102 protein-coding genes, 6 tRNA genes, 3 rRNA genes and 1 pseudogene (2 of these 112 only partly in view) are annotated in these 115343 nt (G+C 64.0%); 39 read left to right on the plus strand and 73 right to left on the minus strand.

Features of this window, described 5'->3' with window-relative positions:
- From rplE to tyrS, 27 genes are all read right to left on the minus strand, one after another.
- Positions 1 to 205: the 5' end (the start) of a 50S ribosomal protein L5 gene (gene rplE, locus A9179_RS19555; RefSeq protein ID WP_187807874.1), read on the minus strand. 335 nt of this gene lie to the left of the window's left edge; 205 of the gene's 540 nt are visible here — the first part of the coding sequence; its start codon is at positions 203 to 205; the stop codon falls past the left edge of the window.
- Between the two features lie 19 nt (positions 206 to 224).
- On the minus strand, positions 225 to 539 hold the full coding sequence (gene rplX / locus A9179_RS19560) for a 50S ribosomal protein L24 (RefSeq protein WP_187807875.1): 315 nt from the start codon (positions 537 to 539) through the stop codon (positions 225 to 227).
- Between the two features lie 12 nt (positions 540 to 551).
- Entirely contained in the window at positions 552 to 920 is a 369-nt protein-coding gene (gene rplN / locus A9179_RS19565; RefSeq protein ID WP_003243907.1) for a 50S ribosomal protein L14, read from the minus strand.
- Positions 921 to 942: 22 nt separating this feature from the next.
- Positions 943 to 1209 (minus strand): 30S ribosomal protein S17, encoded by a 267-nt coding sequence (rpsQ, locus tag A9179_RS19570; protein ID WP_187807876.1) that lies wholly within the window; start codon positions 1207 to 1209, stop codon positions 943 to 945.
- A 2-nt stretch (positions 1210 to 1211) separates the two neighbouring features.
- On the minus strand, positions 1212 to 1403 hold the full coding sequence (rpmC, locus tag A9179_RS19575) for a 50S ribosomal protein L29 (protein ID WP_160082934.1): 192 nt from the start codon (positions 1401 to 1403) through the stop codon (positions 1212 to 1214).
- Positions 1403 to 1816 carry a 50S ribosomal protein L16 gene (gene rplP / locus A9179_RS19580; protein ID WP_187807877.1) on the minus strand — a complete coding sequence of 138 codons (414 nt, stop codon included), beginning with the start codon at positions 1814 to 1816 and terminating at the stop codon, positions 1403 to 1405. The genes rpmC and rplP overlap by 1 nt, the downstream gene beginning before the upstream one ends.
- Before the next feature lie 12 nt (positions 1817 to 1828).
- Positions 1829 to 2515, minus strand: coding sequence for a 30S ribosomal protein S3 (gene rpsC / locus A9179_RS19585; RefSeq protein ID WP_110683336.1), 687 nt, complete (start codon positions 2513 to 2515; stop codon positions 1829 to 1831).
- A gap of 13 nt (positions 2516 to 2528) precedes the next feature.
- On the minus strand, positions 2529 to 2861 hold the full coding sequence (rplV, locus tag A9179_RS19590; protein WP_003103908.1) for a 50S ribosomal protein L22: 333 nt from the start codon (positions 2859 to 2861) through the stop codon (positions 2529 to 2531).
- A 12-nt stretch (positions 2862 to 2873) separates the two neighbouring features.
- Positions 2874 to 3149, minus strand: coding sequence for a 30S ribosomal protein S19 (rpsS, locus tag A9179_RS19595; RefSeq protein WP_187807878.1), 276 nt, complete (start codon positions 3147 to 3149; stop codon positions 2874 to 2876).
- 16 nt (positions 3150 to 3165) lie between these two features.
- Entirely contained in the window at positions 3166 to 3987 is an 822-nt protein-coding gene (gene rplB / locus A9179_RS19600; RefSeq protein WP_187807879.1) for a 50S ribosomal protein L2, read from the minus strand.
- 14 nt (positions 3988 to 4001) lie between these two features.
- Entirely contained in the window at positions 4002 to 4301 is a 300-nt protein-coding gene (gene rplW / locus A9179_RS19605; RefSeq protein WP_187807880.1) for a 50S ribosomal protein L23, read from the minus strand.
- On the minus strand, positions 4298 to 4900 hold the full coding sequence (rplD, locus tag A9179_RS19610) for a 50S ribosomal protein L4 (RefSeq protein WP_187807881.1): 603 nt from the start codon (positions 4898 to 4900) through the stop codon (positions 4298 to 4300). The genes rplW and rplD overlap by 4 nt, the downstream gene beginning before the upstream one ends.
- A 14-nt stretch (positions 4901 to 4914) precedes the next feature.
- The gene (rplC, locus tag A9179_RS19615; RefSeq protein WP_187807882.1) at positions 4915 to 5550 is read right to left on the minus strand and encodes a 50S ribosomal protein L3; all 636 of its coding nucleotides are present in this window, start codon (positions 5548 to 5550) and stop codon (positions 4915 to 4917) included.
- An 83-nt stretch (positions 5551 to 5633) separates the two neighbouring features.
- On the minus strand, positions 5634 to 5945 hold the full coding sequence (rpsJ, locus tag A9179_RS19620) for a 30S ribosomal protein S10 (protein WP_003186070.1): 312 nt from the start codon (positions 5943 to 5945) through the stop codon (positions 5634 to 5636).
- Positions 5946 to 6098: 153 nt separating this feature from the next.
- Complete coding sequence (gene tuf, locus A9179_RS19625) at positions 6099 to 7292, minus strand: elongation factor Tu (RefSeq protein ID WP_187807883.1); 1194 nt, start codon at positions 7290 to 7292, stop codon at positions 6099 to 6101.
- A gap of 84 nt (positions 7293 to 7376) precedes the next feature.
- A tRNA-Thr gene (locus tag A9179_RS19630) sits at positions 7377 to 7452 on the minus strand.
- Positions 7453 to 7478: 26 nt separating this feature from the next.
- Positions 7479 to 7552, minus strand: a tRNA-Gly gene (locus A9179_RS19635).
- A gap of 24 nt (positions 7553 to 7576) precedes the next feature.
- Positions 7577 to 7661: transfer RNA gene (locus A9179_RS19640), tRNA-Tyr, on the minus strand.
- Positions 7662 to 7790: 129 nt separating this feature from the next.
- Complete coding sequence (locus A9179_RS19645) at positions 7791 to 8471, minus strand: SPOR domain-containing protein (RefSeq protein ID WP_187807884.1); 681 nt, start codon at positions 8469 to 8471, stop codon at positions 7791 to 7793.
- Positions 8472 to 8479: 8 nt separating this feature from the next.
- Positions 8480 to 9226 (minus strand): pantothenate kinase, encoded by a 747-nt coding sequence (locus A9179_RS19650; RefSeq protein ID WP_187807885.1) that lies wholly within the window; start codon positions 9224 to 9226, stop codon positions 8480 to 8482.
- Positions 9216 to 10178, minus strand: a complete 963-nt coding sequence (gene birA / locus A9179_RS19655; RefSeq protein ID WP_187807886.1) for a bifunctional biotin--[acetyl-CoA-carboxylase] ligase/biotin operon repressor BirA — start codon at positions 10176 to 10178, stop codon at positions 9216 to 9218. Before birA ends, A9179_RS19650 begins: the two co-directional genes overlap by 11 nt.
- Before the next feature lie 157 nt (positions 10179 to 10335).
- Positions 10336 to 10451, minus strand: a 5S ribosomal RNA gene (gene rrf, locus A9179_RS19660).
- 134 nt (positions 10452 to 10585) lie between these two features.
- Positions 10586 to 13477 (minus strand): 23S ribosomal RNA (locus tag A9179_RS19665).
- A gap of 244 nt (positions 13478 to 13721) precedes the next feature.
- Positions 13722 to 13797: transfer RNA gene (locus tag A9179_RS19670), tRNA-Ala, on the minus strand.
- 31 nt (positions 13798 to 13828) lie between these two features.
- A tRNA-Ile gene (locus A9179_RS19675) sits at positions 13829 to 13905 on the minus strand.
- Between the two features lie 93 nt (positions 13906 to 13998).
- Positions 13999 to 15535: ribosomal RNA gene (locus A9179_RS19680) — 16S ribosomal RNA — on the minus strand.
- Together the 16S, 23S and 5S rRNA genes with 2 tRNA genes alongside form the textbook arrangement of a ribosomal RNA operon.
- Positions 15536 to 16073: 538 nt before the next feature.
- On the minus strand, positions 16074 to 17273 hold the full coding sequence (gene tyrS / locus A9179_RS19685) for a tyrosine--tRNA ligase (protein ID WP_187807887.1): 1200 nt from the start codon (positions 17271 to 17273) through the stop codon (positions 16074 to 16076).
- 182 nt (positions 17274 to 17455) lie between these two features.
- Between tyrS and A9179_RS19690 the strand changes: the two genes are divergently transcribed.
- Both A9179_RS19690 and A9179_RS19695 read left to right on the plus strand, forming a co-directional pair.
- Positions 17456 to 18868, plus strand: coding sequence for a peptidoglycan DD-metalloendopeptidase family protein (locus A9179_RS19690; RefSeq protein ID WP_187807888.1), 1413 nt, complete (start codon positions 17456 to 17458; stop codon positions 18866 to 18868).
- Between the two features lie 4 nt (positions 18869 to 18872).
- Complete coding sequence (locus tag A9179_RS19695) at positions 18873 to 19964, plus strand: anhydro-N-acetylmuramic acid kinase (protein WP_187807889.1); 1092 nt, start codon at positions 18873 to 18875, stop codon at positions 19962 to 19964.
- Between the two features lie 88 nt (positions 19965 to 20052).
- Here the strand turns inward: A9179_RS19695 and erpA are convergent, their stop codons facing one another.
- The gene (erpA, locus tag A9179_RS19700) at positions 20053 to 20403 is read right to left on the minus strand and encodes an iron-sulfur cluster insertion protein ErpA (protein ID WP_187807890.1); all 351 of its coding nucleotides are present in this window, start codon (positions 20401 to 20403) and stop codon (positions 20053 to 20055) included.
- A gap of 157 nt (positions 20404 to 20560) precedes the next feature.
- Complete coding sequence (argC, locus tag A9179_RS19705) at positions 20561 to 21595, minus strand: N-acetyl-gamma-glutamyl-phosphate reductase (RefSeq protein ID WP_187807891.1); 1035 nt, start codon at positions 21593 to 21595, stop codon at positions 20561 to 20563.
- Between the two features lie 135 nt (positions 21596 to 21730).
- Here argC and hemJ point away from each other — a divergent pair, with 135 nt between their 5' ends.
- From hemJ to A9179_RS19725, 4 genes are all read left to right on the plus strand, one after another.
- A complete protein-coding gene (gene hemJ / locus A9179_RS19710) occupies positions 21731 to 22156 on the plus strand; it encodes a protoporphyrinogen oxidase HemJ (protein WP_187807892.1) in 426 nt (141 codons plus the stop codon).
- 35 nt (positions 22157 to 22191) lie between these two features.
- Positions 22192 to 23154, plus strand: a complete 963-nt coding sequence (locus tag A9179_RS19715) for an NAD(P)H-dependent flavin oxidoreductase (RefSeq protein ID WP_187807893.1) — start codon at positions 22192 to 22194, stop codon at positions 23152 to 23154.
- A gap of 70 nt (positions 23155 to 23224) precedes the next feature.
- A complete protein-coding gene (locus tag A9179_RS19720) occupies positions 23225 to 24235 on the plus strand; it encodes a DUF805 domain-containing protein (RefSeq protein ID WP_187807894.1) in 1011 nt (336 codons plus the stop codon).
- A gap of 27 nt (positions 24236 to 24262) precedes the next feature.
- A complete protein-coding gene (locus A9179_RS19725) occupies positions 24263 to 25051 on the plus strand; it encodes an SDR family NAD(P)-dependent oxidoreductase (protein ID WP_187807895.1) in 789 nt (262 codons plus the stop codon).
- A 6-nt stretch (positions 25052 to 25057) separates the two neighbouring features.
- Here A9179_RS19725 and A9179_RS19730 read toward each other — a convergent pair whose 3' ends face one another.
- Entirely contained in the window at positions 25058 to 26539 is a 1482-nt protein-coding gene (locus A9179_RS19730) for an AAA family ATPase (protein WP_187807896.1), read from the minus strand.
- A 73-nt stretch (positions 26540 to 26612) separates the two neighbouring features.
- Here A9179_RS19730 and A9179_RS19735 point away from each other — a divergent pair, with 73 nt between their 5' ends.
- Together A9179_RS19735 and coq7 are read left to right on the plus strand one after the other, a co-directional pair.
- A complete protein-coding gene (locus tag A9179_RS19735) occupies positions 26613 to 26951 on the plus strand; it encodes a histidine triad nucleotide-binding protein (RefSeq protein WP_187807897.1) in 339 nt (112 codons plus the stop codon).
- An 82-nt stretch (positions 26952 to 27033) separates the two neighbouring features.
- Positions 27034 to 27681 (plus strand): 2-polyprenyl-3-methyl-6-methoxy-1,4-benzoquinone monooxygenase, encoded by a 648-nt coding sequence (gene coq7 / locus A9179_RS19740; RefSeq protein WP_187807898.1) that lies wholly within the window; start codon positions 27034 to 27036, stop codon positions 27679 to 27681.
- Between the two features lie 54 nt (positions 27682 to 27735).
- Here the strand turns inward: coq7 and speD are convergent, their stop codons facing one another.
- Positions 27736 to 28530, minus strand: a complete 795-nt coding sequence (speD, locus tag A9179_RS19745; RefSeq protein ID WP_187807899.1) for an adenosylmethionine decarboxylase — start codon at positions 28528 to 28530, stop codon at positions 27736 to 27738.
- 219 nt (positions 28531 to 28749) lie between these two features.
- Positions 28750 to 29175 carry an OsmC family protein gene (locus tag A9179_RS19750; protein ID WP_187807900.1) on the minus strand — a complete coding sequence of 142 codons (426 nt, stop codon included), beginning with the start codon at positions 29173 to 29175 and terminating at the stop codon, positions 28750 to 28752.
- A gap of 237 nt (positions 29176 to 29412) precedes the next feature.
- On the opposite strand from A9179_RS19750, the gene crp reads away from it, so the two are divergent.
- Positions 29413 to 30057: a cAMP-activated global transcriptional regulator CRP gene (gene crp / locus A9179_RS19755; protein ID WP_187807901.1), complete on the plus strand. Its 645-nt coding sequence runs from the start codon at positions 29413 to 29415 to the stop codon at positions 30055 to 30057.
- Positions 30058 to 30230: 173 nt separating this feature from the next.
- Here the strand turns inward: crp and trpC are convergent, their stop codons facing one another.
- From trpC to A9179_RS19820, 13 genes and pseudogenes are all read right to left on the minus strand, one after another.
- On the minus strand, positions 30231 to 31067 hold the full coding sequence (gene trpC / locus A9179_RS19760; RefSeq protein WP_187807902.1) for an indole-3-glycerol phosphate synthase TrpC: 837 nt from the start codon (positions 31065 to 31067) through the stop codon (positions 30231 to 30233).
- Positions 31064 to 32110 (minus strand): anthranilate phosphoribosyltransferase, encoded by a 1047-nt coding sequence (gene trpD, locus A9179_RS19765; RefSeq protein WP_187807903.1) that lies wholly within the window; start codon positions 32108 to 32110, stop codon positions 31064 to 31066. Before trpD ends, trpC begins: the two co-directional genes overlap by 4 nt.
- Position 32111: 1 nt before the next feature.
- The gene (locus A9179_RS19770; RefSeq protein ID WP_187807904.1) at positions 32112 to 32705 is read right to left on the minus strand and encodes an aminodeoxychorismate/anthranilate synthase component II; all 594 of its coding nucleotides are present in this window, start codon (positions 32703 to 32705) and stop codon (positions 32112 to 32114) included.
- Between the two features lie 13 nt (positions 32706 to 32718).
- Positions 32719 to 34212: an anthranilate synthase component I gene (gene trpE, locus A9179_RS19775; protein ID WP_187807905.1), complete on the minus strand. Its 1494-nt coding sequence runs from the start codon at positions 34210 to 34212 to the stop codon at positions 32719 to 32721.
- A 72-nt stretch (positions 34213 to 34284) separates the two neighbouring features.
- Positions 34285 to 35061, minus strand: a complete 777-nt coding sequence (locus A9179_RS19780) for a phosphoglycolate phosphatase (RefSeq protein ID WP_187808639.1) — start codon at positions 35059 to 35061, stop codon at positions 34285 to 34287.
- 38 nt (positions 35062 to 35099) lie between these two features.
- Positions 35100 to 35774, minus strand: coding sequence for a ribulose-phosphate 3-epimerase (rpe, locus tag A9179_RS19785; RefSeq protein WP_187807906.1), 675 nt, complete (start codon positions 35772 to 35774; stop codon positions 35100 to 35102).
- A 130-nt stretch (positions 35775 to 35904) separates the two neighbouring features.
- Positions 35905 to 36732: an ABC transporter permease gene (locus A9179_RS19790; protein WP_187807907.1), complete on the minus strand. Its 828-nt coding sequence runs from the start codon at positions 36730 to 36732 to the stop codon at positions 35905 to 35907.
- A 13-nt stretch (positions 36733 to 36745) separates the two neighbouring features.
- Positions 36746 to 37993, minus strand: a complete 1248-nt coding sequence (locus A9179_RS19795) for an ABC transporter permease (protein WP_187807908.1) — start codon at positions 37991 to 37993, stop codon at positions 36746 to 36748.
- 125 nt (positions 37994 to 38118) lie between these two features.
- Positions 38119 to 39157: pseudogene (locus A9179_RS19800) on the minus strand (ABC transporter substrate-binding protein).
- 44 nt (positions 39158 to 39201) lie between these two features.
- Positions 39202 to 40311 carry an ABC transporter ATP-binding protein gene (locus A9179_RS19805; protein ID WP_187807909.1) on the minus strand — a complete coding sequence of 370 codons (1110 nt, stop codon included), beginning with the start codon at positions 40309 to 40311 and terminating at the stop codon, positions 39202 to 39204.
- A 139-nt stretch (positions 40312 to 40450) separates the two neighbouring features.
- Positions 40451 to 41485: an ABC transporter substrate-binding protein gene (locus A9179_RS19810; protein ID WP_187807910.1), complete on the minus strand. Its 1035-nt coding sequence runs from the start codon at positions 41483 to 41485 to the stop codon at positions 40451 to 40453.
- Between the two features lie 194 nt (positions 41486 to 41679).
- Entirely contained in the window at positions 41680 to 42309 is a 630-nt protein-coding gene (locus tag A9179_RS19815; protein ID WP_187807911.1) for a response regulator, read from the minus strand.
- The gene (locus A9179_RS19820) at positions 42306 to 44699 is read right to left on the minus strand and encodes a PAS domain-containing sensor histidine kinase (RefSeq protein WP_187807912.1); all 2394 of its coding nucleotides are present in this window, start codon (positions 44697 to 44699) and stop codon (positions 42306 to 42308) included. Before A9179_RS19820 ends, A9179_RS19815 begins: the two co-directional genes overlap by 4 nt.
- A 120-nt stretch (positions 44700 to 44819) precedes the next feature.
- On the opposite strand from A9179_RS19820, the gene A9179_RS19825 reads away from it, so the two are divergent.
- A complete protein-coding gene (locus tag A9179_RS19825; RefSeq protein ID WP_187807913.1) occupies positions 44820 to 45875 on the plus strand; it encodes an alpha/beta hydrolase family protein in 1056 nt (351 codons plus the stop codon).
- A gap of 12 nt (positions 45876 to 45887) precedes the next feature.
- Here the strand turns inward: A9179_RS19825 and djlA are convergent, their stop codons facing one another.
- The 3 genes from djlA to A9179_RS19840 are packed head-to-tail and all read right to left on the minus strand — an operon-like array spanning position 45888 to position 48350.
- Complete coding sequence (gene djlA, locus A9179_RS19830; RefSeq protein ID WP_187807914.1) at positions 45888 to 46655, minus strand: co-chaperone DjlA; 768 nt, start codon at positions 46653 to 46655, stop codon at positions 45888 to 45890.
- 1 nt (position 46656) lies between these two features.
- Complete coding sequence (gene murU / locus A9179_RS19835) at positions 46657 to 47328, minus strand: N-acetylmuramate alpha-1-phosphate uridylyltransferase MurU (protein WP_187807915.1); 672 nt, start codon at positions 47326 to 47328, stop codon at positions 46657 to 46659.
- Entirely contained in the window at positions 47325 to 48350 is a 1026-nt protein-coding gene (locus A9179_RS19840; RefSeq protein ID WP_187807916.1) for an aminoglycoside phosphotransferase family protein, read from the minus strand. The genes murU and A9179_RS19840 overlap by 4 nt, the downstream gene beginning before the upstream one ends.
- Positions 48351 to 48477: 127 nt before the next feature.
- Between A9179_RS19840 and A9179_RS19845 the strand changes: the two genes are divergently transcribed.
- From A9179_RS19845 to A9179_RS19895, 11 genes are all read left to right on the plus strand, one after another.
- Positions 48478 to 51276 (plus strand): LPS-assembly protein LptD, encoded by a 2799-nt coding sequence (locus A9179_RS19845; protein ID WP_187807917.1) that lies wholly within the window; start codon positions 48478 to 48480, stop codon positions 51274 to 51276.
- A complete protein-coding gene (locus tag A9179_RS19850) occupies positions 51257 to 52549 on the plus strand; it encodes a peptidylprolyl isomerase (RefSeq protein ID WP_187807918.1) in 1293 nt (430 codons plus the stop codon). Before A9179_RS19845 ends, A9179_RS19850 begins: the two co-directional genes overlap by 20 nt.
- Before the next feature lie 116 nt (positions 52550 to 52665).
- Positions 52666 to 53661, plus strand: a complete 996-nt coding sequence (gene pdxA / locus A9179_RS19855) for a 4-hydroxythreonine-4-phosphate dehydrogenase PdxA (RefSeq protein WP_187807919.1) — start codon at positions 52666 to 52668, stop codon at positions 53659 to 53661.
- Between the two features lie 139 nt (positions 53662 to 53800).
- Positions 53801 to 54613 (plus strand): 16S rRNA (adenine(1518)-N(6)/adenine(1519)-N(6))-dimethyltransferase RsmA, encoded by an 813-nt coding sequence (gene rsmA, locus A9179_RS19860; RefSeq protein ID WP_187807920.1) that lies wholly within the window; start codon positions 53801 to 53803, stop codon positions 54611 to 54613.
- Positions 54614 to 54643: 30 nt separating this feature from the next.
- Positions 54644 to 55024 carry a Co2+/Mg2+ efflux protein ApaG gene (gene apaG / locus A9179_RS19865; protein ID WP_187807921.1) on the plus strand — a complete coding sequence of 127 codons (381 nt, stop codon included), beginning with the start codon at positions 54644 to 54646 and terminating at the stop codon, positions 55022 to 55024.
- Positions 55024 to 55848: a symmetrical bis(5'-nucleosyl)-tetraphosphatase gene (locus tag A9179_RS19870; RefSeq protein WP_187807922.1), complete on the plus strand. Its 825-nt coding sequence runs from the start codon at positions 55024 to 55026 to the stop codon at positions 55846 to 55848. The genes apaG and A9179_RS19870 overlap by 1 nt, the downstream gene beginning before the upstream one ends.
- Positions 55845 to 56174 carry a thiosulfate sulfurtransferase GlpE gene (gene glpE, locus A9179_RS19875; protein WP_187807923.1) on the plus strand — a complete coding sequence of 110 codons (330 nt, stop codon included), beginning with the start codon at positions 55845 to 55847 and terminating at the stop codon, positions 56172 to 56174. Before A9179_RS19870 ends, glpE begins: the two co-directional genes overlap by 4 nt.
- Positions 56175 to 56452: 278 nt before the next feature.
- Positions 56453 to 58375 (plus strand): PrkA family serine protein kinase, encoded by a 1923-nt coding sequence (locus A9179_RS19880; protein WP_187807924.1) that lies wholly within the window; start codon positions 56453 to 56455, stop codon positions 58373 to 58375.
- Between the two features lie 74 nt (positions 58376 to 58449).
- Positions 58450 to 59721, plus strand: coding sequence for a YeaH/YhbH family protein (locus tag A9179_RS19885; protein ID WP_187807925.1), 1272 nt, complete (start codon positions 58450 to 58452; stop codon positions 59719 to 59721).
- Positions 59722 to 59732: 11 nt separating this feature from the next.
- A complete protein-coding gene (locus A9179_RS19890; protein WP_187807926.1) occupies positions 59733 to 61298 on the plus strand; it encodes a SpoVR family protein in 1566 nt (521 codons plus the stop codon).
- 75 nt (positions 61299 to 61373) lie between these two features.
- Entirely contained in the window at positions 61374 to 62603 is a 1230-nt protein-coding gene (locus tag A9179_RS19895; protein ID WP_187807927.1) for a multifunctional CCA addition/repair protein, read from the plus strand.
- Positions 62604 to 62618: 15 nt separating this feature from the next.
- On the opposite strand, the gene folK is transcribed toward A9179_RS19895, so the two are convergent.
- On the minus strand, positions 62619 to 63152 hold the full coding sequence (gene folK, locus A9179_RS19900; protein ID WP_187807928.1) for a 2-amino-4-hydroxy-6-hydroxymethyldihydropteridine diphosphokinase: 534 nt from the start codon (positions 63150 to 63152) through the stop codon (positions 62619 to 62621).
- Positions 63149 to 63502: a dihydroneopterin aldolase gene (gene folB, locus A9179_RS19905; RefSeq protein WP_187807929.1), complete on the minus strand. Its 354-nt coding sequence runs from the start codon at positions 63500 to 63502 to the stop codon at positions 63149 to 63151. Before folB ends, folK begins: the two co-directional genes overlap by 4 nt.
- Before the next feature lie 74 nt (positions 63503 to 63576).
- Between folB and plsY the strand changes: the two genes are divergently transcribed.
- Positions 63577 to 64146: a glycerol-3-phosphate 1-O-acyltransferase PlsY gene (plsY, locus tag A9179_RS19910; RefSeq protein WP_187807930.1), complete on the plus strand. Its 570-nt coding sequence runs from the start codon at positions 63577 to 63579 to the stop codon at positions 64144 to 64146.
- Between the two features lie 20 nt (positions 64147 to 64166).
- On the opposite strand, the gene tsaD is transcribed toward plsY, so the two are convergent.
- Complete coding sequence (gene tsaD / locus A9179_RS19915; RefSeq protein WP_187807931.1) at positions 64167 to 65192, minus strand: tRNA (adenosine(37)-N6)-threonylcarbamoyltransferase complex transferase subunit TsaD; 1026 nt, start codon at positions 65190 to 65192, stop codon at positions 64167 to 64169.
- Between the two features lie 201 nt (positions 65193 to 65393).
- Between tsaD and rpsU the strand changes: the two genes are divergently transcribed.
- The 7 genes from rpsU (at position 65394) to A9179_RS19950 (ending at position 77458) form a co-directional block, all read left to right on the plus strand.
- Entirely contained in the window at positions 65394 to 65609 is a 216-nt protein-coding gene (rpsU, locus tag A9179_RS19920; protein ID WP_021702507.1) for a 30S ribosomal protein S21, read from the plus strand.
- Between the two features lie 153 nt (positions 65610 to 65762).
- Positions 65763 to 67748, plus strand: a complete 1986-nt coding sequence (gene dnaG, locus A9179_RS19925) for a DNA primase (RefSeq protein WP_187807932.1) — start codon at positions 65763 to 65765, stop codon at positions 67746 to 67748.
- Between the two features lie 67 nt (positions 67749 to 67815).
- Entirely contained in the window at positions 67816 to 69663 is a 1848-nt protein-coding gene (rpoD, locus tag A9179_RS19930; protein ID WP_187807933.1) for an RNA polymerase sigma factor RpoD, read from the plus strand.
- Between the two features lie 92 nt (positions 69664 to 69755).
- Entirely contained in the window at positions 69756 to 73487 is a 3732-nt protein-coding gene (locus A9179_RS19935) for a bifunctional diguanylate cyclase/phosphodiesterase (RefSeq protein ID WP_187807934.1), read from the plus strand.
- 16 nt (positions 73488 to 73503) lie between these two features.
- A tRNA-Ile gene (locus A9179_RS19940) sits at positions 73504 to 73580 on the plus strand.
- A gap of 217 nt (positions 73581 to 73797) precedes the next feature.
- On the plus strand, positions 73798 to 76314 hold the full coding sequence (locus A9179_RS23115) for a M10 family metallopeptidase C-terminal domain-containing protein (RefSeq protein WP_187807935.1): 2517 nt from the start codon (positions 73798 to 73800) through the stop codon (positions 76312 to 76314).
- Between the two features lie 136 nt (positions 76315 to 76450).
- On the plus strand, positions 76451 to 77458 hold the full coding sequence (locus A9179_RS19950; RefSeq protein WP_187807936.1) for a hypothetical protein: 1008 nt from the start codon (positions 76451 to 76453) through the stop codon (positions 77456 to 77458).
- A 55-nt stretch (positions 77459 to 77513) separates the two neighbouring features.
- Here the strand turns inward: A9179_RS19950 and A9179_RS19955 are convergent, their stop codons facing one another.
- The 4 genes from A9179_RS19955 to A9179_RS19970 are packed head-to-tail and all read right to left on the minus strand — an operon-like array spanning position 77514 to position 82681.
- On the minus strand, positions 77514 to 77750 hold the full coding sequence (locus tag A9179_RS19955; protein WP_187807937.1) for a DUF1145 domain-containing protein: 237 nt from the start codon (positions 77748 to 77750) through the stop codon (positions 77514 to 77516).
- Between the two features lie 12 nt (positions 77751 to 77762).
- Positions 77763 to 79475 carry a sulfatase-like hydrolase/transferase gene (locus tag A9179_RS19960; protein ID WP_187807938.1) on the minus strand — a complete coding sequence of 571 codons (1713 nt, stop codon included), beginning with the start codon at positions 79473 to 79475 and terminating at the stop codon, positions 77763 to 77765.
- A gap of 3 nt (positions 79476 to 79478) precedes the next feature.
- Positions 79479 to 80882, minus strand: coding sequence for a DUF1254 domain-containing protein (locus tag A9179_RS19965; protein ID WP_187807939.1), 1404 nt, complete (start codon positions 80880 to 80882; stop codon positions 79479 to 79481).
- 11 nt (positions 80883 to 80893) lie between these two features.
- Positions 80894 to 82681, minus strand: coding sequence for an alkyl/aryl-sulfatase (locus A9179_RS19970; protein ID WP_187807940.1), 1788 nt, complete (start codon positions 82679 to 82681; stop codon positions 80894 to 80896).
- Positions 82682 to 82777: 96 nt separating this feature from the next.
- Here A9179_RS19970 and A9179_RS19975 point away from each other — a divergent pair, with 96 nt between their 5' ends.
- Positions 82778 to 83695 (plus strand): LysR family transcriptional regulator, encoded by a 918-nt coding sequence (locus A9179_RS19975; RefSeq protein ID WP_187807941.1) that lies wholly within the window; start codon positions 82778 to 82780, stop codon positions 83693 to 83695.
- Positions 83696 to 83944: 249 nt separating this feature from the next.
- Here the strand turns inward: A9179_RS19975 and speB are convergent, their stop codons facing one another.
- Together speB and A9179_RS19985 are read right to left on the minus strand one after the other, a co-directional pair.
- Positions 83945 to 84898, minus strand: coding sequence for an agmatinase (gene speB / locus A9179_RS19980; RefSeq protein WP_187807942.1), 954 nt, complete (start codon positions 84896 to 84898; stop codon positions 83945 to 83947).
- Positions 84899 to 85013: 115 nt separating this feature from the next.
- Positions 85014 to 86087, minus strand: a complete 1074-nt coding sequence (locus A9179_RS19985) for a polyamine ABC transporter substrate-binding protein (protein WP_187807943.1) — start codon at positions 86085 to 86087, stop codon at positions 85014 to 85016.
- Between the two features lie 141 nt (positions 86088 to 86228).
- Here A9179_RS19985 and A9179_RS19990 point away from each other — a divergent pair, with 141 nt between their 5' ends.
- A complete protein-coding gene (locus A9179_RS19990) occupies positions 86229 to 87128 on the plus strand; it encodes a LysR family transcriptional regulator (protein ID WP_187807944.1) in 900 nt (299 codons plus the stop codon).
- On the opposite strand, the gene A9179_RS19995 is transcribed toward A9179_RS19990, so the two are convergent.
- Positions 87122 to 87301 carry a hypothetical protein gene (locus A9179_RS19995; RefSeq protein ID WP_187807945.1) on the minus strand — a complete coding sequence of 60 codons (180 nt, stop codon included), beginning with the start codon at positions 87299 to 87301 and terminating at the stop codon, positions 87122 to 87124. The genes A9179_RS19990 and A9179_RS19995 overlap by 7 nt on opposite strands.
- Positions 87302 to 87588: 287 nt before the next feature.
- Between A9179_RS19995 and A9179_RS20000 the strand changes: the two genes are divergently transcribed.
- The gene (locus A9179_RS20000) at positions 87589 to 88149 is read left to right on the plus strand and encodes an NADPH-dependent FMN reductase (protein WP_187807946.1); all 561 of its coding nucleotides are present in this window, start codon (positions 87589 to 87591) and stop codon (positions 88147 to 88149) included.
- Positions 88150 to 88188: 39 nt separating this feature from the next.
- Here the strand turns inward: A9179_RS20000 and A9179_RS20005 are convergent, their stop codons facing one another.
- The 9 genes from A9179_RS20005 to A9179_RS20045 all read right to left on the minus strand — a co-directional run bounded on the left by A9179_RS20005 (position 88189) and on the right by A9179_RS20045 (position 99410).
- Positions 88189 to 89676, minus strand: a complete 1488-nt coding sequence (locus A9179_RS20005; protein ID WP_187807947.1) for a flagellin N-terminal helical domain-containing protein — start codon at positions 89674 to 89676, stop codon at positions 88189 to 88191.
- A 131-nt stretch (positions 89677 to 89807) separates the two neighbouring features.
- Positions 89808 to 90233, minus strand: coding sequence for a type IV pilin protein (locus A9179_RS20010; protein ID WP_187807948.1), 426 nt, complete (start codon positions 90231 to 90233; stop codon positions 89808 to 89810).
- Between the two features lie 8 nt (positions 90234 to 90241).
- Positions 90242 to 94171: a pilus assembly protein gene (locus A9179_RS20015; protein ID WP_187807949.1), complete on the minus strand. Its 3930-nt coding sequence runs from the start codon at positions 94169 to 94171 to the stop codon at positions 90242 to 90244.
- Positions 94172 to 94183: 12 nt separating this feature from the next.
- Positions 94184 to 94765, minus strand: a complete 582-nt coding sequence (locus A9179_RS20020) for a pilus assembly PilX family protein (protein ID WP_187807950.1) — start codon at positions 94763 to 94765, stop codon at positions 94184 to 94186.
- Between the two features lie 8 nt (positions 94766 to 94773).
- The gene (locus A9179_RS20025; RefSeq protein ID WP_187807951.1) at positions 94774 to 95487 is read right to left on the minus strand and encodes a PilW family protein; all 714 of its coding nucleotides are present in this window, start codon (positions 95485 to 95487) and stop codon (positions 94774 to 94776) included.
- Between the two features lie 9 nt (positions 95488 to 95496).
- Positions 95497 to 96045 (minus strand): type IV pilus modification protein PilV, encoded by a 549-nt coding sequence (gene pilV / locus A9179_RS20030; RefSeq protein ID WP_316851844.1) that lies wholly within the window; start codon positions 96043 to 96045, stop codon positions 95497 to 95499.
- The gene (locus A9179_RS20035; RefSeq protein ID WP_187807952.1) at positions 96036 to 96527 is read right to left on the minus strand and encodes a GspH/FimT family pseudopilin; all 492 of its coding nucleotides are present in this window, start codon (positions 96525 to 96527) and stop codon (positions 96036 to 96038) included. The genes pilV and A9179_RS20035 overlap by 10 nt, the downstream gene beginning before the upstream one ends.
- A gap of 330 nt (positions 96528 to 96857) precedes the next feature.
- Positions 96858 to 98789, minus strand: a complete 1932-nt coding sequence (locus A9179_RS20040; RefSeq protein WP_187807953.1) for a M48 family metallopeptidase — start codon at positions 98787 to 98789, stop codon at positions 96858 to 96860.
- Between the two features lie 24 nt (positions 98790 to 98813).
- Positions 98814 to 99410, minus strand: a complete 597-nt coding sequence (locus A9179_RS20045) for a LemA family protein (protein ID WP_187807954.1) — start codon at positions 99408 to 99410, stop codon at positions 98814 to 98816.
- 103 nt (positions 99411 to 99513) lie between these two features.
- Here A9179_RS20045 and A9179_RS20050 point away from each other — a divergent pair, with 103 nt between their 5' ends.
- Positions 99514 to 100437 carry an ion channel gene (locus A9179_RS20050; protein ID WP_187807955.1) on the plus strand — a complete coding sequence of 308 codons (924 nt, stop codon included), beginning with the start codon at positions 99514 to 99516 and terminating at the stop codon, positions 100435 to 100437.
- On the opposite strand, the gene A9179_RS20055 is transcribed toward A9179_RS20050, so the two are convergent.
- Positions 100434 to 101267 carry an AraC family transcriptional regulator gene (locus A9179_RS20055; RefSeq protein WP_187807956.1) on the minus strand — a complete coding sequence of 278 codons (834 nt, stop codon included), beginning with the start codon at positions 101265 to 101267 and terminating at the stop codon, positions 100434 to 100436. The two genes, A9179_RS20050 and A9179_RS20055, sit on opposite strands and share 4 nt — an antisense overlap.
- 164 nt (positions 101268 to 101431) lie before the next feature.
- Here A9179_RS20055 and A9179_RS20060 point away from each other — a divergent pair, with 164 nt between their 5' ends.
- Positions 101432 to 103360, plus strand: coding sequence for a methyl-accepting chemotaxis protein (locus A9179_RS20060; protein WP_187807957.1), 1929 nt, complete (start codon positions 101432 to 101434; stop codon positions 103358 to 103360).
- On the opposite strand, the gene A9179_RS20065 is transcribed toward A9179_RS20060, so the two are convergent.
- Positions 103361 to 103774 carry a group II truncated hemoglobin gene (locus A9179_RS20065; protein ID WP_187807958.1) on the minus strand — a complete coding sequence of 138 codons (414 nt, stop codon included), beginning with the start codon at positions 103772 to 103774 and terminating at the stop codon, positions 103361 to 103363.
- Between the two features lie 425 nt (positions 103775 to 104199).
- Here A9179_RS20065 and A9179_RS20070 point away from each other — a divergent pair, with 425 nt between their 5' ends.
- The gene (locus tag A9179_RS20070) at positions 104200 to 104598 is read left to right on the plus strand and encodes a YkgJ family cysteine cluster protein (protein ID WP_187807959.1); all 399 of its coding nucleotides are present in this window, start codon (positions 104200 to 104202) and stop codon (positions 104596 to 104598) included.
- 63 nt (positions 104599 to 104661) lie between these two features.
- On the opposite strand, the gene A9179_RS20075 is transcribed toward A9179_RS20070, so the two are convergent.
- The 4 genes from A9179_RS20075 to thiI all read right to left on the minus strand — a co-directional run bounded on the left by A9179_RS20075 (position 104662) and on the right by thiI (position 112070).
- Positions 104662 to 106599 carry an autotransporter domain-containing protein gene (locus A9179_RS20075; protein ID WP_187807960.1) on the minus strand — a complete coding sequence of 646 codons (1938 nt, stop codon included), beginning with the start codon at positions 106597 to 106599 and terminating at the stop codon, positions 104662 to 104664.
- Between the two features lie 147 nt (positions 106600 to 106746).
- A complete protein-coding gene (cptA, locus tag A9179_RS20080) occupies positions 106747 to 108510 on the minus strand; it encodes a phosphoethanolamine transferase CptA (RefSeq protein ID WP_187807961.1) in 1764 nt (587 codons plus the stop codon).
- A gap of 160 nt (positions 108511 to 108670) precedes the next feature.
- A complete protein-coding gene (gene typA / locus A9179_RS20085; protein WP_187807962.1) occupies positions 108671 to 110488 on the minus strand; it encodes a translational GTPase TypA in 1818 nt (605 codons plus the stop codon).
- Between the two features lie 127 nt (positions 110489 to 110615).
- A complete protein-coding gene (gene thiI, locus A9179_RS20090) occupies positions 110616 to 112070 on the minus strand; it encodes a tRNA uracil 4-sulfurtransferase ThiI (RefSeq protein ID WP_187807963.1) in 1455 nt (484 codons plus the stop codon).
- 329 nt (positions 112071 to 112399) lie between these two features.
- On the opposite strand from thiI, the gene glnA reads away from it, so the two are divergent.
- From glnA to glnL, 4 genes are all read left to right on the plus strand, one after another.
- Complete coding sequence (gene glnA, locus A9179_RS20095; protein ID WP_187807964.1) at positions 112400 to 113806, plus strand: glutamate--ammonia ligase; 1407 nt, start codon at positions 112400 to 112402, stop codon at positions 113804 to 113806.
- Between the two features lie 132 nt (positions 113807 to 113938).
- A complete protein-coding gene (locus tag A9179_RS20100) occupies positions 113939 to 114490 on the plus strand; it encodes a DUF4124 domain-containing protein (protein WP_187807965.1) in 552 nt (183 codons plus the stop codon).
- 14 nt (positions 114491 to 114504) lie between these two features.
- Complete coding sequence (locus A9179_RS20105; protein WP_187807966.1) at positions 114505 to 115128, plus strand: DUF4124 domain-containing protein; 624 nt, start codon at positions 114505 to 114507, stop codon at positions 115126 to 115128.
- Positions 115129 to 115326: 198 nt separating this feature from the next.
- Positions 115327 to 115343, plus strand: the 5' portion of a protein-coding gene (glnL, locus tag A9179_RS20110) for a nitrogen regulation protein NR(II) (protein ID WP_187807967.1). It continues 1060 nt past the right edge of the window; only the first 17 of its 1077 coding nucleotides appear in the window; its start codon is at positions 115327 to 115329; the stop codon falls past the right edge of the window.

Genomic DNA, 115343 nt, shown 5'->3' on the forward strand with positions numbered 1-115343 from the left:
AGGTCACGACGGCTTTCTGACCGGTGATCTTTTCCAGGTCGGCAACAGCGTGCTCGATGACTTTCTTGTCACCGATCGCTTCGCCCAGCCCCATGTTCAGGGTGATTTTGGTAACGCGCGGAACTTCCATCACGTTGGCCAGCTTCAGCTCTTCCTTCAGCTTGGGCGCGATTTCTTTCCGGTAAATCTCTTTCAGTCGTGCCATGGTGTTTTACCTATGATTCTCAAGCGCCAACCGGCTTTTGGGTGGACTTGAAGACACGAATTTTTTTGCCGTCTTCGACTTTGAAGCCAACGCGGTCAGCCTTGTTGGTTTCGCTGTTGAAAATGGCGACGTTAGAGACGTGCAGAGGCGCCTCTTTCTCGACGATACCGCCTTGAACGCCCAGCATCGGGTTCGGCTTGGTGTGGCGCTTCACCAGGTTGATCCCACCAACGACCAGACGGTCGTCAGCGAGAACCTTGAGCACCTTGCCACGCTTGCCCTTGTCTTTGCCGGCGATGACGATGATCTCGTCGTCACGACGAATCTTTTGCATGACGGCTTCTCCTTACAGCACTTCGGGGGCGAGCGAGACGATCTTCATGAACTTCTCAGAGCGCAGTTCACGAGTTACCGGCCCGAAGATACGGGTGCCGATCGGCTCTTGCTTGTTGTTCAGCAGAACAGCAGCGTTGCCATCGAAGCGGATGATCGAGCCATCAGCACGACGTACGCCGTGACGGGTGCGAACCACAACAGCGGTCATCACCTGGCCTTTCTTCACCTTGCCGCGCGGAATCGCTTCCTTCACGGTTACCTTGATGATGTCGCCGATACCGGCGTAACGACGGTGCGAACCACCAAGGACCTTGATGCACATAACGCGACGAGCACCGCTGTTGTCAGCGACGTCGAGCATGGATTGAGTCTGAATCATATCTTTCTCCGACCCTTAGTCCTTAGACTTCCACGGCACGTTCGACGACTTCCACCAGGGCCCAGGACTTGGTCTTGGCCAGCGGACGGGTCTCACGAATGGTGACCTTGTCGCCGATCTTGCACTGGTTGGTTTCGTCGTGGGCGTGCAGCTTGGTCGAACGCTTCACGTATTTACCGTAGATCGGGTGCTTTACGCGGCGCTCGATCAGAACGGTGATGGTCTTGTCCATTTTGTCGCTGACGACGCGGCCAGTCAGCGTGCGGACGGTTTTCTCAGCTTCAGCCATGATTACTTACCTGCCTGCTGGGTGAGCACAGTCTTCACGCGAGCAATGTCGCGCTTCACTTGCGAGAGCAGGTGAGACTGCCCCAACTGACCAGTGGCCTTCTGCATACGCAGATTGAACTGGTCACGCAGCAGACCGAGCAGTTGCTCGTTCAGCTGCTGAACCGATTTTTCACGGAGTTCATTCGCTTTCATCACATCACCGTCCGCTTAACAAAGGAGGTGGCGAGGGGCAGCTTTGCAGCAGCCAGGGCGAATGCCTCACGCGCCAGCTCTTCCGGAACACCTTCGATCTCGTACAGCACCTTGCCCGGTTGGATCTGGGCCACCCAGTACTCGACGCCGCCCTTACCTTTACCCATACGAACTTCGAGGGGCTTTTTGGTAACTGGCTTGTCCGGGAACACACGGATCCAGATTTTACCGCCACGCTTAACGTGACGAGTCAGGGCACGACGGGCTGCCTCGATCTGACGGGCAGTCAGGCGACCACGTGCAACAGCTTTCAGAGCGAATTCGCCGAAGCTGACTTTGCTACCGCGCTGAGCCAGACCACGGTTGTGGCCGGTCATCTGCTTGCGGAATTTTGTACGCTTGGGTTGCAGCATTGTGCGTACTCCTTACTTGGCAGCTTTTTTACGAGGAGCGGGCGCTTGCGGCTTCAGCTCTTCAGTGCGGCCACCAATGACCTCACCCTTGAAGATCCAAACCTTCACACCGATCACACCGTAAGTGGTGTGCGCTTCGTAGGTTGCGTAATCGATATCGGCACGCAGGGTGTGCAGAGGCACACGACCTTCGCGATACCACTCGGTACGGGCGATTTCTGCACCGCCAAGACGGCCGCTCACCTGGATCTTGATGCCCTTGGCACCAATACGCATGGCGTTCTGTACGGCACGTTTCATGGCGCGGCGGAACATCACACGACGCTCCAGCTGCTGAGCAACGCTTTGTGCTACCAGCATACCGTCGAGCTCCGGCTTGCGGATCTCTTCGATATTGATGTGCACCGGCACACCCATTTGCTTGGTCAGGTCCTGACGCAGCTTCTCAACATCTTCACCTTTCTTGCCGATCACGATGCCGGGACGAGCGGTGTGGATGGTGATACGTGCAGTCTGAGCCGGACGAGCAATGTCGATACGGCTTACGGACGCGCTTTTTAGTTTGTCTTGGAGGTACTCACGAACCTGCAGGTCGGCCAGCAGATAATCAGCGTATTGACGCTTGTCTGCGTACCAGACGGAGGTGTGCTCCTTGACGATTCCCAGGCGGATGCCAACGGGATGTACTTTCTGACCCATCTGATCGACTCCGTTACTTGTCCGCAACCTTGACAGTGATATGGCAAGACCGCTTGACGATGCGATCAGCACGGCCTTTGGCACGCGGCATGATGCGCTTCAGCGAACGCCCCTCGTTGACGAAAACGGTGCTGACCTTCAGGTCATCAACGTCTGCGCCTTCGTTGTGCTCAGCGTTGGCCACGGCCGACTCCAGCACTTTCTTCATGATCTCGGCGGCTTTCTTCGAGCTGAAAGCCAGGAGGTTGAGCGCTTCGCCCACCTTCTTCCCGCGGATCTGGTCGGCGACCAAGCGGGCTTTCTGGGCGGAGATACGAGCGCCCGACAGCTTAGCGGCTACTTCCATCTTCCTTACCCCTTAACGCTTGGCTTTCTTGTCCGCCACGTGCCCACGATAAGTGCGGGTACCAGCGAACTCGCCGAGTTTATGGCCGACCATGTCTTCGTTCACGAGAACCGGGACATGTTGACGACCGTTATGTACAGCGATGGTCAGACCGACCATTTGCGGCAGAACCATCGAACGGCGCGACCAGGTTTTAACCGGCTTGCGATCGTTCTTTTCCACCGCCACTTCGACCTTCTTCAGTAGGTGAAGATCGATAAAAGGACCTTTTTTCAGAGAACGCGGCACTGTCGTATCCCTCTAGTTACTTGCGACGACGGACGATCATGTTATCGGTGCGCTTGTTCGCACGGGTCTTCGCGCCCTTGGTCGGGAAGCCCCATGGAGACACCGGATGACGGCCACCAGAGGTACGACCTTCACCACCACCATGCGGGTGGTCTACCGGGTTCATCGCCACGCCGCGAACGGTCGGGCGAACACCACGCCAGCGCTTGGCACCAGCTTTACCCAGCGAACGCAGGCTGTGCTCGGAGTTCGAGACTTCGCCCAGGGTCGCACGGCACTCAGCCAGTACTTTGCGCATCTCGCCGGAGCGCAGACGCAGGGTCACGTAAGCACCTTCACGAGCGACCAGCTGGACGGAAGCGCCAGCGGAACGCGCGATCTGAGCACCTTTGCCAGGCTTCAGCTCGACACCGTGAATGGTCGAACCGACCGGAATGTTGCGCAGCGGCAGGCTGTTGCCCGGCTTGATCGGGGCAGCAGCGCCCGAGATCAGCTGGTCGCCAGCGCTCACGCCTTTCGGCGCGATGATGTAGCGACGTTCACCGTCGGCATACTTCAGCAGGGCGATGTGAGCAGTACGGTTCGGATCGTATTCCACACGCTCAACGACGGCTGGGATGCCATCCTTGTTACGACGGAAGTCGACCAGACGGTAGTGCTGCTTGTGACCACCGCCGATGTGGCGGGTCGTGATACGACCGTTGTTGTTACGGCCGCCAGTCTTCGACTTCTTCTCGAGCAGCGGAGCATAAGGAGCGCCTTTGTGCAGCTCCTGATTGACCACTTTGACCACGAAACGGCGGCCAGCGGAAGTCGGTTTGCATTTAACGATTGCCATGATGCGCCCCTACCTTACTCAGCACTGCTGGTGAAATCGAGATCTTGGCCCGGCTGAAGAGCGATGTACGCCTTCTTCCAGTCGTTACGCTTGCCCAGACCGCGAGCGGTGCGCTTGGTCTTGCCCTGAACGTTCAGGGTGTTGACGGCGGCAACTTTCACGTTGAACAGGCTTTCGACGGCCTTCTTGATTTCCAGCTTGGTTGCATCAGTGGCAACCTTGAAAACGAATTGGCTCTTGCCGTCCGCCAGCACAGTGGCTTTCTCGGAGACATGCGGGCCAACCAGCACTTTGAATACGCGTTCCTGGTTCATCCCAGCAGCTCCTCGAATTTCTTCACGGCGGACACGGTGACCAGCACCTTGTCGTAGGCGATCAGGCTGACAGGATCGGAACCTTGGACGTCACGTACGTCGACGTGCGGCAGGTTGCGCGCAGCCAGGTACAGGTTCTGGTCTACAGCATCGGACACGATCAGAACGTCGTTCAGACCCATGCCATTCAGCTTGTCCAGGAGAACCTTGGTTTTCGGCGCATCAACAGCGAAGTCTTCAACGACAACCAGACGATCCAGACGAACCAGCTCGGAGAGGATCGAGCGGATAGCTGCGCGATACATCTTCTTGTTGAGTTTCTGGTCATGGTTCTGCGGGCGAGCAGCGAAAGTTACGCCACCACCACGCCAGATCGGACCACGAGTGGTACCGGCACGAGCGCGACCGGTGCCCTTTTGGCGCCACGGACGCTTGCCACCACCGGACACGTCGGAACGGCTCTTCTGCTGCTTGCTGCCCTGACGGCCGCCAGCCATGTAAGCGACAACGGCCTGGTGAACCAGGGTCTCGTTGTATTCGCTACCGAAGGTCAGTTCGGAGACTTCGATCGCCTGAGCGTTAGTTACATTCAATTGCATCTCAGCATCTCCCCTTAACCGCGAGCCTTGACAGCCGGACGCACAACCAGGTTGCCGCCAGTAGCGCCAGGAACGGCACCCTTGACCAGCAGCAGGTTACGCTCGGCGTCTACGCGCACCACCTCAAGGGACTGCACGGTCACGCGCTCAGCGCCCAGATGACCGGACATTTTCTTGCCCTTGAATACACGACCAGGAGTCTGGCACTGGCCAATGGAACCCGGGACGCGGTGAGAGAGGGAGTTACCGTGGGTATTGTCCTGACCACGGAAGTTCCAGCGCTTGATGGTACCGGCGAAGCCTTTACCTTTGGACTCACCGGTGACATCCACCAGCTGACCAGCCTGGAACAGCTCTGCAGTGATCTGATCGCCAGCCTGGTACTCGCCTTCTTCAAGACGGAATTCCCAGACGCCACGACCAGCAGCGACATTAGCCTTGGCGAAGTGACCAGCCTGAGCCTTGGTTACGCGGGAAGCACGACGCTCACCAACGGTAACCTGCACAGCGCGATAGCCATCGCTTTCTTCAGTTTTGAATTGAGTGACGCGATTCGGCTCGATCTCAATGACCGTAACCGGAATGGAGACACCTTCTTCGGTGAAAATACGGGTCATACCCGCTTTCCGACCGACTACACCAATAGTCATGTTGTAAACCTCATGAGTGTACGGGGCTTTCACCCGCTATGGCCGCCCATTTCAGAGCGTTACACGACTAAAACCGCAAGGTTTTAGCCGAGGCTGATCTGCACTTCCACGCCAGCCGCAAGGTCGAGCTTCATCAGCGCGTCAACGGTTTTATCCGTCGGCTGGACGATGTCCAGAACACGCTTATGAGTGCGAATCTCGTACTGGTCGCGCGCGTCTTTGTTGACGTGCGGAGAAACCAGAACGGTGAAACGCTCCTTACGAGTAGGCAGAGGAATAGGACCACGCACCTGAGCACCAGTACGTTTCGCGGTTTCCACGATTTCCTGGGTGGATTGATCGATCAGGCGATGGTCAAAAGCCTTCAACCGAATACGGATTTGTTGGTTTTGCATTTTGACCTCAGACTCTATCTCTGCTATCCCCAACGGACGGACTACGCCCGTTAAAAGGAGGCGTGATTGTACGGATGCCCCCTAAGGGTGTCAACTTTTGATCAGAAAACAGAAAAGGCCCCGAAGGGCCTTTTCTTTTAACGCAGTCGTCGATTACTCGATGACTTTGGCAACCACGCCGGCACCAACGGTACGGCCGCCTTCGCGAATCGCGAAACGCAGGCCGTCTTCCATGGCGATCGGCTTGATCAGGGTGACAACCATTTTCACGTTGTCGCCCGGCATTACCATCTCAACGCCTTCCGGCAGTTCGCAGTTGCCGGTTACGTCGGTGGTACGGAAGTAGAACTGCGGACGGTAGCCTTTGAAGAACGGGGTGTGACGACCACCTTCTTCTTTGGACAGAACGTACACTTCAGCTTCGAACTTGGTGTGCGGCTTGATGGTGCCCGGCTTGGCCAGAACCTGACCACGCTCTACGTCGTCACGCTTGGTGCCGCGCAGCAGGATACCGCAGTTCTCGCCAGCACGACCTTCGTCGAGCAACTTGCGGAACATTTCCACGCCGGTGCAGGTGGTCTTGGTGGTGTCACGCAGACCAACGATTTCGATTTCTTCCTGGATCTTGACGATACCGCGCTCTACACGACCGGTAACTACAGTACCGCGACCGGAGATCGAGAATACGTCTTCGATCGGCATCAGGAACGGCTTGTCGATGGCACGAACCGGCTCCGGAATGTAGCTGTCCAGAGTTTCAACCAGCTTCTTGACAGCGCTGGTGCCCATTTCGTTGTCGTCTTGGCCGTTCAGAGCCATCAGAGCGGAACCGATGATGATCGGAGTGTCGTCGCCCGGGAAGTCGTAGGTGGACAGCAGGTCACGAACTTCCATCTCGACCAGTTCCAGCAGCTCGGCGTCGTCAACCATGTCGGCCTTGTTCAGGAACACGACGATGTAAGGAACGCCTACCTGGCGGGACAGCAGGATGTGCTCGCGGGTTTGCGGCATCGGGCCATCAGCGGCCGAGCAAACCAGGATCGCGCCGTCCATCTGGGCAGCACCGGTGATCATGTTCTTCACATAGTCAGCGTGACCCGGGCAGTCAACGTGTGCGTAGTGACGTACGGACGAGTCGTACTCAACGTGCGCGGTGTTGATGGTGATACCACGAGCCTTCTCTTCCGGAGCGGAGTCGATCTTGTCGAAGTCGACGCGAGCCGAACCGAATACTTCGGAGCAGACGCGAGTCAGAGCAGCGGTCAAAGTAGTCTTACCATGGTCAACGTGGCCGATGGTACCGACGTTGACGTGCGGTTTGTTACGTTCGAACTTTTCCTTTGCCATTTTGACCGCCTCCAACTGATGAATTGAGCGAGACACGCCGCCATTAAAACAAAGGCAGATATATGCATATCTGCCTTTTTGAAGTGGAGCTCTTGAGCGGATTTGAACCGCTGACCTCACCCTTACCAAGGGTGTGCTCTACCAACTGAGCTACAAGAGCGAAACACTTTGCACAAACCGAAAACTTGGAGCGGGCAGCGGGAATCGAACCCGCATCATCAGCTTGGAAGGCTGAGGTTCTACCACTGAACTATGCCCGCGGAGCTTGCGGCTCACGCTAAATCTGGTGGAGGGGGAAGGATTCGAACCTTCGAAGTCGATGACGTCAGATTTACAGTCTGATCCCTTTGGCCGCTCGGGAACCCCTCCAAAGTGGGCGGCATTTTAACTTCTGCCACCTGACTGTCAAGCATTTTCTCAATAAAAACTTGAGGTTAGCAATTTCTGACAGTCACCTCACAGGGGCCACCCTGCAAAGCGGGCGCCATTCTATGCAAACTATCGAGCAGTTGCAACGCCTTCGCACGGCATTAATTGATGTTGCAGATCCTTGAAGTCAGATGCGAGCTGCTGCAGCAGCATATCGTCCGCCAGCCGGCGGCTTTGCGGGGCGATGCGCACCCAGAAACTGCGCTGGGCGCGCGGCAATTCGCGCAGCAAGGGCTCGTAACCGGCATCGCGCAGGCGCTGCATGACGCTCTCGGCCGAGTCGCTGCGCGGGAAGATGCCCAGGGAAATGCCGTTGGCCAGATCGCCCTGGGTAATGATGTAGCTGTCGATCTTGCGCGCCTGCAGCTCTTTCAACTGACGCAGCGACGCCTGCCGTGAAGCCAGCGGCGCCAGATAGACCCAATAATCCAGGCCCGCGGTCGCATCGACACCACGTACATCCGCCTGGATATCCAGCGAAACCAGGCGCTGCTCGATCTGCCCCGCCGCCTCTTCCGACTGGAAGCTGCCGAGAAACAGACAGGTCTCTGCCACCGCCGGCTCAGCTTGCGTCGTAACCGGCCGACGCGCCTGCTCCTTGTCCGCCTCGTTCAACAGACGAATATCCTGTTGCGCGCCATGGTAGAGCGCCAACGGCTCGACCTCTTTTACCCGCAGAGGAGCCTGCTGCTGATGCCAGACGTAATAGAACAGATTGAGAACCAGCAAAAGAAGAAACAGCCAGCGCATAACGCACCTCAAGGCAGCGGGCAAGCCACCGCCAAGCCAACGAAAACCAGATCCGACACATGCCGTGCCTGCGGCAGCAGTTCGCGCACAAGCAAGGCATCCCCCCCGGTGAGATAGACCGTGAAACTGTCACCCCAGCGCTCGCGCGCCACCTCCAGCTGCGTCGTCACGAAACCACGCAACATCAGGGCACAACCGCGCTCGACCGCCTCCGCAGTCGAACGCCCGGGCTGCAAACCCTGCAATGCCTGCTGAGCTGCCGCGTCGTCGTAGCGGATCCGCCGGGTATGCGTGCGCAACTGATTGCGCATCAGCGGCACACCAGGACAGATGTAGCCACCCAGGTGCTCGCCATCCGCCGTCACGAAGTCGGAGGTGACTGCCGTCCCCAGGTCGAGCACCACACAAGCCCCACCACACAGCCGATAGGCACCGACGAGAGCCAGCCAGCGATCCAGGCCCAGTCGGGCAAAATCGTCATAACCATTGCGCACCCCCGCCAGCTCCTGCATGGGCACCGCACAGCGCACAGTGGGAGCAATTTGCTCCAGCCGCGCAACCAAGGCAGCGGTTTCCACATCGCTGCGCACACTAACCAGGCGGCAGTATTGGAAACGCCCCACTCCTTCGGCCTGCAATACCTGCAGCAACTCGTCATCGGAATCGACCACACCACCCAGCAGGCGCTCATGACTAACCGGCGAAATCGCCCGCCACTTGATAAAGCTATTGCCACAGTCCAGCTCAAGAATCATCGCGCAACCTCAGGCTCAGTTCGCCACCACTGAATGCGCGCTCTTCACCCGCCACATTCAGCCGCAACGCCCCCTGCCGATCCACCCCCAACACAATCCCCTGGATTTGCTGCGGCCCAGCAGAAAGCTGCACCTCCCGCCCCTGCCAGAGATGCGCCGCCTCCCATTCATCACGCAACGCCGCAAAGCCACGCGCACGATGCACATTCAGATAATGCTGCAGACTACGACCAAGACTCAGGGCCAACGCCGTCCGATCAACCAGTTCGCCCCGCTCCTGGCGCAGCGAAGTCCAGGGCTGATCGATCTCGACTCGCCCCGGCAACATATTGGCATTCACGCCGATACCGATCACCACCTGACACGCACCGCCCGGATCCCCCGCCAGCTCGATCAACACACCAGCAATCTTGCGCCCCGCCACCAGCAGGTCATTCGGCCACTTGAGCCCTGCTGACGCACACCCCTGCTCGCGCAGCGCCGCCAGAACAGCCAAGCCCACCGTCAGACTCAACCCCTCGAGCGGGCAATCCGCCGCCTCGATCCGCAACCCCAGGCTGTAATACAAATTCTCGGCGAAAGGACTTACCCAGGTTCGACCGCGCCGGCCACGCCCGCCAGATTGGCGCTCCGCCAGCAATAGCAGCGGCGCAGACTCATCGGCAGCCAAACGGCGCAAGACTTCGGCATTGGTCGAATCAGTCGAATCGAGCAGCACCAATCGCCAGCCGAGCACTGCCAAGTCAGACTCCAGGCGCCCGCCATCCAGCAGGGACAGCGGGGACGCAAGGCGATAACCACGCCCGCGCAAGCGATGCACAACCAGCCCGAACTCGCCCTCGAAATGCTCCAGGCGCTTCCACACTGCCGCCCGACTCACCCCAAGGACAGCACCGAGAGCCTCACCGGAATGGAATTCCCCGTCGGCAAGTAATTTCAATACATCACGCATTGGCATCTCGCCCTGCAAGGAGGCAGGCATCATAGCGATGCCACGCCGGCTTGCCTAGAAAACTGCCTTGGCTTTTCCAGCAGATTTCGCCCGCTTTTCTGCGCCCAAAAGCCAAACCCCCAACCCGATTGCTCGGATTGGGGGTTTGGGGATAGGAGCTTGACGATGACCTACTCTCACATGGGGAAGCCCCACACTACCATCGGCGATGCGTCGTTTCACTACTGAGTTCGGGATGGGATCAGGTGGTTCCAACGCTCTATGGTCGTCAAGCAATTCGGTTGGGGACTCGGTGTTTAGTCGCTTCCCCTAATTGGGTATGTGATGTCGTGGTATTGCGTGTTCTGGCAAATTTTCGGTCTGTTTGTCGACTTCACCGTCTAACAGCCAAATTGTTTGGGTGTTATATGGTCAAGCCTCACGGGCAATTAGTATTGGTTAGCTCAACGCCTCACAGCGCTTACACACCCAACCTATCAACGTCGTAGTCTTCGACGGCCCTTCAGGGAGCTCAAGGCTCCAGTGAGATCTCATCTTGAGGCAAGTTTCCCGCTTAGATGCTTTCAGCGGTTATCTTTTCCGAACATAGCTACCCGGCAATGCCACTGGCGTGACAACCGGAACACCAGAGGTTCGTCCAACCCGGTCCTCTCGTACTAAGGTCAGCCCCTCTCAAATCTCAAACGTCCACGGCAGATAGGGACCGAACTGTCTCACGACGTTCTAAACCCAGCTCGCGTACCACTTTAAATGGCGAACAGCCATACCCTTGGGACCGGCTTCAGCCCCAGGATGTGATGAGCCGACATCGAGGTGCCAAACACCGCCGTCGATATGAACTCTTGGGCGGTATCAGCCTGTTATCCCCGGAGTACCTTTTATCCGTTGAGCGATGGCCCTTCCATACAGAACCACCGGATCACTAAGACCTACTTTCGTACCTGCTCGACGTGTCTGTCTCGCAGTCAAGCGCGCTTTTGCCTTTATACTCTACGACCGATTTCCGACCGGTCTGAGCGCACCTTCGTACTCCTCCGTTACTCTTTGGGAGGAGACCGCCCCAGTCAAACTGCCCACCATACACTGTCCTCGACCCGGATAACGGGCCAGAGTTAGAACCTCAAGCATGCCAGGGTGGTATTTCAAGGATGGCTCCACGCGAACTGGCGTCCACGCTTCAAAGCCTCCCACCTATCCTACACAAGCAGGCTCAAAGTCCAGTGCAAAGCTACAGTAAAGGTTCACGGGGTCTTTCCGTCTAGCCGCGGATACACTGCATCTTCACAGCGATTTCAATTTCACTGAGTCTCGGGTGGAGACAGCGCCGCCATCGTTACGCCATTCGTGCAGGTCGGAACTTACCCGACAAGGAATTTCGCTACCTTAGGACCGTTATAGTTACGGCCGCCGTTTACCGGGGCTTCGATCAAGAGCTTCGCTTGCGCTAACCCCATCAATTAACCTTCCGGCACCGGGCAGGCGTCACACCCTATACGTCCACTTTCGTGTTTGCAGAGTGCTGTGTTTTTAATAAACAGTCGCAGCGGCCTGGTATCTTCGACCGGCATGAGCTTACGGAGCAAGTCCTTCACCCTCACCGGCGCACCTTCTCCCGAAGTTACGGTGCCATTTTGCCTAGTTCCTTCACCCGAGTTCTCTCAAGCGCCTTGGTATTCTCTACCCAACCACCTGTGTCGGTTTGGGGTACGGTTCCTAGTTACCTGAAGCTTAGAGGCTTTTCCTGGAAGCATGGCATCAACCACTTCATGTTCTAAAAGAACACTCGTCATCAGCTCTCGGCATTAAGACCCCGGATTTACCTAAGATCTCTGCCTACCACCTTAAACACGGACAACCAACGCCGTGCTGGCCTAGCCTTCTCCGTCCCCCCATCGCAGTAACTAGAAGTACAGGAATATTAACCTGTTTCCCATCGACTACGCATTTCTGCCTCGCCTTAGGGACCGACTAACCCTGCGTCGATTAACGTTGCGCAGGAACCCTTGGTCTTTCGGCGTGCGAGTTTTTCACTCGCATTGTCGTTACTCATGTCAGCATTCGCACTTCTGATACCTCCAGCAAGCTTCTCAACTCACCTTCACAGGCTTACAGAACGCTCCTCTACCGCATCACTTACGTGATACCCGTAGCTTCGGTGTATGGTTTGAGCCCCGTTACATCTTCCGCGCAGGCCGACTCGACTAGTGAGCTATTACGCTTTCTTTAAAGGGTGGCTGCTTCTAAGCCAACCTCCTAGCTGTCTAAGCCTTCCCACATCGTTTCCCACTTAACCATAACTTTGGGACCTTAGCTGACGGTCTGGGTTGTTTCCCTTTTCACGACGGACGTTAGCACCCGCCGTGTGTCTCCCATGCTCGGCACTTGTAGGTATTCGGAGTTTGCATCGGTTTGGTAAGTCGGGATGACCCCCTAGCCGAAACAGTGCTCTACCCCCTACAGTGATACATGAGGCGCTACCTAAATAGCTTTCGAGGAGAACCAGCTATCTCCGAGCTTGATTAGCCTTTCACTCCGATCCACAGGTCATCCGCTAACTTTTCAACGGTAGTCGGTTCGGTCCTCCAGTCAGTGTTACCTAACCTTCAACCTGCCCATGGATAGATCGCCCGGTTTCGGGTCTATACCCAGCGACTAAACGCCCTATTAAGACTCGCTTTCGCTACGCCTCCCCTATTCGGTTAAGCTCGCCACTGAATATAAGTCGCTGACCCATTATACAAAAGGTACGCAGTCACCCAACAAAGTGGGCTCCCACTGCTTGTACGCATACGGTTTCAGGTTCTATTTCACTCCCCTCTCCGGGGTTCTTTTCGCCTTTCCCTCACGGTACTAGTTCACTATCGGTCAGTCAGTAGTATTTAGCCTTGGAGGATGGTCCCCCCATATTCAGACAAAGTTTCTCGTGCTCCGTCCTACTCGATTTCACTTCTAAGATCCTTTCGCGTACAGGGCTATCACCCACTATGGCCGCACTTTCCAGAGCGTTCCGCTAAAATCAAAGAAGCTTAAGGGCTAATCCCCGTTCGCTCGCCACTACTAAGGGAATCTCGGTTGATTTCTTTTCCTCAGGGTACTTAGATGTTTCAGTTCCCCTGGTTCGCCTCTTGCACCTATGGATTCAGTACAAGATAACCATCTTATGATGGCTGGGTTCCCCCATTCAGAGATCTCCGGATCACAGTCTATTTGCCGACTCCCCGAAGCTTATCGCAGGCTATCACGTCTTTCATCGCCTCTGACTGCCAAGGCATCCACCGTATGCGCTTCTTCACTTGACCATATAACCCCAAGCAATCTGGTTACTGTCTCAATCGTGAAGACGACATTCGCCGAAAATTTGCATAGAGAACACGCAAATTTTACCTTGACTCGACTCATTACCAGTGAAAGTAATAAATCGGTCTACTTCTATCACATACCCAAATTTTTAAAGAACAGTTCTGGCGCAAAGACCAGAACTCAACATCTCAGCCACTTCAGTAGCAGATGCTCAGTTCTGAGCTTTCAGCGATCTCGAGTTAATGGTGGAGCCAAGGAGGATCGAACTCCTGACCTCCTGCGTGCAAAGCAGGCGCTCTCCCAGCTGAGCTATGGCCCCATCTACGGACTTGGCCACATCCCTTGACAATTGGTGGGTCTGGGCAGATTCGAACTGCCGACCTCACCCTTATCAGGGGTGCGCTCTAACCAACTGAGCTACAGACCCAATCGTCTAACTCTCGGGTCTAAACCCAATCGCTTTTCGCAAGTGAATCAAGCAATTCGTGTGGGAACTTATGACGAAGCTGATGTCGTCGATTAAGGAGGTGATCCAGCCGCAGGTTCCCCTACGGCTACCTTGTTACGACTTCACCCCAGTCATGAATCACTCCGTGGTAACCGTCCCCCTTGCGGTTAGACTAGCTACTTCTGGAGCAACCCACTCCCATGGTGTGACGGGCGGTGTGTACAAGGCCCGGGAACGTATTCACCGTGACATTCTGATTCACGATTACTAGCGATTCCGACTTCACGCAGTCGAGTTGCAGACTGCGATCCGGACTACGATCGGTTTTATGGGATTAGCTCCACCTCGCGGCTTGGCAACCCTTTGTACCGACCATTGTAGCACGTGTGTAGCCCTGGCCGTAAGGGCCATGATGACTTGACGTCATCCCCACCTTCCTCCGGTTTGTCACCGGCAGTCTCCTTAGAGTGCCCACCATAACGTGCTGGTAACTAAGGACAAGGGTTGCGCTCGTTACGGGACTTAACCCAACATCTCACGACACGAGCTGACGACAGCCATGCAGCACCTGTGTCTGAGTTCCCGAAGGCACCAATCCATCTCTGGAAAGTTCTCAGCATGTCAAGGCCAGGTAAGGTTCTTCGCGTTGCTTCGAATTAAACCACATGCTCCACCGCTTGTGCGGGCCCCCGTCAATTCATTTGAGTTTTAACCTTGCGGCCGTACTCCCCAGGCGGTCGACTTAATGCGTTAGCTGCGCCACTAAAATCTCAAGGATTCCAACGGCTAGTCGACATCGTTTACGGCGTGGACTACCAGGGTATCTAATCCTGTTTGCTCCCCACGCTTTCGCACCTCAGTGTCAGTATCAGTCCAGGTAGTCGCCTTCGCCACTGGTGTTCCTTCCTATATCTACGCATTTCACCGCTACACAGGAAATTCCACTACCCTCTACCGTACTCTAGCTCAGTAGTTTTGGAGGCAGTTCCCAGGTTGAGCCCGGGGATTTCACCTCCAACTTGCTGAACCACCTACGCGCGCTTTACGCCCAGTAATTCCGATTAACGCTTGCACCCTTCGTATTACCGCGGCTGCTGGCACGAAGTTAGCCGGTGCTTATTCTGTCGGTAACGTCAAAACAGCAAGGTATTAACTTACTGCCCTTCCTCCCAACTTAAAGTGCTTTACAATCCGAAGACCTTCTTCACACACGCGGCATGGCTGGATCAGGCTTTCGCCCATTGTCCAATATTCCCCACTGCTGCCTCCCGTAGGAGTCTGGACCGTGTCTCAGTTCCAGTGTGACTGATCATCCTCTCAGACCAGTTACGGATCGTCGCCTTGGTGAGCCTTTACCTCACCAACTAGCTAATCCGACCTAGGCTCATCTGATAGCGCAAGGCCCGAAGGTCCCCTGCTTTCTCCCGTAGGACGTATGCGGTATTAGCGTTCCTTTCGAAACGTTGTCCCCCACTACCAGGCAGATTCCTAGGCATTACTCACCCGTCCGCCGCTGAATCAGAGAGCAAGCTCTCTTCATCCGCTCGACTTGCATGTGTTAGGCCTGCCGCCAGCGTTCAATCTGAGCCATGATCAAACTCTTCAGTTCAATACTGCTTGGGTTTTGAGAAAACCCTAAACTTGGCTCAGCAATCGCAAATAAACTCTCGAATTCACGAGTGTTACTTGTGTTGCTGATAATCTGGTGACTATCAGTCTTACATCACAAGCACCCACACGAATTGCTTGATTCAGTTGTTAAAGAGCGTTTCGGCGAAGTCTTTCGTCTCAACCGAGGCCGCGCATTCTACAGCAGCCCTTCTTTCCGTCAAGCTGTTTTTGAAGAATTTTTCGTTTCCTCTCAACCGCTTGCGCCTCCGAGAAACTCTAGCTCCTCGTCAGCGGGAGGCGAATTCTACAGCGTTCAAATCCGCTGTCAACCACCTCTTTACCGCCCCTCGACTCTTTCGAACCGAAGCGCCAACAGGATCAAACCACCACCCCATCAGCCCGGCGCATTCTACTCGAATCCGCCGCCAGTGCAACCCTTTTTTTCGCCTAACTCATTGTTTAGCAAGGAGTTTTCAGATCAGGCTGCGCCGGAAGTGGTGCGCATTATAGGGGCGGCAATTCTGCCGTCAACAGTTTTATTCGGCTTTCAGCGAAACGCGGGCAAAAGCCTTCTTGCCGGCCTGACAGACGTGGGTTGCCCCCAGCTTAAAGATGAAGGTGCGATCAACCACCTCGCCATCCACCTTCACACCACCGGAACCCAGCAGGTCGCGAGCACCCGCAGCGTTCTTCACCAGACCTGCCTTATTAAGGACGGAGGAGATCGGCATGTCTTCCGCCGACAGCAGCTCCACCTCTGGCAGATCTTCCGGCAGCTCGCCATCCTTCATGCGATTGCCCGCGGAGCGGTGCGCCGTGGCAGCAGCCTCTTCACCGTGAAAGCGCGCGACGATTTCTTCGGCCAGCTTGATCTTGATGTCGCGCGGGTTGGCACCAGCCTCGACGTCGACCTTGAACTGCTCGATCTCTTCCATGCTGCGGAAGCTCAGCAGCTCGAAGTAGCGCCACATCAAGGCATCCGGCATGGACACCAGCTTGTTGTACATGACGCCAGGGGCTTCCTGGATGCCTATATAGTTGCCCAGCGACTTGGACATCTTCTTCACGCCGTCCAGCCCCTCGAGCAGCGGCATGGTGACGATGCACTGCGACTCCTGACCGTAGCCGCGCTGCAGCTCGCGCCCCATCAGCAGGTTGAACTTCTGATCGGTGCCGCCCAGCTCGACATCCGCACGCAGCGCCACCGAGTCATAGCCCTGCACCAGCGGATAGAGGAACTCGTGGATGGCGATCGGCTGATTGCTGGTGTAGCGCTTGTCGAAGTCGTCACGCTCTAGCATGCGCGCCACGGTGTACTGCGAGGTCAGGCGAATGAAGTCGGCCGGCCCCATCTTGTCCATCCAGGTGGAGTTGAAGGCCACTTCAGTCTTCGCTGGATCGAGAATCTTGAATACCTGGGTCTTGTAGGTCTCGGCATTCTCCAGCACCTGCTCACGGGTTAGCGGCGGACGGGTCGCACTCTTGCCGCTGGGGTCACCGATCATCCCGGTGAAGTCGCCGATCAGGAATATCACCTGGTGCCCCAGCTCCTGGAACTGGCGCAGCTTATTAATAAGCACGGTGTGCCCAAGGTGCAGATCCGGCGCCGTCGGGTCGAAGCCAGCCTTGATCCGCAGCGGCTGACCACGCTTGAGTTTCTCGACCAGTTCCGCTTCGACCAGAACCTCTTCCGCACCACGCTTGATCAGCGCCAGCTGCTCTTCCACCGACTTCATGACAGGACTCGTCGCCACTCGAAAACAAAAAGGGAACCAACCATACAAGATCACTGACCAATTACAAGCTCTGCGCCCAGCCGCATGCCGCTGGGCCGATGCCCGGCCGCTAGGGTTGCCTATAGAGAAATTTGATTATATTTTAGTCAGTTAATGCATTCTTCCAAGAAACACCCTTAGCCATGACGCATTCTGTACCCAAAGCCCCGCCCTACCCGAGGAGCCACATCCTGGCTGCCAGCGGCGTAGCGGCGCTGCTGAGCCTGGCCTTGCTGGTGTTCCCGTCGCGCGAAGTCGAGGCGAAGAAGACCTACCTGAGCCTGGAGCTGGGCAATGGCGCCGAGCAGCTCCTGCAAGAAAAAGACGATCTCCGACCAGGCCAAGCCACCGGGGATATTGGCAGCTCGCCATTCAACGGCAGCGCCAGCCTGAACGACAACAGCGCCGGACAAGACGCGAACAAGAACGACAGCACCACCACTCCCACTGATCCACTGCAGAAAACCGCCACCGTCGGCAACGGCGATACGCTGTCCACGGTATTTGCCCGGGTCGGCCTCAGCCCGACCGATCTGCACGAAGCGCTGAACAGCAGCAAGGAAGCCAAGCAGTTCAGCCGCCTGAAAATCGGCCAGGTACTGGACTTCAAACTGACCTCTGACGGCAAGCTGGAGAACCTGAACAGCAAACTCAGCGACCTGGAAAGCATTGCCCTGACCCGCACCGACAAGGGCTACAGTTTCAAGCGCGACCTGGTCAAACCGGATGTGCGCACCACATACGCCCATGGCGTGATCGACAGTTCACTGTTCCTCTCGGCCAAGCGCGCCGGCCTGTCCCATGACTTGACCATGGATCTGGCCAACGTCTTCGGCTACGACATCGACTTCGCCCTCGACATCCGCGAAGGCGACGAATTCGAAGTGATCTACGAAGAGCACGTGGTTAATGGCAAGCAGGTGGGCAACGGCGACATCCTCGCCGCACGCTTCACCAACCGCGGCAAGACCTACACCGCCGTGCGCTACACCAGCAAACAGGGCGTGACCAGTTACTACAACGCCGACGGCAACAGCATGCGTAAGGCGTTCATCCGCACCCCGGTGGACTTCGCCCGCATCAGCTCGAAGTTCTCCATGGGCCGTCGTCACCCGATCCTGAACAAGATCCGCGCCCACAAGGGCGTCGACTATGCCGCCCCGCGCGGTACGCCGATCAAGGCCGCCGGCGATGGCAAGATCCTCCTCGCCGGCCGCCGCGGTGGTTATGGCAACGCGGTGATCATTCAGCACGGCAACAGCTACCGCACTCTGTACGGCCACATGCAGGGTTTTGCCAAAGGCATCCGCACCGGCGGCATGGTCAAGCAGGGACAGATCATCGGCTACATCGGTACCACCGGCCTGTCCACCGGGCCGCACCTGCACTACGAGTTCCAGGTCAACGGCAAGCACGTCGACCCGCTCAGCCAGAAACTGCCGATGGCCGACCCGATCGCCCGCAGCGAAAAGCAGCGCTTCCTGCAGCTGAGCCAGCCGCTGATGGCGCGCATGGATCAGGAAAAGGCCACGCAACTGGCCCTGAACAAGCCTTAAGCCCATGCCGCGCTATGTGGGGGTGATGTCCGGCACCAGCCTCGACGGCCTGGACATCGCCCTGATCGACCAGGGCAACCGTCCCACTCTGCTCGCCCATCACTACCTGCCGATGCCAGCCGCCCTGCGCGCCGAGCTGCTCAGCCTGTGCGCCTCCGGCCCCGATGAACTGGCCCGCGCAGCCATTGCCGAACAGCACTGGGTGACCCTGGCCGCGGCCGGCATCGCCACCCTGCTGGCCCGCGAAGGCCTGCTGGCCAGTGATATCCGTGCCATTGGCAGCCACGGCCAGACCGTGCGCCACGAGCCGGCACGCGGTTTCACCGTGCAGATCGGCAACCCGGCGCTGCTCGCCGAGCTGACCGGCATCAGCGTGGTCGCTGACTTCCGCCGCCGCGATGTGGCCGCCGGCGGCCAGGGCGCGCCCCTGGTTCCGGCCTTCCATGAAAGCCTGTTCGATGACCATGAGCAGCCGTGCGCCGTGCTCAATGTCGGCGGCTTCAGCAATCTCAGCCTGTTGACGCCGGGGCAAGCGGTACGTGGCTTCGACTGCGGCCCGGGCAATGTGCTGCTGGATGCCTGGATCCAGCAGCAGCGCGGCGAGTCCTTCGACCGTGACGGCGCCTGGGCCGCCAGCGGCATCCTGCACAAGGAGTTGCTGCAACGCCTGCTGAGCGATCCCTACTTCCGCACCCAGGGCCCCAAAAGCACCGGGCGCGAGCTGTTCAACCTGCCCTGGCTGCAGCAGCACCTGCACAGCCTGCCGCCGCTGGCCGCCGCCGATGTCCAGCGCAGCCTGCTGGAGCTGACGGCCCGCAGCATCGTCGAATCACTCCAGCAAGCCCAGAGCGACACGGCCGAGCTGCTGGTCTGTGGTGGCGGCGCCCATAACGCTGCCCTGATGCAGCGCCTGGGCGAGCTGCTGCCGAACTGCCAGGTGGCCAGCACGGCGAGCCGCGGCGTGCCGCCGGACTGGGTCGAAGCCATGGCCTTCGCCTGGCTGGCCCACTGCTGCCTGGAGCACATCCCCGCCAACCGCCCGAGCGTCAGCGGCGCCAAGGGGCCACGGGTGCTGGGCGCGATCTACCCGGCCTGACAACGGCCGACGCCATATTGCTTGGCGCCATTCCCCACAAACGAAAAAGCCGCGCAGATGCGCGGCTTTTTGCTGCCTGACGGGCGACTCAGATCGAGAAGGACGAACCGCAGCCGCAGGTGGTGCTGGCGTTCGGGTTGTTGATCACGAAGCGCGAACCTTCCAGACCTTCCTGGTAGTCCACCTCGGCTCCGGCCAGGTACTGAAAGCTCATCGGATCGACCACCAGGCTGACGCCCTCGCGCTCGACGATGGTGTCGTCGTCGGCCACTTCCTCATCGAAAGTGAAACCGTACTGGAAGCCGGAACAGCCGCCGCCGGTGACGAACACCCGCAGTTTCAGGCGCTCGTTGCCTTCCTCGTCGACCAGGCTCTTCACCTTGTTCGCCGCACCCTGGGTGAAGATCAGGGGGGTTGGAATGAAGGTTTCGACGCTCATCTTGCTGCTCTCCCGGCGCCAGGCGCCATGTCACGTACTGCTGAGGCTAGGCATTATCCGCTTACCCGAGCAAATTGGTCAATTATTGGCCGCCACGCGATCGACCTATTCCGCCAGATGGGGGCACCCGGCGGAACATCAAGACCGCGCCCGCGCCTTACGGCATCAGACCGGCATGGGCCAGGCCCAGGCGCTCGTCCAGACCGAAGAGGATGTTCATGTTCTGCACGGCCTGACCGGAGGCACCCTTGACCAGGTTGTCGATCACCGACAGCACCACCACCAGTTCGCCACCCTGCGGCCGGTGCACGGCGATGCGGCAGACGTTGGCGCCACGCACGCTGCGGGTTTCCGGGTGACTACCAGCCGGCATCACGTCGACGAAGGGCTCATTGGCATAACGCTGCTCGAACAGTGCCTGCAGGTCGACGCCACGGTCGGCCACGGTCGCATAGAGGGTGGCGTGGATACCGCGGATCATCGGCGCCAGGTGCGGCACGAAGGTCAGGCCGACCGGGCTGCCAGCCGCGCGGCGCAGGCCCTGGCTGATTTCCGGCAGGTGGCGGTGGCCCTTGACCGAGTAGGCCATCAGGCTTTCGCTGGACTCGCACAGCAGCGAGCCGACCTTGGCACCACGGCCGGCGCCACTGACACCCGAGGCGCAGTTGGCAATCAGCCGGCTGTTGTCGGCCAGGCCGGCTTCCAGCAGCGGGATCAGGCCGAGCTGGGTGGCGGTCGGGTAGCAGCCGGGCACGGCGATCAGGCGGGCGCCCTTGATCGCTTCGCGGTTGACCTCAGGCAGGCCGTAGACCGCTTCCGGCAGCAGATCCGGTGCGCCGTGAGGCTGGCCGTACCACTTGGCCCACTCCTCGGCGTCCTGCAGGCGGAAGTCGGCGGACAGGTCGATGACCTTGGTACCGGCCGCCAGCAGTTCGCCGGCCAGGGCATGGGCCACGCCGTGCGGGGTGGCGAAGAACACCACGTCGCAGGCGCCCAGAGTGGCGCTGTCCGGCACACTGAAAGCCAGTTTGTCGTAGTGGCCGCGCAGGTTCGGGTACATGTCGGCGACTTTCACTCCGGCCTCGGAACGCGAGGTGATCACCACCACTTCCGCCTGCGGGTGCTGCGCCAGCAGACGCAGCAATTCCACACCGGTGTAACCCGTGCCGCCAACGATACCGACCTTGACCATCACCCTGCCCTCGTAACCAACCCAGAAAAGCTGACGATGATAAGGCGCACCGGGGCCGCGGCCAACCTCAAAGGTGACGCACGGGGCCGGCTTTCTCTACTATCGGCGACAGAATCCGCCTCAAGGACTGCTTCGATGCTTTATCTGTGGGTCAAGGCCCTGCACATCATTGCCCTGGTCTGCTGGTTTGCCGGCCTGTTCTACCTGCCGCGCCTGTTCGTCTACCACGCCGCCGCCAGCGACGAGACCAGCCAGCAGCGCTTCTGCGTGATGGAGCGCAAGCTCTATCGCGGCATCATGAACCCGTCGATGCTCGCCACCCTGGTCTTCGGCGCCTGGCTGCTCTATCTCAACCCGGCCTGGCTGCAGATGGGCTGGCTGCATGCCAAGCTGCTGCTGGTAGTGCTGCTGATCGGCTACCACCATGTCTGCGGCGCCCAGCTCAAGCGCTTCGCCCGTGGCGAGAACAGCCGCAGCCACGTGTTCTATCGCTGGTTCAACGAAATCCCGGTAGTGTTCCTGTTGGCCATCGTCATCCTGGTGGTGGTCAAGCCCTTCTGACCGGGCGCGAACACAGAACAAACAGAGGAAACGCCATGTCCCTGCCCGCTCTGCTCGACCAACGCCTGCGTCTGCCGGTAGTCGCCGCGCCGATGTTCCTGGTGTCCACCCCGCCACTGGTGCTGGCCTGCTGCCAGAGCGGCGTGCTCGGCAGCTTCCCGGCCCTCAACCAGCGGGAAAGCGCCGGCTTCAAGGCCTGGCTGGAAGAGATCGAGGCGGGGCTGACGGCGGACTCGGCGCCCTATGCGGTCAACCTCATCGTGCACGGCAGCAACCCGCGCCTGCAGGCCGACCTGGCGATCTGCGTGGAACACAAGGTGCCGGTGGTGATCACCAGCCTGGGCGCGGTCAAGGAAGTGGTCGATGCCGTGCACAGCTACGGTGGCCTGGTGTTCCACGACGTCACCACCCGCCGTCACGCGGAGAAGGCTGCCGAGGCCGGAGTCGACGGGCTGATCGCGGTGGCTGCCGGCGCCGGCGGGCATGCCGGCACCTGGAGCCCGTTCGCCCTGGTCGCCGAAATCCGTCAGTTCTTCGACAAGACCCTGCTGCTCTCCGGCTGCCTCAACCATGGCCACGAGATCCTCGCTGCCCAGCTGCTGGGCGCCGACCTGGCCTACATGGGTACTCGCTTCATCGCCACCCGCGAAAGCAATGCCGACGCCGACTACAAGCAGATGATTCTTGGCGCCCGCGCTGCCGACATCGTGCACACCCCGGCGGTGTCCGGCGTGCCGGCCAGCTTCATGCGCCAGAGCCTGGAACGCGCCGGCTACGACCTCAAGCGCCTGCAGGACAAGGGCGACGTCAACTATGGCGAGAAGCTCAAGCCGATCAGCGATGAAGCCAAGGCCTGGAAGACCGTATGGTCGGCCGGCCAGGGCGTCGGCGGCATCGCCGACCTGCCCGGCGTGACCGAACTGGTGGCGCGCCTGGATGCCGAATACCGCGCCGCCCTTGGCCAAGGCAGCCAGCTGAGCCAGCGCTGGCCACGCTGAGTCCTGCGCCTGGCAGGGCTACCCGCCGAGTCCACGCCACAACAGATCAAGAATCGACAGGGATGCACAGATGACCGAAGCCCGTTTCAAGATCGTTTTCAGCGGCGAGCTGATGCCAGACATGGCCGCCGACACCGTCAAGGACAACCTCGCCCAGCTGTTCAAGAGCAACCGCGACAAGATCGAGGCGCTGTTCAGCGGCGCCCGCGTGCCGCTCAAGCGCGACCTGGCCGAAGCCGAGGCCGACAAGTACCTGACGGCCCTGCAGCGCGCCGGCGCACGGGTCTACAAAGAGCCCGACCTGGCGGCCAACCTGAGCCTGGTGGAGACCGACGATCACCGCAGCGCAGCCGCCGAGGAGCCGGCCAGCGACGAGCACATGAGCTGCCCGAAATGCGGCCATGAGCAGGCCAAGGCCAACGAGTGCAGCGCCTGCGGCATCATCATCGACAAGTACCTGGCGCGTCAGGCCCAGTTGGCCGCCAGCGCCGCCGAACCCGCGGCGGCAACTGCCACGGCGGCTGGCAGCACACCATCGCCTTATGCCACGCCCAAGGCCCAGGTGGCCGAGGCCCAACCGGAATACGCCGAGCTCAAGGTGTTCAGCATCCAGGGGCGAATCGGCCGGGTGCGCTACCTGGCCTGGTCGGCGGTCATGTCCCTGATCTTCATGGCGGCCTACCTGATCGCCGCCCTCAGCCTGGCCATCTCCCCGGTTGTCGGCGGCCTGCTGATCACGGCCGTGGTCATCGCGGCCATCGTGGTCGGCGTGCAGATCGGCGTGCAGCGCCTGCATGACCTCGACTGGTCCGGCTGGCTGTGGTTGCTGCTGCTGGTGCCGATTGCCAACTTCGTGATGGCGATCCTGATGCTGGTGGTGCCCGGCACCCCACAGGCCAACCGCTTCGGCCCGCCGCCGCCGCCCAACAGCACGGCGGTCAAGGTGCTGGCCTTCGTCTGGCTGGGACTGCCTGTGGTGGCCGGCATCCTCGCCGCCCTTGCCGTCCCCGCTTACCAGGACTACGTCGAGCGTGCCCAGCAGGCGCAACACGCGGACGTCGCCGCGCCGGTCGAGGAGTAAGCAGGTGAAGCAGGCGAGGGACTACGCATGAGTAGCTATGCACTGATCACCGGCGCCTCCGGCGGCCTCGGCCTGGCCCTGGCCGAAGCCCTGGCCCGCCGCGGCCACAACCTGATCCTGGTGGCCCGCCAGCGCGAAGCCCTGGAAAGCGTGGCCTGCGAACTGACCCAGCGCTTCGGCGTCGAAGCGCTGTTCCGCGTCTGCGACCTGGCCGAGCCGCTGCAGGTCAACGGCCTGATCCAGGAGCTGGAGCAGGGCGAGCGGCGCATCGAGCTGCTGGTGAACAACGCCGGCATCGGCAGCGCCGGCCTGTTCACCGAGCTGGACTGGAGCCACGAGCAGGAGCTGATCGAGCTCAACGTGCTGGCCGTGGCGCGTCTGTGCCATGGCGTCGGCCAGATGATGGTGGCCCAGGGCGGCGGACAGATTCTCAACGTGGCCTCGCTGGCGGCGTTCCAGCCCGGCCCGCTGATGAGCAACTACTTCGCCAGCAAGGCCTATGTGCTGAGCCTGTCCGAGGGGCTGCGCAACGAGCTGGCGCCCCACCAGGTCAAGGTCTCGGTGCTCTGCCCCGGCCCGGTGGCCACCAGCTTCTTCCGCCGTGCGGCGATCTACAGCGGCGGCATGGAGCGCCAGCAGCTGCTGGCCAGCCCCGAGGAGATCGCCCTGATCGCCGTGCGCGGGCTGGCGAAAAACCGCGCCATCATCATCCCCGGCTGGCGCAACCGCCTGGTGCCGCCGCTGCTGCGCCTGGCGCCGCGAGCGCTGGTGCGGCGCATCGCCATGCGCATGATCAAGCCGCTGCTGCCACGCTAATCAGCTCTAGTCGGCGCTCACCGTGCGGCCGTCAGCCCAGGCGCGCAGGGCCGCCAACTCTTCAGCCATGACCACCGACAACGGTGCGGTGGCCTGGATGTTGTGCAGCAGCAGCGCCTGATCCACCGGCTGCTGGCGGGCCTGGGCGGCGTACAGGGCGCTGACCACCACCTGCTCGATTTCCGCCCCGGAGAAGCCCGCGCAGGCCGCTGCCAGCGCCGCCAGATCGAACTGCTCGGGCTCCAGCTCGCGGCGGCGCAGGTGGATGGCGAAGATGTCCGCACGCACTTCGGCAGTCGGCAGGTCGACGAAGAACAGCTCGTCGAAACGCCCCTTGCGCACCAGCTCCGGCGGCAGGCGGTGGATGGCGTTGGCGGTGGCGACCATGAACACCGGCGCCTTGCGCTCGGCCATCCAGGTCAGCAAGGTGCCGAGCACCCGCTGGCTGACGCCGTCGTCGTTGTCGCCGCTGGCCAGGCCCTTCTCCAGCTCGTCCATCCACAGCACGCAGGGCGCCATCTGTTCGGCCAGGCGCAGCGCCTCGCGCAGGTTGCGCTCGGTCTCGCCGAAGAACTTGTTGTACAGGCTGGCGAAGTCCAGGCGCAGCAGCGGCAGGCCCCACAGCCCGGCCACCGCCTTGGCCGCCAGGCTCTTGCCGCCGCCCTGCACGCCCACCAGCAGCATGCCCTTGGGCATGTCGGCGCTCTTGCCGCTGTGGAATACCGCCTCGCGCTCGTCCAGCCAGCGCTTGAGGTTGGTCAGCCCGCCCACTTCGGCGAAGCGCGCGGTGTCGTACTCGAAGCTGAGCACGCCCTCCAGGTCGAGCAGCTGGAACTTGGCCTTGTTCAGATCCGGCAGGTCTTCCTGGGTGATGGCGCCGTCGTCGCAGATCACGTTGCGCGCCAGCGCCCGCGCCTCGGCATGGCTCATGCCGCGCAGGTTCTTTACCACCTGCTGCAGGGTACGGTTGTCGGTGCGTACCCGCGAGCCGCGGTTGCGCTCGCTCCAGCGCGTGGCCTCCTCGCGCACGATGCTCAGCAGCTCCTCCTCGCTGGGCAGCGCCAGGCTGAAGCGCGCGGCATAGCGCTGCACTTCCGGCGGCAACTTGAGGCCATGGGAAACCAGCACCAGGGTCGGCTTGTGCGGCGCATCGCTCATCGCGATTTCCTTGAGCAGGCGCACCAGCTTGGGGTTGTCGGTGAGGAACGGATGCAGGTCGCACATCACGTAGAGATTGGCCGTGGGGTCGGCCTTGATCAGGCGCAGCGCCTGTTCCGGCTCGCGGCTGTCCAGCTCGCCCACCGGCTCGCCGCCGAAGGCCAGGCGCTGCAGGCCCTCGGTGACCGCCCAGGTGTAGATGCCGAGACCGCGCTTGACCGCCAGGGAGGTCAGGGTCTCCAGCACCCGCGGTTCGTCCCAGGACTCGATCACCACCAGTTTGACCCGGGAATCCAGCACCAGCCCCAGATCATGGATATCGTTCTTCACACTCGCTCCTTGTGCTACCGGTCGGCACCATTAAACTCGCAAAAGCATACCGAAAGACTCAGGAGGAAATCCCGTGGACTGTCTGTTCTGCAAGATTGCCGCCGGCGAAATTCCCGCCCGCAAGATTTACGAAGACGACCAGGTCATGGCCTTCCACGACATCGGCCCGCAGGCGCCGGTGCACTTTCTGGTGATCCCCAAGCGCCATATCGCCACCCTCGGCGACCTCGACGAGGCCGATCGACCGCTGGCCGGGCACCTGCTCTACACCGCCCAGCGCCTGGCCAGGGAGCTCGGCTGCGACGAGGGCTTTCGCCTGGTGATGAACTGCAACGAGCTGGGCGGGCAGACCGTCTACCACATCCACATGCACGTGCTCGGTCAGCGCCAGCTGCACTGGCCGCCGGGCTGAGCAGCCGCGACCTGTTGTCACCGGTCAAAAAACTGTCTGCGCCTTCAGGTAAACTGCCGACATGCTTCCCGTGGAGTTGGCCATGAGCAACGAACGCCAGTTTTCCCCCGTCGACCGCCTGCTGATGCAGGCCGATGCCGCCATGCGCACCCTGCTGCCGTTCAGCGGCGCGCCGGCGCGGCCGTCGCCGGCCATCGTGCAGAACGAGGCGCCGCTGAGCGACGAGGACGCCCGCCACGTGGCCGGGCTGATGCGCATCAACCACACCGGCGAGGTGTGCGCCCAGGCGCTGTACCAGGGCCAGGCGCTGACCGCCAAGCTGCCGGAAGTGCGCAAGGCCATGGAGCACGCGGCCGACGAGGAAGTCGACCACCTGGCCTGGTGCGAGCAGCGCATCCGTGAGCTGGGCAGCAGCCCGAGCCTGCTCAACCCGCTGTTCTACGGTCTGTCGTTCGGTGTCGGCGCGGTCGCCGGGCTGATCAGCGACAAGGTCAGCCTGGGCTTCGTCGCCGCCACCGAGGATCAGGTGGTCAAGCACCTGGACGAGCACCTGGAGCAGATCCCGGCGGACGACGCCAAGACCCGCGCCATCCTCGAGCAGATGCGCGAGGACGAGCAGCACCACGCCACCAGCGCCATCGAGGCCGGCGGCCTGCGCTTCCCGGCGCCGGTGAAGTTCGGCATGAGCCTGCTGTCCAAGGTGATGACCAAAAGCACCTACCGCATCTGAAACTGCGGACATGAAAAAGGGCGCCGATGGCGCCCTTTTTCGTTGCAGAAGAACTCAGCGCGGCATATTGCGCGCGTAGAAGATCTCCAGCATCTCGTGGCGCACTCGCTCTTCCACCTGCTTGCGCTGTTCGGCAGTCAGGTTGGAGGTGGCATCGCCGAACAGGTAGTTGTCCAGCTCGAAGTCCTTGAGCAGCATCTTGGTGTGGAACAGGTTCTCCTGGTACACGTTGACGTCCGTCATTTGATAGGCGTCCTGGGTGTCGTCGGAGAGGTAGTTCTGGATCGAGTTGATCTCGTGGTCGATGAAGTGCTTCTTGCCTTCCACGTCGCGGGTGAAGCCACGCACGCGATAGTCGACGGTGACGATGTCCGAGTCGAACTGGTGGATCAGGTAGTTGAGCGCCTTCAGCGGCGAGATCACGCCGCAGGTCGACACGTCGATATCCACGCGGAAAGTCGCGATGCCCGACACCGGATGGATTTCCGGGTAGGTGTGCACGGTGATGTGGCTCTTGTCCAGGTGCGCCAGGATGGTCTCTGGCAGCGGCCCGGGGGATTCCTCGATCTGGCTGGCGGTGGGCTCCACCGGCTGCTCGGAGATCAGGATGGTCACGCTGGCGCCTTGCGGGTCGTAGTCCTGACGGGCGATGTTCAGGATATTGGCGCCGATGATGTCGACAACATCGGTGAGGATCTGCGTCAGGCGCTCGGCATCGTACTCTTCGTCGATGTACTGCACATAGGCCTGCTGGTCTTCCGGCGTTTCCGCGTAGCAGATGTCATAGATGTTGAAGCTCAAGGTCTTCGTCAGGTTGTTGAACCCGTGGAGCTTGAGTTTGCTTTTCACCGTTGGAAACTCTCTTGTGGATGCGGCTCTGCCGCGTGATCGAGCATGCCCGTCAGCTGCGAACGACTCAGCTGCGTAGGACGGTTAACACCTCTTCGCGATGGCGATTGGTTTTGGTTTGGGGCGCTGGCCCCGAAAAGGGCCGCGCATTATGCAGATCGCCGGCCCTGGCGGCCAGAGTCTGCGCCCGCTTTGTGATAGCCGGGTGACCAGGCGCCGTCAGGCGCCCAGTTCGACGATCTCGTAGTCGTGGGTGATTTCCACGCCGGCCCGGCCGAGCATGATCGAGGCCGAGCAGTACTTCTCCGCCGAGAGCTCCACCGCGCGCTTGACCTGGGCCTCCTTGAGGCCGCGGCCCTTGACCACGAAGTGCAGGTGGATCTTGGTGAACACCTTGGGGTCTTCGTCGGCGCGTTCGGCCTCGAGGAAGGCCTCGCAGCTCTCGACCGGCTGGCGCGACTTCTTGAGGATGCTGACCACGTCGAAGTTGCTGCAGCCGCCCAGGCCGATCAGCACCATCTCCATCGGGCGCACGCCCAGGTTGCGCCCACCAGCGTCGGGCGGGCCGTCCATCACCACCACATGGCCGCTACCGGATTCACCGAGGAACATGGCCTCACCGGCCCATTGAATGCGCGCTTTCATCGCCTGGACTCCACTGCCCGAAAAAAGACGCGTAGCTTAACACAGGCCTCTGTGACGCCCTTCTCCGCGGCCCTGAGCAGACATTAACCGGCGCAGTGTTAGCTGCGTCGCAAATCGGCTTGCCGCACCCCGCCGGTCTGTTAAGCTGGCCGCGGATAACTGGCACACTTGTTCGGATAACTAAATAAAAAAACGCCTGCTGGACAAAGGCTTACTAATTCTTTTCGGGACTCGGGCATGGTCGCTATTACCCTTACACCAAAAATCAAGAATCTCGATAAACTCCTCGCGCACTGTCATCGCCGCCGCTACACCGCCAAAAGCACCATCATCTATGCGGGCGATCGCTGCGAAACCCTGTTCTTCATCATCAAAGGCTCGGTCACCATCCTCATCGAGGACGACGACGGCCGCGAGATGATCATCGCCTACCTCAATGCCGGCGACTTCTTCGGCGAAATGGGTCTGTTCGAGAAGGAAGGCAGCGAGAAGGAACGCAGCGCCTGGGTGCGCGCCAAGACCGAATGCGAAGTGGCCGAGCTGAGCTACGCCAAGTTCCGCGAGCTGACCCAGCAGGATCCGGAGATCCTCTACGCCCTGGGCAGCCAGATGGCCGACCGCCTGCGCAACACCACGCGCAAGGTGGGTGACCTGGCCTTCCTCGACGTTACCGGCCGCGTGGCCCGCACCCTGCTCGACCTGTGCAAGCAGCCGGACGCCATGACCCACCCGGACGGCATGCAGATCAAGATCACCCGCCAGGAAATCGGCCGTATCGTCGGCTGCTCCCGCGAGATGGTCGGGCGCGTGCTCAAGTCCCTGGAGGAACAGGGCCTGGTACACGTCAAAGGCAAGACCATGGTGGTGTTCGGCACCCGCTAAGGGGTACCGGCCAGAAAAAAGCCCGCCAATAGGCGGGCTTTTTCATTCGGCGAACAGGTAGGGCGGGTGAAACCCGCGGGACACTGGCCGCAAGCTGCCTGCGCGGGTTGCACCCGCCCTACGTCAGACACAAAAAAAGCCCGCCGATAGGCGGGCTTTTGGTCGGCACTCGATCAGTCCGGATCGGAGCCCAGCACCACGTGCTTGCCGTCGGGGAAGAACAGGCGCTTGAGCTCGACACCCGGATCCTCGGCGCGCATGAAGGCCTCGCCGACCAGGAAGGCATACACCTCGCTGATTTCCATCAGCTCCACGTCGGCGCGGTTGAGGATGCCGCTCTCGGTGACCACCAGGCGGTCGCGGGGAATTCGCGGCAGCAGGTCGAGGGTGATATCCAGGCTGACTTCAAAGGTGTGCAGGTTGCGGTTGTTGATGCCCACCAACGGCGTATCCAGGGTCTTCAGCGCACGCTCCAGCTCGTCGCCGTCGTGCACTTCCACCAGCACGTCGAGGCCGACATCCTTGGCCACGCTGGCCATCTCGGCCATGCGCACGTCATCCAGGGCGGAGACGATCAGCAGCACACAATCGGCGCCCAGGGCGCGGGCTTCGACGATCTGATACGGGTCGACCATGAAGTCCTTGCGGATCACCGGCAGCGAGCAGGCCGCGCGCGCCTGCTGCAGGTACTCGTCGGCGCCCTGGAAGAAGTCGATATCGGTCAGCACCGACAGGCAGGTGGCGCCGCCGGCCTGGTAGCTCTTGGCGATCTGCGCCGGCTGGAAGTCGGCACGCAGCACGCCCTTGCTCGGCGAGGCCTTCTTGATTTCGGCGATCACCGCTGGCTGCTTGCGCGCCGCCTGCTCCAGCAGGGCGCGGGCAAAACCGCGCGGCGCGTCGGCCTGGCGCGCGGCCGCCTCGACTTCGGCGAAGCTGACGCGGGCACGACGCTCGGCGACTTCCTCGAACTTGCGCGCAATGATCTTTTCCAGAACGGTAGGAAGGCTCACGCTTCGTTCTCCTGCTTGAACACGGCGGTGAAGGACACCAGTTCATCGAGTTTTTCCCAGGCCAGGCCAGTGTGCAAGGCATCCTGGGCCAGGTGCACACCTTCCTTGAGGCTGGTGGCGTGGTCGGCGGCATACAGCGCCGCGCCGGCGTTGAGCACGATCATGTCGGCGGCCTTCTGGCCATTCTCGGTCTTGCGCTTGCCCAGCGCGTCACGGATCAGCGCCAGGGAGTCGGCGGCGCCGCCCACGGTCAGGCCGATCAGGCTCTGGCTCTTGATGCCGAAGTCTTCCGGCTGCACGCGGTATTCGCTGACCACGCCGTCCTTGAGTTCGGCGATGTAGGTCGGCGCGGCCAGGCTGATCTCGTCCAGGCCATCCTGCGCATGCACCACCAGCACGTGCTTGCTGCCCAGGCGCTGCAGCACTTCGGCCAGCGGGCGGCACAGGGCCTGGCTGAACACGCCGAGCACCTGGTGCTTGACCCCAGCCGGGTTGGTCATCGGGCCGAGCATGTTGAAAATGGTGCGCAGGGCCAGCTCGCGACGCGGGCCGATGGCATGCTTCATGGCGCCATGATGGGCCGGGGCGAACATGAAGCCGACCCCCACGGACTCCACGCAGCGGGCCACCTGCTCAGGCTTGAGGTTCAGGTAGACCCCCGCCGCCTCCAGCAGATCGGCGCTGCCGCTCTTGCCGGAGACCGCACGGTTGCCGTGCTTGGCCACCTTGCCACCGGCCGCGGCGACCACGAAGGCGGCGGCGGTGGAAACGTTGAAGATATTCATGCCGTCGCCACCGGTGCCGCAGGTGTCGACCAGGCGCTCGGCGTTGATCTGCACCGGCGAGGCCAGCTCGCGCATGACCTGGGCCGCGCCGACGATCTCGTCGATGGTCTCGCTCTTCATGCGCATGCCCATGAGGAACGCGCCGACCTGCGCATCGGTGCACTGGCCGGTCATGATCTCGCGCATCACGTCCTGCATTTCCGCAGTGTTGAGGTCGAGCTGGTTGACCACCCGGTTGAGGGCTTCCTTGATATCCATGTCAGCGCACCCCGCCGGTCTGCTTGAGGAAGTTGGCGAACAGTTCGTGGCCCTGCTCGGTGAGGATGGATTCCGGGTGGAACTGCACACCCTCGATGTTCAGGGTCTTGTGGCGCAGGCCCATGATCTCGTCGACGCTGCCGTCGGCGTGCTGGGTCCAGGCGGTCATTTCCAGGCAGTCCGGCAGAGTCTCGCGCTTGACCACCAGGGAATGGTAGCGGGTCACGGTGAGCGGCTTGTTGAGGCCGTTGAACACGCCCAGATCCTGGTGGAACACCGGGCTGGTCTTGCCGTGCATCACCTGGCGCGCGCGCACCACGTCGCCACCGAAGGCCTGGCCGATGCTCTGGTGGCCCAGGCACACGCCGAGGATCGGCAGCTTGCCGGCGAAATGCAGGATGGTCTCGATGGACACCCCGGCTTCGGTCGGCGTGCATGGGCCCGGCGAGACCACGATGCGCTCGGGTTTCAGCGCCTCGATTTCGGCGACCGTCAGCTCGTCGTTGCGGATCACGTGGACATCGGCACCCAGTTCGCCCAAGTACTGCACCACGTTGTAGGTAAAGGAGTCGTAGTTGTCGATCATCAGCAGCATGGCAGGGGCTCCCTTACTTCTTGGCCGCAGGTACGGACTGTTCGGCGAGACTGACCGCGCGGAACATGGCGCGGCGCTTGTTCAGGGTTTCTTCCCACTCCAGGGCCGGCTGCGAGTCGGCGACGATGCCGGCGCCGGCCTGCACGTGCAGTTCGCCGTCCTTGATCACCGCAGTGCGGATGGCGATGGCGGTGTCCATGTTGCCGTTCCACGCCAGGTAACCCACGGCACCGCCGTAGACCCCGCGCTTGACCGGCTCCAGCTCGTCGATGATCTCCATCGCGCGCACCTTGGGCGCACCGGACAGGGTGCCGGCCGGCAGGATGGCGCGCAGGGCGTCCATCGCCGACAGGCCTTCCTTCAGGTGGCCGGTGACGTTGGAAACGATGTGCATGACGTTGGAGTAGCGCTCGATCACCATCTGCTCGGTGACCTTCACTGAACCGGTGCTGGAGACGCGGCCGACATCGTTGCGGCCGAGGTCGATCAGCATCAGATGCTCGGCGATCTCCTTGGCGTCGGACAGCAGGTCCTTCTCCAGCTCGATGTCGGCCTCTTCGGTGGCGCCACGCGGACGGGTGCCGGCGATCGGCCGTACGGTGACCAGGTTGTCCTCGACCCGCACCAGCACTTCCGGCGAACTGCCGACCACATGGAAGTCGCCGAAGTTGAAGAAGTACATGTAGGGCGTCGGGTTGATGCAGCGCAGCGCCCGGTACAGGTCGATCGGCGCGGCCTGGAACGGGATCGACATGCGCTGGGAAATCACCACCTGCATGCAGTCGCCGGCCAGGATGTACTCCTTGATCGCACCGACCGCCGCCTCGTAGTCGTCGCGCTTGAAGCTGGAGACGAAGTCCGGCTCCTTGCCGGCCGGCGCCGCCAGATCCACGCCCAGGCGCGGGGTGATCGGCTGGCGCAGCTTGTCCAGCAACTGGCCCAGGCGCGCCTGACCCTGCTCGTAGGCATCGCTGGCGGCCGGGTCGGCGAGGACGATGGCGTGCATCTTGCCGGCCAGGTTGTCGAACACCACCACCGCATCGGAAACCATCAGCAGGATGTCCGGGGTGCCCAGCGGATCCGGATTGGGGCTGGCGCCGAGTTTTTTCTCGACGTAGCGCACGCTGTCGTAGCCAAAGTAGCCGACCAGGCCGCCGTTGAAACGCGGCAGGCCACTGAGGGTCGGCACCTTGTAGCGCGCCTTGAACTGCTCGACGAAGTCCAGCGGGTCGGCGCAGTCGTCATGCCGCTCCACTTCCACCCCGTCGACGCTGATGCTGACGCTATGGCCGTGGGCACGCAGCACGGTACGTGCCTGCAGGCCGATGATGGAGAAACGCCCCCACTTCTCGCCGCCCTGCACGGACTCGAGCAGGTAGGTGTTGGGCGCGTCAGCCAGTTTCAGGTAGATCGACAGCGGCGTGTCGAAGTCGGCCAGGGTCTCGAATGCAAGCGGAATGCGGTTGTAGCCGTCGGCGGCCAAACGCAGGAATTCTTCGCGGGTCATGATCAGCCTCGTGGTATGAGGAGGTGAAACGGAGGTTGTGCAAACACGCCGGGACGGGCCGGCCGGAAGATGTCAGGCGCGCCAGCGCCAACGGGCCAGGGCCTTGAAGACATTCGTCCATTGTTTGCGGGCAACTACCACGATGCTGTCTCTGGGTGGCGGGTAAATCGGAGAGTCAGGCGACATTAGCTTAGCGTCGTCTTCCAGGCAACCACCTGGCAGCAGCTGGCGCAGGTCATCGAGCACCGCCGCCGGCTGTTCCTCGGCAATCGGCCGGCCGTGGTTGTAGCCGTAGCTCAAGGCCACGCAGGGTACGCTGGCGGCACGGGCGGCCAGCACGTCGTTGCGCGAGTCGCCGACGAACAGCGCCTTGTCCGCCTCGACGCCGGCCAGGCGCATGACGAACAGCAGCGCCGCCGGATCGGGCTTCTGCTGCGGCAGGGTGTCGCCGCCGACTATCCAGCGGAAATAGCGGCCCAGCTTCATCTCGTCCAGCAGCGGGGCGACGAAACGCTCCGGCTTGTTGGTGATCAGCGCCAGTTCCACGCCCTGCTTCTTCAGCCACTTGAGGGTGGCGCGCACGCCGGGATAGACGGTGCTCAGGTCGTGGCTGCCGGCATAGGCCTCATTGAACAGCTCGAGCGCCTGCTCGGTCTCGGCATCACCGACCGCGGCATGTTCGATGCCACCGGCCAGGGCGCGGCGTACCAGCACCCGGGCGCCGTTGCCGACCCAGTCGCGCACCTGCTCGACGCCGGCCGCCGGGCGACCGAGCTGCACCAGCATGCGGTCGATGGCAGCCGCCAGATCCGGTACCGAATCCACCAGGGTGCCGTCCAGGTCGAACATCACCAGACGCGGCAAGCGCCCGTCGAACAGATCAACAATCACGCGCGCACCTGGGCCAGTTCGGCGCGCATGGCGTCGATCACGGCCTTGTAGTCCGGCTGGTTGAAGATCGCCGAGCCGGCGACGAAGGTGTCGGCGCCCGCGGCGGCGATCTCGCGGATGTTCTGCACATTGACCCCGCCGTCGATCTCCAGGCGGATATCGCGGCCGCTGGCGTCGATCAGGGCGCGCGCCTCGCGCAGCTTGTCGAGGGTACCGGGAATGAACTTCTGCCCGCCGAAGCCGGGGTTGACGCTCATCAGCAGGATCATGTCGACCTTGTCCATCACGTACTTCAGCGCGTCCAGCGAGGTGGCCGGGTTGAACACCAGGCCGGCCTTGGCGCCGCCGGCCTTGATCAGCTGCAGGGAGCGGTCGATGTGCTCGCTGGCTTCCGGGTGGAAGGTGATGTAGCTGGCGCCGGCTTCGATGAAGTCGCCGATGATGCGGTCGACCGGCTTGACCATCAGGTGGGCGTCGATCGGCGCGGTGATGCCGTACTTGCGCAGTGCCGCGCAGACCATCGGGCCGATGGTCAGGTTGGGCACGTAGTGGTTGTCCATCACATCGAAGTGAACGATGTCGGCGCCGGCGGCGAGTACCTTGTCGACTTCTTCGCCCAGACGGGCGAAATCGGCGGACAGAATCGACGGAGCGATGGCGAAGGGTTGCATGACGACCTCAGGGCATGAATCACAGTGGCGCGATTGTAGCCTGAGTCGCTGCCTGAGGCAGTTGTCGTATGTCAGGAGAACGCCGAACAGCCCCTTCGCCCGGCTGGGGCGGGCGAAGGGGCTGGCGTCATCACTCGGGAGCGGCGGTACGCATCTTCTCGCTGCGCCCGCGCAGCCACTCCAGGGTCAGCAGCATGACGATGGAGAAGCCGATCAGCAGGGTGGCCGCCGCGGCGATGGTCGGGCTGAGGTTCTCGCGGATACCGCTGAACATCTGCCGTGGCAGGGTGGCCTGCTCGGGGCCGGCGAGGAACAGGGTCACCACCACTTCGTCGAACGAGGTGGCGAAGGCGAACAGCGCGCCGGAGATCACCCCGGGGGCGATCAGCGGCAAGGTCACCCGACGGAACGCCAGCAGTGGCGAGGCGCCCAGGCTGGCGGCGGCGCGTACCAGGTTGTAGTTGAAGCCCTGCAGCGTCGCGGACACGGTGATGATGACGAACGGCACGCCGAGCACCGCATGCACCAGGATCAGCGAGATGTAGCTGTTGCCCAGGCCCAGCGGGGCGAAGAACAGGTAGCTGGCCACCCCGACAATCACCACCGGGGCGACCATCGGCGAAATCAGCAGGCTCATCACCAGCGCCTTGCCACGGAACTCGCCGCGGGTCAGGCCGATCGAGGCCAGGGTGCCGAATACCATGGCCAGCACGGTGGCGGCCGGCGCCACGATCATGCTGTTGGTCAGCGAGCGCATCCATTCGGCCGAGCCGAAGAAGTCGGCATACCAGCGCAGGGAAAAGCCCTGCAGCGGGTAGACCAGGAAGCTGCCGGAGTTGAACGACAGTGGAATGATCACCAGCACCGGCAGGATCAGGAACAGCAGCACCAGCGCACACAGGCTGCGGTGGGTCCAGAACCAGGCGCGTTCCACCGGCGATTTGTAGGGACTCAGCATCTCGATACTCCTCTCAACCCAGACGCAGGCGACTGGCGCCCACCAGCCAGCTGTACACCACGTAGAGCAGCATGGTGGCCAGCAGCAGCAGGCCGCCGAGGGCCGTGGCCATGCCCCAGTTGATGGTGGTGTTGGTATAGAAGGCGACGAAGTAGCTGATCATCTGGTCGCCCGGGCTGCCCAGCAGGGCCGGGGTGATGTAGTAGCCGATGGACAGGATGAACACCAGCAGGCAACCGGCGCCGACGCCGGCCAGGGTCTGCGGAAAGTACACCCGCCAGAAGCTGGCGAACGGGTGGCAGCCGAGGGAAATCGCGGCGCGCATGTAGCTCGGCGAAATGCCCTTCATCACACTGAAGATCGGCAGGATCATGAACGGCAGCATGATGTGCACCATCGCCACGTAGACCCCGGTGCGGTTGAACACCAGCTGCAGCGGCTGATCGATGATGCCCATGGCCATCAGCGCGCTGTTGATCAGCCCGCCCGACTGCAGCAGCACGATCCACGCCGCCACCCGCACCAGGATCGAAGTCCAGAACGGCAGCAGCACCAGGATCATCAGCAGGTTGCTGGTACGGGTCGGCAGGTTGGCCAGCAGGTAGGCCAGCGGATAGGCCAGCACCAGGCAGATGGCGGTGATCACCAGGCCCATCCAGAAGGTACGGGCGAAGATGTCCAGGTAGATGGCCTGATCCGGAGTGGCCGGGGCCAGCTCGCCGAGGTCGTCGATGCGATGATCGAGGGCCGCCAGCAGGTAGTAAGGGGTCAGGCCGCTGTCGTTGCGGCGGATCACCTGCCAGTAGGCCGGGTCGCCCCAGCGCTCGTCGAGGCTCTCCAGGGCATCCTTGTAGGACGCCGGCTCCTGCTTGAACGGCAGGGCGCGGCCGGTCTTGGCCATCAGGCTGCGGTAGCCGGCCAGCTCCATGTTGAGGCGCTTGGACAGGTCGCCAATCGTCTGGTTCTTGCGCGCATCGGCGAGGTCGAGGGCCAGCGCCTGGTAGGCCGCCTCTTCCGGCAGGCCGCGCCCATCCCAGGCGCCGATGGCTTGTACGGTGCGCGGCAGGGCCTGCACCACTTCCGGGTTTTCCACGCTCTTGTAGAGCAGGATGCCGATCGGCAGGAGGAACACCAGCACCAGGAACACCAGCAGCGGCAGGATCAGCCCCTGCGCCTTGAGACGGTTGATCCGCTCGGCACGGGCCAGCTTCTGCTTCAGGGTGAGGCCGGCAAATTCGGTGAGGGAGACGGTTTCAGCCATCGCTAGCTCCGCTAAATCTGGCCGCGCGAGGCGGCGGAAAAAAGAGATGAGGGGGCGCCCCGGGCGCCAGCCTCACCCCAGACCCTCTCCCGCAGGAGAGGGGTATTGCAGGTCATGCACCGGGCTTACTTGGCGGCCCAGGCGTTGAAGCGCTGTTCCAGCTGCTCGCCGTAGTCGGCCCAGAAGGTCACGTTCATCGCCACCTGGTTGGCGATGTTTTCCGGGGTGGTCGGCATGTCCTTGAGCAGGCCCTTGGTCGAGCAGCGCCACGGCGTTCTTGTTGGCAGGGCCGTAGGCGATGTTCGACGAGTAGATCTTCTGCTGCTCGGGCTGTACCGAGAAGGCGGCGAAGGCCTTGGACGCTTCACCGTCCTTGGCACCTTTCGGAATGGCCCAGGAGTCGAAGTCGTAGATGCCGCCGTTCCATACCACCTTCAGGTTGCTCTCCTTCTGCACGGCGGCGATGCGGCCGTTGTAGGCGGAGCTCATGACCACGTCGCCGGAGGCGAGGAATTGCGGCGGCTGGGCACCGGCTTCCCACCACTGGATGTTCGGCTTGATCTGGTCGAGTTTCTTGAACGCGCGATCCTGGCCTTCCTGGGTGGCGAGCACGGTGTAGACATCCTTCGGTGCCACGCCGTCGGCCATCAGGGCGAATTCCAGGGTGTACTTGGCGCCCTTGCGCAGGCCGCGCTTGCCCGGGAACTTGGCCACGTCCCAGAAATCGGCCCAACTGGTGGGGGCGGCGGACAGCTTGTCGGCGTTGTAGGCGAGCACGGTGGACCACACGAAGAAGCCCACGCCGCACGGCTGGATGGCGCCTTCGACATAGTCCTCGGCCTTGCCGAACAGGGCCGGGTCGAGTTCCTCGAACAGGCCTTCGTCACAGCCGCGCGCCAGTTCCGGCGACTCCACTTCCACCAGGTTCCACGACACGCTGTTGGTGTCGACCATGGCTTTGACCTTGGCCATCTCGCCGTTGTACTCGCCGGCGATGACCTTGCCTTTGCCGGCCGCTTCCCACGGCTGGTAGAAGGCCTTGGTCTGGGCGTCCTTGTTGGCGCCACCGAAGGAAATCACCGTCAGGTCGGCGGCCAGTGCTTGCCCGGCGCAGGCCAGGCCGAGGGCCAGGGCGCCAAGACGGAAGGTAATGCGTTTGCTCATTTGTTGTTATCTCCTGGAATGGCAGGTTTGGGTGAGACGCAGGTTCAGTCCGCGGTCAACGGGTCGAGCGCGCGGACATGCTCCACATGCCAGCCGAGCGGCACCACATCGCCCACGCCCAGGGCGGGGTCGAGCTCGGCGATCGGCTGCTTGACGAAGAAATCGGGCTTGCCACACACCTCCAGACGGATGCGCACGTGATCGCCCAGGTAGATGAACTCCTCGACACGACCGGAGAAGCGGTTGGCGCACTGCTCACTGGCGCCGTTGAGACGCACGCGCTCGGGGCGGATCGACAGGGTCACCGGTTCACCGGGCGCGCCGACATTCACCGCCAGCGCCTCGACCTTCTCGCCACGCGCCAGGCTGACCACGCAGCGTTCGCCGTCACGGCTGAGCAGCTGGCCACTGATACGGTTGTTCTCGCCGATGAAGTTGGCGACGAAGGTGTTCTTCGGCGCTTCGTAAAGTTCGCGCGGCGGAGCGATCTGCTGGATCTCGCCCTGGTGGAACACCGCCACGCGGTCGGACATGGTCAGCGCCTCGCCCTGGTCGTGGGTCACGTAGACCACGGTCACGCCCAGGCGCTGGTGGATGTGCTTGATCTCCATCTGCATGTGCTCGCGCAGCTGCTTGTCCAGCGCGCCGAGCGGCTCGTCCATCAGCACCAGCTGCGGCTCGAACACCAGCGCGCGGGCCAGTGCCACGCGCTGCTGCTGGCCGCCGGAGAGCTGCGCCGGGTAACGGTTGCGGAAGTTGTCGAGCTGCACCATGGACAGCGCGCGTTTGACCCGCTCGCTGGTGTCGGTCTTGTTCATGCCGCGCACGCTGAGCGGGAAGGCCAGGTTCTCGGCCACCGTCATGTGCGGGAACAGCGCGTAGTTCTGGAACACCATGCCGATGTCGCGCTTGTGCGGCGGCACGTTGTTGATCGCCCGCCCGCCCAGGAGGATCTCGCCGGCGGTGGGGGTCTCGAAACCGGCCAGCATCATCAGGCTGGTGGTCTTGCCGGAACCGGACGGCCCGAGCAGGGTGAGGAACTCGCCCTTGCGGATATCCAGGTTGAGGTCTTTGACGATCAGGTTCTCGCCGTCGTAGCTCTTCTGCACGCCACGAAAGCTGACGAGTACATCGCTGGAGGAAATCTCGGCCATCACCGCACCTTTAGTTCTTGTCTGCCGTGCTCTAAGCCTAGAAAGAGCCACAGCCAGCGCAAATCGGGCGGTATGAGAGATTGCTATAAGGTTTAGAGACGATGCGCTGTAGGGATCGCCCTACAACGCATCCAGCGGCTCAGCGTTTGGCCCACTGCTCGAAACGCTGCTCCAGAACCTGGCCATTGGTGGCCCAGAAAGTCGCGTCCATGCCCACCGCCTGCGCCAGGTTCTGCGGCGCCGTGGGCAGGCCGGCCAGCACCTGCGGATCGAGCTGGGCGGTGGCCTGGTTGTTCACCGGACCGTAGGCGATGCGCTCGGCAAACACCTTCTGCTGCGGCGCCTGGCTGGCAAAGCTGACGAAGCGCTTGGCCTGCTCGGCCTTCCACACGCCCTTGGGCAGGGCCCAGTAGTCGAAGTCGTAGATCCCGCCGTTCCAGCTCAGCGCCAGCTGCGGCTGCTGGCCCTGGGCGGCGGCGATCCGTCCGTTGTAGGCCGAGCTCATCACCACCCGGCCTTCACCGAGGGCCCGCACCGGCTCGGCACCAGCCTTCCACCAGACGATCTGTGCCTTGAGCTGGTCGAGCTTGCGGAACGCCCGCTCGACCCCGGCCGGAGTGGCCAGCACCTGGTACACCTCGCGCGGCGCCACGCCGTCGGCCATCAGGGCGAACTCCAGGTTGTACTTGGCGCCCCAGCGCAGGCCGCGTTTGCCGGGGAATTTCTGCACGTCCCAGAAATCCGCCCAGCCGGCGGGATGCCCGGCCAGCTTGCCGCTGTTGTAGGCGAGCACCGTCGACCAGACGAAGATGCCCACGCCGCACGGCTGCAGGGTGCCCGGCACGTAGTCGGCGGGGTTGCCGAGCATGCTGCTGTCGAGCGGCTCGAACAGGCCTTCGGCACAGCCGCGGGCCAGCTCCGGTGCCTCCACTTCAACCACGTCCCAGGACACATGGCTCATCTGCACCATCTGCCGCAGCTTGGCCAGGTCGCCGTCGTAGGAGCCGCGTACCACCGCCGTGCCGGTGGCCGCCTTGAACGGTTCGTAGAACGCGGCGTGCTGGGCATCCTTGTTCGCCCCGCCGAAGGAAATCACCGTCACGTAGTCCGCCCACACCGGCGCGGCACTGCCCATCAGCCCCAGCAGCAGGCTGGCCTTGATCACTCTTGTCATTGTTGTTGCCCCCATGCAGACCATTGCCAGAATCCCTCGAAAACGCCTGCAAGCACCGTTGCAGAGCGGCCGAAGAAAAAAGGCGACCAATCAGCCACAAAACGACCGACAAGTAAACATGGAAAGCATCGAGACGTGCACAGCGTCCCCGTCGGCCGCTGCCGCGAGTCACGCTGGCACAGGCTGCACCGGCATTAGAGCAGCTTGTGCTCCACCGCGTAGCGCACCAGGTCGGCCACCGAGTGCAGGTTGAGCTTCTGCATCAGGCGCGCCTTGTGGGTGCTGATGGTCTTGCTGCTGACCGACAGCTGCTGGGCGATCTCGTTGACCCCCTCGCCCTGCACCAGGCGCTCGAACACCGAGAACTCGCGCTCGGAGAGCAGCGCATGGGGCGGCCGCGAGTCGGTCAGGCCGACCTCGAAGACCATGCGGTCGGCCAGCTCCGGATCGATGTAGCGACCGCCGCTGGCGACCTTGCGGATCGCCGTGAGCAGCAGCGCCGGGTCGCTGTCCTTGGTCGCGTAGCCGGCGGCGCCGGCCTTGAGGGCACGGGCGGCCATCTGCGCCTCGTCGTGCATGGACAGCACCAGGATCGCCGGCGCCTGGTGCAGCGCGCGGATCCGCGGAATCGCTTCCAGGCCGTTGACCCCGGGCATGGAGATATCCAGCAGCACCACCTCGCAGGGGGTGTGGCGCAGGGTCTCGAGCAACTGCTCGCCATTGCAGGCCTCGCCGGCCACGGCGAGATCCTTGGCCAGGCCGATCAGCTGCTTGATGCCCTCGCGGACGATGGTGTGGTCTTCGGCGACCAATACGCGAATCACGACGCTAGTACCTCTTGCTCGACTGCAACCCTGACGCTGAGCGTGGTGCCCTCCCCCGGCTGGCTGTCGATCTGCAGACTGCCGCCAAGCATCAGCACGCGCTCGCGCATGCCGACCAGGCCGAAGGATTGTGCGCGTACCGCGCTCGGGGCGAAACCCTGACCATCGTCGCTGATGGTCAGGCACAGCTGCCCGCCCTCCACCGCCAGGCTCACTTCCACCGTATGCGCGCGGGCATGCCGCATGACGTTGGTCAACGCCTCCTGCAGCACGCGGAACAGGCCGATGGCCTTGGCATCGGACAGCGCCGGCAGCTGCTCGGGCACCAGCACCAGGCAGGGAATCTGCGTGCGCGCCTCGAAACGCCGCGCCTGCCACTCGATGGCCGAGGCGATGCCGGCATCGAGGATCGGCGGGCGCAGCGCGGTGGCCACGTCGCGCACCAGCTGGAACAGGTTGGCGATCAGTTTCTTCATGCTTTCCAGGCGCTCGCCCAGCGCCGGGTCGAGGCCGGCGAAGGCCAGCTCGCACATCGAGGTCTCCAGCTTGAGCACGGTGAGCACCTGGCCCAGTTCGTCGTGCACCTCGCGGGCGATGCGCGCCTTCTCCTCCTCCCGCACGCTCTCCAGGTGCGCCGACAACTCGCGCAGCTGGGCGCGCGACTCGCCCAGCTCCAGCTCGATGGCCTTGTTCTCGCTGATGTCCCAGACCACGCCGTCCCACACCACATGGTCGCCACCCAGGTGACGGGCGCTGGCCTTGATGTCGGCCCAGCGCTGGCGACCGTCGCGGGTGAGGATGCGGCCCTGCCACTGCCAGTCGCTGGCCGCCGCGATGGCCGCATCCTGGGTGGCGTGGTAGGCCGCGCGATCCTCCGGGTGCACCAGGCTGCGGATGCCGAAGTCGGCCGCCATGATCTGCGCCGCCGGATAGCCCACCAGCTGCTCGGCGCCCTCGCTGATAAAGGCGAAGTCCACCGGCGCGCCGGGCAGCGGGCGCTCCAGGCGGAACACCAGGCCCGGCACGTTGCCGGCGATGCCCTTGAGGCGCGCCTCGCTCTCCTCCAGGGCGGCATGGGCGCGGCGGCGCTCGGTGACATCGGTGAGGTAGGCCACCAGGTATTCGCCATCGCGAAAGCGCAGGAAGCTCAGCGACACGTCCACCGGCAGCAGGCTGCCGTCGGCGCGCAGGCAGTTGCTCTCGAAGCTCAGCGCGCCCTCCTCCTGAGCGCGCACCCGCCGCCACAGGCCCAGCCAGCGATCCATCCCCAGGCCCGGCTCGATCTCCTCCAGCGCCCGCTCGACCAAGGCACCATCGGCATAGCCGAGCATCTGCGTCACCGCGCGGTTGGCGTAGCGCACCCGGCTGTCCCAGTTGACCCAGAGAATGCCCACCGTGCTGTGGTCGATGGAGAACTGCGCCAGGCGCAGCGCCTCCTCGGCCACCTCGCGGCGGGCCAGGGTCTGCCGTGCCTCCAGCAGCAGGCGTTCGAGGCCGCTGCGCTGGCGGCGCAGCACCGCCAGCAGTACCGCGCAGAGCAACAGCAGGGCGCCGAGCAGCAGACCCAGGCTGCGCCAGAAGCGCGCCGACTCGCCCCAGCCCGGGGTGCGCGCACTGAGCCAGCGCTGCTGCAGGCCCTCCAGCTGCTGCGCCGGCAGCTCGCGCAGGGCACTGTCGATCACCGCGGCCAGCTGCGGCCAGTCGCGCCGCGTGCCGATGCGCAGCAGCTGCGGCAGGCCGACATCGCCGACCACTGCCAGGCGGGCGAACTCGCTCTCCTGGGTCAGCCGGCTGAGCTGCGCCTGATCCACCACCGCATAGCGCACTTCCTGCGCCAGCAGGGCCTGCAGGGCCTGGCGGTCGGAAGCCTGGCCGCGCAGGTTGAGGTTGAAATAGTTGCCCTTGAGGTAATCGGCGATCGGGCTGGGCATGCGCACTGCCAGTGCATCGCCGGCGCCGAGCTGCTCCAGCTCCACCGCACCGGTGCCCTGGCGCTCGCCGACCAGCAGGTGCGGCACGCGCAGATAGGGATCGGAGAACAGCCACAGGCGCAGGCCGGCGGGCGTCTGGCTGAGGCCCGGGGCCAGGTCGATGCGCCCGGCCTGCAGCGCTGCCTCCAGCGCCTTCTGGTCGGCGAAGCTGTGCCAGACCAGTTCCACCCGCAGGCTGCGCGCCAGCAGATCCATCAACTCGACACTGAGGCCGGACAGCTGCTGCTGGCGACGCACGTACTGCGCATGGGGCGCCTGCAGTACCACGCCCACCCGCAGCCGCGGATGCTCGGCGAGCCAGGCCCGCTGCTCCGCCGGCAGCGCCAGCTCGGCAGCCGGCGCCGCCTGCAGCCAGGCCGAAGCGAACAGCAAGCAGCCCCACAGAAGAACTCGAATCATGCGCCCACGCCCATGCACCACCTCGATGGCCCTACCTTAACCCGGCCGCCTATCCGGCGCCTGACAAACCCACGCCCAGGGCTTAGGCTGCAAACACCAACGGCCACCCGAACGCTTGAGATGTCCCCACTACTGCGCCCGACACTTCTGGCCCTCTGCCTGGGCCTGAGCTGCACCGCCATGCTGCACGCCGAAGAGCCTGCCAGCGAAGAGAAACCCGCCAGCGCTGCGGCCAGCGGCGAAGCTGCCGCTCCGGCCCAGCCCGCCACGCCCGCCGCCGCCCCGCGCGAGCCGCTGCCCGAGCGCAGCAGCGAAGACGCCGCCGGCCTGGAACGGCAACTGCCGGCCAGCGAGCAGCAACAGCTGCAGGCCGGCGACGAGCACTTCCTGGCCTTGTGGAAGCCGGCCAACGCCGCTGAGTCGCGCGGTGTGATCATCCTGGTGCCCGGTGCCAACGAGAGCGCCGACTGGCCCAGCGTGATCGGCCCGCTGCGCCTGAAACTGCCGGACAGCGCCTGGAGCACCCTGAGCCTGAGCCTGCCCGACAGCGCTCCGCCACCCATGCCGGAAGCCGTGCTGCCGCGGCCGATTGTGGCGGTCAGCGCCTCCACCGAGACACCCGCCGCGCCGCCGGTCGAACCGGCCAGCGAGCCAGCTGCCGAGACGCCCGCCGGCACTGACGCCAGCGGCGCAGCAGCAACCCCGCCCGCCACCGACACAGCGGCCACAGTACCCGTAGTGGTCGACCCCAGCGTGCGCATCTTCGCCCGCCTGCAGGCCGGCCTCGACTACGCCGACCAGCAGGGCGCCAAGCGCGTGGTGCTGCTCGGCCATGGCGATGGCGCCTACTGGGCCGCGCGCTTTCTCGCCGAGCAGAAACCGGCCAACCTCGAGCACCTGCTGAGCATCGCCGCCCACCAGCCGGAGGGTTCGGCCCCGCCGCTGGAAGAGCTGCTGCCCGGCCTCAAGCTGGCCACCGGCGATTTCTTCTACAAGGATCAGCCGGACGATCGCAGCGCCGCGGTCAAACGCCTGCAGGCCAGCAAGCGCCTGGCCCACCCGAGCTACCTGCAGCTGGCGCTCAAGGCTCTGCCAGGCAATCAGGATGCCGAGCAGGAACAGCTCTACCGGCGCGTGCGCGGCTGGCTGGACAAGCAGCTGCCGGCAAAGGAATAAGCCCGGCTCCGCTCAGCGGAAGCCGCGGCGCTGGCGCACCAGCTCGTAGGCGCTCTGCAGCTCGCGGGTCTTTTCCGTGGCGGTACGCAGCTGCGCGGCACTGGCGCCGCTGCCGGCCAGCTTGTCCGGATGGTGGCGGCTGAGCAGGCGACGGTAGGCGCGCTTGATCGCCGCCGGCTCGCTGTCGCTCTGCACCCCGAGCAGGCGCAAAGCCGCCTGGTAGTCGCCCGGCGATGGCTCGCGGCTGCGCTTGGCCGGCTCGTACTCGTCGGCCAGTCCGTCCAGCGCTGTCTGCGCCCAGCCCAGCGCCTGGCCCCATTCCTGGATCAACTGATACTCCGCCGGGCTCACTCGGCCATCGGCCCAGGCCATGCGCCAGCAGGTACGCAGCAGCACTTCGCCACGCTCGGGGCGCCGGCGCAGCGCAGCCAGCGGCCCGTGCAGCGCCATCTCGGCCAGCTTGCCGCGGGCGAAGGCATCCATCGCCCGGCGCGTGGCCGCCTCGTCCAGGCCGAGGCGCTGCATCTCGCTGCGCGCCATGCGGATATGGCTGTCGAGCACCCGCCCGTCGCACTTGGCCAGGCGGCCGAGAAGCATGAACAGCAGCTCGTCATCGTCCATCTCGCGGGCGCGCACCAGCAGGCCACGCAGCTGCGCCCAGGACTGCAAACGCAGCTGGCGATCGAGCAACTGGCCCAGCAGGGCACCGAGCAGGGCGCCGGGGATGCTGGCCAGGGCCCAGCCCGCGGCGGCACCGATCAGGGTCGAAGGCCAGAGCACCTCAGGCCTCCGCCACCAGCAACCGCTCGACTTCGGCCAGGCGCTCGTGGGTACCGACATCCACCCAGCGTCCGGCGAAGCGCTCGCCGCTGACCTGCCCCGCCGCCATCGCCTGGCGCAGCAGCGGCGCCAGCTTGAAGGCACCCGCCGGGCAACCGGCGAACAGCTGCGGATGCAGCACGGCGATACCGCTGTAGGTCAGGCTCGGCTGGCCGGCGATGGCATCGCTGACCTGGCCGTCGCGCAGCTGGAAGTCGCCGCCCTGGTGATGGCCGGGGTTGTCCACCAGCACCAGATGAGCCAGGCCGGCAAGCGGGCGGCGCAGGGCGGCGAAGTCGTAGTCGCACCAGATATCGCCATTGACCACCAGGAAGGGTTCGTTCCCCAGCAGCGGCAGCGCCCTGCTGATGCCGCCGCCGGTTTCCAGCGGCTCGCCCTCGGCCGAATAGCGGATGCACAGACCGTAACGTGCACCATCGCCGAGGTAATCCTCGATCTGCTGGCCGAGCCAGGCGTGGTTGATCACCAGCTCGCTGAAGCCGGCGGCGGCCAGGGCGCGCACATGGAACTCGATCAGCGGCACGCCGCCGGCGCGCACCAGCGGCTTGGGTGTGTGCAGGGTCAGCGGGCGCAGGCGCTCCCCCTTGCCCGCGGCGAGGATCATTGCCTTCATGCCGGTTGCGCCTGGTGTTGCGGCAGGCTGGCCAGCAGCTCGCCGAGCGCGGCCAGTTCGGGGCGGCGCGCCAGCACCGCTTCTATATAAGAGAAGAACCGCGGCACATCGCCCAGGTATTTGGGCTTGCCGTCGCGGTGGCAGATACGGGCGAAGATGCCGATCACCTTGAGGTGGCGCTGCAGCCCCATCAGGTCACTGGCGCGGTGGAACTCGGCGAAGCTGTCCGGCAGTTCGATGCCCGCTTCCTGCGCCAGCTGCCAGTAACGCTGCAGCCAGCCATGCACGCGCTCCTCCGGCCAGCTGAGGAAGGCATCCTTGAACAGGCTGGTGACGTCATAGCTGACCGGGCCGTACACCGCATCCTGGAAATCCAGCACGCCGGGGTTGGGGTTGCTGAGCATCAGGTTGCGCGGCATGTAGTCGCGGTGCACCAGCACCCGCGGCTGGGCCAGGGCGCTGCTGACCAGCAGATCGCAGACCTGCTGCCACAGCGCCTGCTGGGCGGCATCCAGCTCGACACCCAGGTGGCGCTGCAGGTACCAGTCGGGGAACAGCTGCAGCTCGCGGCGCAGCAGGGCATCGTCATAGGCCGGCAGCTGGCCGGCGAGCGGCACCTGCTGCAGGGCGATCAGCGCCTGCAGCGCCTGCTCGAACAGGGCATCGGCGTTGTCCGCATCGAGCACCTCCAGCCAGGTCTGGCGGCCCAGGTCGTCGAGCACCAGGAAGCCGCGCTCGAGATCGGCGGCGAGAATCTGCGGCACATGCACGCCCGCCTCGGCGAGCAGGCCGGCCACCTTGACGAAGGGGCGGCAGTCTTCCTGGGGGGGCGGCGCGTCCATCAGGATCAGACTGCGGCCGTTGCCTTCCCAGCGGAAGTAACGGCGGAAACTGGCGTCACTGCTGGCGGCGGTAAAGCGCTCGCAACGCACTTCACCCCACTGGCGGGCGGCGAACAACGGGGGCAAACACTCTTCCAGCCAGCTCTGCAGAAGCTGGAGGCGGACATCTTGATCAGGCATTGCAAGGGTCTCCGACGGCGCTAGCCGTTGCGCGGGTCATGCTTTATTATCCAGCATCTTTTTTCGCCCATCGAGAGGCGTGCGGCCCCCGCGGGTCGAAGGCGCGCAGGAAGCCCGGACTAACAAGATGGCAGTAAAACTCCCCGTGTTCCGTAAAAAATTCCCGTTGCTGGTGACTGGCGGCCTGCTGGCCCTGCAACCCCTCAGCTGTTCTTTCGTCGTGGCTGCCGAGCAGTTCGACTGCCAGGCCTCCGCCTCCGGTGGTTGGGCCTGTGCGCCGCAGAACAATACCGCCAGCCAGCTGCCACGCCCGCAGCACAGCGACTCGGCCGTCAGCTCGATCGCCGGCACCAGCGCAGCTGCCGCAACCACGGCGCAGGCCGGCGGTAGCGCCGAGGCCGAGTCCGGTCAGAGCACCGCCGTGCTGGTGACCGAGAGCGAAGGCAAAGGCCTGAGCAGCCGCAGCGCCGACTACAGTCACCTCGACTGGGTACCGCGCGAGAAACTCACCAGTGCCCAGCTGGCGGAAGTCGGCCCCTACTGCGCCGGCTCCTACGTCGAGCCGCTGCGTCCGGGCATGAGCGACGACACGCCGATGAACGAAGCGCCGCTGTTCGTCTCGGCCAAGGTGTCGCGCTACGAGCAGGAAAAACAGACCGCCACCCTCGCCGGTGACGTGGTACTGCGCCAGTCGAGCATGCAGATCGAGGCCGACGAGGCCAGCCTGCACCAGACCGAGAACCGCGGCGAGCTGGTCGGCAACGTCAAGCTGCGCGACAACGGCGCCCTGGTGGTCGGCGACCGCGCCGAGATCCAGCTGGACAACGGCGAAGCCAAGATCGAGAACGCCGAGTACGTGATCCACAAGGGCCACGTGCGCGGCAGCGCGCTGTACGCCAAGCGCGAAGAAAGCGCCATCATCCGCCTCAAGGACGGCACCTTCACCCGTTGCGAGCCGGGCAGCAACGCCTGGCACTTGAAGGGCAACAACGTCAAGCTGAACCCGGCTACCGGCTTCGGCACCGCGACCAACGTGACCCTGCGGGTGAAAGACATTCCGGTGTTCTACACCCCGTATATCTATTTCCCGATCGACGACCGTCGCCAGTCCGGCTTCCTCGCGCCGAGCTTCGGCAGCGGCGGCGACACCGGCGTCTATCTGCAGACCCCGTACTACTTCAACCTCGCGCCGAACTACGACGCCACCCTCTATCCGACCCTGATGACCAATCGCGGTCTGCTGATGGAAGGCGAGTTCCGCTACCTGACCAAAAGCAGCGAAGGCCAGGTCGGCGCCGCCTACCTGGACGACCAGGAAGACGAGCGCAAGCTGCAGTCCGAGTACGAAGACCAGCGCTGGCTGGTCAACTGGCAGAACAAGACCGGCCTGGACTCGCGCCTGCTGGCCGAGGTCGATTACACCGACATCAGCGACCCGTACTACTTCCAGGATCTCAACACCGACCTGGGCATCGACACACCCAGCTACGTGAACCAGCGCGGCACCCTGACCTGGCGTGGCGACAGCTACACCGCCCGCCTCAACGCGCATGCCTATGAAATGGCCACGGTCACCGACATCACTCCATACGACCGTCTGCCGCAGCTGACCCTGGATGGCGTTCTGCCCTTCCAGCCGGGCGGCCTGAACTTCGCCTACGGCACCGAGCTCGTGCGCTTCGACCGCGACCTGCGCAGCGGCTACTTCAGCGATGAAGACGGCAACCTGGAGTCCTGGTACGACAACCGCATCAAGGGTCTGGCCCGCGCCAATGGTGACCGCATCCATGTCGAGCCAAGCGTCAGCCTGCCGCTCTCCAACAGCTGGGGCTTCGTCAAGCCGACCGTCAAGTACATGCAGACCGAGTACGACCTCGATCTCGACCAGCAAGGCAAGAACACCCTGCTCGCCGAACAGGACTACAGCAGCAGCCAGAGCCGCGGTGTAGGTCTGTTCAGCCTGGATAGCGGCCTGTACTTCGACCGCAACACCCAGCTGTTCGGCACCAGCTACCGCCAGACCCTGGAACCGCGCCTGTTCTACCTCTATGTCCCGGAGGAAGACCAGACCGACATCCCGGTGTTCGACACCAGCGAGACCACCTTCAACTACGCCTCGCTGTTCCGCGAAAACCGCTTCACCGGCAAGGATCGCATCGGCGACGAGAACAAGCTGTCGCTGGGCGCCACCAGCCGCTGGATCGAACAGAACGGCTTCGAGCGTCAGCGCTTCAGCCTCGGCCAGGCGCTCTACTTCGCCGACCGCAAGGTGCAGCTGCCAGGTATCGACTACAAAGGCCGCGCCGACGCCCAGGCCAACGTGTCGCCCTACGCAATGGGATACCAGTACCGCTTCAACCGCGACTGGCGCCTGAATTCGGACTTCAACTGGGATCCGGACAGCCACAGCACCCGCTCGGGTAGCGTGATGTTCCACTACCAGCCGGAAGACAACCCGAACAAGGTGGTCAACGCCGGTTACCGCTACCGCAACGACACCGTGCGCTACGACCAGTCCACCGGTAACTGGGTGGTCGGCGGCGGCGACTTCGGTACGCCGGGCACCCCGGGCTACATCAAGGACTACTACAAGATCGACCAGCACGACTTCTCGGTCATCTGGCCGGTCATCCCGCAGTGGAGCGCCATCGCCCGCTGGCAGTACGACTACAACCGCAGCCGCACCCTAGAGGCCTTCGGTGGTTTCGAGTACGACAGCTGCTGCTGGAAACTGCGCCTGATCAACCGTTACTGGGTCGACTACGACGAGACCAGCCTCAACCCCAACACCAACGAAGACTCCGACCGCGGTATCTTCCTGCAGATCGTCCTCAAGGGCCTCGGCAACGTAATGGGCAGCAAGGTAGGCGGCTTCCTCGACCAAGGCATTCAAGGTTATAGCGAACGTGAAGAACAAGCTTTCTGATTGCCTGCGCCCCCTGCTGTTGGGCGCAGTTTTCCTGAGTAGCGTGGCCCAGGCCGACCTGCAGTCCCTCAACCGGGTGGTGGCCATTGTCGATAACGACGTGATCATGCAGAGCCAGCTCGACCAGCGCGTGCGCGAAGTCGAGCAGACCATCGCCAAGCGCGGCGCCGAAGCGCCGCCGCTGGATGTGCTGCAGCAGCAGGTGCTGGAACGCCTGATCGTCGAGAACCTGCAGCTGCAGATCGGCGACCGCTCCGGCATCCGCATCACCGACGAAGAACTCAACCAGGCCATGGCCAGCATCGCCCAGCGCAACCGCCTGACCCTGGATCAGTTCCGTGCCGCCCTGGCCCGCGACGGCCTGTCCTATGACGACGCCCGCGACCAGATCCGCCGCGAGATGGTCATCAGCCGCGTGCGTCAGCGCCGCGTGGCCGAGCGCATCCAGGTCACCGAGCAGGAAGTGCAGAACTTCCTCGCCTCCGACCTGGGCAAGATGCAGCTGTCGGAAGAGTACCGCCTGGCCAACATCCTGATCCCGGTGCCGGAAGGTGCCTCGCCGGAAGTCATCCAGACTGCCGGCAAGCGCGTCAGCGAGGTCTACAGCCAGCTGCGCAACGGCGCCGACTTCGCCCAGCTGGCCATTTCCAGCTCGGCCAGCGAAACCGCCCTGGAAGGCGGCGAGATCGGCTGGCGCAAAGCCGCCCAGCTGCCGCCACCGTTCGACACCATGATCGGCGCCCTGAGCGTCGGTGAAGTCACCGAACCGGTACGCACCCCGGGCGGCTTCATCATCCTCAAGCTGCTGGAGAAGCGTGGCGGCAGCAACGCGGTACGCGATGAAGTGCACGTGCGCCACATCCTGATCAAGCCCAGCGAAATCCGCAGCGAAGCGGAAACCCGCCGCCTGGTCGAGCGCCTGTACGAACGCATCACCGCCGGCGAAGACTTCGCCGAGCTGGCGAAGAACTACTCCGAGGATCCGGGCTCGGCGCTCAACGGCGGCGACCTCAACTGGATCGACCCCGAGTCGCTGGTGCCGGAATTCCGCGAAGTCATGGCCAACACCGCCACCGGCGAGCTGTCCAAGCCGTTCAAGAGCCCTTACGGCTGGCACGTCCTGGAAGTCATCGGTCGTCGTGCCACCGACAGCAGCGAGCAGATGCGCGAGCAACAGGCGATGAACCTGCTGCGCAACCGCAAGTACGACGAAGAGCTGCAGAGCTGGCTGCGCCAGATCCGCGACGAAGCCTACGTCGAGATCAAGCTCTGATCGGCTGATCGCGCCACACCCGAGCCCGGCATGCCCACGCAGCGCCGGGCTTTTTTTCGCCACCGCGGCCACAAGGCCTAGAGTGGTTATCCAGACTGTTGCACCACGAGGCCGCCATGACCGCATCCCGCCTGTTTGCCCTGACCCCCGGCGAGCCCGCCGGTATCGGCCCTGACCTGTGCCTGCTGCTGGCCCGCGAGGCCCAGCCGGCAGCCCTGGTGGCGATTGCCAGCCGCGCCCTGCTGGCCGAGCGCGCCGCCCAGCTGAAACTGAGCATCGACCTGATCGAAGTCGGCCCCGGCACCTGGCCAAACGCACCCGCCCCGGCCGGCAGCCTGTATGTCTGGGACACCGCGCTGGCCGCCCCGGTGCAAGCCGGGCAACTGGACAAGGCCAATGCCGCCTACGTGCTGGAGACCCTGACCCGCGCTGGCCAGGGCTGCATCGACGGCAGCTTCGCCGGGATGATCACCGCCCCGGTGCACAAGGGCGTGATCAACGAGGCCGGCATTGCCTTCTCCGGGCATACCGAGTTCCTCGCCGAACTGACCGCCACCGAGCAGGTGGTGATGATGCTGGCCACCCGTGGCCTGCGCGTGGCCCTGGTCACCACCCACCTGCCGCTCAAGGATGTCGCCGCCGCCATCACCGCCGAGCGTCTGACGCGGGTCACCCGCATTCTGCATGCCGATCTGGTGGAGAAGTTCGGCATCGCCCAACCGCGCATCCTGGTCTGCGGCCTCAACCCGCATGCCGGCGAAGGCGGCCACCTGGGCCGCGAGGAAATCGAGGTAATCGAGCCAACCCTGGAACAGCTGCGTAGCGAGGGCCTGAACCTGATCGGCCCGCTGCCGGCCGACACCCTCTTCACCCCCAAGCACCTCGAGCACTGCGACGCGGTGCTGGCCATGTACCACGACCAGGGTCTGCCGGTGCTCAAGTACAAGGGTTTCGGCGCGGCGGTCAACGTCACCCTGGGCCTGCCGATCATCCGCACCTCGGTCGACCACGGCACCGCCCTCGACCTGGCCGGCAGCGGCAAGATCGACTGCGGCAGCCTGCAGGTAGCCCTGGAAACCGCCTACCAGATGGCCAGCGCGCGCCAGGCCTAGAGCCGGCAGTGCTGCGATGCAGGCGGCTCGCCCGCCACCGCAGCCGAATCGGCGCTTAGAGCCTGGCCGGTTCGCTGCTAAACTGCGCCTCTTTCGTATTGCGCTTTAAGCTTGTGGCTTGAAGCTTGGAGCTGTTCCGATGTCCGAATACCAACACCGCGCGCGCAAGCGCTTCGGCCAGAACTTCCTGCATGACGCCGGGGTGATCCACCGCATCCTGCGCGCCATCCACGCCAAAGAAGGCGAGCGCCTGCTGGAAATCGGCCCGGGCCAGGGCGCCCTCACCGAGGGCCTGCTGGGCAGCGGCGCGCAACTTGACCTGATCGAGCTGGATCTCGACCTGATCCCCATCCTGCAGGGCAAGTTCGGCCACCTGGACAACTTCCGCCTGAACCAGGGCGACGCCCTCAAGTTCGACTTTGCCCGCCTCGAAGCCGCGCCGCGCAGCCTGCGGGTGGTCGGCAACCTGCCGTACAACATCTCCACCCCGCTGATCTTCCACCTGCTGGACAACGCCCCGCTGATCCGCGACATGCACTTCATGCTGCAGAAGGAAGTGGTCGAGCGCCTGGCCGCCGAGCCGGGCGGCGGCGACTGGGGCCGCTTGTCGATCATGGTGCAGTACCACTGCCGCGTGGAGCATCTGTTCAACGTCGGCCCCGGCGCGTTCAACCCGCCGCCCAAGGTCGACTCGGCCATCGTGCGCCTGGTGCCGCACGAGGTGCTGCCGCACCCGGCCAAGGATCACCGCCTGCTTGAGCGGGTGGTGCGCGAAGCCTTCAACCAGCGCCGCAAGACCCTGCGCAACACGCTCAAGCAGCTGCTCCCCGGCGAAGCCATCGAGGCGGCCGGTGTGGATGGCGGCCTGCGTCCGGAACAGCTCGACCTGGCGGCCTTCGTCCGTCTGGCCGACCAGCTGGCCCTGCGCACCGAACGCGCGCCGCAGGACTAAACTGCCTTTCCAGCTTGCCGAGTTTTTCGCATGTCCGATCAGCGCTACCAGGTTGACGTCAGCGTCACCACCCGCCATCTGCCGGAGCAGTCCAATCCGGAGCAGAAGCGCTATGCCTTCGCCTACACCGTGACCATCCACAACAGTGGCGCGGTGGCGGCCAAGCTGCTCAGCCGCCACTGGATCATCACCGACGGCGACGGCCGCGTGCAGGAAGTACGTGGCGCCGGAGTGGTCGGCCAGCAGCCGCACCTCGAGCCCGGGCAGAGCCACACCTACAGCAGCGGCACGGTCATGGCCACGCTGGTCGGCAGCATGCACGGCAGCTATCAGATGGTCGCCGACGACGGCACCCGCTTCGACGCTCCCATCGCCCCGTTCCGCCTGGCCGTGCCGGGAGCCCTGCACTGATGGCCACCTACGCCGTCGGCGACCTGCAAGGCTGCCTGCAACCGCTCAAGTGCCTGCTCGCGGAAGTGGCCTTCGACCCGGCCCGCGATCGCCTGTGGCTGGTCGGCGACCTGGTCAACCGTGGCCCCGAGTCGCTGGAAACCCTGCGCTTTCTCTATGCCATGCGCGACGCCCTGGTCTGCGTGCTGGGCAACCATGACCTGCACCTGCTGGCCGTGGCCCACAACATCGAACGCCTGAAGAAGAACGATACCCTGCAGGAAATCCTCGACGCGCCGGATCGCGCCGAACTGCTCGACTGGCTGCGCCAGCAGAAGCTGATGCACTACGACGAGCAGCGCGACCTCAGCCTGGTGCATGCCGGCATCGCCCCGCAGTGGACGGTGGAAAAAGCCCTCAGGCGCGCGGCGGAAGTCGAGGAGGCCCTGCGCGACGACGCCCGCCTGCCGCTGTTCCTCGACGGCATGTACGGCAACGAGCCGGCCAAGTGGGACAAGAGCCTGCATGGCATCACCCGCCTGCGGGTGATCACCAACTACTTCACCCGCATGCGCTTCTGCACGGCCGACGGCACCCTCGACCTGAAGAGCAAGGAAGGCATCGACACCGCCCCGCCCGGCTACGCCCCCTGGTTCAGCTACCCGCAGCGCAAGGCGCGCGGGCGCAAGATCATCTTCGGCCACTGGGCCGCGCTGGAGGGTAACTGCGACGAGCCGGGCCTGTCCGCACTCGACAGTGGCTGCGTATGGGGCGGCGCCCTGACCCTGATGAATATCGACAGCGGCGAAAGGTTCCGCTGCGACTGCAAGGAGATTCCCGCATGAGCGAGTTCAAACGCATCCCCCCGCAGCAGGCCCAGGCCCTGCGTGAACAGGGCGCCGTGGTGGTCGACATCCGCGATCCGCAGAGCTTTGCCAATGGCCATATCAGCGGCTCGCAGCACCTGGACAACCACTCGCTGCCCGACTTCATCGCCAAGGCCGACTTCGACCAGCCGCTGATCGTCACCTGCTACCACGGCAACTCCAGCCAGAACGCCGCCGCCTACCTGGCCCACCAGGGCTTCGCCGAGGTCTACAGCCTGGATGGCGGCTTCGAGCTGTGGCGCAGCCAGTACCCGGACGAAGTCGCCCAGGGCAGCGCCGAATAATTTTTTACACAGGGCGCGAAGCCGCGCCCCACGCCAGCTGCAGGGCAGTTACCGACGAACGGCAACACCTTGTCACCCTTGCTTCACGCTTGACGCTGCCGAATCCGAACTACTCTTAAGACGAGGCCATCCAAAAGGGAGAGCCGGCACACCGGTTCCGGGCCATCGGTAGCGTTTTTGAGGTGTTCTGGGGGATTCCCAACGGCTGAACAGTCGTCTCCCCGCGCACCCGCCCGAATGACCCGCGCCGGCTCCATGCAAGCGAGCGAGGTGCAGTCATGAGTATATTCAGCCACTTCCAGCAACGCTTCGAGGCGACTCGCCAGGAAGAGTATTCCCTGCAGGAATATCTCGACCTGTGCAAAGCCGATCGCAGCGCCTATGCCACGGCAGCGGAACGCCTGCTGATGGCCATCGGCGAGCCGGAGCTGATCGATACCTCGAGCAACTCGCGGTTGTCGCGGATCTTCTCCAACAAGGTGATCCGCCGCTACCCGGCCTTCGCCGACTTCCATGGCATGGAAGAGTGCATCGACCAGATCGTTGCCTACTTCCGCCATGCGGCCCAGGGCCTGGAAGAGAAGAAGCAGATCCTCTACCTGCTCGGCCCGGTCGGCGGCGGCAAGTCCTCGCTGGCCGAGAAGCTCAAGCAGCTGATGGAGAAGGTGCCCTTCTACGCGATCAAGGGTTCGCCGGTGTTCGAATCGCCGCTCGGCCTGTTCAACGCCACCGAGGATGGCGCCATCCTCGAGGAAGACTTCGGCATCCCGCGGCGCTACCTGAACAGCATCATGTCGCCCTGGGCCACCAAGCGCCTGGCCGAGTTCGGCGGTGACATCAGCCAGTTCCGCGTGGTCAAGCTGTACCCCTCGATCCTCAACCAGATCGCCGTGGCCAAGACCGAGCCGGGCGACGAGAACAACCAGGACATCTCCGCCCTGGTCGGCAAGGTGGATATCCGCAAGCTCGAGGAATTCCCGCAGAACGACGCCGACGCCTACAGCTACTCGGGCGCCCTGTGCCGGGCCAACCAGGGTCTGATGGAGTTCGTCGAGATGTTCAAGGCGCCGATCAAGGTACTGCACCCCTTGCTCACCGCCACCCAGGAAGGCAACTACAACAGCACCGAAGGCCTCGGCGCAATTCCCTACAGCGGCATCCTGCTGGCCCACTCCAACGAGTCGGAATGGCACAGCTTCCGCAACAACAAGAACAACGAGGCGTTCATCGACCGCATCTACATCGTCAAGGTGCCGTACTGCCTGCGCGTCACCGACGAAGTGAAGATCTACGACAAGCTACTGATCAACAGTTCCCTGGCCCACGCCCACTGCGCGCCGGACACCCTGAAGATGCTCGCCCAGTTCTCCGTGCTCAGCCGCCTGAAAGAGCCGGAAAACTCCAACATCTACTCGAAGATGCGCGTCTACGACGGCGAGAACCTCAAGGACACCGACCCCAAGGCCAAGTCGATCCAGGAGTACCGCGACACCGCCGGGGTGGATGAAGGCATGACCGGCCTGTCGACCCGCTTCGCCTTCAAGATCCTGTCCAAGGTGTTCAACTTCGACCCGCACGAGATCGCCGCCAACCCGGTGCACCTGCTCTATGTGCTGGAACAGCAGATCGAGCAGGAACAATTCCCCGCCGAGGTGCGCGAACGCTACCTGCGCTTCATCAAGGAATACCTGGCGCCGCGCTACATCGAGTTCATCGGCAAGGAAATCCAGACCGCCTACCTGGAGTCCTACAGCGAGTACGGGCAGAACATCTTCGACCGCTACGTGCTGTACGCCGACTTCTGGATCCAGGATCAGGAATACCGCGACCCGGAAACCGGCGAGATCCTCAACCGCGTGGCCCTCAACGAGGAATTGGAGAAGATCGAGAAACCGGCCGGCATCAGCAACCCGAAGGACTTCCGCAACGAGATCGTCAACTTCGTGCTGCGCGCCCGCGCCAACAACAACGGCAAGAACCCGACCTGGCTCAGCTACGAGAAGCTGCGCGTGGTGATCGAGAAGAAGATGTTCTCCAACACCGAGGATCTGCTGCCGGTCATCAGCTTCAACGCCAAGGCGAGCAAGGAGGATCAACAGAAGCACAACGACTTCGTCACCCGAATGGTCGAGCGTGGCTACACCGAGAAGCAGGTACGCCTGCTGTCCGAGTGGTATCTGCGGGTTCGCAAGTCGCAGTAACCCGTCGCCGGCGCGCCGCCCCAAGCGGCGCCGGCCGCCATGCGCCCGGTGGGCGCATGCGCTAAGGAGACGTCATGAGCTATGTGATCGACCGGCGCCTGAATGGCAAGAACAAGAGCACGGTAAACCGCCAGCGCTTCCTGCGGCGCTACCGCGACCACATCAAGAAGGCCGTGGAGGAGGCCGTCAGCCGGCGCTCCATCACCGACATGGAGCACGGCGAACAGATCAGCATTCCCGGCCGCGATATCGACGAGCCGGTGCTGCACCATGGCCGCGGCGGCAAGCAGACCGTCGTCCACCCCGGCAACAAGGAATTCACCAGCGGCGAACGCATCGCCCGCCCGCAAGGCGGTGGTGGCGGACGCGGCAGCGGCAAGGCGAGCAACTCCGGCGATGGCATGGACGAGTTCGTGTTCCAGATTACCCAGGAGGAATTCCTCGACTTCATGTTCGAGGATCTCGAGCTGCCCAACCTGGTCAAGCGCCACCTGACCGGCAGCGACACCTTCAAGACCGTACGCGCCGGCATCAGCAGCGAGGGCAACCCGTCGCGCATCAACATCATCCGCACCCTGCGCTCGGCCCACGCGCGGCGCATTGCCCTGTCCGGCAGCAGCCGCGCCAAGCTCAAGCAGGCCCTGGCCGAACTGGAGCGGCTGAAACGCGACGAGCCGGACAACTTCGGCGATATCCAGGCCCTGGAGGCGGAAATCGACAAACTGCGCGCACGCATCAACCGCGTGCCGTTCCTCGATACCTTCGACCTCAAGTACAACCTGCTGACCAAGCAGCCCAACCCCAGCTCCAAGGCGGTGATGTTCTGCCTGATGGACGTGTCCGGCTCGATGACCCAGGCCACCAAGGACATCGCCAAGCGTTTCTTCATCCTCCTGTACCTGTTCCTCAAGCGGAACTACGACAAGATCGAGGTGGTGTTCATCCGCCACCACACCAGCGCGAAAGAGGTCGACGAGGAGGAGTTCTTCTACTCGCGGGAGACCGGCGGCACCATAGTCTCCAGCGCGCTGAAGATGATGCAGGAGATCATGGCCGCGCGTTACCCGATCAACGAGTGGAACATCTATGCCGCCCAGGCGTCGGACGGCGACAACTGGAATGACGATTCACCCATCTGCCGCGATATCCTGATCAACCAGATCATGCCGTTCGTGCAGTACTTCACCTACGTCGAGATCACCCCGCGCGAGCACCAGGCGCTGTGGTTCGAGTACGAGCAGGTCGGCGAGAGCTACGCCGACACCTTTGCCCAGCAGCAACTGGTCTCGGCCGCGGACATTTACCCGGTGTTCCGCGAACTGTTCCAGCGCCGCCTGGTGACCTGAGGGGAACCGCGATGACCGCCTCCGAGAAGAAACGCCAGCCGATCTCCGTCGGCTCGGAATGGACCTTCGAACTGATCCGCAGCTACGACCGCGAGATCGCCCGCCTGGCCGAGCGCTATGCCCTCGACACCTACCCCAACCAGATCGAGGTGATCACCGCCGAGCAGATGATGGACGCCTACGCCTCGGTCGGCATGCCGCTGGGCTACCACCACTGGTCGTACGGCAAGCACTTCCTCAGCACCGAGAAAGGCTACACCCGTGGGCAGATGGGCTTGGCCTACGAGATCGTGATCAACTCCGACCCGTGCATCGCCTACCTGATGGAAGAGAACACCATGTGCATGCAGGCACTGGTGATCGCCCATGCCTGCTATGGCCACAACAGCTTCTTCAAGGGCAACTACCTGTTCCGCACCTGGACCGACGCCAGTTCGATCATCGACTATCTGGTGTTCGCCAAGCAGTACATCATGCAGTGCGAGGAGCGCCACGGCATCGACGCGGTGGAGGAGCTGCTGGATTCCTGCCACGCCCTGATGAACTACGGCGTCGACCGCTACAAACGGCCCTACCCGATCTCCGCCGAAGAAGAGCGGCGTCGGCAGAAGGATCGCGAGGAACACCTGCAGAAGCAGATCAACGACCTCTGGCGCACCATTCCCAAGAGCGCCAGCAAGGGCCACGACCAGGACAACAAGCGCTGGCCGGCCGAGCCGCAGGAAAACATTCTGTACTTCCTCGAAAAGCACGCCCCGCTGCTGGAGCCCTGGCAGCGCGAGATCATCCGCATCGTGCGCAAGATTGCCCAGTACTTCTACCCGCAACGCCAGACCCAGGTGATGAACGAAGGCTGGGCCACCTTCTGGCACTACACCCTGATGAACGACCTGTACGACGAGGGCCTGGTCACCGATGGCTTCATGATGGAGTTCCTCCAGTCGCACACCGGGGTGATCTACCAGCCCGGCTTCGACAGCCCCTACTACAGCGGCATCAACCCCTACACCCTGGGCTTCGCCATCTACTGCGACATCCGCCGCATCTGCGAACACCCTACCGAGGAAGACCGCCGCTGGTTCCCCGAGATCGCCGGCAGCGACTGGCTGAGCACCCTGAAGTTCGCCATGCAGAACTTCAAGGACGAGAGCTTCATCCTGCAGTTCCTCTCGCCCAAGGTAATCCGCGACCTCAAGCTGTTCAGCGTGCTCGACGACGACCAGCAGGACGACCTGCTGGTGCCGGCGATCCACGACGAGCCGGGCTACCGGGCGATCCGCGAGACCCTCGCCGCCCAGTACAACCTGGGCAACCGCGAGCCTAACGTGCAGATCTGGAGCGTCGACCGCCGCGGCGACCGCTCGCTGACCCTGCGCCACCAGCAGCACGACCGCAAACCGCTGGGCGACTCCACCGGCGAGGTGCTCAAGCACCTGCACCGCCTGTGGGGCTTCGACATCCACCTGGAAATCCGCCAGGGCGAGCAGATCGTCGGCCTGCAGCACGTGCCACCACGTAGCGAACAGGACAGCGACAGCGAGTACCCGCGCCTGGATCTGGTGATCCCGCCGATCTAGGCAGTCACGGCGAGCGCCGGCAACGGCGCTCATCCGGCTTTTCGCTTATCCTCCGCGGCAACGGAGGATTCATTCATGCAGATTTACAAGGTCGGCGGCGCCGTGCGTGACCGCCTGCTCGGCTTGCCGGTCAGCGATATCGACTGGGTGGTGGTCGGCGCCACGGCCGAGGCCATGCAGGCCCAGGGCTTTCGCCCGGTGGGCGAGGACTTCCCGGTGTTCCTGCATCCGCAGAGCGGCGAGGAATACGCCCTGGCCCGCACCGAGCGCAAATCCGGCCAGGGTTACGGCGGCTTCACCTTCTACGCCAGCCCGGAAGTGACCCTGGAAGAAGACCTGATCCGCCGCGACCTGACCGTCAACGCCATGGCCGAGGACGACAGCGGCCAGGTCATCGACCCCTACGGCGGCCGGCAGGATCTTGAACAACGCCTGTTGCGTCACGTCTCCCCCGCTTTCGCCGAAGACCCGCTGCGCGTATTGCGCGTGGCCCGCTTTGCCGCCCGCTATGCCCCGCTGGGTTTTGCCGTGGCCGCGGAAACCCTGGCCCTGATGCGTCAGTTGGCCGAGTCCGGCGAACTCCAGGCACTCACCGCCGAGCGCAGCTGGAAGGAAATCTCCCGTGCCCTGCTGGAACCGCGCCCGGATGTGTTCATCCAGGTGCTGCGCGACTGCGGCGCCCTGGCCGAACTGCTGCCGGAAGTCGACGCGCTGTTCGGCGTGCCGCAGACCGCCGCGCACCACCCGGAAGTCGACACCGGCGTGCACCTGCAGATGGTGCTGCAGCAATGCGCCCGCCACGCCCAGCCGCTGACGGTGCGCTGGGCCTGCCTGCTGCATGACCTGGGCAAGGGCAGCACCCCGGAAACCGAATGGCCGCGACATATCGCCCACGAGGTACGCGGGCTGAAGCTGATCCGCGCGGTCAACGCGCGCTGCAAGGTGCCCAAGGACTGCGCCGAACTGGCCTTGCTGGTCGGCGAATACCACACCCACGGCCACCGCGCCCTGGAACTGCGTCCACACACGCTGCTGGAGCTGCTGCAGAGCTTCGACGTGTACCGCCGCCCGCAGCGCTTCGAGGAATTCCTCGCCGCCTGCGAGATGGATGCCCGCGGCCGCCTGGGTTTCGAAGAGCGCGAATACCCGCAAGCCGCCTACCTGCTCGGCGCTATGCAGGCGGCTCGTGCGGTGACGGTGCAGCCTTTGCTGGAGAGGGGCCTGCAGGGTGCCGAGCTGGGCGAGGCACTCAAGGGCGAACGGCTCAAGGCGCTCAAGGCCTACAAGGCCAGCGCCCAGACTTAGACTGGGCTGCCCGTCTTATACGGGCGCGGGGAACTCGCGCAGCAGCTCGACCGGCGTCAGCTCGGCTGCTCGCCACTGGAAGGCTACAGGCCATAGTTGCTGGTCGATCTGCGCCGTGCGCCACAGCTCGGCAAAGCTGCGCCCGCTGGCCGGATGCACGGCCTGCGGCACCAGCAGTGCCAGCGGCCAGAGCACGAAGGCATTCTTGAGGATCTCGGCTCGCGGCAGCACCAGCCCGTCGAAGTTGCCCACCAGGTCGCCGTACAGCAGCACGTCGATATCCAGCGGCAGGCCCTTGCGGTTCGGCGCGTAGCGGCCGTTGTCCGCCTCGATGAACTTCAGCCGCCGATCCAGCTCGGTCAGCGGCAGATCGGTGTGTGCGCTGACCACCAGATTGAAGAACGGCCCGCTCTTGATCCCCACCGGCGCGCTCTCGAACACCGGCGAGCAGTGCAGGTCATGGAGGAATCCGGCCAGGGCATCGAGCCCCGCGCACAGGTGCGCATTGCGCTCGATATTGCTGCCCAGGCCCAGCAGTACTCGGGTCATGGCTGGCTGCGCTCGATTTCCACGCCCACCGCGCGGGCGCTAGGATTGGCCCCCGGCTTGGTCGCCTTGAGCCGCAACCAGGGCATGCCGAACTCGGCCAGCAAGCTTGCCGCCAGGCGCTCGGCAAAGGTCTCGACCAGCTCGAACTGGGCCTGCGCGGCAAACGCCTGCACATGCTGGTGCACGGCGGCGTAGTCGAGCGCCAGGCTCAGCTCGTCACCCGCCGCCGCCGGGCGGATGTCCCAGGCGAAGGTCAGATCCAGCTGCAGGCACTGGCGAATCCCGCGCTCCCAGTCGTAGGCCCCGATCAGGGTGTCGACTTCCAGGCCTTCGATGAAGACTTTGTCCAAGCATTTCTCCACAGCACGACAAGAGCCACGCCCCGCCGCTAGAATCGGAGCTCCCTCGCCCCGGAATGGAAACCATGTTCTGGTTGTTGGTGCCGCTCGCCTACCTGCTTGGCTCGCTGTCCTTCGCCATCCTGCTCAGTCGCCTGAGCGGCGGCCCCGACCCGCGCGCCAGCGGCTCGGGCAATCCCGGCGCCACCAACATGCTGCGCGTGGCCGGGCGCAAGCTGGCCATCCTCACCCTGCTCGGCGACCTCGGCAAGGGCCTGCTGCCAGTGCTGGTCGCCAACCTGCTCGGCCTCGACATCCGCCAGCAGGCCTGGGTCGGCCTCGCCGCCGTGATCGGCCACCTCTACCCACTGTACTTCCGCTTCAAGGGCGGCAAGGGCGTGGCCACCGCCGCCGGCATGCTGCTCGGCCTGTATCCCCCCGCCGCCCTGCTGGCCCTCGCCGCCTGGGCGCTGACCTTCGTGCTGACCCGCACCAGCTCGCTGGCCTCGCTGATCGCCACGCCGCTGACCCTGCCGCTGCTGGCCTGGCAGCAACCGGCGGCGCTGCTGCCAATGTGCGCGCTGACCGGATTGATCGTCTGGCGCCACCGTAGCAATTTACGCGACCTGTTCGCCGGGCGCGAACGGCACTTCTGAATCCGCCGGCGACAGCCACCTCAGATGGCCGGCAGCTGCTCCATCGGCCAGCGCGCCTGCACACCGATCGCCGGGCCATCCTGCTGGCCGGCCAGCAGCCGCTGGCAACCGGCGTAGGCAATCATCGCGCCGTTGTCGGTGCAGAAGCGCGGACGGGCGTAGAACACCCGGCCCTTGAACTCGCCGAGCATCTTTTCCAGGGATTGGCGCAGCGCCTGGTTGGCACTGACCCCGCCGGCGATCACCAGACTGTTCAGACCGGTCTGCTTGAGCGCGCGACGGCACTTGATGGTCAGCGTATCGACCACCGCCTGCTGGAAGGCCAGCGCCACGTCGGCACGGGTCTGCTCGCTGGCATCGCCGGCCTCGCGGCACTGCTGCCAGGTGTTGAGGGTGAAGGTCTTCAGGCCGCTGAAGCTGAAATCCAGGCCCGGACGATCGGTCATCGGCCGCGGGAAGGTGAAGCGCCCCGGCGTGCCGCGCTCGGCCAGGCGGGCAATCTCCGGGCCGCCGGGATAGGGCAGGCCCATCAGCTTGGCAGTCTTGTCGAAGGCCTCGCCGGCGGCATCGTCCACCGACTCGCCGAGCAACTGGTAATGACCGATGCCGTCGACCCGCACCAGCTGGGTGTGGCCACCGGAAACCAGCAGGGCGACGAACGGAAAGGCCGGCGGCTGTGCCTCCAGCATCGGCGCCAGCAAGTGGCCTTCCATATGATGCACGCCGACCGCCGGAATGCCCCAGGCAAACGCCAGGGCCTGAGCGCAGGAAGCACCGACCAGCAGTGCGCCGACCAGGCCGGGGCCCGCGGTGTAGGCGATGGCCTCGATCTGCGTGCGCTCCACGCCGGCCTCGGCCAGCACCTCGCGGATCAGCGGCAGCATGCGTTTGACGTGATCGCGCGAGGCCAGCTCCGGCACCACGCCACCAAACACGCGGTGCTGCTCGATCTGGCTGAACAGGGCATCGGCCAGCAGACCGCGCTCGCTGTCGTACAGGGCGACACCGGTTTCATCGCAGGAGGTTTCCAAGCCCAGCACCAGCATGGGTTCGCGCCTTTAATACGGGGAAATTCGAAGGCGCGCATAATAAGCGCCGCCCCACGACCCGGCCAGTGCTTTTCGATCAGAGGCTTTGCATTCTGCGGAACGAGGCGTTAATATCCGCAACCCTTGAAAACCGACGTATTCCCGTGCCCTAGCCGGATCGCGTCGTCCATTCGGTAAAACAGTGAAGGTACGACCTGGATGCCAGCCGTCAAAGTAAAAGAGAACGAACCCTTCGACGTAGCTCTGCGTCGCTTCAAGCGCTCCTGCGAAAAAGCCGGTGTACTGGCCGAAGTTCGCAGCCGCGAGTTCTACGAGAAGCCCACCACCGAGCGCAAGCGCAAGGCAGCTGCTGCTGTTAAGCGTCACGCCAAGAAAGTGCAGCGCGAACAGCGCCGCCGTGAGCGCCTGTACTGAGTTATCAGTCGCGCCGCTGAGGTTTCCGCACTGCCCGGCCTATGCCGGGCTTTGCATTTTCAGGCTCCACTCAACTCCGCTTCGCCGACTGGCGAATGACCGGAGTTTTTTCGTTTATGCTCCCGCCTCTGGCAACCGCACACTGACGAGCTCATGGCCGGCCTGATCCCGCAATCCTTCATCGATGACCTGCTCAACCGCACCGACATAGTCGAGGTGGTGAGCTCGCGCATCCAACTGAAGAAGGCCGGCAAGAACTACACCGCCTGCTGCCCGTTCCACAAGGAAAAGACCCCCTCCTTCAGCGTCAGCCCGGACAAGCAGTTCTATTACTGCTTCGGCTGCGGCGCCGGCGGCAACGCCCTCGGCTTCGTCATGGATCACGACAGCCTGGACTTCCCCCTGGCCGTCGAGGAGCTGGCCAAGCGCGCCGGTATGGAAGTGCCGCGCGAGGATGGCGGACGCGGGGGCAAACCGCGCCAGCCGACCGACTCGCCGCTCTACGCTCTGCTCACGGCCGCCAGCGACTATTACCGCCAGGCCCTGAAGAGCCACCCGACACGCAAGGCGGCAGTGAACTACCTCAAGGGCCGCGGCCTGTCCGGCGAGATCGCCCGCGACTTCGGCCTGGGCTTCGCCCCGCCCGGCTGGGACAACCTGCTCAAGCACCTGGGCGGCGACGCCCTGCAACAGAAGGCCATGATCGACGCCGGCCTGCTGATCGAGAACAGCGACAGCGGCAAACGCTATGACCGCTTCCGCGACCGCGTGATGTTCCCCATCCGCGACAGCCGCGGACGCATCATCGCCTTTGGCGGCCGAGTGCTCGGTGACGACAAGCCCAAGTACCTGAACTCCCCGGAAACCCCAGTATTCCACAAGGGCCAGGAGCTCTACGGCCTGTACGAGGCGCGCAAGAGCAACCGCGACCTCGACGAGATCATGGTGGTCGAAGGCTACATGGACGTCATCGCCCTGGCTCAGCAGGGCCTGCGCAACGCGGTGGCCACCCTCGGCACGGCCACCAGCGAGGAACACCTCAAGCGCCTGTTCCGCCTGGTGCCCAGCGTGCTGTTCTGCTTCGACGGCGATGCGGCCGGACGCAAGGCCGCCTGGCGCGCCCTGGAGTCGACCCTGCCGAGCCTGCAGGACGGGCGCCGCGCGCGCTTCCTGTTCCTCCCCGAAGGCGAAGACCCGGACAGCCTGGTACGCGCCGAAGGCACCGACGCCTTCCGCGCCCGCATCAACCAGCACGCCCAGCCGCTGGCCGACTACTTCTTCCAGCAACTGTGCGAAGAAGCCGACCCGCGCTCCCTGGAAGGCAAGGCGCACCTGGCCACCCTGGCTACCCCACTGATCGAGCAGATCCCTGGCATCAACCTGCGCGCCCTGATGCGCCAGCGCCTCGGTGAAATCACCGGCCTCAACAGCGAAGCGCTCAACCAGGTCAGCCGCAGCACGCCAGCGCCTGCCACCCACCCGGTCACCAGCGACTATGCGGACGACCACTATTACGACAGCCAGCCGGACTACGGCGATATCGCCGACTACGCCAACCACATCGAGCCGCCCGCCGAGCAGGACTTCGAGCCCAAGAAGAACTGGAAGAAAGGCGAAGGCAAGCCATGGAAGAAGGACGGCAACTGGAAGAAGGGCGGCCGCGACGAACCGCCGCGCCCACCACGCAAGCCGGTCAGCGTCGAATCACCGACCCTGACCGCCTTGCGCACCCTGCTGCACCACCCGGCACTGGCGCAGAAGGTCGAGGATGCCAGCCACTTCGCCGCCGAGGACGACACCTATGCCCAGCTGCTGGTCGCCCTGCTCGGCGCCCTGCAAAAGGCGCCGCAGCTGCGCTCGCTGCAGCTGATCGCACGCTGGCATGGAACCCCCCAGGGGCGCCTGCTGCAGGCCCTGGCGGAAAAGGAATGGCTGATCGATCAGGACAATCTTGAAAAGCAGTTCTTCGACACCATTACTACACTTGCCAGTAGCCAACTGCAGAAACGGCGCGAGCAGCTCCTGCGCAGCGTCATGCAAAAAAGCCCCAGTGAACTGACTCCGGAAGAGAAGACTCTACTGAGAGAACACTTCAGCCTCTCCTCTTCACCAGGCGACAAGAGCCCAACTGGCGCCTGATCCGCAAAATCGGGTATAATCCTCGGCTTATTTTCAGCCCGCCAAGACCTTCAGTGGATAGGGTGCCATGTCCGGAAAAGCGCAACAGCAGTCTCGTTTGAAAGAATTGATCAGCCGCGGTCGTGAGCAGGGTTACCTGACTTACGCGGAGGTCAATGACCACCTGCCGGAGGATATTTCCGATCCGGAACAGGTGGAAGACATCATCCGCATGATCAACGACATGGGGATCAACGTATTCGAGAGTGCCCCGGATGCGGACGCCCTGTTGCTGGCCGAAGCCGATACCGATGAAGCCGCTGCCGAGGAAGCCGCCGCTGCCCTGGCCGCAGTAGAAACCGACATCGGCCGCACCACCGACCCGGTGCGCATGTACATGCGCGAAATGGGTACCGTGGAACTGCTGACCCGCGAAGGCGAGATCGAAATCGCCAAACGCATCGAGGAAGGCATCCGCGAAGTCATGGGCGCCATCGCCTTCTTCCCTGGCACCGTCGACAGCATCCTCGGTGAATACCAGCGCATCGTCAGCGAAGGCGGCCGCCTGTCCGACGTTCTCAGCGGCTACATCGACCCGGATGACGGCAGCCTGCCGGCCGAAGAAGTTCCGGTCGACCTGAAGAGCGCCACTCCGGCCGCCGAAGCGGCCGAGGACGAGGAAGAAGCCGAAGGCGACAGCGACGACGAAGAAGAAGGAGATGGCGGCCCGGATCCGGAAGAAGCCGCACGCCGTTTCGGCGCCGTTTCCGAGCAAATGGAAAAGGCCCGCAAGGCCCTGAAGAAGCACGGCCGCCACAGCAAGCAGGCAAACAATGAACTGCTGGCCCTGGCCGAGCTGTTCATGCCGATCAAGCTGGTGCCCAAGCAATTCGACGCCCTGGTCGAGCGCGTACGCGGCTCGCTGGAACAGGTACGTGCCCAGGAACGCGCCATCATGCAGCTGTGCGTGCGCGACGCGCGCATGCCGCGTGCCGATTTCCTCAAGCTGTTCCCCGGCAACGAAATCGACGAAAGCTGGGCCGCCGGCCTGGCCAAGGGCAAGGCCAAGTACGCCGAAGCCATCGGCAACCTGCAGGGCGACATCCAGCGCTGCCAGCAGAAGCTGATCGCCCTGGAAGCCGACACCAGCCTGGCCATCGCCGAAATCAAGGACATCAACCGCCGCATGTCCATCGGCGAAGCCAAGGCGCGCCGGGCGAAGAAAGAGATGGTCGAGGCCAACCTGCGCCTGGTTATCTCCATCGCCAAGAAGTACACCAACCGTGGCCTGCAGTTCCTCGACCTGATCCAGGAAGGCAACATCGGCCTGATGAAGGCGGTGGACAAGTTCGAATACCGGCGCGGCTACAAGTTCTCGACCTACGCCACCTGGTGGATCCGCCAGGCGATCACCCGCTCGATCGCCGACCAGGCGCGCACAATCCGTATCCCGGTGCACATGATCGAGACGATCAACAAGCTCAACCGTATCTCCCGCCAGATGCTCCAGGAGATGGGCCGCGAGCCGACTCCGGAAGAGCTGGGCGAGCGCATGGAAATGCCCGAGGACAAGATTCGCAAGGTACTGAAGATCGCCAAAGAGCCGATCTCCATGGAAACCCCGATCGGCGACGACGAAGATTCGCACCTGGGCGACTTCATCGAGGACTCCACCATGCAATCGCCGATCGACGTGGCGACCGTGGAAAGCCTCAAGGAAGCCACCCGCGAAGTACTGGCCGGCCTCACTGCCCGTGAAGCCAAGGTGCTGCGTATGCGCTTCGGCATCGACATGAACACCGACCACACCCTCGAGGAAGTCGGCAAGCAGTTCGATGTGACCCGCGAGCGCATCCGCCAGATCGAAGCCAAGGCCCTGCGCAAGCTGCGCCACCCGACGAGAAGCGAGCACCTGCGCTCCTTCCTCGACGAGTAACAACAAAACCCCCGGCACCGACCGGGGGTTTTGTTATCCAGCGGCGCCGCGAACTACACTGCAACTACCTGCAATCTTCCGGAAGTCGACCGATGTCGCGCCTGCTGGCCATTCTCCTGCTGTGTCTGGCGTTCTCGGCGAGCCCGGTGGCGGCACTTAGCCTCACACCCGACGAGCAGGCCTGGCTGCAGGCCCACCCGCAGCTGCGCCTGGGCATTGATGCGTCCTGGCCGCCCTTCGAGTTTCGCGATCACCAGGGTCGCTACCAGGGCCTGGCCGCCAGCTATGTGCAACTGATCGAACAGCGCCTGCGGATCAAACTGCAACCGGTCGACCCGGGTAACTGGAGCCAGGTGCTGGCCAGCGCCAAGGCCGGCCGCCTCGACCTGCTCCCAGGCGTCATGGCCACCCCGGAGCGCCAGCGTGACCTGGCCTTCACCCGCCCCTATCTCGACTTTCCCATCGTCATCATTGCCCACCTGGGCGGCGCCCAGCCGCACCGCCTGGAAGACCTCTACGGCCTCAAGGTGGCGGTCATCCAGGACTATGCGCCCCACGAGCTGCTGCGCACTCGCCACCCCGATCTCAACCTGCTGCCCCTGCCCAGCGTCAGCGCCGCCCTACAGGCCGTCGCCACCGGCCAGGCCGACGCCCTGGTCGGCGACCTCGCCTCCAGCGTGTGGAGCATGCGCCAGCTCAAGCTCGAAGGCCTGTTCGTCAGCGGCGAAACCCCCTATCGCTATCAGTTGGCCATGGCCGCTCCACGCAGCCAGGCGATCCTGGTCGGCATCCTCGACAAACTGTTCGCCGACCTGAGCCCCGCCGAGGTCGCCGCCCTGCAGGAGCCCTGGGTCGGCGGCGTGTTGGATCGCCGCCAGGTCTGGCGCCAGGCTGCCCTGTATGGCCTGCCGACCCTGCTGGCGGTGTTGCTGGTGCTGGCTGCGGTGCTGCGCATCAACCGCCGCCTGCGCCAGGAAATGCGCAGCCGCAAGACCCTCGAGCAGCAGCTGCGCATCAGCGAACAGCACTACCGCGGCCTGGTGGAAAGCCTCAACGCCATTGCCTGGGAAATGCGCCTGGAGGACTACTGCTTCACCTATGTCTCGCCGCATGCCGAGAAGCTGCTCGGCTATCCCCTCAGCGAGTGGCTGCAGCCCGGCTTCTGGCAGCGCTCGCTGTATCCCGACGACGCCGAGACGGCCCTCAACTACTGCCTCACGGAAACCCAGGCCGGGCGAGATCACGCCTTCGACTACCGAATGCTCGCCGCCGACGGTCGTGTAGTGTGGATCCGCGACATCGTCACCCTGATCCAGCGCGACGACAGCCTGATCCTGCGCGGCCTGATGGTCGACATCAGCGAGGCCAAGGCCGCCGAGCTGGCTCAGCAGCTGTCCGAGGAAAAATTCAGCTCGGTGTTCCACAACTGCCCGGACATCCTGGTCATCGCCCGCCGTAGCGACGGTGCCCTGCTGGCCCTCAACCACACCTTCGAACAGCAGCTCGGCATCGACAGCGCCGAAGCCATGGGCAAGACCGCCACCGAGCTGGCCATCTGGGGCGTGCCGGACATCGGCCCGCAGTTGCTGCAGCGCCTGCAGGGCGAACCCCTGAACAACCTGGAAATGCCCTTCCGCCGGCGCAATGGCGAGCAGTTCATCGGCCTCATCTCGGCCCAGCCGGTGGAACTGGACGGCACTGCCGCGCTGGTAGTCGCGGTACGCGACATCACCGAACTCAAGCGCACCCAGCAGAAGCTGCAGGCCTCCGAAGAGAAGTTCGCCAAGGCCTTCCACGCCTCACCCGACGGCCTGCTGATCACCCGCCTGAGCGATGGCCGCCTGCTCGAAGCCAACGAAGGCTTCTGCCGCATCACCGGCTACGAGCTGTCCCAGGTGATCGGCCGCACCACCGAGGAAATCGGCCTGTGGGCCAACCTGGCCGACCGCGACCGGATGACCGAACTGGTGCGCAGCCAGGGCATGGTGCGCGACTTCCGCGCCTGGATCTGCACCCGCTACCAGCAGCAGCGCCTCGGCGAACTGGCCACCCAGACGATCATGATCAACGACGAGCCGTGCCTGCTCACCATCGCCCGCGACATCACCGAGCGCCAGCTGATGCAGGAGCGCCTGCACCAGGCCGCCACCGTGTTCGAGAGCACCGCCGAAGGGGTGATGATCACCGACCTCAACCAGCGTATCAGCGCGGTCAACCGCGCCTTCAGCGAAATCACCGGCTACAGCGAGACCGAAGCCCTCGGCCAGTCGCCACGCCTGCTCGCCTCGGGCCAGCACGACAGCGCCTTCTATGCCGCCATGTGGCACCAGTTGGCGGCCGAAGGCCACTGGCAGGGCGAGATCTGGAACCGGCGCAAGAACGGCGAGATCTATCCCGAGTGGCTGACCATCAGCGCAGTGCGCGACCAGAGCGACAGCATCACCCACTTCGTTGGCGTGTTCGCCGACATCAGCCCGCTCAAGCACGCCCAGGCCCGCCTCGACTACCAGGCCCACCACGACCCGCTCACCGGCCTGCCCAACCGCCTGCTGTTCGAGAGCCGCCTCAACGCCGCACTGACCGACGCGCGCACCGACGACCGCCAGGGCGCCGTGCTGTTCCTCGACCTCGACCGTTTCAAGCACATCAACGACAGCCTCGGCCACCCGGTCGGCGACCTGCTGCTGAAGAGCATCGCCGAGCGCCTGCGCGAACAGCTGCGCGACATCGACACGGTGGCCCGCCTCGGTGGCGACGAATTCATCGTGCTACTCCCCGGCCTGCACCAGCCGCGCGACGCCGAACGAGTGGCGACCAAGCTGCTGGCCTGTTTCAGCCCCCCCTTCCAGGCCGACAGCCACGAGTTCTTCATCAGCGCCAGCATCGGCATCAGCCTGTTCCCCGAGGACGGCAACGACGTCGCCACCCTGGTCAAGAACGCCGACGCGGCGATGTACAGCTCCAAGGCCAAGGGCCGCAACCGCATCGAGTTCTACACCCGCAGCCTGACCTTCCAGGCCACCGAGCGCATGACCCTGGAGCATGAGCTGCGTCGCGCCATCGAACGCGACGAACTGAGCCTGCACTACCAGCCCAAGCTGTGCCTGGCCAGCCAGCAACTGATCGGCGCCGAAGCCCTGCTGCGCTGGCGCCACCCGGTATTCGGCGACATCCCGCCGGATCGCTTCATCCCCCTGGCCGAAGAAAACGGCATGATCCTCCAGCTCGGCGACTGGGCCCTGCAGGAAGCCTGTCGGCAGATGCGCGAATGGCAGGGCCAGCACGCTCCCTTCGGCCCGCTGTCGGTCAATCTCTCCGGCAGCCAGCTGCGCCAGCCGCAACTGGCCCAGCGCATCGCCGACTCCCTCGCCGACTTCGGCCTGGCGCCCGCCAGCCTGCAGCTGGAAATCACCGAAAGCTTCATCATGAGCCAGGCCGAAGAGGCCCTGTTCATCCTCCACGAACTCAAGGCCCTGGGCCTGCAACTGGCCATCGACGACTTCGGTACCGGCTACTCCTCGCTCAGCTACCTCAAGCGCCTGCCGCTGGACATCCTGAAGATCGACAAGTCGTTCATCCGCGGCCTGCCTGAAGACCAGGACGACGCCGCCATCACCCGCGCCATCATCGCCCTAGGTCGCAGCCTGCAGTTCACGGTGATCGCCGAAGGCGTGGAAACCAAGGCCCAGGAACTGTTCCTGGCTGCCGAAGGCTGCCAGCAGATCCAGGGCTACGTGGTCAGCCGGCCGCTCTCCGCCGAGTCTTTCGCCAGCAATTTCCTCGGCCCATTAGCGATTGGCAGCGCCGAAAAGGCCCCGGTATAATCCGCCCGCCTTCTGGGGGCCTATAGCTCAGTCGGTTAGAGCAGAGGACTCATAATCCTTTGGTCCACGGTTCGAGTCCGTGTGGGCCCACCACCGCTTCACGCAAAAGCCGCACAGATGTGCGGCTTTTCACTTTCTGCAGGGCTATCCGGCCACGCGCTGGTCGCCCCTTCCCCGCCCTTGTTAAAATCGCGCGCCGCCACGGATTAGGTCGACCCAGCGTTTTGCGGGTCTGGCACCCTGTCGTTCGATGTTCATCTCGCAGCCCGGCTCCGGCCGAGGCCACTTGCTTACCAGGATGGTAGTACCCATGCCCACACCGCTTGAATCCTCGCCTTTTTCCTTTGTCAGCCTGTCCGGCAACAGCCAGACCGACAGCCTGATCTACGGCACCAAGTGGGGCGGCGCCACGGGCAGCGCGGTAAGCCTCAGCTACAGCTTTCTCGGCGCCAACTCCTCGTTCGACCAGGACTACTCCTACGACAACGAGTACCAGAACGCCTTCGTCCTGACGGCCGGCCAGCAAAGTGCGGCCACGGCCGCCCTGGCCGAATGGAGTGCGGTTGCCAACATCACCTTCACCAAGGTCAGCGAGACCAGCAGCCAGGTCGGCACCCTGCGCTTCGGCGGCTATGCCGGGATGGACGAGAATTACGCCGCCTGGGCCTACCTGCCGGGCTCTACGCCATCGGCCGGCGATACCTGGCTCAGCCCGAGCACCGGCAGCAACCCGAAGGCCGGCGACTTCGACTACCACACCCTGGTGCACGAAATCGGCCACGCCCTCGGCCTCAAGCACCCCTTCGAAGCCAGCGACCGCAGTGGCTTTACCCTGAGCGGCACGCAGTACGACGACGTGCGCTACACGGTGATGAGCTATACCGCACCTTACTCGTTCCTGCCCACCGGACCGATGCTGTTCGACATCGCCGCCATGCAGCACCTGTACGGCGCCAACATGAGCTGGCAGACCGGCAACAACACCTACAAGTGGGATGCCAACAGCAGCGTCTTCGAGACCATCTGGGATGCCGGCGGCATCGACACCATCGACGCCAGCAACCAGGCCGTCGCTGTCAACATCGACCTCAAGGCCGGCAACTTCAGCTCGATCGGCAAGGCTTTCTGGAGCGAAAGTGGCTACATCAATAACGGTCTGGCCATTGCCTACGGTGCAGTGATCGAGAACGCCACCGGCTCGGCCTACAACGACACCCTGACCGGAAACGGGCAGAACAATGTGCTCAACGGCCTGGGTGGAGCCGACCAGATGAGCGGGAACAATGGCAGCGACAGCTACTACGTCGACAACGCCGGCGATCTGGTCAGTGAAGCCAACGCAGACACCAGCACCGGCGGCACCGACACGGTATACAGCTACCTGGCGTCCTACACCCTGAGCAACAACGTGGAAAACCTGCGCATCCTGGCCGCCGGGAATGCCAACGGCACGGGTAATGCCCTGAACAATGCCCTCTATGGCGGTAGTGGTAACAACATCCTCAACGGTGCGGCAGGGGCCGACAGCATGAGCGGCGGCGACGGCAGCGATATCTATTACGTCGACAACGCCGGCGACCTGGTCAGCGAAACCAATGCCACAACTGCCAGCGGCGGTACCGATAGCGTCTACAGCTACCTGGCGGCCTACGCCCTGGGTGCCAATGTGGAAAACCTGCGCATCCTGGCCACCGGGAATGCCAACGGCACCGGCAATAACCTAAACAACATCCTGCTGGCTGGCGGCGGTAACAATGTCCTCAATGGTGGAACTGGCACCGACACCGCCTCCTACCTCTATGCCACCCAAGGCGTCAGCCTCGACCTCGGGTTGACTGGTGCCCAGGCCACTGGTGGTTCAGGCAGCGATACCCTGCTCAATATCGAGAACCTCAATGGCAGCAAATACGACGACAAACTGATCGGCAACAGCGCCGCCAACAAACTCAATGGCGATGCCGGCAATGACGTCCTCAACGGCGGCGCTGGGGCCGACACTCTCAATGGCGGCGACGGCAATGACAGCTATTACGTCGACAACGCCGGCGACCTGGTCAGCGAAAACAATGCCGACCTGGCCAGCGGCGGCAACGACACAGTCTTCAGCTCCCTGGCGGCCTATACCCTGGGCAACAACCTGGAGAACCTACGCATCCAGGCCACTGGCGCGGCCAATGGCACCGGCAATGCGCTGAACAACACCATCCACGCCGGCAGCGGCAACAACGTGCTCGACGGCGGCGCCGGCAACGACCTGCTGGTCTATCTCAATGCCAGCAGCGGCATCACCCTCAATCTGGGCCTTACTACTGCCCAGGCTACCGGCGGTTCCGGCAGCGACACCATTCTCAACTTCGAGCGGGTTAGTGGCAGCAACTACAACGACAAATTCATCGGCAATGGCGCAGCCAATACCCTATATGGCAATGCTGGTAACGATCAGCTCGATGGCGGGGTTGGCAATGATGTGCTGGTTGGCGGAAGTGGTACGGACACTCTGATCGGTGGAGTCGGTGCAGATCGATTCGACTTCGATGCCCTGAGCGATTTCGCCCTGGGCGCCCTGCGCGATGTGATCAAGGACTTCAAGCTGGCCGAAGGCGACCTAATCGATCTCTCCACTCTGGATGCCAACAGTGCCACCACCGGCATCAACGAGGCCTTCAGCTTTATCGGCAGCGCCGCCTTCAGTGCCAGCAATGCCACTGGACAGCTGCGTTTCAGCGACGGGATTCTTTATGGCAGCGTGAATGCCGATGCGACCCCCGAGTTCGAAATCCAGCTACTTGGCGTCAGCAGCCTGACCAGCAGCGCCCTCATTGCCTGACCCCGGCGGCGCTGCGCATCCTTCCAATGGCAGCGCAGCTCCAACCCATCCTGTCCCCCTAGTACGCCCCTCTGCGGCCATCTAGAATCGCTAGCGCAACGCCCCTAACTGCTTCGCGGACATGCAAAGGAACTGTATGAAAACATTGCCCCTGCTCCTCTCGGCCCTCGCCCTGCTTGCACCTTTCGGCCTGCAAGCGGCCGTCACCACCAAGTCCTGCAGCGCGGTGGACAAGCCGGGCTACGTGATCACCAAGATCGTCAGCAACGCCAGCGCCTGCAGCGGTGCCAACCAGTACACCTTCACCCTGCTCGCCGGCGAAACCACCCTGGATACCTGCTACGCCAGCGTGCCCACTGGCTGGATCAACTCGAAGATTCGCAGCTACAACGGCACTGGTGCCTGCGGCACCTCCAGCGGTACGCCCAAGCAGATCTGGACGATCAGCAACAGCTTCGGCCAGCTCAAGCTGAACGCCTGCTCGCGCACCCTGCCCACTGGTTGGGTGATCACCCGTGAAACCAGCTACACCGGCAGCGGCGACTGCGGCACCAGCAGCGGCACGCCGAAGCAGAAGTTCGAGGCGCAGAGCACTGCCGGGCAGACCCAGATGAACGTGTGCAAGGGCTCGGTACTGCCCAGCGGCTGGCAGGTGGGCTCCACCTCGAGCAACTCGATCTGCGGCTCGGCCTCCGGCAATCTGCTGAAGATCCTCAACACCGTGACGCTGACCAAGGCCTCCCTGTACCGCTACCTCAACAAGACCAGCGGCGACAGCATCTACACCGTACAGCGCAACGACAGCGGCATGGCCAAATACGGCTACAGCTACGACTCGATCACTGGCTACACCCCCAGCAGCGCCTTCTTCGGCACCGCCGCCTTCCACCGCTACTACAACAAGACCACTCTCGACAGCCTGTACACCACTACCCGCGACGACGCCACGCAGACCAAGGCCGGTTACGCCTACAGCGGAGTGGCGGCCTACCTGTACACCGCTCCGGTCAGCAAGTCGGTGCCCCTGCACCGCTACTGGAACCCGACCAACAAGCACCACCTGTACACCACCCAGTACTTCACCAACGGCGCTTACGGCTTCCAGTACGAGAAAATCGAGGGCTACCTCTACACGGCGCCCTGAGTACTGTCCGCCAATAAAAAGGCCGCGCATTGCGCGGCTTTTTTATTGGGGGGACTCAACCGCGAGACAACTGGCGTATATGCAGTACCCCGAACAGCAGCACCAGCAGACGATCCTTGCCGGGCTCGGCCTGGCGCTGCAGGCGGCCATGCAGCACGGCGACTTCCAGCACATGCACGGCCAGGATCAGCAGCGCCGCCCAGCTCAGGTAGGGGCCGGCAAAAGGCTGCAGCAGGTTGACCAGGGCCAGCAGCCAGAACAGCAGCAGCGCGCCTTTGGCGATGTTCAGCATGGATGACTCCTTTTAGCTGTAGAGGAAGGTCGGGCCCGGGTGTTCGCGGCCGTCGTCGACGCCGACTTCCAGGCCCAGCAGTTCGTTGAGCCGGCCGCTCAGGCGCTCGATCAGGGCACGCTGCGCCTGCGGGTCGGCGGCCAGGTTGTGCAACTCGTCCGGATCGCTCTCGGTGTCGTACAGCTCCAGGTCGTTGCGCGCCAGCAGCGTAGCGAAATCCACCGGGGTGTGGTGGTCTTCGGCAGCGAAGTAGCGGGCGAACTTGTAGCGGCCATCGTGGATACCGCGAAACAACGCGCGGTTGTTCAACGACGGGCCGAGCTGCATCTGCGCCAGCGACTCCTGGATGATCGCCCAGGGCGTGACCTGGTCATGGTCGCGCATCACCGCCTCGGTGAATTCCGGATCGAGGTACATGACCACGCCGTAGTCGTACAGGTGGCCGCGCTCGTCGCGCACGGAGCGCCTGCTCGCCCCGCCGATGCTCTCGGCCAGGCTGACGCCCGCCAGTTGCGGATAGCGCTCGGCCTGCCCGGCCGCATCCAGCCCGGCCAGTTCCAGCACAGTCGGCACTATGTCGACGGTGGAGCCCAGTGCCTGGCTGGTGAAGCCCTGCGTGATGTCCGGATGACGGACGATGAAGTTGACCCGGGTGTTCTCCTTGTACATGTGCGGCCCCTTCTGCCGCAGCTGGTGCGCGCCGGCCATCTCGCCGTGGTCGGCGGTAAGGATGACGATGGTGTCGTCGGCCAGGCCGCTGTTCTCCAGCGCCAGCAGCACCTGTTCGATGGACTGGTCGACGTCGCGCACGCAGTTCAGGTAGTAGCTCTGCAGGCCCTGCCAGGCCTGTTCGTCCTTGGGATCGAGGCGGCCGTAGATGTTGTTGCACAGCTCCACGTCGGCACGCTGGGCCCAGGGTTTGCGGCTCAGATCCTCGGCGTAGAAGCTCTTCGGCAGCGGCAGATCCCAGTGCTTCTCGTACAGGCCGGTGCTCGGCCCCGGCGAGATCGGGCCGAGGAAGTTACGGCGCAGACGGCTCTGCTCCTGCTTGATCCCCGAGCTGTAGAACATGATGTCGTGCGGGTTGACGAAGTTGACCGCGAGGAACCACGGCTGCTCGTCGCTGCGGTGCTGCTGCAGCCAGGCCACCGAGTCGCTGGCGGTGACCTTGTCGTAGATGAAACCGGTCATCAGCGAGCCGTGCGGGTCGCCATTCAGGTTGTAGTCGGCAAAACCGTAGGGCAGCAGCGCCTCCGTGCTCGGCTGCACCACGCCGTAGGTCAGGTTGCTCGACTGCTCGATGTGCGACAGGTGCCACTTACCCTTGTAGGCGGTCAGGTAGCCCTGCTCGCGCAGCATATGGCCGAGGGTGGGAATCTCTGGCGACAGCTCGCGGAACGGCGGTAGACCGAGGTTGGCGGTGATCAGGGTCTGCTGCGTGTGCTGGCCGGTGAACAGTACCGAGCGCGACGGCGAACAGGGCGTGGTGTTGACGTGGAAATTGCCCAGGCTCGCCGCGCGCTGCAACAACCGCTCGTGGCCGGGCAAAGGCACGGCGTCGGGCAGATCCTGATGGGCGCGCTGCTGGTCGGTGACGATCAGCAGGATATTCGGCTTGCGCCCCAGGCGCGGTGTCACGGCGGCCGAGGCGTTGCCCAAAAACGGTGTGGCGATGCCGGCGGCGGTCAGCGCCGCGGCTCTCTTCAACAGGTCACGGCGCTGCATGGCTCACTCCTGCAGATGGTCGATGGCGGGCATATGCCATTGCCCGTCGAGCACGCGCTGCTCGGGCAGGTAGATGCGTCCGGTCAGGCTGAACGGCCCGTTGGCGGGAATCGGCAGCCAATTGCCCTGCAGCGACTCGCCCGGCGCCTTGGCCTGCAGGTAGAGATCCAGCGAGCCATCGGCGTTGTAGGTCAGCGGGTCGCGGTCACCGAGGGCATAGCGGCCTAGCGGGTTGTCGATCAGGAAGCCGTCGCCGTCGTAGGCGGTCACCGACCAGAAGGCCCGCGCCGGCGGCAGCTCGCCCGCGGCGAAGTGCAGGCGATAGCGCTGCCCGCCCTGCAGAGCCTGACCCTGGCCATCGACCGAGGCGTTCGGGTAGACCGCATCCGCCGCCAGGTTGGCGCCGAAGCCGGCCATCGCCACCACCGCACGCAGGCCGTAGTCGTCGCCGTAGGCCCCGATGTGCATGGGCGGCTGGCGCCAGCCGTTGACCAGCCCATCGGGGCGCTGCAGGGCCTTGTGCATCTGCCGCTCGGCCAGCCAGATGCCCAGGCGCGCCGACTGGCGTTGCAGCCAGCCCCATTGCGCAGCGACACCGGGCTGCACACCGAGCTGCTGCAGATCGGCCAGAGCAGAGCCGTCCTTGTCGCTTGCCGGGTTATCCACCAGCAGCGCGGCCAGGCGGCCAAAGAAGGCCTCGGCGCTCAGCGCGCGCAGCTGATACAGCGGCGGCTCGGCCTTGTGTTCCGGCAGCTTGAACGGCTCGGCCGTGGCCGGCTTGCCCAGCTGCCAGTCGGCCAGGCTGCGCAGGCCGACCTGGGCCTGGATCGCGTGCACGGCCGCATAGTCGGCCTTGCCATTGGTCTGCACCCGGCCGAGCAGCCAGGCGATGCGCGTCGGCGCACGCAGCAGGGTCATGCCCTGCGGCACCTCACCCTGCCACTTCGGCCCGACCAGCAGGAAACGCCCGCCGGCGGTGCCGGTGGTGCGCGGGCCGAGGCTGGCGAACACATTGGTCCAGGCATCGAGGAACTGCATCACCAGGTAGCGCTCAGTGGCCGGCAGCTCGAACACCCAGGGCCCGGCATCCATGTCCAGCCAGGCCAGCGAATACAGGGTGTCGACGTTGGGCCGCACGATGTCGCGGAAGCTCGCCTCGGGGAACGCCGGCACATGCACCAGGCGGTTGGCCGGGGCGATGCCGTGGGTGAAGTTGTCGCGGGTCAGCTCGGTAAGCACCAGCGGGTAGCCGAACGCGTAGCTTTGCGCGGCCAGGCGGATGGTCTCGCGCTGGCTGAACAGCAGCGCGGCGCCCAGCGCCAGCAGCACCAGCACGCCGACCAGTACCCGCCGCCACAGGCGGCGTGGGCGCACGGCCGGCAGCGGGCCGAGTTGCAGATTGCTCATGCGCGGGCTCCTCAGCGTACGGTCAGGGCGATGGGGGCGTCTTCGAAGTCGAAGCAGCCGAGGAAGGTCTTGATGTCGAGCAGATTGCCGTCGACCTTCACATCACCCAGCAGGGCGCCCTTGAGCAGGCCGTTCTCGCCACTGATCACGGTGTCCAGGTAGGTCTTGTCGAGGGTCAGCTTGAGCGTGGTGCCGGCCGGGATGCCCTTGTGCAGCTCGACCACCCCGCGGCGTACTTCCAGGGCCCACTCCTCGCCGATATCGGGGAAGACGAAGCCGAGGGTCAGGTTCACATCGGCGCTTTTCTCCGGATCGATGCGGGTCACCCAGTTCTGCAGGAAGATGCGCGCCGGCAGATTCTTCAGCATGTCTGCCGAGAGGAAGGCGCCACGGATGCGCTTGCCCATTTCCTCGGCGCCGCCGTTGTCGAACTTGCCTTCCAGCTCCATGGCGCTCATCAGGTACCAGTTGCGCCAGTTGATGTTCATGCTGGCGTAGCCCAGCTTGCGGAAGCTGCGTGCCTTGATGTCGCGTGCCAGCTTGTCGCCATGGTCGACGCGGATCGAGTAGCTGGCCAGCTCGGCGGCCCACTGGTAGTCGCCCTTGAGGTAGGCTTCGCCGGCGGCCAGCAGCACCTTGTCGCGGCCGCCCATCAGCTCGATCAGGCGCTTGGCTTTTTCCACCGGAGGGATCGGGTCGAGATCCACCGGGTCGCCCTGGAACCAGCCCAGGTAGCCGTTGTAGATCTGCCGCACGCTGTGTTTCACCGTGCCGTAGTACTCGCGCAGGTATGGCGTGTAGCCGGCCAGGTGCGGCGGCAGCTTGACCTTCTCGACCAGCTCATCGGGAGTCAGACCCTTGTTCATCCAGCGCACGGTCTGGTCGTGGATATAGGCGATAGCGTCGCGGGTCATGCGCAGCACTTCCTCGACCTTGTCGCGGCCAGACACCGGCTGGCCATGCAGCGGCACCATGTAGTCGGCCTGGAAGGCGCGCAGGGCGTCGAGGCTTTTCACCCACAGCACCGGGTCGCGGAACTTGGTGCCGCGCAGGGTATGCACGTTGGGCAGGGTCGGGCCCTGGGTGACTTCGGCGCTGATCAGCACACGGTTGTTCGGCAAGAACAGGACGATCTCGTCCGGCGCCTCGCTGGGCGCGTGGAGGAACTGCACCGGCAGGCCGGCGATGGTGGTGTCGAGCTTGTCCTTGAAGGTGATGGTCGGCGCGATGAAGGTCGACTGCCCCTCATGGGCCAGCGGGCCGAGGCCGGCGTTCATGTCTTTCTTGTCGGCATCCGACAGCGCGGCGCCGAAGCTGTAGCCGGAGCGCATGCCGAGGATCGGGCCGACCAGTGCGCCCTGGGTCACCACGTTTTCCAGCAGGGTTTCCTGGGCGTAGATCTGCACCTCGCCGCTCTTCACCTGCTCCTCGCTGACGAAGCCCTTCACGCCGTTGATATGGTCGGGGTGGAAGTGGGTGTAGACAATGGCCTTGATCGGCTTCGCGCTGATCTTGCGGAACTCGACGAGCACCTTACGCGACTGTTCGGCCGACTCGCCGGTGTCGACGATGATCAGCCCCTCGGGCGCCTCGATCATCACGCTGTTGGCCAGGTTCCAGCCCACCGCCGACCAGACGTTGTCGGCGATCGGGTAGACCTTCTCGTTGAAGTGCTTGGTGTGCTCGGCCAGCTCGGCGTTGATCGAGGGCACGATGCGCTCCTCGGGCAACTCGGCCTGGGCGGTGAACGGCAGGGCGGCGGCCAGCAGCAGGCCACTGAAGCGGCTGAATGACGACATGGGGCGGACTCGTTGTTGTTATCCCGCTTGGCAGACTGACAAAGCGCATTCAATAATTCCAATGCATTCCACTTCGATAAATGATGCAGAACGCGCATGAACGACCTTCGCCAGCTCCGCCACTTCGTCGCACTCGCCGACCACGGCCACTTCGCCCGTGCGGCCGAAGCGGTGCATCTCAGCCAGCCGGCGCTGAGCCGCAGTATCCAGGCGCTGGAAAACAGCCTGGGCTGCACCCTGGTGGATCGTCACAGCCGCGGCATCAGCCTGACCGCCCACGGCGAGCTGGTGCGCGAGCATGCCAAGCGCCTGCTGGCCGGAAGCCAGGCGCTGAGCAATGCAGTAAGCCAACTGGGCAATCTGGGCAGCGGCGAGGTGCGCCTGGGCGCCGGCCCCTACCCGGCCGCGCGCCTGGTACCGCAGGCCATGGGCGCCTTTGCCGAGCGCTTTCCGCGGGTGCGCCTGCAACTGACCATCGACAGCTGGCAGCAGCTGCGTGTGCGCCTGCTGAACAATGAGATCGAGCTGTTCGTCGCCGATATCCGCGAGTTCCAGGACGATGCGCGCCTGCAGGTCGAGGCGCTGCGCCCGCACCCCGCCGTGCTGTTCTGCCACCCGCAGCATCCGCTGCTGGCGCGCCCGGATCTGACGGTGAAAGACCTGCTGGACTACCCCTTGGCCGGCACCCAGCTGCCGCTGGAAGTGGCCAGCGCGCTGCAGCACCTGAGTGGTGGCGAGGCCGCGCCGCTGAGCATCGAGTGCGACAACTTCATGGTGCTCAAGGAACTGGTCTCGGCCAGCCATGTGCTGAGCATGTCGCCCTGGGACGTGATCGCCCAGGACGTGGCGGCCGGGCGCCTGGCCGTGCTGCCGCTGCATACCGGCATGCCGGCGCAGCGCTCCGCCTACGGCATCGTCAGTCGCGCCGGGCACAGCCTGTCGCCCGGCGCCGCCGAGTTGCAGCGGGTGATCCTCGAGCAGGATCGCAATAGCCAGATACCGACGCTGGCGTAGGGTGGGTGGAATCCGCGCGGTGCATGGAAACCATCACGAACCGCAAAGATAACCCCGTCGCTCCCGCGAAGGCGGGAGCCCAGTGCGCTCCCTCTGGATTCCCGCCTGCGCGGGAATGACGGAGTGGCTGGAATGCCGCTGCGTTATCTCTCATACCTCGTCATGCCCGCAGCGGCATTATCGCTGAACAGCGCTTGCGCTGGCCCGCAGGGGAATCACCCAGCCGGGTAGTCTCACTCGCCCTACGGCTTACAGCTTGTGCCGCGCGGCATAGAGGCAAACCATCTCCATGGCCAGCGTTGCACCGGCCAGGGCGGTGATCTCCGAGTTGTCGTAGGGCGGGGCCACCTCGACCACGTCCATGCCGACCAGGTTGATGCCGCGCAGGCCACGCAAAATCTCCAGGGCCTGGTGGCTGGACAGCCCGCCGCACACCGGCGTACCGGTACCTGGGGCGAAGGCCGGGTCGAGGCAGTCGATATCGAAGGTCAGGTACACCGGGTTGTCGCCGACGCGGGCGCGGATCAGCTCGGCGATCTGCTCCGGGGTGCTGCGGTTGACCTGCCGCGCATCCAGCACCTGGAAGCCCATCACGTCGTCGTTGGTGGTGCGCAGGCCGACCTGCACCGAACGCGCCGGGTCGACCAGGCCGTCCTTGGCGGCATGGTAGAACATGGTGCCGTGGTCGATGCGTGCGCCCTCCTCGTCCGGCCAGGTGTCGCTGTGTGCGTCGAAGTGGATCAGCGACAAGGGGCCATGCTTCTTGGCGTGGGCCTTGAGCAGCGGGTAGCTGATGAAGTGGTCGCCGCCCAGGGTGAGCATGGCGCAGCCGGCGTCGAGGATCTTGTCGGCATGCGCCTCGATCATCGCCGGGGTGTCCTGCGGGGTGCCATGGTCGAAGTAGCAGTCGCCGTAGTCGATGCAGGCCAGCAGGTCGAAGGGGTCGAACTCCCAGGGGAAGTGCCGGGCCCAGGCCGACTGGATCGAGGCGGCGCGGATGGCGCGCGGGCCGAAGCGGCTGCCTGGGCGGTTGGTGGTGGCGGTGTCGAACGGCACGCCGCTGACCACCAGATCCACGCCGCGCAGATCACGGGTGTAACGGCGACGCATAAAGCTGGTGATGCCGGCGTAGGTCGGCTCGGCCGCGGTGCCGTAGAGGCTGTCGCGGGTGATGGCCTGGTCGTTGTCGAAGGCTTGTTCCATGGTCGGCTACTCGGTTGGTAAAGGGCAGGTTGGTTTCGTAGGAGCGAGCTCTGCTCGCGAAGCACCCAGCGGGAGATTTCGCGAGCAGAGCTCGCTCCTACGCAGTCGCAAGGCGTCAGTACTGGGTGCGAAAGGCCGTCCACAGGCGGGTGCGCTGGCGCATCTCGCGTAGCGGCAGGGTCTGCTCGGCGAACAACTTGGCGCGCATGTCCGCAGCCGGGTAGATATTCGGGTCGCCACTTACCGCCGCATCCAGCAGCGGCGTGGCGGCGCGGTTGGCGTTGGCGAAGTACAGCGAGTTGGTCAGTTCGGCGATGGCCTCGGGCTTGAGCAGGTAGTCGATAAAGGCCCGCGCCGCCTCGGGGTGCGGTGCATCCACCGGGATGGCCAGGGTGTCGAACCAGATCAGCGTGCCTTCCTTGGGAATCCGGTAGACCACCGAGAACGGCTGCTTCGCTTCGAGGGCGCGGGCGGCGGCCATGCCGGCGTCGCCGGTGTAGGTCAGCGCCAGGCAGATCTCGCCCTTGGCCAGGTCGTCGATCTGCCGGCTCTGGCCGACGTCGCGCAGGTTCGGCTGCAGCTGCGCGAGCAGCGCCTTGGCTGCCTCGCGATCGGCCTCGGCGGTGCTGTAGGGATTCTTGCCCAGGTAGTTGAGGGCGACGGCAATCACCTCCTGCGGTGAGTCGAGCACGCCGATGCCGCAGTCCTTGAGCTTGCTGGCGTACTCAGGCTTGAACAGCAGGTCGAGGCTGTCCAGCGCCACGCCGGGCAGGCGCTTCTCCACCGCTTCCTGGTTGATGCCCAGGCCGATGGTGCCCCAGGTGTAGGGCACGCCATAGGCGTTGCCGGGGTCGACGCCGGCCAGCTTGGCCAGCAACTCGGGGTCGAGGTTGCCACTGTTGCTCAGCGCGCCCAGCGGCTGCAGGGCCTTGGCAGTGATGGCGCGGGCCAGCACGCTGGAGGATGGGAACACCAGGTCGTAGCCGCTGTTGCCGGTGAGCAGCTTGCTCTCCAGCACCTCGCTGCTGTCGAAGGTGTCGTATTTGACCTGGATCCCGGTCTCGGCCTGGAAGCGCTTGAGCGCCTCCACCGGCACATAGTCGGCCCAGTTGTACAGGTTGAGCACTTTCTCCTCGGCCTGCAGCGGCAGGGCGACGGCGAGCATTAACAGGCTTGCAGCAAGACGCATGGTGCGGTTCCTCGGGCAGAACGGTTGACCGTGCCTCTCTGGCGGAGGCTGGGGATGGCTTCATCCTGCGCCGGGCATTGCTTCCGATAAATACGAAGTGATCTACTCTGGCATCGATAAAAATCAATGTATGGAGCCGCAATGCTCAGCCAGCTGCGCGACCTCGATCTGCAACTGCTGCGCCTGTTCGTCAGCGTGGTGGAGAATGGCGGCTTCAGCGCCGCCCAAGGCGAGCTGGGCATCGGCCAGTCGACCATCAGCACGCAGATGGCCAAGCTGGAGACGCGCCTGGGCTTTCGCCTGTGCGAGCGCGGCAAGGCCGGCTTTCGCCTGACGCCCAAGGGCGAGCAGGTGCTGGCCGCCACGCGCAAGCTGTTCAGCGCCATCGAGACCTTCAAGGGCGAAGCCCAGGGCATGGCCGACAAGCTGCTCGGCGAGCTGCATGTCGGCCTTTCCGAAGCGCTGGCCGACGAGGTGCTGGAGCGGGTCGGCGCGGCCATCGGACGTTTTCGCCGGCGCAACCAGGCGGTGCAGATCGAGCTGCTCAGCGCCACCCCGGCCGAGCTGGAGCGCCGCCTGCTGCAGGGCCAGCTGCAACTGGCCATCGGCTACTTCTCCGGCAGCCAGACAGCACTAGACTACCGCCCGCTGTTCAGCGAATCGCAACACCTGTACTGCGGCCGGGGCCATCCGCTGTTCGCGCAGCCACAGGTCGAGGCCGCCGACCTGCAGTACTGCGATGGTGTGCTGCACCCCTACCGCTTCATCTCCGCCGACGAGCCCTGGCAGGCCGGTAGCAGCAGCGCCCGTTGCGAACAGGTGGACGGCAGCCTGGCCTTCATCCTCTCCGGCGCGCATATCGGCTACCTGCCGCAGCACATCGCCGCGCCCTGGCTGGCTCGCGGCCAACTGCGTGCCCTGCAGCCGCAGCAGCTGGGCTTCAGCGTCGAGTTCCGCCTGGCCCAACACCGCGGCCGCCAGCCCGGCGAGGCGCAGCGGGCGCTGGAACAGGACCTGCTGGCAGCCTTTGCCGATCAGTGACGTGCGGCAGGCGGCTCCGGCTCACGCAGCCGCCCCGACAGGCCATCCAGGCGCTGTAGGGCCAGGCAGATGTCATCGTGGATCAGCCGGCGAGCGGGCAGTTTGCCGGCGGCCTCGGGCTCTTCGGCTTCCAGCTGGTAACGCGGGTCGAACGGGGGCTTGAAGGTATCCATGGCAATTTCCTCACAGTAAACGGGGCCGCGAATGCGGCGCGTTGTGGCAGTGATGGCAGAGCGCTGGATGGATTCTTGTCGGGTCAGCCTGCAGGAGACAGATGACCGTTGTTTGACGGTCGGCCTGGCGCCGACGCCTGGTCAATTTCTGCGCAATGGCGCCGCAGGTCAAGCGCCGATGCCGCCGGCCGATACTCGGCAGGCAGCCCGACAAGCGCCGACTATAGTGTCTATTCCGCTCTTTCCAGCCCGCAGCTGGTCATTCATTGCGCTTTCGAGGAGTTACCATGAGCAAGGTCTACAACGTCGCCGTTCTCGTCGGCAGCCTGCGCAAGGCGTCGATCAACCGCAAGCTGGCGCTGGCCCTGGCCGAGCTGGCACCACCTTCGCTGAAGCTGAAGATCGTCGAGATCGGCGAACTGCCGCTGTACAACGAGGATATCGACGTCAGCCCGGCGCCGGCGCCCTACGTGACCTTTCGCGAGCAGGTGAAAGCTGCCGATGCCCTGCTGTTCGTCACCCCGGAGTACAACCGCTCGGTACCGGCGCCACTGAAGAACGCCATCGATGTCGGCTCGCGGCCCTACGGCCAGAGCGTCTACAGCGGCAAGCCGGGCGCCGTGCTCAGCGCCTCGCCGGGAGCGGTCGGCGGCTTCGGCGCCAACCATCATCTGCGCCAGTCGCTGGTATTCCTCGATGTACCGGTGCTGCAGCAACCGGAAGCCTACCTGGGCGGCGCCGGCAGCTTCTTCGACGACAATGGCAAGCTGAACGATGGCGTACGCGGCTTCCTGCAGAAGTTCATCGATGCCTATGCCGCCTGGGTAGCCCTGAACGCCAAGGGCTGACCAACCCCGCCCGCTCGAAGCGAGGCCAGCAAAACCGGCTCAGATGGATTGCAGTAAGGTCAGGATCAGCTGTGGCTGCTGGTTGGCCTGGGCCAGCATGGCGGTCTGGGCCTGCTGCAGGATCTGGTTCCTGATCAGTTCGGACATCTCGGCGGCGTAGTCGGTGTCGCGAATCCGGCTACGCGCCGCCGACAGGTTTTCCGACATGTTCATCAGGTTGGCGATGGTGAAGTCCAGGCGGTTCTGTGTCGCGCCCATCTCGGCGCGGGCGCTGTCGATCATGCTCATGGCACCGTCGATCACACCGAGAGCAGTCTGTGCGCCGATATCGGTGCGCAGGTCGACCTCGCTGATGCGCGTCAGGCTGCTGTAGTTCTGGCTGGTGCTGCCATCGATGGTCGCTGCGCTGGCCTGGATGTTGAAAGACTCACCACTGCTCAGCCGCACCACGCCGATGGCACGCAATGCCGAACCATCGGTCAGGGTCGCCACGGCGGCGGTCAGCTCCTCCTCGCCGCTGTAGTCGAAGTTCTGCGCATCGGCCGTACCGGCCTGCTCGGACTGGAAGGCATCCAGGACAATGTCGTCGCCACCTTCGCTGGTCAGGCGTAATTGGCCATCCTTGATGCTGGCGGTGATGCCGGTGCGGGTGGACTCCTTGTTGATCGCCTCGGCCATGGCGCTGAGATCGCCGTCCTCGATGCTGGCATGGATGCTCACCGCCTTGCTGTTGGAGCCATACAGATCGAAGGTGTAGCTGTCGTCACCACTGAAGGCCAGCTGCAGTACGGTGCGGGCATCGGCCTTCACTCCGGTACTGTCCTCGCGACCATTGATCGCGCGGGCTACCGACTTGGCCGAACCCGCGACGGCAAAGGTTCGTTCCGTACGCCCCGCCAGGGTCAGGTTGCCGGTAACCTGGTTGGCCGGGATCGTGCCGGCCTGCTGCTGCAGGCCGCCCAGCTGGTCAGTCGTGGCGCTGCCGGTGGTGCCGTTGACCAGGTCGCGGGTATTGCTGCCCAGGGCGCTAGGGCCGTAATTGCCCAGACCGAGACCGATAGTCTCGAAAGCATTGGCGCCTACCTGGAAGGCGCTGGAGCCATAGCTGCCATCGAGCAGTTTGCGCCCGCCGAAGGTGGTGGTTTCGGCAATCCGCTGCAGCTCCTGCTGCAGCTGCAGCACTTCTTCGTTGATCGCGCTGCGCTCGCTGGCCCCGTTCGAGCCATTGGCCGCCTGCAGGGCCAGCTCGCGCATGCGCTGGAGAATGGAGGTCGACTGCTGCAGCGCACCTTCGGCGGTCTGCGCCAGGGAGATGCCGTCATTGGCGTTGCGGATGGCCACGCCGAAGCCGCTGATCTGGCTGCTCAGACGATTGGAGATCTGCAGCCCGGCGGCATCGTCCTTGGCGCTGTTGATCCGGTAGCCGGTGGATAGCCGCTGCATGGAAACCGCCAGCGCACGCGACGTCTCATTCATCGCACGCTGAATGCCGAGGGATGCAACGTTGGTGTTGAGGGTTAGCGCCATGCCGACGATCCTGGGAACAACCACCGCGATCCTGCAGTGGTCGAACAGCCACAAAACGGGCTGTCAGCTTGTTCGTCGGCCGTTATCGGCAAAGCTTTAGCGGAAAATCTGCTCCCTCCTGATCAGCGGCATCACTTCCAGCAGTCGCTCACCGCACTGCTGCCGCTGACGCTGCGCTCGCCGGCGCCGTTGAGGGTCAGGTTGCCGCAGTCACTGTCCGAACTCTGTGCGTTCTGCGCGGTGGCGGTCAGCCGGTAACCGGCATCGTCGTCGCCACCCTCGGCCAGGGTCAGCTGGTAGTAGCCGTTGTCACTGGCACCGCTGTTGCGCAGACCGAGGCTGGACAGCTCACTGTCGGCAACCACATAGCTGTTGTTCTGCGCGTAGTAGCGCTCCTCGCGGGCCGCCGCCTCGTTGAGCAGGGCAATACCCTCGGCCCGATGCGTACGCAGCATGTATTTCGAGTAACTGGGTAAAGCGATGGCAGCGAGGATAGCCAGCACCACGATGGTGATCATCATTTCGATCAGGGTAAAGGCTGCTTGTTGCCTGCGCATCACCGTTTTCACTCCTTGGTCTGAATAGCGCGCCAGCTTTGCCGGCCCGAAGAGCTGGCACTGCCGGAGAGGGTTTCACAGCTGTCCGATCCGCAGATCACAATGTTGCCGTCGCTGTCGCGGGTCACCGTGAAGCCGCCGGTCAGTCCGTCCATTTCGGTGCCCGAGACCACTGCGTCGGCATAGCTGTCCTCGGCATTGATGATGCCGTCATTATTCAAATCAAGAGTCTCGAAGCTGGTGCCGCCACCGGTGTAGGGGTCGAGGGTGAGCAGCCAGGTGCTGACACCGTCGGCACAGGGATCATCGTTGGGGGTCAGGGTGCTGACGATCAGCAGGTCGTCGGAGACATAGGGATTGTTGACCACCATTTCGCCTTCCAGGGTGCTGCCGACCTTGAGGTCGAGGTACCAGCCGTACTTGTTGATGCTGCCATCGTCATTCAGCCAGTCGACTTCGTTGGCGCTCATGGTGCGAATGTTGGCGGTCACCGCCGTACCGTTGTTGTCGAAGCTGGCACTGGTTTCCGAGCTCACCGTCTGCGCCACCAGTTTGCTGCGACTCAGAGTTGGCGTACTGCTGACCGTGCTGCCTGCTGTCGCGGCGCTGTCCCAGATGCCATAGACACTCTGCGCCACCGCCGTGTTGGGGTCGGCATCGGCACTTTCCAGGTACTTGCCGGTACCGAATACCACGATGTAACCGGTTCCGGCCGGGTGTTTGGCCAGGTAGGGGCGCGAGGTAATCGGCTGGGTAGTACCGCTGGAGTTGAGCGCCGAATACAGTGGTTTACCCGAGAAGGAGGTGGCATAGGCCGAGCTGCTGGCCCCGAGCAGATCGAAGCGCCACAGGTTGCCATGCAGGTCGCCGGCGTACACGTAGTCGGCGATCTGGTCGGCATCCAGGTCGGCCACGTAAGGGCTGGCCAGACCATTGACCGCACTGGAGCTATCGGCGGCGACGAACGACTTGATCAGGCTGCCATCTTCCACGTTGATCAGGTACAGCACCGCCTTGTCGTTGTCGCTGTTGTAGCCATTACCGGCCACCACCACCCAGTCGCCGTTGCTCAGGCGGGTCACAGCCGGCTTCGAATAGGTGTAGCCCAGCTCGCTGTAGGCACTGTCGTCGGCACTGATTTCCCAGAGCAAGCTGATGTTATCCGGGTCGGTGACGTCCAGGGCGAACAGGCTGCGCCCGCCGCCACGCAGGCTGCCGATCAGCACGCTGTGCCAGGCGCCGCTGAAGTAAACATCGGCCTCGGTCGGCGAACCGTCGACGTAGTACTGGTGGGCACTGCCGCTGTAGTCCTCGTCGGTCAGTTTGTACAGGTTGCCGATCACCTCGCTAGGGATGAAGGTGAAGGTCTCCACGCCGTCCTCGCTGAAGGCGTGCAACATGCCGTCATTGGCGCCCACATAGATGCGTGTCGCGCGACTGGCATAGGCTGATTTGAAGCGGGTGTAGGAGTTGGCATCGCTAGCGCTCTGGCCTTCCGCCGCATTCATCCGCGAGGCCAGGCGGCTGGGCTTGCGCACGATCACCGGGGTCGAGTCGATGATGTCGCCCAGCACATGGCTGCGCGTGCGAAACAGCGTGCCTTCGTTGCTGCGATCGCCGCGCAGGTAACTGACTCGACTAGAGCCGTATGTATCGGCGGTCGAGTCCAGCCCCTTGTTCAGGGTGGCCTTCTGCGCCGTGGTGAGATTGGCCCAGGTGAAGTCCTGCAGGCTGCCAGTGCTGCTGGCCATCTTCACCACCCGCGAGCCGTAGGCGCTGTTGCCACTGGCGTAGGTGCTGTCGAGGATGTCCTGGGCACTCCAGACTTCCGCCTTGGTGCCGGCCACGGTGTCCTGCTGGTACTTGATCAGGTCACCGCTCCAGTCCGCGCTGGAGAACTTCGGCGTATAGGTGTAGGTGTTGTAGGTGTTGCTGCCATCGCTATCGAGCAGCGGCGACGTGACGGCCGGGCTGGCCGCTGCAGCAGTTTGCTCGGAGATGCGATTGACGACCTGCTTCAGCGCCTCGACCAGATCCCCTGGTGAATCCACGCTGAAGAACTCGCCACGGGAATTGATCGCCGCGTGCCACAGGTCGTAAACGTTGTTGTCGCTGTTCACCGCCGCGGCCGGCCAGCTCTTGCTGCCATCGGCCAGGCTGGCGTAATCGCCGGAATAGGTGTCCCCGCCCCAGGCAGGGTTGGTCAGGGATGCACTCAGGCCCAGGCCGACGAAATAGCTGACCATGTGCTGCCAGGTGGCCGGGTCGTTCTTCGGATTCCAGTACTGGGTGGTGGCGTTGGTACTGGTTTCCTCGGTATAGGCCGGCACCTCGTTGGCCACACTGGTCTGGGCATCGGTAGCCCAGTACTTGAACGCCAGGTCGGCCAGGGTGTAGCTGGTGCTGTCCTTGTAGGGCGCGCGCGGGCTGTAGCTTTGCCCATCGGGTAGATCGAGGGTTTTGTTGTCGTACTCTACGGCGCTGTTGGCATCGTTCCAGATGCCGTCGGTGAGAGTGATGCTGTAGCTGGCGCGGCAGGAGTACACCGGCTCGGAGGTCGTGCCCGGGGAGTAGGCATAAGGGCTGTTCACACCGCTCAGACTGAGCATGGCGCCGACCCGGTCGACAGCCGCAATCAGCGGCGTGCTCTGGTTGTAATAGATGTCCCCCAGCCAGGCGAAGAACGCTGCGCGGTGGGTTCCGGAGAAATTGCGCAGACGGTTGTCGTAGTAGCTGGTGCTGCTGTTCACCAGGCCGCGGCAGTTGTAGCTGGTGAGATAGGAACTGCTACTGATGCAGGTGTCGCTGGTGCCCAGCGCCTGCCAGCTGAGGCGAGTACTGTCCGACAGGGTCGAGAAGGCCAGGTTGGCCGCCGATTGAGTCGCCAGCTGGCGGTTACGATAGAAGCTGTACCAGTTGGCGAAGTTCTGCCGCTCGTCCGCACCATTGCTGCCCGAGCTCGAGGAGACCGTTACCAGCTTGTAGCAATCGTCGTCGTGGATGGTGCCGTCACAGCCGGTTAGCGCACTGCTGTAAACGTAGTAGTAGGCCGGCACGGCGCTGGTGGTCTTGTCCGTGGTGGTGATCGTGGTAGTGGTGGTCGGTGTCGCGGTGGTGGTCACCTTGACGATGTACTTGCTGCCACTCTTGGTGCAGGCAATGCTCGAGTAGGCCGTCACCGTGGTGACATAGCTGCTGGTGGTGATGGTCGAGCCGGTGCTTGCACTGGTGCTGGTCGTGGTGGTGGTCGAGCCCTTCGAGCTGGTGCTGCTGATCGAAGACGGGCAGCTGCTGGCACTGGAGCTGTAGGTCACTCCAGTAGTAGTGGTGGTCGAGCCCGTGGTGTTGGTGGTGCTGGAGGTAGCGGCAAAGTCCGCCGAGGGGTTGGCCGCCAGGTAGTAGACCTTGCCGGTGGTTCCGTAGGTGGTCGAGCTGGTGTAGCTGGCCATGGCCGTGGAGGCGTAGCTGGTGTCGTAGTTCCAGGTCACGCGGTAGGTCGAGCTAAGGTCGAAACTGCCCTTGCTGGTGATGAAACCGTTGACATAGGCCGAGGTGAAACTGGTACTCAGCGGCGTGTAACTGGTCTTGCCGCTGCTGTAGGTTACGCTGTACGGCACCTCGTAAGTGACCTCCGGGTTGTAATACAGCGGGTTGAAGGTCGACGACTTGGCCCGCCGGCTGACTCGCACCTGATCGGCCGTGTAGCCGTTATAGGTCGCGGGAGAGATAGGGCTCATCGAGTCGGGCGCGAAGGCCCAGCGCATACTCGACGAGTTGTCGATGGTCACCATGATGTTCGGCGCCACCCCCTCGGTGAGGAACAGCGGCAACTGGCTCAGTGACAGGCTGGCCCCCTCCGCCTGATCAGCCACCGCCAAAATGCACAGGCCGGCCAGCAGGCCAGTCAGGCTCTTGCCGAAGAACTCGGTACTGCTCATCTCACCTGCTCCTCAGAAGCGCCGAATGGTCACGCTTTGCAATACGGGGGTCATACGTTCGCCACCGGCCTTGCCGGCACTGGTCGCCACGTAGTAATGCGGGCCGACGCCGTAGGCCGACTCTTCGACATTGGTCACTTCGTTGCCCGGGTCGTAGCCGTAGTACGCCAGGTTCCAGCGCGGCGCCGAGGCGAAACTGGAGTTCTCGTCGGTACCGCTGTAGTCGATGGCGTAGTTGGCGCTTTCCCACCACTGGGCCAGGCTGCCGGAACTGCCGGCATGACTCTCGTAGTCGAAGAAGCTGGCGCCTAGCTCGTCATTGAGGATGCACAGGTTGCTGTGCTCGGCGACGCTGGCACTGCAGCTGGCCGCGCCCTCGTCCAGTTCGCTGTAAGCCGCCAAGCGCCGCTCCGCCTCGCGCAATGCCGACTCGCCGGCATTGCCGGCCATCTTCTGCTCGGCCACGCTGCCGCTGATACGCGCCTGCAGGGTGGACTCGCGCATGCTGTTGGTGGCCAGCAGGGTAAGCACCAGCAGCAGGAGCAGGGCAACGACGAGGACGGCGCCGTGCTGGCGCCTGGCAAATGCGGGCATGGGGCTTCTCATGGCATCAGGTTGCGCAGCGTCACGCTGCCTTGGGTGATCTGGTAGATCTGGCTGCTGTCGGTATCCAGGCTCTGCTCGCTGAGGCTGTTCCAGCGCTCCAGCACGTTGCTCTGCACGGCATTGCGCAGCTTGCCGCCATTGCTCAGCAACAGGGCGAAACGCACCGACTGGTTGTCGTCGTCGCTATCCGGAAGGTCGCCCATGGCAAAGCCGGCCACATCGTCGACCAGCACCGCCGACGTACTGCCGATGGAGCAGCTGAGCTGCGAGTTGTCGCTGTCATAGTCCAGGTTGAGCAGGACATCGGCACTGCCGCTCACCTCCCCGCCCTGGCAATCGAGCTCGTTGCCATCCGCATCAGCACTCGCCTGATAACGGATGCACAGACCGCTACCTGCCGAGTTCTTCTTGATCGTCTCGCCGGCGGCGAAAGCCGGGCAGCCGCCACTACTGCTGATGGCGGGAAAACTGTTGGCCAGGCTGACCCAGGGCTCTGCCCGGTAGCCGGTACGAGCCAGCAGCTGTTCGAGGATCAGACCGGCGAAGCGGCTCTTACCCAGGTTGCTGGCCTGCCCCTGCTGGAACAGGTAAGCGCTCTTGTTATCGATGTAGAACTGGGTGATACCGAGGATCAGGAAGCAGCTGATGGTCAGCGCCACCATCAGTTCGATCAGCGACAGGCCGGCCTGGGACGCGGCGGTTCTGGACATGAGCAGACCTCAGAGTTCGCTACGCAGGCGGTAGACGCAGATGTTGTCTGGGCACTCGCCGGACTTGTCGACCCAGGCGATCTGGATCATCACCACCGAGCTGTCGCTGGTGGTGCAGTAGCCTGGGCTACTGCTCGGGCAAATGGCGAAGCTGGCCTTGAACAGGGTGTCGTTGACTGGTAGCAGGTTGCCGACATCCTGCAGCCAGCAATCCAGGTCGGCGCTGGCTACCGCACTGCCTCCTGTGCTGCGGCTGCGCGACAGGCAGCTGGTGAGAGCGGTGGAGCCCGAGGTGAAGGCCGTGCCCGGTGCCTTGTAGTACTTCGAGGAGGTGGTGAACAGGTCGTCGCTCAGCGCCCCGTCCGGGTTGCTGCGCATCAGTTCGAGCAGGTTGTCGGCCAGCAGGATGGCCTGGTTCTGGTTCACCGCGCCCTGGGTGTACTGGATGCTGCGCCCCTGCAGGGCAAACATGCCCAGCACGCCGACGCAGGTGACCACCAGGCTGACCAGAACCTCAATCATGCTGAATCCACCACAGTGCCTCATCATCACTGGCATGAGACGCTCTCCGGTGCGGAAATCTGCCCACTGCGCGCGACCGAGATCGTCTTGCCGGTGGTGGTGCTGTCGCCGCTGTAGCACAGGGTGATGACGGTGGCGCTGCTACTGGTGCCATTGGCGTAGAAGGCCAGCGCGCTGACGGCGGTATTGGCCGTGCTGGCCACTACCTGGGGCTGGTTGAGGCTCTCGTAGTGGCGCAACGTGGTCGAGTCACCATCGCTGCCCGCCTGCACATCCAGGGTAGCCGTCCAGGCATCGCTGGCGGTGGCGCTGATCGACACTTTCTGGCCGCGGCTGACGGCCTCACCCCGGGCGTACTGCAGCAAGCCGTACAGCTCATTGCTGGCCGCTTCGATACTGTTGCGCCGAATTATCTCGCCCAGACTGGGAACGGCCAGCATCGCCAGAATCGCCAGAATGCTCAGGACAATCATCAGCTCAATCAGGGTAAAACCACGCACGCCCCTGAGTACTTCCACGCGCCAACCTCATCAGCCGTATAAAACCAGCCTCCTTATATACGGCCTGATTCGGCGTGCTCTACCACCATCTGGTAATGGGAAAAGTACAATCGACGGGACTTGTATCAGCCCCAATGCAAAATCGCTGCGAACATGAAACAGCCCACATTTACCGCAGCGATTGGTACAAAGCGGATACAAAAAAATTGGCTGAACGAGAGCGGAAAAGGGCGTATCGGCACACCAGCGAATGACTTTAGCTCGCCCGCCCGCGCTCTTTGAACCAAGTCAGCCCCTGCTGAGGCTGACCTGGGCTCAGCAATAACCTCGCAGCCACGCGCGCAGCAATTACGCGTCAGTGCCCCTCAGCAACGGCGGCATCGGGCAGTCGAGGGTTTCCGCCACTGCGCGCATCAGCTCGGCCTCAGTGGCGGTGATCTGCCCGTCGTGGCCGACGCAACGAGCCATGGCCTTGAGCAGCTGCGGTTTCTGCAGCGGTTGCAGCAGGCTGAGGCGATCCAGCGCCGCGTTCAGGGCCTTGAGTGGCACCTCGGCCGCTGTGCGCAGGCTGAGGCTGGCGAATGGCAGGTCGCTGCCGGCCTCGGCAAAGGCTGCGGCCGCCTGAGCGGCATCCGCGTGGCCGGCGTGGGCCAGGGCTGAAAGCAGGATGCCTGTCTCATCGACCAACTCGGCCAGGTGCAGCTTGCCGCCACTGGCGCGCGGCCCTTCGACATGCCGCTCGACGATGCGCAGCAGCGTCCACTCCAGCAGCTCGACCCGCTCGTCAGCCTTGATCAGGCGCACCAGGTTGGCCTTGAACGCCATGAACTCGGCCTTGGCCAGCTGCTTGAGCGCCGGCAGCGCCAGCTCCAGCAGCGGCAGGCGCAGGCCCTGGTCGAGGCTTAGCAGGCCATCGCGCAGCACGCCGAGCACGCCCAGCAGCGAAGGTTCCAGCTCCGGGCGCAGCAGGGCGAACTGCTGTTCCTGCACCGCGCTGTCGCGACTGAGCAGCAGGCCGTAGACCACCGCCTGGGCGCCCAGGGTGCTGTGTGCGGCACTCTTCAGCGCCGGCGGCAGGCTGTGCAGGGTCTGCCGGGCCTGAGCCAGGTGCGCCTGCTGCGGCTGGCCGATGGCGGCGATCGACTGCTCGGCCGCGGCCTGGCCGTACTGCGTGGCCACGGCCACGCCACCCAGCACGCGCTGCCATTTTTCCTGGCGCTCGTCCTCGCCCTCATCCGCCTCGTCCTCCTCGGGCTCGGCCAGCTCGACGGCGGGGAACTGGCCATCCCAGCCCGGCTCGATGCGGCGGATGCGCTCCTCCAGCGGCGGGTGGGTGGCCATCATCCCGTCCAGCGCCTGGCTGATACCGGCGCCGAAGTACATGTGGCTGAACTCGGCGGCATGCGCAGCATCCAGCTGCGAGCCGCTGGCGTGGCCGCCGATCTTCTTCAGCGCGCCGCCGATGCCGTCCGGATTGCGGGTGAACTGCACGGCCGAGGCATCGGCGAGAAACTCGCGCTGGCGGCTGACGGCGGCCTTGATCAGGTTGCCGAAGAAGGTGCCGGCATAGCCCAGCACCCACAGGGTCACGCCGACGGCGATGATCAGCGCCATGCTGTTGTTGCGGTCGGAACGGCTGGAGCGCGCGCTGCCCAGGTTGCGCAGGATGAAGCCGCCGATCAGGCCGAGCAGGAGAATGCCGTGGAGGATCGACACCAGGCGCGTGTTGAGGCGCATGTCGCCGTGGAAGATATGGCTGAACTCATGGGCGATCACCCCCTGCAGCTCGTCACGCGAAAGCAGTTCGATGGCGCCACGGGTGATGCCGATCACCGCGTTCTGCGGTGTCAGCCCGGCGGCGAAGGCGTTGATGCCCTCGTCCTCCAGCACATACACCGGCGGTACCGGGATACCCGAGGCGATGGCCATTTCCTCGACCACGTTGAGCAGGCGCTGCTCGCCGATGCCCTGCGGTTCCAGGTTGATCAGCCGGCCGCCGAGGCGCTCGACCACCGCCTTGCCGCCGCCACTCATCTGCAGGCTCTTGTACAGGCTGCCGAGCAGCACCACGCCAATCACCACCAGCGCCACGTCGCCAACCAGGCCCCAGTCGATACCGACCGGACGGTAGCCGCTGTGGTAGTTGTCGCCCATGAAGCGCCAGAGCAGGCTCAGCACCAGACTGGTAATGGCGATCAGGCTGGTCACCGCCAGCGCCATGAGCAGCACCAGGCGCCCGGTGTTGCGCTGGGCGCGATCCTGTTGTTCGAAGAAATTCATCGCGCGATCCGTGCGTGCCGAGACTTAGAAGGAAACTTTCGGCGCCGCCTGGATCTGTGCGCTGTCCTCGAACACCAGCAGGCTGGCGTCCTGGCTGTGGCCGAAGGTATTGGCCAGGGCCACCGGCGGGAAGCTCTGCTTGTAGGTGTTGTAGGCCATCACCGCATCGTTGAAGGCCTGGCGGGCGAAGGCCACCTTGTTCTCGGTGCTCGACAGCTCCTCGCTGAGCTGCTGCATGTTCTGCGAGGCCTTGAGATCCGGGTAGGCTTCCATGGTCACGTTAAGGCGGCTCATGGCGCCGCTCAGTTGCTGCTCGGCGCCGGCCAGCTGGGCCATGGAGCCGGCATCGCCCGGCTGCGCGGCAGCGACCTTGAGCCCGGCGGAGGCGGCGTTGCGCGCGGCGATCACCGCTTCCAGGGTATCGCGCTCGTGGGCCATGTAGGCCTTGGCGGTTTCCACCAGGTTGGGGATCAGGTCATAGCGGCGCTTGAGCTGCACTTCGATCTGCGCGAAGGCGTTCTGATAGCGGTTACGCAGCGCCACCAGCTTGTTGTAGATACCGATGACGTAGAAGACCAGAGCGGCCAGGATGACCAGAATGACGATGCTGGAAATTGCCATGGAGATGTCCTTATCCGGGTAGGGGAAAGCCGATGGTAGCGGAAAGCCTCCGGCAGCGCGACGCAGCGGCTAGGCTTGCCTGGAGAGCCAACGGGAGGGTGCGATGGGCGCCGACGACGATGCCTTCTGGTGCGATGCCGGCGCGGATCGGCGCGACACCCCCGAGCTGTGCGCCGCCCTGCAGGCGCGGGCCGCCAGTGACCGGCCGATGCTGGGTTTCCAGCTCAAGCGCGCCGAACTGGCCGGCGTCGACCTGGTGCGCCACGGCAGCCGCAGCGGCTATCAACTGCGCGGCACCGACCTGTACCGCGCCAACCTGCAGGGTGCCCACCTGTTCGCCCTCGACCTGCGCGGCACCTCATTGATGAAGGCCGACCTGCGCGGCGCCAACCTGCACTGTGCTGACCTGCGCGACTGCAACCTGCTCGGTGCGCGCCTGGACGAAACGCGCCTGGACAACGTGATCTGGGATCGCCAGCTGCTGCAGGAGCGCCTCGGCCGCCAGGCCCTGCGCGGAGGCAACGCAGCCGGTGCCCGGCAGTACTTCGAGGAAGCCGAGGAAACCTACCGCAACCTGCGCCTGCATCTGGAGAAAGCCGGGCTGTTCGAGCAGGCCGGGCTGTTCTTCCACCGCGAGATGGTCATGCGCCGCCTGCAGATGCCGCGCTACTCCGGCAAACGGCTGTTGTCCTGGCTGGTCGACCTGTTCAGCGGCTACGGCGAGAAGCCGCTCAACGTGGTGCTGTTCTCCCTCGGCCTGATCGTCGCCTGCGCCCTGCTCTACTTCCTGATCGGCGTGCGCCACGGCGAACTACCCCTGGGCCTGGTGCTGGAGCGCAGCTGGGCGGACAACCTCGGCGACCTGTTCGACTGCCTCTACTACAGCGTGGTGACCTTCACCACCCTGGGCTATGGCGACATCACCCCGCACGGCCTGGCCCGCCCGCTGGCGGCCTTCGAGGCCTTCGCCGGCAGCTTCACCATGGCCCTGTTCGTCGTGGTGTTCGTCAAGAAGATGACCCGTTAGCCCTGCAGCGGTACCCAGATATCGACATGGCCGCGCCCGCCCAGCGGATCGAAGTCGGCGCTGTAGCGCTCGAACTCCGGCGCATCGGCCGCCTGCAGGCCGGAAGCCGGCAGCCAGCGCTGGAAGATCGCGGTGAAGGTCTCGTGGATGCTGGAGATATGCCCGGCATGGCGGAATACCGCATAGCGCCGCGCCGGCAGGCGCTGATGGGTGAAACCCGGCGGCAGCTCGCCGAGGCGGTCGAGCTGCACCCCGGCGATGTACTCGAAACTGCCATCCTCGTCCGGGTTGCAGCACAGGCCGAAGGTCTCCCAGCCCTGCTGCCCGGGAATCTTGCCGATATAGGGCACGAAGCGCTGCCACAGCGCGGTGATGCCTTGCGACTTGTCGGCGCTGAAGCGACCAGCGAGCCCGGCGATCAGCAGCTCCTCGCCATCGACGAAGCGCGGCTCGGCCAAGGGATAAGTCGGTGTCGGTTGCATGCGCATAGCCTCCCGCAGTTCGATGCCATTCAGGGTTCCGCTGGCCCGCAAGGCTTCCGGCGTAAGGCCGAACTGCTCGCGGAACGCGCGGGTAAATGCCTCGTGGGAGCCGTAGCCGACCTCCAGGGCCACACCGAGGATGTCCGTTGCGCCAGCGGCCAGCAGATGCGCCGCGCGACTCAGCCGGCGCGCCCGCACATAGCGCATCACCGGCCAGCCGGTGGCCAGCACGAACAACCGCGCCAGGCCGAAACGCGACAGGCCGCAGGCATCAGCGATGGCCTGCAGGTCGAAGTGCCCGGCGCCTTCGGTCTCGATCAGCCACAAGGCTTTGGCAACGGGATCCATGGTCACTCCTCAACAGATGCCGGGGCAGTATGCCGTAGCCGCCTGTGGCGAATTTGATCGTTCTTGCAGCACCCCGCCCAGGCGACCGCCGGTCGCCCCGGCTTAACCGCCGCGCGCCGATGGTCGCTTTGGGGGAGCATCACCCCCTGCCTGGAAACGCGCCCATGACCCGCTGGCTCGCCAACCTCAACGTCAGCCGCAAGCTCGCCCTCGGCTTCGCCCTGGTACTTCTGCTGACCCTCCTCAACACCCTGAGCAGCTGGGTCGGCATGAGCAATATCCTGCAGCGCAGCGACAAGCTCGACGAAATCTCCGGCCTGATCGCCGCCACCAAGGATCTGCGCATCTCCCGCCTGCGCTACCAGGCCAACCGCGACGAAAGCTCCAAGCGCGAAATGCTCAGCAGCCTGGACAACCTGCAGCTGTTGCAGGAGGCCCTCAGCAGCCAGTTCCACGACCCGGCCGACCAGGCCCTGCTGCGCCAGCAGAAGGAGCTCGCCAGCGCCTATCAGGAACCGCTGAACCAGCTGATCCAGACCTTCGCCAACCGCGAGAGCGCGCGCCAGCAACTGGTCGGTGCCGCCCAGCAGATCGGCCTGGGCCTCGACCAGACCCTCGCCAGCCTGGCCGAACCGAGCCTCAATCCGGCCGAGCAGAGCCAGCGCCAGGCCCTGCTGCACCAGGTCGCCAGCGCCGCCCTGCAGGTACAGCAGGCACGCCTGCAGGCGCTGGCCTACACCAGCAGCGATGATCCGAATCAGGAACGCGGCGCCAGCGAGGCGATCCGCCAGGCCGTGAGCCTGCTCGAAGAACAGCGCCAGCGCCTGCCCGCGGCCTACCAGGCCGGCGTGCAGGCCTCGCTGGGTGCCCTGCAGGGCTACCAGGAGGCCCTCGCCCACTACAGTGCCGAACTCACCCGCAGCCTGGCCGTGCGCCAGACCATGGTGCAGAGCGGCGACCAGATCGACAGCCTGAGCAAGTCCCTCGCCGAGCAGCAGACCCGCAAGCTGGAAGAGGAATCCGCCCGTTCGCGCAGCATCATGGCCGGCGCCGCCCTGCTCGCCCTGCTGCTCGGTACTGTCGCCGCCATCGTCATCACCCGCCTGATCGTGCGCCCGCTGCTGGACACCCTCGACGCCGCCGAGCGCATCGCCGCCGGCGACCTCAGCCAGGACATTCGCGTTACCCGCGACGACGAGCTGGGCCAGCTGCAGCGCAGCATGCAGGACATGACCCTGAGCCTGCGCGAGCTGATCGGCCATATCCGCGACGGCGTCACCCAGATCGCCAGCGCCGCCGAAGAGCTGTCCTGCGTCACCGAGCAGACCAGCGCCGGGGTCAACAGCCAGAAGGTCGAGACCGACCAGGTGGCCACCGCCATGCACGAGATGGCCGCCACCGTGCAGGAAGTGGCGCGCAACGCCGAGGATGCCTCCGAGTCGGCCAATGCCGCCGACCGCCAGGCCAAGGAAGGCGAGGTGGCGGTCAGCGACGCGGTGGCGCAGATGGATCGCCTGGCCGACGAGGTGCTGCGCTCCAACGAAGCGGTCGGCCTGCTCAAGCAGGAGAGCGAGAAGATCGGCAGCGTGCTCGACGTGATCAAGGCGGTGGCCGAACAGACCAACCTGCTGGCGCTCAACGCCGCCATCGAAGCGGCCCGTGCCGGCGAGGCCGGGCGTGGCTTCGCCGTGGTCGCCGACGAGGTGCGCGGCCTGGCCCAGCGCACGCAGAAATCCACCGAAGAAATCGAAGCGCTGATCGGCAGCCTGCAGACCGGCACCCAGCAAGCCGCCAACCTGATGGACAGCAGCCGCGAGATGACCGGCAACACGGTCGAACTGACCCGCCGCGCCGGTCAGCAGCTCAGCGAGATCGCCCGCTCGGTGTCCAGCATCCAGGCGATGAACCAGCAGATCGCCGCCGCTGCCGAAGAGCAGAGCGCGGTGGCCGAGGAGATCAATCGCAGCGTGGTCAACGTGCGCGACATCTCCGAGCAGACCGCTGCCGCCAGCGAGGAAACCGCCGCCTCCAGCGTCGAGCTGGCGCGCCTGGGCAACGACCTGCAGCTGCTGGTCAGCCGCTTCCGCACCTGATCAGGCGTAGCGCGCGGCGCTGGCCTGGACGATGCGTTTGGCCGGCACGCGCAGCTGGGTCAGCAGGTAGTCGGCGAACTCGGGCGCATAGTCCTGCTGAGCGATGGCGCGGGCCATGCAGCTCAACCAGGCCTCGGCCTGCACCTCGCCGATCGGCCACTGGGCGTGGAAGCTGGGAATGGCGATGGGCCCGTACTTCTCGCCGAACAGCTTGGGCCCGCCGAGCCAGCCACTGAGGAAACAGGCCAGCTTGTCGCGCGCCGCCTCCAGGCTGGCCGGATGCAGGGCACGGATTTCGGCGGCCTGCGGCAGCTCGCCCATGCAGCGGTAGAAGTCGTCGACCAGGCGCCGCAGCCCCTCGATGCCACCGGCTGCCTGATAGGAAGCGTCACCGACGCCGTACTGCTCGCTCATCACCCCATTCCTCGTCAGGCCCACCACTGCGTGTAGCGCCGGTGCGCAAGTGAGCCAGCACTCAAACGCGGCATTGTAGCCCCGGGCCCATGACGCCGACCTGGTTACCCGACGGACAAATGACCGGCGCAGAAAAGAAAAAACCCCGCTAGTGCGGGGTTCTGCAGACTGGTTCCTGACATCCATGGTCGGCGCGCCATCCTGGCAGGCAATCCGTGATATCCCTGTTATTTCTGTGCGCTTCCTGCGCTCTGTCCATGCCGGGCAGAGTAAACAGGCCGCTGGCACTCTGCTAGCAGCCATCGCCCGCACACCATGTAAGCCTTTGCTTACATGGCCGCCGGGCAGGAAAAGGTTCACAATTTCCGGCAGGCCGTTATCATCGCGCGCCGAATCCCGCGCCCCTGGCGCCCCCGAGTCCGAAGATGAAACCTCAACTGATCGCCGCGGCGGAAATCGACCGCCTGGAAACCTGGAGCAAGTACAACAGGGACATGTGCACCAGCTGCATGTCCACCTGCTGCACCATGCCGGTGGAAGTGCGCATCAGCGACCTGATCCGCATCGGCCTGGTCGACGAGTTCGAGCGCGGCGAGCCGCCGAAGAATATCGCCAAGCGCCTGCAGAAGGACGGCATGATCGAGCGTTTCAACGCCAAGTCCGGCATCTTCACCCTGACCCGGATGAGCAACAACGACTGCATGTACCTGGATCGCAAGTCGCGCCTGTGCACCATCTACGAAAAGCGCCCGGACACCTGCCGCAACCACCCGCGCATCGGCCCGCGACCGGGCTACTGCGCCTGGCGCCCGAAGCAGGCCTGACCAGGCTCCACGCAGGGTGCGCCATGCGCCCCCACGGCAGAGCAGCGACAGAGCTGAGCGCCACTACCAGTCCAGCGCCACGCTGAGACCGACACCATGCAGGTCGCCGGCATCGCTGTGCCGGTAGTCGTAGCCAAGCTGCAGGCTCAGATCCGCCGCCAGGCGCTGGCGCAGGCCGAGGCTGGCGCGGCTCTGTTCGGACGCCAGGCTGGCGCCGGCCAGGCTGAAGTCGACCGCGGACACACTGTTCAGGCGCATATCCACCTCGCTCTCGTCATCCTCGAACTCGCGCTCGTGCACCAGCTCGCCGAATAGCTCGGCGTCCTCGGCCAGGGCATAGCGCGCCTGCAGACCCAGGCCTAGGCGTTGCGAGTCCAGGGCCTGCTCCGCATAACCGAGGGCGGTGGAGCTGCTGCCGTGCTCGCGGTAGCCCGCCACCTCGATGCGCGCCACATCGGCGCTGACGAAAGGCGCCAGCTGCAGGCCGGCCAGCGGATTCAGCTCGACGCCCAGGCGCCCAGCGAGGCCCAGCAGCGTGCCGTGGGTGTCGCCGTATTCGCTGCGACTGCTGCTGCCCAGGGCGAAGCGGCGCTTGAGGTCGTGGTAGTCCAGGTAGCCGGCGTTGAGGCTCAGGTCGCCCCACAGCAGGCCGTCCTGGTACTGGGCAAACGCGCCGGCCAGGTAGCTGCGCAGGTCGTATGAGGAATCGCGCAGGCCCAGCTCCAGTTGCTGGCTCTGCACATCCAGGCTGAGGCCGGTGCGCCACTGCTCATCGAGCCGGTAGCTGGCGTTCAGGCCCAGGCTCTGGCCCTGCCCGTCGCCCGCCGCGGCGCGTTCATCGCCGGCGTAGTCGCTGCGCTGCAGGCCACCGCTGACGGCGCCACGCCATTGCTGCGGTGCCTGCCAGGCGCCCCAGTCGGCCAGCCACTGCCGGCGCAGCTGCTCGCGACTGCTGCGCAGGGCCGACTCGGCAGCCTGCGGCAGCAGGCTGACTTCCCAGGGTGCGGCGAGAATCGCCAGGGCCTGGTCGGCAAGGATCCGCTGCATGGCGCTGCTCGGGTGGACGATGTCGGCGTAGATCAGCCGGTTCGGGTCGGGGTTGCTGCCGCTGATGCCGTACACCGGGTTGATCGCCGCGCAGCCGGAGAAGCAGGTACCGAGCAGGTTCTGCGCCGGGTCGAAGCCGAACACGGCGGGGTCGGCGAGCACTTCGCGGTACAGCAGCGGCACGTTGAGCGGGATCACTTCGGCGTGAATGGCGCCGAGCTGGGCGCTCAGTTCGGCATTGAAGCTGGCGGCCAGTGCCTGCTGGGCGGTATTGGCCACGCCGCCCGTCACCGGGCTGGCCACATCCACCAGCAGCGGCACCAGGAAGTAACGCCCGCCAGCCGCCTGCAGAGCGCGCACGCCGGCGGCCAGGCGCCCGGCTGCGGCGCGCGCACTGGCATCGTCCAGCACCAGGCCCTGGAGGAAGTCGTTGCCGCCGCCATTGAGGTAGAACAGGGTGTCCGGATCGATGCTCAGGCCCTGCTTGCGCAGGTTGACCAGGTAGCCGTCGCGCTGGCGGATCAGCGGGTCGCTGTAGTTCAGCCCGGCGCGCACCTGCGAGCCACCGATGCCGGTGAGCGGGTCGTAGGCGCTGGTGATGGAGTTGTAGACCTGCTCGGTGCGGTAGCCACCGACCGCCCAGTTGTTGCCGTCGGCCTCACCATTGAGCGCACGCATGATGTTGGTCGAGGCCACCTGCGGGGCCAGGCCGAGGCCGTCGTTGATCAGCATCGGCGAGGTCGAGGCATAGGCCTCGCCGACACCGTAGCTCGGGCCGACGCGGTTGGTGTGGCGCACCGGGTTGCTCGGCGCGGCGGCTTCGGGGCGTTGGCCGGCGTCGCTGAGACTGTCGCCGAATACCACCATGCCGCTGTAGGCCGCGGCACGGGCGGTGGGAATGCCGGCCAGCAGGCAGGCGAGTGCCAGCGCAAGCGCTTTTGGCTTCATGTCCATGTCCCTTGTTCTTGTTGTTGGGCAAGCGGCCAGGGACTTTAGGGACAGCGCGGCACGAAGGCATCATCGCCCGCGCAAATTCCCTACTTGGACTGAAAGTGGGGGCGACGGGGTAGCGCGTGGCTGCGGCGTCGCACCAAGGGAGGACTACAGCGGCCGGGAGGCCTGCGCAGATGGCTCGCGCTGCACCACTTCGCCGCTCGGCGGCGTCGGCTTGATCAGGCTGAAGTCGATCAGGCTCTTGGGCACGGCCGGGTTGCCGATCAGCAATGGCCGCGGGCGGAAGCTGCTGCTGACCAGGCTGCGGCTGGCATCGAACTCGTCGTAGCGCAGCCCGGCCAGGTCGGACCAGGTGTAGATCAGGTCGGCGCTGCTGTAGGGCCGCGCCAGCGCCTGGGCGAGGTCGGCAGGTTGCCCGGCCTGCCACTTGGGCGAGCGCCAGAGCATGAAGGGGATGGTGTACATCGGGCTGGTCGGCGCCGCCTCGTTGCGCCCCAGCACCTGCGGTTTGGGTGCGTCGAACACCGCCTCGCCGTGGTCGGAGAGGTACAGCAGGAAGCCGTTCGGGTCAGTGGCGGAGAAGCGCTTGATCAGGCTGGAGACCACGAAGTCGTTGTACAGCACCGCATTGTCGTAGCTGTTGTAGGTCGGCAGCTGGTCGTCGCTGACATGCGCCGGCACGCCGCTGCGGTCGGTGAAGCGCTCGAACTCCGGCGGGTAGCGGTACTGGTAGCTCATGTGGGTACCGAGCAGGTGTACCACGATGAACTTGCGTGGGGCAGCATCGGCCAGCACCTTGGCGAACGGCTCGAGCACATCGCCGTCGTACTGGCGGGCGTTCTGCTCGCGGTTGTTGTTCAGGTAGAACTGCTCGTCCGCCTGCTTGGAGAAGGTGGCAAGCATGGTGTTGCGCTTGGTCATGGTCTGCTGGTTGGTGATCCAGTAGGTCTTGTAGCCGGCCTGCTTCATCAGGTTGAGCAGCGACGGCGTGGACAGGTAGGCGTCCGGGTGCTCCTGGTCGGCGAAGGTCAGCACCTGCTGCAGGGCCTCGATGGTGTAGGGCCGCGGGGTGACCACGTTGTCGAACACCTGCAGCTGGTCGCGCAGCTTGTCCAGCTCCGGCGTGGTCTGCCGCGGGTAGCCGTACAGGCTCATGCGCTGGCGGTTGGTCGACTCGCCGATGACCAGCACCAGGGTCGCCGGCTGGTTGCCATGGGCGTCCTGCAGATGGCCGAGCGGCGGGATCTTCGCGTTGTCGGCCAGCAAATTCTGCATGTTGTTCAGTTGCTGCAGATACTGGTGGTAACCCACCAGCAGCTGCCAGGGAGTGGCCGGCTCGATGCGCTGCTCGAAGCCCTCCAGGCGGGCCTGGAAGTCGTCGTGCTTGCTCAGCTGGCGCAGCGCCGGATAGCCCAGGGTGGCGCCGAACAGCAGCAGGCAGGTGATTAGCGCCGCCGGGCGTGGCAGGTACACCGGACGCACCTGGCGCCACAGCAGCCAGGCGCCCAGGCCGTAGGCGGCGAAGGCCGGCAGCATCCACCAGGCGAAGTACTGCACGAAGTACTCGCTGCTCTCCGCCAGGTTCGACTCGAACATGATGAAGATGACGCTCTGCGAGAACTCCTGCCCATAGATCAGGAAATAGCCGAAGCTGGTCAGCGAACACAGCCACAGCAGGCCGCCAAGCAGCGCCGCCAGGCGCCGCGTGTGGGCCGGGAACAGCAGCAGGGGAATCAGCCACAGGCCGCTGAGCAGAAAGGCCTGACGGAAACCGGTGAAGCCGGCGGTGCCGCTCAGCTGGATCAGCAGCTGGGTCACCCCGGAGAAATACCAGAAGAACAGGAACATCCAGCCGAGCCCGGCCCAGTCGATGCCCGTGCGCTGTCGCGCGACCTTGTCCTGCTTACTCATGCCTGCCCCGCTCATAATCCCGCTATGGCCGGGGACTATGGGCAAAGCTAGGTGAAAACTTCGTCAACTGCGCAGGCCGACCGTGCCGTTCGTCCGGCCCCAAAAGCCAACGCCCCCGCGGGCGAGGCCGGCGGGGGCGTTGTTTACTGCGTCAGTCCGATCAGACCTTGGCGCGCTCGTAGCGCTTGCGGTCGTTCTCGTTGAGCATTTTCTTGCGCAGGCGGATCGACTTCGGCGTCACTTCCACCAGCTCGTCGTCGGCGATGAATTCCAGCGCCTGCTCGAGGGTGAACTTGATCGGCGGAACCAGGGCGATGACTTCGTCCTTGCCGGAAGCGCGCATGTTGTCGAGCTTCTTGCCTTTGGTGGGGTTGATCACCAGGTCGTTGTCGCGGCTGTTGATGCCGGCCAGCTGGCCTTCGTAGATCTCGTCGCCCGGGGCCAGGAACAGCTTGCCGCGACTCTGCAGGGTTTCCAGCGAGTAGGTCAGCGCGGTGCCGGTGGCCATGGACACCAGTACGCCGTTCTGACGGTTGCTGACTTCACCAGCCTTGATCGCGCCGTAGTGGCTGAAGGTCGAGGTCAGGATGCCGCTGCCCGAGGTCAGGGTCAGGAAGTTGTTACGGAAGCCGATCAGGCCACGCGCCGGGATGGTGTATTCCAGACGCACGCGGCCCTTGCCGTCGGGGATCATGTTGGTCAGATCGCCCTTGCGCAGGCCCATCTGCTCCATCACCGAGCCCTGGTGCTGCTCTTCGATGTCGATGGTGACGTTCTCGTACGGCTCCTGCTTCTCGCCGTCCTTCTCGATGATCACCACTTCCGGACGGCCCACGGCCATCTCGAAGCCTTCGCGGCGCATGGTTTCGATCAGTACCGACAGGTGCAGCTCGCCACGACCGGAAACCTTGAACTTCTCGGCCGACTCACCGGCTTCGACGCGCAGGGCCACGTTGTGCAGCAGTTCCTTGTCCAGACGATCCTTGATGTTGCGGCTGGTGACGAACTTGCCTTCTTTACCGGCGAACGGCGAGTCGTTGACCTGGAAGGTCATGCTCACGGTCGGCTGGTCGACGGTCAGCGGCGGACGCGCTTCGACGTGCTGCGGGTCGCACAGGGTGTCGGAGATGAACAGCTCGTCCATGCCCGATACGCAGACGATGTCGCCGGCTTCGGCGTCGGCTACTTCGACGCGCTGCAGGCCGGAGTGGCCCATGATCTTGAGGATACGGCCGTTACGCTTGGTGCCGTCGTCGCTGATGGCCACCACCGGGGTGTTGGCCTTGATGCGGCCGCGGGCGATACGGCCGATGCCGATCACGCCGAGGAAGCTGTTGTAGTCCAGCTGGGAGATCTGCATCTGGAACGGGCCGTCGACGTCGACAGCCGGAGCCGGAACGTGGTCGATGATCGCCTGGAACAGCGCGTCCATGTTGTCGTCCATCTTCTCGTGATCCAGGCCGGCAATGCCGTTCAGGGCGGAGGCGTAGACGATCGGGAAGTCCAGCTGCTCGTCGGTGGCGCCGAGGTTGTCGAACAGGTCGAAGATCTGGTCGATAACCCAGTCAGGGCGCGCGCCCGGACGGTCGATCTTGTTGACCACGACAATCGGACGCAGACCGGCCTTGAACGCCTTCTGGGTCACGAAACGGGTCTGCGGCATCGGGCCGTCCTGGGCGTCGACCACCAGCAGCACGGAGTCGACCATCGACATCACGCGCTCGACTTCACCGCCGAAGTCGGCGTGGCCGGGGGTGTCGACGATGTTGATGCTGTAGTCGTTCCACTTCAGGGCGGTGTTCTTCGCCAGAATGGTAATGCCGCGCTCTTTTTCCTGGTCGTTGGAGTCCATCACGCGCTCGTTTTCCGCTTCTTTGCGGTCGAGGGTGCCGGACAGGCGCAGGAGCTTGTCTACCAGGGTGGTTTTGCCATGGTCGACGTGGGCGATGATGGCGATGTTGCGCAGTTTTTCGATCACGATGTCGTCTCGATTAGGGATTCTGAAAGCTGTGGCCGCGCACTTTACGCGACCGTTGTGAACCGGGGATTAAATGGCTGGGTCGGGGGGGCGCCGGCGCCGCACTTCGGCCAGCAGCCGGGTCGTCCTAGCCCGGGCGATAGACGCGCACATTGGCATGTCCCTCGCTGAGCAGATGGTGGGCATGCAGGCGGCTCATCACGCCCTTGTCGCAATACAGCAGGTACTGGCGATTGGCATCCAGCTCCTTGAAGCGACTGTTGATCGCGTAGAACGGCAGGGTCTGCACTTCTACGCCAGGCACCGCAAGAGGTTCATCCTCGGCGGCGTCCGGATGACGAATGTCGAGAACGACCTGCCCGACCAGGGCCTCGCGTACTTCCTCGACCTGAATGTCTTCGCCCAGCTCGTCGATCACCCGATCCACGGTCATGCGCTGGGCGCGCTGCAGGGCACGCTCGAGGATGGCCATGTCGAAATGGCTCTCCTCGTTCTGGATACGCGGCAACTTGGCCCGGGTGGTCGGGTTCACCGAGATCACCCCGCAGTATTCCGGCATGTGCTTGGCGAACTCGGCGGTGCCGATCTGCGTAGCGGTGTCGATGATGTCCTGCTTGTGGCTGGCGATCAGCGGACGCAGCACCAGCATGTCGGTGGCCGAGTCGATCACCGAGAGATTCGGCAGGGTCTGGCTGGACACCTGGGAAATCGCCTCGCCAGTCACCAGCGCATCGATGCTCAGCTCCTCGGCGATGCGGGTGGCAGCGCGCAGCATCATGCGCTTGAGCACCACGCCCATCTGGCTGTTGTCGACCTTGCCGAGAATCTCGCCCACCACTTCCTCGAACGGCACACTGATAAACAGCACACGGTGCGAACGCCCGTACTTCTGCCACAGGTAGTGGGCGACTTCCTTCACCCCCAGTTCGTGGGCGCGGCCGCCAAGGTTGAAGAAGCAGAAGTGGGTAAGCAGGCCGCGGCGCATCATCTGGTAGGCAGCCACGGTGGAGTCGAAGCCACCGGACATCAGCACCAGGGTCTGCTCCAGCGAGCCCAGCGGATAACCGCCGACGCCGTTGTGCTGGTGATGGATGACGAACAGGCGCTGGTCGCGGATCTCCATGCGCACTTCGACCTCGGGTTTCTTCAGGTCGATGCCGGCGGCCCCGCACTGCTGACGCAGCTGGCTGCCGACGTAGCGCTCGATCTCCATCGAGGAGAAGCTGTGCTTGCCGGCACGCTTGCAGCGCACGGCGAAGATCTTGCCCGGCAACTGGTCGGCATAGTGCTGCTTGCACTTCTCCAGCACGTCGTCGAAGTCGCCCAGCGGGTATTCGTTGATTTCCAGGAAGTGGGCGATACCCGGCACGCAGGTCAGACGCTCGACCATTTCGTGCAGCACGCGGGAATCCTCGACGCGAGTCTCCACTTCCAGGTTGTCCCAGACGCCGTCCACAAGGATCTCGGGGTCGAGATCGCGCAGCACTGTGCGGATGTTCTTGCCCAGCTGGCGAATGAAGTGCTTGCGCACCGGCCGGCTCTTGATGGTGATTTCCGGGAAGACTTTGACGATGAGTTTCATGAATCCGGGCGCCGGGCGGGCTATGAAAAAACAGGGGCGCGGATTATAGCGGAAATTGCTCAAGCTTTAACCAAAAACTACATCAACCTAAATTCATGACTCAAAATGGTGCAGGCATGCTTTTGCGTGCACCAAAAACGGGCCAATGATTGCTCAAAAAATCGCCACAGGCCGCGCAAGCCTTGAGTTTCAGGGCACACGCCCATTCCGGGGCACTGGCACGCAATTTGCTCCCTTGTGAGGCAGGTTGCCCTGAAGGACTATCCCGCCGGGCTTCACCGACTATAGAGGGCTCTTTTCTAATGAGCCTCATCCACCTGGAGGACAGCATGTCGAAGTCGATTCAACTGATTAAAGAACACGACGTGAAGTGGGTAGACCTGCGCTTCACTGACACCAAGGGCAAGCAGCACCACGTGACCATGCCGGCCCGTGATGCCCTGGACGACGAATTCTTCGAAGTCGGCAAAATGTTCGACGGTTCTTCCATCCATGGCTGGAAAGGCATCGAAGCCTCCGACATGATCCTGCTGCCGGTCGACGACACCGCGGTTCTGGATCCGTTCACCGAAGAGCCGACCCTGATCATCGTCTGCGACATCATCGAGCCGAGCACCATGCAAGGCTACGATCGCGACCCGCGCTCCATCGCCAAGCGCGCCGAGGAATTCCTCAAGACCACCGGTATCGGTGACACCGTATTCGTAGGCCCGGAGCCGGAGTTCTTCATCTTCGACGAAGTGAAGTTCAAGTCCGACATCTCCGGCTCGATGTTCAAGATCTTCTCCGAGCAGGGTTCCTGGAACACCGACGCCGACATCGAAGGCGGCAACAAGGGCCACCGCCCGGCCGTCAAAGGCGGTTACTTCCCGGTTCCGCCGTGCGACCACGACCACGAAATCCGTACTGCCATGTGTAATGCCATGGAAGAAATGGGCCTGGTCATCGAAGTTCACCACCACGAAGTGGCGACTGCCGGTCAGAACGAAATCGGCGTGAAGTTCAACACCCTGGTCAACAAGGCTGACGAAGTTCAGACCCTGAAGTACTGCGTGCACAACGTGGCCGACGCCTATGGCAAGACCGCTACCTTCATGCCGAAGCCGCTGTACGGCGACAACGGTTCGGGCATGCACGTACACATGTCGATCTCCAAAGACGGCAAGAACACCTTCTCCGGTGAAGGTTATGCCGGCCTGTCCGAGACCGCTCTGTACTTCATCGGCGGCATCATCAAGCACGGTAAGGCCCTGAACGGCTTCACCAACCCGTCGACCAACTCCTACAAGCGTCTGGTTCCAGGCTTCGAAGCTCCGGTAATGCTGGCCTACTCGGCTCGCAACCGTTCCGCCTCGATCCGCATCCCGTACGTTTCCAGCCCGAAAGCCCGCCGCATCGAAGCGCGCTTCCCGGATCCGGCTGCCAACCCGTACCTGGCCTTCGCTGCCCTGCTGATGGCCGGTATCGACGGTATCCAGAACAAGATCCACCCTGGCGATGCTGCCGACAAGAACCTGTACGACCTGCCGCCGGAAGAAGCTGCCAACATCCCGCAAGTTTGCGGCAGCCTGAAGGAAGCTCTGGAAGAGCTGGACAAGGGCCGTGCGTTCCTGACCAAGGGCGGCGTTTTCTCCGACGACTTCATCGATGCCTACATCGAGCTGAAATCCGAAGAAGAAATCAAAGTGCGCACCTTCGTGCACCCGCTGGAATACGACCTGTACTACAGCGTCTAAGTCCGTCGCGTGATGAAAGAGGCCTCCTTCGGGAGGCCTTTTTTTTGCGCCGGCACACGCCGCAACAGCCCCGCCCTTGCCAGCCTTGCCAGCAGATGCAAGGCTTAGCCGGGTTCCTACAGGAGTATCCGGATGCGCCTGCTTACCGCCTGCCTGCTCTGCGCCCTGGCCCTGCCAGCGAGCGCCGAGATATACAAATACACCGACGCCAATGGCAACACGGTCTTCACCAACCAGAAGCCGGAAGGCCAGAGCTCCGAAACCGTTGCCCTGCCTCCGACCAATACCGTCGAAGCCCAGGCACCCAGCCGTGTCATCGCCACTCCGGACAGCCCGCCGGCTGCAGCCCAGAGCGGTTATAGCGTGCTGCAACTGACCAATCTGCCCAGCGAAGAAGCCCTGCGCGCCAACAACGGTACTTTCAGCGTCGGTGTGAATATCGAGCCCCGCCTGCAGCCAGGCCACCTCCTGCGCCTGATCCTGGATGGCGAGCCCTATGGCCTGCCGAGCAATGTGCCACGCCTGCAACTGAGCAATATCGATCGCGGCGATCATCGCCTGGCGGTTGAAGTGATCAGCGGCGCCCAGCGGATTCAGCTAAGCAACACCGTCACCTTCACCGTGCAGCGCATCAGCACCAACAGCCCGGCGCGCCCCAAGCCGACTCCGCACAGAGCCCCCTGACCTCAAGAGCCCCCATGCTACGTCCGTTGCTATACCTGCTGTTCGGCCTGGTCTGCCTAAGCGCCCAGGCCGGCGTGTACACCTACATCGACCAAGACGGCAACCGCGTCTTCACTGACCAGCCGCGCTCGGAAAATGCCGAGCAGATCAAGCTGGCGCCCTCCAACGATATGCAGGCCACCGATGTCCCGCGGCCACCGCCCACGCAGCTGGCCAACCCGCCGGAAGCGCCCTACTACCAGTTTCTGCGCATCCTGGTGCCGGAGCCGGACGCCACCATCCGCGACCTTGAAGGCAACCTGATCGTCACCCTCACCAGCGAGCCGAGCCTGCTGCCGGGGCACAACTTCCGCCTGCTGATGGACGGTAATCCGGTCGGCGATGTCGGCCGCAGCCCGGTGTTCCCGCTGCAGAACATTGATCGCGGCACCCACCAGCTCTCGGCCGAGATCATCGATGCCGACGGCCGCATCGTCGAGCGCACGCCCAGCCAGCCGTTCCACATGAAGCGCACCTCCCTGGCCGAAAAGCGCCGCGCCCATCCCTGCGAAAAAGGCGACTACGGCGTGCGCCCGGAATGCCCGCTATCCGACAAACCGGAAGAGCCGAAGGACATCCCACTGATCCCCTTCATCTGATCGACGCAGATCAATGCACCAACATGAAGCATTGATCTGCACCGATTTCTATACTCTCCCTGTTTTGGTTCACTCGAGAAATCGCTGGCTGCGCTGAAACGCAGCCTAAATGGCAGCGACAGCAGCGCACGCGCGTCTTTTCGGGGCTTTGGTTTGCTTCTTGCATTTTCCAGCCCATCGCCGGGACTCGTACCTGCCATGATCAATGACGCGCT

The sequence above is a fragment of the Pseudomonas alcaligenes genome, from assembly GCF_014490745.1.
Classification (GTDB): Bacteria; Pseudomonadota; Gammaproteobacteria; order Pseudomonadales; family Pseudomonadaceae; genus Aquipseudomonas; species Aquipseudomonas alcaligenes_C.

Coding starts and splice junctions, on each gene's coding strand:
- A9179_RS19990 (WP_187807944.1), top strand. CDS start 86,229: ATGCTCAGCCAGCTGCGCGACCTCGATCTGCAACTGCTGCGCCTGTTC.
- rpsC (WP_110683336.1), bottom strand. CDS start 2,515: ATGGGTCAGAAAGTACATCCCGTTGGCATCCGCCTGGGAATCGTCAAG.
- crp (WP_187807901.1), top strand. CDS start 29,413: ATGGTCGCTATTACCCTTACACCAAAAATCAAGAATCTCGATAAACTC.
- A9179_RS20055 (WP_187807956.1), bottom strand. CDS start 101,267: ATGGATCCCGTTGCCAAAGCCTTGTGGCTGATCGAGACCGAAGGCGCC.
- A9179_RS19750 (WP_187807900.1), bottom strand. CDS start 29,175: ATGAAAGCGCGCATTCAATGGGCCGGTGAGGCCATGTTCCTCGGTGAA.
- plsY (WP_187807930.1), top strand. CDS start 63,577: ATGTTCTGGTTGTTGGTGCCGCTCGCCTACCTGCTTGGCTCGCTGTCC.
- A9179_RS19995 (WP_187807945.1), bottom strand. CDS start 87,301: ATGGATACCTTCAAGCCCCCGTTCGACCCGCGTTACCAGCTGGAAGCC.
- A9179_RS19795 (WP_187807908.1), bottom strand. CDS start 37,993: ATGGCTGAAACCGTCTCCCTCACCGAATTTGCCGGCCTCACCCTGAAG.
- A9179_RS19975 (WP_187807941.1), top strand. CDS start 82,778: ATGAACGACCTTCGCCAGCTCCGCCACTTCGTCGCACTCGCCGACCAC.
- A9179_RS19955 (WP_187807937.1), bottom strand. CDS start 77,750: ATGCTGAACATCGCCAAAGGCGCGCTGCTGCTGTTCTGGCTGCTGGCC.
- A9179_RS20000 (WP_187807946.1), top strand. CDS start 87,589: ATGAGCAAGGTCTACAACGTCGCCGTTCTCGTCGGCAGCCTGCGCAAG.
- trpD (WP_187807903.1), bottom strand. CDS start 32,110: ATGGATATCAAGGAAGCCCTCAACCGGGTGGTCAACCAGCTCGACCTC.
- A9179_RS19645 (WP_187807884.1), bottom strand. CDS start 8,471: ATGCGCTGGCTGTTTCTTCTTTTGCTGGTTCTCAATCTGTTCTATTAC.
- pilV (WP_316851844.1), bottom strand. CDS start 96,045: ATGCCAGTGATGATGAGGCACTGTGGTGGATTCAGCATGATTGAGGTT.
- hemJ (WP_187807892.1), top strand. CDS start 21,731: ATGCTTTATCTGTGGGTCAAGGCCCTGCACATCATTGCCCTGGTCTGC.
- A9179_RS19725 (WP_187807895.1), top strand. CDS start 24,263: ATGAGTAGCTATGCACTGATCACCGGCGCCTCCGGCGGCCTCGGCCTG.
- A9179_RS19885 (WP_187807925.1), top strand. CDS start 58,450: ATGAGCTATGTGATCGACCGGCGCCTGAATGGCAAGAACAAGAGCACG.
- A9179_RS19810 (WP_187807910.1), bottom strand. CDS start 41,485: ATGACAAGAGTGATCAAGGCCAGCCTGCTGCTGGGGCTGATGGGCAGT.
- A9179_RS19870 (WP_187807922.1), top strand. CDS start 55,024: ATGGCCACCTACGCCGTCGGCGACCTGCAAGGCTGCCTGCAACCGCTC.
- A9179_RS19985 (WP_187807943.1), bottom strand. CDS start 86,087: ATGCGTCTTGCTGCAAGCCTGTTAATGCTCGCCGTCGCCCTGCCGCTG.
- A9179_RS19950 (WP_187807936.1), top strand. CDS start 76,451: ATGAAAACATTGCCCCTGCTCCTCTCGGCCCTCGCCCTGCTTGCACCT.
- murU (WP_187807915.1), bottom strand. CDS start 47,328: ATGAAGGCAATGATCCTCGCCGCGGGCAAGGGGGAGCGCCTGCGCCCG.
- rpe (WP_187807906.1), bottom strand. CDS start 35,774: ATGCAACCCTTCGCCATCGCTCCGTCGATTCTGTCCGCCGATTTCGCC.
- apaG (WP_187807921.1), top strand. CDS start 54,644: ATGTCCGATCAGCGCTACCAGGTTGACGTCAGCGTCACCACCCGCCAT.
- tuf (WP_187807883.1), bottom strand. CDS start 7,292: ATGGCAAAGGAAAAGTTCGAACGTAACAAACCGCACGTCAACGTCGGT.
- thiI (WP_187807963.1), bottom strand. CDS start 112,070: ATGAAACTCATCGTCAAAGTCTTCCCGGAAATCACCATCAAGAGCCGG.
- A9179_RS19695 (WP_187807889.1), top strand. CDS start 18,873: ATGCCGCGCTATGTGGGGGTGATGTCCGGCACCAGCCTCGACGGCCTG.
- rpmC (WP_160082934.1), bottom strand. CDS start 1,403: ATGAAAGCGAATGAACTCCGTGAAAAATCGGTTCAGCAGCTGAACGAG.
- A9179_RS23115 (WP_187807935.1), top strand. CDS start 73,798: ATGCCCACACCGCTTGAATCCTCGCCTTTTTCCTTTGTCAGCCTGTCC.
- A9179_RS20105 (WP_187807966.1), top strand. CDS start 114,505: ATGCTACGTCCGTTGCTATACCTGCTGTTCGGCCTGGTCTGCCTAAGC.
- A9179_RS19720 (WP_187807894.1), top strand. CDS start 23,225: ATGACCGAAGCCCGTTTCAAGATCGTTTTCAGCGGCGAGCTGATGCCA.
- tyrS (WP_187807887.1), bottom strand. CDS start 17,273: ATGAAGTCGGTGGAAGAGCAGCTGGCGCTGATCAAGCGTGGTGCGGAA.
- A9179_RS20045 (WP_187807954.1), bottom strand. CDS start 99,410: ATGGCAATTTCCAGCATCGTCATTCTGGTCATCCTGGCCGCTCTGGTC.
- A9179_RS20005 (WP_187807947.1), bottom strand. CDS start 89,676: ATGGCGCTAACCCTCAACACCAACGTTGCATCCCTCGGCATTCAGCGT.
- tsaD (WP_187807931.1), bottom strand. CDS start 65,192: ATGCTGGTGCTGGGCTTGGAAACCTCCTGCGATGAAACCGGTGTCGCC.
- A9179_RS20040 (WP_187807953.1), bottom strand. CDS start 98,789: ATGAATTTCTTCGAACAACAGGATCGCGCCCAGCGCAACACCGGGCGC.
- rplN (WP_003243907.1), bottom strand. CDS start 920: ATGATTCAGACTCAATCCATGCTCGACGTCGCTGACAACAGCGGTGCT.
- A9179_RS20060 (WP_187807957.1), top strand. CDS start 101,432: ATGACCCGCTGGCTCGCCAACCTCAACGTCAGCCGCAAGCTCGCCCTC.
- trpE (WP_187807905.1), bottom strand. CDS start 34,212: ATGACCCGCGAAGAATTCCTGCGTTTGGCCGCCGACGGCTACAACCGC.
- erpA (WP_187807890.1), bottom strand. CDS start 20,403: ATGAGCGTCGAAACCTTCATTCCAACCCCCCTGATCTTCACCCAGGGT.
- rplB (WP_187807879.1), bottom strand. CDS start 3,987: ATGGCAATCGTTAAATGCAAACCGACTTCCGCTGGCCGCCGTTTCGTG.
- A9179_RS20010 (WP_187807948.1), bottom strand. CDS start 90,233: ATGCGCAGGCAACAAGCAGCCTTTACCCTGATCGAAATGATGATCACC.
- A9179_RS19805 (WP_187807909.1), bottom strand. CDS start 40,311: ATGGCCGAGATTTCCTCCAGCGATGTACTCGTCAGCTTTCGTGGCGTG.
- rplD (WP_187807881.1), bottom strand. CDS start 4,900: ATGCAATTGAATGTAACTAACGCTCAGGCGATCGAAGTCTCCGAACTG.
- A9179_RS19840 (WP_187807916.1), bottom strand. CDS start 48,350: ATGCCTGATCAAGATGTCCGCCTCCAGCTTCTGCAGAGCTGGCTGGAA.
- birA (WP_187807886.1), bottom strand. CDS start 10,178: ATGCGTGATGTATTGAAATTACTTGCCGACGGGGAATTCCATTCCGGT.
- glnA (WP_187807964.1), top strand. CDS start 112,400: ATGTCGAAGTCGATTCAACTGATTAAAGAACACGACGTGAAGTGGGTA.
- speB (WP_187807942.1), bottom strand. CDS start 84,898: ATGGAACAAGCCTTCGACAACGACCAGGCCATCACCCGCGACAGCCTC.
- A9179_RS20015 (WP_187807949.1), bottom strand. CDS start 94,171: ATGAGCAGTACCGAGTTCTTCGGCAAGAGCCTGACTGGCCTGCTGGCC.
- A9179_RS20100 (WP_187807965.1), top strand. CDS start 113,939: ATGCGCCTGCTTACCGCCTGCCTGCTCTGCGCCCTGGCCCTGCCAGCG.
- A9179_RS19960 (WP_187807938.1), bottom strand. CDS start 79,475: ATGCAGCGCCGTGACCTGTTGAAGAGAGCCGCGGCGCTGACCGCCGCC.
- A9179_RS19790 (WP_187807907.1), bottom strand. CDS start 36,732: ATGCTGAGTCCCTACAAATCGCCGGTGGAACGCGCCTGGTTCTGGACC.
- A9179_RS19715 (WP_187807893.1), top strand. CDS start 22,192: ATGTCCCTGCCCGCTCTGCTCGACCAACGCCTGCGTCTGCCGGTAGTC.
- rpoD (WP_187807933.1), top strand. CDS start 67,816: ATGTCCGGAAAAGCGCAACAGCAGTCTCGTTTGAAAGAATTGATCAGC.
- coq7 (WP_187807898.1), top strand. CDS start 27,034: ATGAGCAACGAACGCCAGTTTTCCCCCGTCGACCGCCTGCTGATGCAG.
- A9179_RS19965 (WP_187807939.1), bottom strand. CDS start 80,882: ATGAGCAATCTGCAACTCGGCCCGCTGCCGGCCGTGCGCCCACGCCGC.
- A9179_RS19825 (WP_187807913.1), top strand. CDS start 44,820: ATGTCCCCACTACTGCGCCCGACACTTCTGGCCCTCTGCCTGGGCCTG.
- rplW (WP_187807880.1), bottom strand. CDS start 4,301: ATGAACCAGGAACGCGTATTCAAAGTGCTGGTTGGCCCGCATGTCTCC.
- dnaG (WP_187807932.1), top strand. CDS start 65,763: ATGGCCGGCCTGATCCCGCAATCCTTCATCGATGACCTGCTCAACCGC.
- rplP (WP_187807877.1), bottom strand. CDS start 1,816: ATGCTGCAACCCAAGCGTACAAAATTCCGCAAGCAGATGACCGGCCAC.
- A9179_RS20065 (WP_187807958.1), bottom strand. CDS start 103,774: ATGAGCGAGCAGTACGGCGTCGGTGACGCTTCCTATCAGGCAGCCGGT.
- A9179_RS20025 (WP_187807951.1), bottom strand. CDS start 95,487: ATGTCCAGAACCGCCGCGTCCCAGGCCGGCCTGTCGCTGATCGAACTG.
- A9179_RS19935 (WP_187807934.1), top strand. CDS start 69,756: ATGTCGCGCCTGCTGGCCATTCTCCTGCTGTGTCTGGCGTTCTCGGCG.
- A9179_RS20075 (WP_187807960.1), bottom strand. CDS start 106,599: ATGGACATGAAGCCAAAAGCGCTTGCGCTGGCACTCGCCTGCCTGCTG.
- glpE (WP_187807923.1), top strand. CDS start 55,845: ATGAGCGAGTTCAAACGCATCCCCCCGCAGCAGGCCCAGGCCCTGCGT.
- A9179_RS19820 (WP_187807912.1), bottom strand. CDS start 44,699: ATGATTCGAGTTCTTCTGTGGGGCTGCTTGCTGTTCGCTTCGGCCTGG.
- rpsQ (WP_187807876.1), bottom strand. CDS start 1,209: ATGGCTGAAGCTGAGAAAACCGTCCGCACGCTGACTGGCCGCGTCGTC.
- A9179_RS20020 (WP_187807950.1), bottom strand. CDS start 94,765: ATGCCCGCATTTGCCAGGCGCCAGCACGGCGCCGTCCTCGTCGTTGCC.
- folK (WP_187807928.1), bottom strand. CDS start 63,152: ATGACCCGAGTACTGCTGGGCCTGGGCAGCAATATCGAGCGCAATGCG.
- rplV (WP_003103908.1), bottom strand. CDS start 2,861: ATGGAAGTAGCCGCTAAGCTGTCGGGCGCTCGTATCTCCGCCCAGAAA.
- rplC (WP_187807882.1), bottom strand. CDS start 5,550: ATGACTATTGGTGTAGTCGGTCGGAAAGCGGGTATGACCCGTATTTTC.
- rplX (WP_187807875.1), bottom strand. CDS start 539: ATGCAAAAGATTCGTCGTGACGACGAGATCATCGTCATCGCCGGCAAA.
- A9179_RS19650 (WP_187807885.1), bottom strand. CDS start 9,226: ATGATTCTTGAGCTGGACTGTGGCAATAGCTTTATCAAGTGGCGGGCG.
- cptA (WP_187807961.1), bottom strand. CDS start 108,510: ATGAGTAAGCAGGACAAGGTCGCGCGACAGCGCACGGGCATCGACTGG.
- pdxA (WP_187807919.1), top strand. CDS start 52,666: ATGACCGCATCCCGCCTGTTTGCCCTGACCCCCGGCGAGCCCGCCGGT.
- argC (WP_187807891.1), bottom strand. CDS start 21,595: ATGGTCAAGGTCGGTATCGTTGGCGGCACGGGTTACACCGGTGTGGAA.
- rsmA (WP_187807920.1), top strand. CDS start 53,801: ATGTCCGAATACCAACACCGCGCGCGCAAGCGCTTCGGCCAGAACTTC.
- A9179_RS19690 (WP_187807888.1), top strand. CDS start 17,456: ATGACGCATTCTGTACCCAAAGCCCCGCCCTACCCGAGGAGCCACATC.
- rpsU (WP_021702507.1), top strand. CDS start 65,394: ATGCCAGCCGTCAAAGTAAAAGAGAACGAACCCTTCGACGTAGCTCTG.
- A9179_RS19770 (WP_187807904.1), bottom strand. CDS start 32,705: ATGCTGCTGATGATCGACAACTACGACTCCTTTACCTACAACGTGGTG.
- A9179_RS19880 (WP_187807924.1), top strand. CDS start 56,453: ATGAGTATATTCAGCCACTTCCAGCAACGCTTCGAGGCGACTCGCCAG.
- A9179_RS19890 (WP_187807926.1), top strand. CDS start 59,733: ATGACCGCCTCCGAGAAGAAACGCCAGCCGATCTCCGTCGGCTCGGAA.
- A9179_RS20050 (WP_187807955.1), top strand. CDS start 99,514: ATGGGCGCCGACGACGATGCCTTCTGGTGCGATGCCGGCGCGGATCGG.
- A9179_RS19845 (WP_187807917.1), top strand. CDS start 48,478: ATGGCAGTAAAACTCCCCGTGTTCCGTAAAAAATTCCCGTTGCTGGTG.
- rpsJ (WP_003186070.1), bottom strand. CDS start 5,945: ATGCAAAACCAACAAATCCGTATTCGGTTGAAGGCTTTTGACCATCGC.
- A9179_RS20070 (WP_187807959.1), top strand. CDS start 104,200: ATGAAACCTCAACTGATCGCCGCGGCGGAAATCGACCGCCTGGAAACC.
- A9179_RS19780 (WP_187808639.1), bottom strand. CDS start 35,061: ATGTTCGACCTGGACGGCACCCTGGTGGATTCGGTACCGGATCTGGCG.
- A9179_RS19970 (WP_187807940.1), bottom strand. CDS start 82,681: ATGTCGTCATTCAGCCGCTTCAGTGGCCTGCTGCTGGCCGCCGCCCTG.
- A9179_RS19895 (WP_187807927.1), top strand. CDS start 61,374: ATGCAGATTTACAAGGTCGGCGGCGCCGTGCGTGACCGCCTGCTCGGC.